This is a genomic window from Candidatus Nitrospira salsa, from assembly GCF_965152625.1.
This window is the reverse complement of sequence record NZ_CBCUCO010000004.1, coordinates 373,975-487,813: the sequence shown is the minus strand read 5'-3', so window position 1 is coordinate 487,813 and position 113,839 is coordinate 373,975. Positions and strand designations below refer to the sequence as shown.

121 protein-coding genes and 4 pseudogenes are annotated in these 113,839 nt (G+C 47.7%); 58 read left to right on the top strand and 67 right to left on the bottom strand.

Annotation, left to right across the window (positions count from 1 at the left end):
• The first annotated feature begins 349 nt into the window (after positions 1-349).
• The 13 genes from ACWQXP_RS16345 (at position 350) to ACWQXP_RS16285 (ending at position 8,977) form a co-directional block, all read left to right on the top strand.
• Complete coding sequence (locus ACWQXP_RS16345) at positions 350-763, top strand: cupredoxin domain-containing protein (RefSeq protein WP_454063933.1); 414 nt, start codon at positions 350-352, stop codon at positions 761-763.
• A gap of 92 nt (positions 764-855) precedes the next feature.
• A complete protein-coding gene (locus ACWQXP_RS16340; protein ID WP_454063932.1) occupies positions 856-2,583 on the top strand; it encodes a hypothetical protein in 1,728 nt (575 codons plus the stop codon).
• Between the two features lie 235 nt (positions 2,584-2,818).
• Entirely contained in the window at positions 2,819-4,213 is a 1,395-nt protein-coding gene (locus tag ACWQXP_RS16335; RefSeq protein WP_454063931.1) for a sigma-54 interaction domain-containing protein, read from the top strand.
• A 402-nt stretch (positions 4,214-4,615) separates the two neighbouring features.
• Positions 4,616-5,215, top strand: coding sequence for a rhodanese-like domain-containing protein (locus ACWQXP_RS16330; RefSeq protein WP_454063930.1), 600 nt, complete (start codon positions 4,616-4,618; stop codon positions 5,213-5,215).
• A gap of 35 nt (positions 5,216-5,250) precedes the next feature.
• Entirely contained in the window at positions 5,251-5,439 is a 189-nt protein-coding gene (locus tag ACWQXP_RS16325) for a hypothetical protein (RefSeq protein ID WP_454063929.1), read from the top strand.
• A gap of 87 nt (positions 5,440-5,526) precedes the next feature.
• Positions 5,527-6,045 carry a DUF1264 domain-containing protein gene (locus ACWQXP_RS16320; RefSeq protein WP_454063928.1) on the top strand — a complete coding sequence of 173 codons (519 nt, stop codon included), beginning with the start codon at positions 5,527-5,529 and terminating at the stop codon, positions 6,043-6,045.
• A 79-nt stretch (positions 6,046-6,124) separates the two neighbouring features.
• Positions 6,125-6,571, top strand: coding sequence for a cytochrome c (locus tag ACWQXP_RS16315; RefSeq protein WP_454063927.1), 447 nt, complete (start codon positions 6,125-6,127; stop codon positions 6,569-6,571).
• 21 nt (positions 6,572-6,592) lie between these two features.
• On the top strand, positions 6,593-6,778 hold the full coding sequence (locus ACWQXP_RS16310) for a hypothetical protein (protein ID WP_454063926.1): 186 nt from the start codon (positions 6,593-6,595) through the stop codon (positions 6,776-6,778).
• 31 nt (positions 6,779-6,809) lie between these two features.
• Positions 6,810-6,998 carry a hypothetical protein gene (locus ACWQXP_RS16305; protein ID WP_454063925.1) on the top strand — a complete coding sequence of 63 codons (189 nt, stop codon included), beginning with the start codon at positions 6,810-6,812 and terminating at the stop codon, positions 6,996-6,998.
• A 32-nt stretch (positions 6,999-7,030) separates the two neighbouring features.
• The gene (locus tag ACWQXP_RS16300) at positions 7,031-8,038 is read left to right on the top strand and encodes a hypothetical protein (RefSeq protein ID WP_454063924.1); all 1,008 of its coding nucleotides are present in this window, start codon (positions 7,031-7,033) and stop codon (positions 8,036-8,038) included.
• A 33-nt stretch (positions 8,039-8,071) separates the two neighbouring features.
• Entirely contained in the window at positions 8,072-8,203 is a 132-nt protein-coding gene (locus tag ACWQXP_RS16295) for a hypothetical protein (protein ID WP_454063923.1), read from the top strand.
• Positions 8,200-8,571 carry a hypothetical protein gene (locus tag ACWQXP_RS16290; protein WP_454063922.1) on the top strand — a complete coding sequence of 124 codons (372 nt, stop codon included), beginning with the start codon at positions 8,200-8,202 and terminating at the stop codon, positions 8,569-8,571. Before ACWQXP_RS16295 ends, ACWQXP_RS16290 begins: the two co-directional genes overlap by 4 nt.
• 52 nt (positions 8,572-8,623) lie before the next feature.
• On the top strand, positions 8,624-8,977 hold the full coding sequence (locus tag ACWQXP_RS16285; RefSeq protein WP_454063921.1) for a rhodanese-like domain-containing protein: 354 nt from the start codon (positions 8,624-8,626) through the stop codon (positions 8,975-8,977).
• Between the two features lie 217 nt (positions 8,978-9,194).
• Here ACWQXP_RS16285 and ACWQXP_RS16280 read toward each other — a convergent pair whose 3' ends face one another.
• Entirely contained in the window at positions 9,195-9,683 is a 489-nt protein-coding gene (locus ACWQXP_RS16280) for a LysR substrate-binding domain-containing protein (protein WP_454063920.1), read from the bottom strand.
• A gap of 270 nt (positions 9,684-9,953) precedes the next feature.
• Here ACWQXP_RS16280 and ACWQXP_RS16275 point away from each other — a divergent pair.
• The 8 genes and pseudogenes from ACWQXP_RS16275 to ACWQXP_RS16240 all read left to right on the top strand — a co-directional run.
• A pseudogene (locus ACWQXP_RS16275) lies at positions 9,954-11,227 on the top strand (cytochrome B6); the annotation flags it as partial.
• A 475-nt stretch (positions 11,228-11,702) separates the two neighbouring features.
• A complete protein-coding gene (locus ACWQXP_RS16270) occupies positions 11,703-13,091 on the top strand; it encodes an MBL fold metallo-hydrolase (protein WP_454063919.1) in 1,389 nt (462 codons plus the stop codon).
• A 36-nt stretch (positions 13,092-13,127) separates the two neighbouring features.
• Positions 13,128-13,634 (top strand): YgaP family membrane protein, encoded by a 507-nt coding sequence (locus ACWQXP_RS16265; protein WP_454063918.1) that lies wholly within the window; start codon positions 13,128-13,130, stop codon positions 13,632-13,634.
• Between the two features lie 19 nt (positions 13,635-13,653).
• Positions 13,654-14,187: a YeeE/YedE thiosulfate transporter family protein gene (locus ACWQXP_RS16260; RefSeq protein WP_454063917.1), complete on the top strand. Its 534-nt coding sequence runs from the start codon at positions 13,654-13,656 to the stop codon at positions 14,185-14,187.
• Positions 14,180-14,776 (top strand): YeeE/YedE thiosulfate transporter family protein, encoded by a 597-nt coding sequence (locus tag ACWQXP_RS16255; protein ID WP_454063916.1) that lies wholly within the window; start codon positions 14,180-14,182, stop codon positions 14,774-14,776. Before ACWQXP_RS16260 ends, ACWQXP_RS16255 begins: the two co-directional genes overlap by 8 nt.
• Positions 14,777-14,889: 113 nt before the next feature.
• Positions 14,890-15,498, top strand: coding sequence for a DUF1264 domain-containing protein (locus ACWQXP_RS16250; RefSeq protein WP_454064722.1), 609 nt, complete (start codon positions 14,890-14,892; stop codon positions 15,496-15,498).
• A 182-nt stretch (positions 15,499-15,680) separates the two neighbouring features.
• Positions 15,681-16,250 carry a DsrE family protein gene (locus ACWQXP_RS16245; protein WP_454063915.1) on the top strand — a complete coding sequence of 190 codons (570 nt, stop codon included), beginning with the start codon at positions 15,681-15,683 and terminating at the stop codon, positions 16,248-16,250.
• Between the two features lie 61 nt (positions 16,251-16,311).
• Positions 16,312-17,898: a bifunctional metallophosphatase/5'-nucleotidase gene (locus tag ACWQXP_RS16240; protein ID WP_454063914.1), complete on the top strand. Its 1,587-nt coding sequence runs from the start codon at positions 16,312-16,314 to the stop codon at positions 17,896-17,898.
• A gap of 715 nt (positions 17,899-18,613) precedes the next feature.
• On the opposite strand, the gene ACWQXP_RS16235 is transcribed toward ACWQXP_RS16240, so the two are convergent.
• The 3 genes and pseudogenes from ACWQXP_RS16235 to ACWQXP_RS16225 all read right to left on the bottom strand — a co-directional run bounded on the left by ACWQXP_RS16235 (position 18,614) and on the right by ACWQXP_RS16225 (position 20,445).
• Complete coding sequence (locus tag ACWQXP_RS16235; protein ID WP_454063913.1) at positions 18,614-19,177, bottom strand: c-type cytochrome; 564 nt, start codon at positions 19,175-19,177, stop codon at positions 18,614-18,616.
• A pseudogene (gene soxC, locus ACWQXP_RS16230) lies at positions 19,170-20,175 on the bottom strand (sulfite dehydrogenase); the annotation flags it as partial. The pseudogene soxC and the gene ACWQXP_RS16235, both read right to left, overlap by 8 nt.
• A 39-nt stretch (positions 20,176-20,214) precedes the next feature.
• A complete protein-coding gene (locus tag ACWQXP_RS16225; RefSeq protein ID WP_454063912.1) occupies positions 20,215-20,445 on the bottom strand; it encodes a hypothetical protein in 231 nt (76 codons plus the stop codon).
• Positions 20,446-20,854: 409 nt separating this feature from the next.
• Between ACWQXP_RS16225 and ACWQXP_RS16220 the strand changes: the two genes are divergently transcribed.
• The 5 genes from ACWQXP_RS16220 to ACWQXP_RS16200 all read left to right on the top strand — a co-directional run bounded on the left by ACWQXP_RS16220 (position 20,855) and on the right by ACWQXP_RS16200 (position 24,258).
• Positions 20,855-21,301, top strand: coding sequence for a response regulator (locus tag ACWQXP_RS16220; RefSeq protein WP_454063911.1), 447 nt, complete (start codon positions 20,855-20,857; stop codon positions 21,299-21,301).
• 120 nt (positions 21,302-21,421) lie between these two features.
• On the top strand, positions 21,422-22,960 hold the full coding sequence (locus ACWQXP_RS16215) for a PAS domain S-box protein (RefSeq protein WP_454063910.1): 1,539 nt from the start codon (positions 21,422-21,424) through the stop codon (positions 22,958-22,960).
• 65 nt (positions 22,961-23,025) lie between these two features.
• Positions 23,026-23,529 (top strand): hypothetical protein, encoded by a 504-nt coding sequence (locus ACWQXP_RS16210; protein WP_454063909.1) that lies wholly within the window; start codon positions 23,026-23,028, stop codon positions 23,527-23,529.
• Positions 23,530-23,542: 13 nt separating this feature from the next.
• On the top strand, positions 23,543-23,854 hold the full coding sequence (locus ACWQXP_RS16205) for an AbrB/MazE/SpoVT family DNA-binding domain-containing protein (RefSeq protein ID WP_454063908.1): 312 nt from the start codon (positions 23,543-23,545) through the stop codon (positions 23,852-23,854).
• On the top strand, positions 23,854-24,258 hold the full coding sequence (locus ACWQXP_RS16200) for a type II toxin-antitoxin system VapC family toxin (RefSeq protein ID WP_454064721.1): 405 nt from the start codon (positions 23,854-23,856) through the stop codon (positions 24,256-24,258). Before ACWQXP_RS16205 ends, ACWQXP_RS16200 begins: the two co-directional genes overlap by 1 nt.
• Before the next feature lie 185 nt (positions 24,259-24,443).
• Here the strand turns inward: ACWQXP_RS16200 and ACWQXP_RS16195 are convergent, their stop codons facing one another.
• The 5 genes from ACWQXP_RS16195 to ACWQXP_RS16175 form a co-directional block, all read right to left on the bottom strand.
• The gene (locus tag ACWQXP_RS16195; RefSeq protein ID WP_454063907.1) at positions 24,444-24,632 is read right to left on the bottom strand and encodes a transposase; all 189 of its coding nucleotides are present in this window, start codon (positions 24,630-24,632) and stop codon (positions 24,444-24,446) included.
• A 224-nt stretch (positions 24,633-24,856) separates the two neighbouring features.
• Positions 24,857-25,183, bottom strand: coding sequence for a type II toxin-antitoxin system RelE/ParE family toxin (locus ACWQXP_RS16190; protein ID WP_454063906.1), 327 nt, complete (start codon positions 25,181-25,183; stop codon positions 24,857-24,859).
• A gap of 21 nt (positions 25,184-25,204) precedes the next feature.
• Entirely contained in the window at positions 25,205-25,423 is a 219-nt protein-coding gene (locus ACWQXP_RS16185; RefSeq protein WP_454064720.1) for a type II toxin-antitoxin system prevent-host-death family antitoxin, read from the bottom strand.
• Positions 25,423-26,748 carry an NTP/NDP exchange transporter gene (locus ACWQXP_RS16180; RefSeq protein ID WP_454063905.1) on the bottom strand — a complete coding sequence of 442 codons (1,326 nt, stop codon included), beginning with the start codon at positions 26,746-26,748 and terminating at the stop codon, positions 25,423-25,425. Before ACWQXP_RS16180 ends, ACWQXP_RS16185 begins: the two co-directional genes overlap by 1 nt.
• A gap of 180 nt (positions 26,749-26,928) precedes the next feature.
• On the bottom strand, positions 26,929-28,224 hold the full coding sequence (locus ACWQXP_RS16175; protein ID WP_454063904.1) for a DEAD/DEAH box helicase: 1,296 nt from the start codon (positions 28,222-28,224) through the stop codon (positions 26,929-26,931).
• A gap of 454 nt (positions 28,225-28,678) precedes the next feature.
• On the opposite strand from ACWQXP_RS16175, the gene ACWQXP_RS16170 reads away from it, so the two are divergent.
• Together ACWQXP_RS16170 and typA are read left to right on the top strand one after the other, a co-directional pair.
• Positions 28,679-29,038 carry a hypothetical protein gene (locus ACWQXP_RS16170; protein WP_454063903.1) on the top strand — a complete coding sequence of 120 codons (360 nt, stop codon included), beginning with the start codon at positions 28,679-28,681 and terminating at the stop codon, positions 29,036-29,038.
• Between the two features lie 502 nt (positions 29,039-29,540).
• A complete protein-coding gene (gene typA, locus ACWQXP_RS16165; RefSeq protein ID WP_454063902.1) occupies positions 29,541-31,376 on the top strand; it encodes a translational GTPase TypA in 1,836 nt (611 codons plus the stop codon).
• Between the two features lie 178 nt (positions 31,377-31,554).
• Here typA and ACWQXP_RS16160 read toward each other — a convergent pair whose 3' ends face one another.
• Both ACWQXP_RS16160 and ACWQXP_RS16155 read right to left on the bottom strand, forming a co-directional pair.
• Positions 31,555-31,866, bottom strand: coding sequence for an RNA recognition motif domain-containing protein (locus ACWQXP_RS16160; protein ID WP_454063901.1), 312 nt, complete (start codon positions 31,864-31,866; stop codon positions 31,555-31,557).
• Between the two features lie 322 nt (positions 31,867-32,188).
• Positions 32,189-33,382, bottom strand: coding sequence for a geranylgeranyl reductase family protein (locus tag ACWQXP_RS16155; RefSeq protein WP_454063900.1), 1,194 nt, complete (start codon positions 33,380-33,382; stop codon positions 32,189-32,191).
• 376 nt (positions 33,383-33,758) lie between these two features.
• Here ACWQXP_RS16155 and ACWQXP_RS16150 point away from each other — a divergent pair, with 376 nt between their 5' ends.
• Complete coding sequence (locus ACWQXP_RS16150) at positions 33,759-34,688, top strand: carboxypeptidase-like regulatory domain-containing protein (RefSeq protein ID WP_454063899.1); 930 nt, start codon at positions 33,759-33,761, stop codon at positions 34,686-34,688.
• Positions 34,689-35,174: 486 nt separating this feature from the next.
• Positions 35,175-36,602, top strand: a complete 1,428-nt coding sequence (locus ACWQXP_RS16145) for an SEC-C metal-binding domain-containing protein (protein WP_454063898.1) — start codon at positions 35,175-35,177, stop codon at positions 36,600-36,602.
• A gap of 400 nt (positions 36,603-37,002) precedes the next feature.
• On the opposite strand, the gene ACWQXP_RS16140 is transcribed toward ACWQXP_RS16145, so the two are convergent.
• The 3 genes from ACWQXP_RS16140 to ACWQXP_RS16130 all read right to left on the bottom strand — a co-directional run bounded on the left by ACWQXP_RS16140 (position 37,003) and on the right by ACWQXP_RS16130 (position 39,925).
• The gene (locus ACWQXP_RS16140; RefSeq protein ID WP_454063897.1) at positions 37,003-38,256 is read right to left on the bottom strand and encodes an ATP-binding protein; all 1,254 of its coding nucleotides are present in this window, start codon (positions 38,254-38,256) and stop codon (positions 37,003-37,005) included.
• A 167-nt stretch (positions 38,257-38,423) separates the two neighbouring features.
• The gene (locus ACWQXP_RS16135; RefSeq protein ID WP_454063896.1) at positions 38,424-39,221 is read right to left on the bottom strand and encodes a metallophosphoesterase family protein; all 798 of its coding nucleotides are present in this window, start codon (positions 39,219-39,221) and stop codon (positions 38,424-38,426) included.
• A gap of 32 nt (positions 39,222-39,253) precedes the next feature.
• Positions 39,254-39,925, bottom strand: a complete 672-nt coding sequence (locus ACWQXP_RS16130; RefSeq protein ID WP_454063895.1) for an outer membrane protein — start codon at positions 39,923-39,925, stop codon at positions 39,254-39,256.
• Between the two features lie 312 nt (positions 39,926-40,237).
• Between ACWQXP_RS16130 and msrA the strand changes: the two genes are divergently transcribed.
• Complete coding sequence (gene msrA, locus ACWQXP_RS16125) at positions 40,238-40,804, top strand: peptide-methionine (S)-S-oxide reductase MsrA (RefSeq protein ID WP_454063894.1); 567 nt, start codon at positions 40,238-40,240, stop codon at positions 40,802-40,804.
• On the opposite strand, the gene ACWQXP_RS16120 is transcribed toward msrA, so the two are convergent.
• The 4 genes from ACWQXP_RS16120 to ACWQXP_RS16105 form a co-directional block, all read right to left on the bottom strand.
• A complete protein-coding gene (locus tag ACWQXP_RS16120; RefSeq protein ID WP_454063893.1) occupies positions 40,801-41,190 on the bottom strand; it encodes a DUF5615 family PIN-like protein in 390 nt (129 codons plus the stop codon). The two genes, msrA and ACWQXP_RS16120, sit on opposite strands and share 4 nt — an antisense overlap.
• Complete coding sequence (locus ACWQXP_RS16115; RefSeq protein ID WP_454063892.1) at positions 41,183-41,407, bottom strand: DUF433 domain-containing protein; 225 nt, start codon at positions 41,405-41,407, stop codon at positions 41,183-41,185. Before ACWQXP_RS16115 ends, ACWQXP_RS16120 begins: the two co-directional genes overlap by 8 nt.
• Before the next feature lie 157 nt (positions 41,408-41,564).
• Positions 41,565-42,002 carry a hypothetical protein gene (locus tag ACWQXP_RS16110; protein ID WP_454063891.1) on the bottom strand — a complete coding sequence of 146 codons (438 nt, stop codon included), beginning with the start codon at positions 42,000-42,002 and terminating at the stop codon, positions 41,565-41,567.
• Between the two features lie 10 nt (positions 42,003-42,012).
• The gene (locus ACWQXP_RS16105) at positions 42,013-43,620 is read right to left on the bottom strand and encodes a glutamate synthase-related protein (RefSeq protein ID WP_454063890.1); all 1,608 of its coding nucleotides are present in this window, start codon (positions 43,618-43,620) and stop codon (positions 42,013-42,015) included.
• A 425-nt stretch (positions 43,621-44,045) separates the two neighbouring features.
• On the opposite strand from ACWQXP_RS16105, the gene ACWQXP_RS16100 reads away from it, so the two are divergent.
• The 3 genes from ACWQXP_RS16100 to ACWQXP_RS16090 all read left to right on the top strand — a co-directional run bounded on the left by ACWQXP_RS16100 (position 44,046) and on the right by ACWQXP_RS16090 (position 45,616).
• Positions 44,046-44,888: a hypothetical protein gene (locus ACWQXP_RS16100; protein ID WP_454063889.1), complete on the top strand. Its 843-nt coding sequence runs from the start codon at positions 44,046-44,048 to the stop codon at positions 44,886-44,888.
• 42 nt (positions 44,889-44,930) lie between these two features.
• Positions 44,931-45,227, top strand: coding sequence for a hypothetical protein (locus ACWQXP_RS16095; protein ID WP_454063888.1), 297 nt, complete (start codon positions 44,931-44,933; stop codon positions 45,225-45,227).
• 161 nt (positions 45,228-45,388) lie between these two features.
• Entirely contained in the window at positions 45,389-45,616 is a 228-nt protein-coding gene (locus ACWQXP_RS16090) for a YgaP family membrane protein (protein ID WP_454063887.1), read from the top strand.
• Here the strand turns inward: ACWQXP_RS16090 and ttcA are convergent.
• Positions 45,602-46,522, bottom strand: coding sequence for a tRNA 2-thiocytidine(32) synthetase TtcA (gene ttcA / locus ACWQXP_RS16085; RefSeq protein WP_454063886.1), 921 nt, complete (start codon positions 46,520-46,522; stop codon positions 45,602-45,604). The genes ACWQXP_RS16090 and ttcA overlap by 15 nt on opposite strands.
• A gap of 62 nt (positions 46,523-46,584) precedes the next feature.
• The gene (gene nth / locus ACWQXP_RS16080) at positions 46,585-47,292 is read right to left on the bottom strand and encodes an endonuclease III (RefSeq protein ID WP_454063885.1); all 708 of its coding nucleotides are present in this window, start codon (positions 47,290-47,292) and stop codon (positions 46,585-46,587) included.
• 308 nt (positions 47,293-47,600) lie between these two features.
• Here nth and ACWQXP_RS16075 point away from each other — a divergent pair, with 308 nt between their 5' ends.
• Entirely contained in the window at positions 47,601-48,389 is a 789-nt protein-coding gene (locus ACWQXP_RS16075; RefSeq protein WP_454063884.1) for a sulfite exporter TauE/SafE family protein, read from the top strand.
• 29 nt (positions 48,390-48,418) lie between these two features.
• Here ACWQXP_RS16075 and ACWQXP_RS16070 read toward each other — a convergent pair whose 3' ends face one another.
• From ACWQXP_RS16070 to mazE, 12 genes are all read right to left on the bottom strand, one after another.
• Positions 48,419-49,480 (bottom strand): potassium channel family protein, encoded by a 1,062-nt coding sequence (locus tag ACWQXP_RS16070; RefSeq protein WP_454063883.1) that lies wholly within the window; start codon positions 49,478-49,480, stop codon positions 48,419-48,421.
• A 678-nt stretch (positions 49,481-50,158) separates the two neighbouring features.
• Entirely contained in the window at positions 50,159-51,964 is a 1,806-nt protein-coding gene (locus ACWQXP_RS16065; protein ID WP_454063882.1) for an SLC13 family permease, read from the bottom strand.
• Positions 51,965-52,499: 535 nt separating this feature from the next.
• Positions 52,500-52,724, bottom strand: a complete 225-nt coding sequence (locus ACWQXP_RS16060; protein ID WP_447969789.1) for a hypothetical protein — start codon at positions 52,722-52,724, stop codon at positions 52,500-52,502.
• A 674-nt stretch (positions 52,725-53,398) separates the two neighbouring features.
• On the bottom strand, positions 53,399-54,442 hold the full coding sequence (locus ACWQXP_RS16055; RefSeq protein ID WP_454063881.1) for a class I SAM-dependent methyltransferase: 1,044 nt from the start codon (positions 54,440-54,442) through the stop codon (positions 53,399-53,401).
• Positions 54,443-54,654: 212 nt separating this feature from the next.
• A complete protein-coding gene (locus tag ACWQXP_RS16050) occupies positions 54,655-54,999 on the bottom strand; it encodes a hypothetical protein (RefSeq protein WP_454063880.1) in 345 nt (114 codons plus the stop codon).
• Between the two features lie 130 nt (positions 55,000-55,129).
• Positions 55,130-56,947: an ATP-binding protein gene (locus ACWQXP_RS16045; protein ID WP_454063879.1), complete on the bottom strand. Its 1,818-nt coding sequence runs from the start codon at positions 56,945-56,947 to the stop codon at positions 55,130-55,132.
• Between the two features lie 131 nt (positions 56,948-57,078).
• On the bottom strand, positions 57,079-57,477 hold the full coding sequence (locus ACWQXP_RS16040; RefSeq protein WP_454063878.1) for a phage holin family protein: 399 nt from the start codon (positions 57,475-57,477) through the stop codon (positions 57,079-57,081).
• A gap of 180 nt (positions 57,478-57,657) precedes the next feature.
• On the bottom strand, positions 57,658-58,464 hold the full coding sequence (locus tag ACWQXP_RS16035) for a carotenoid biosynthesis protein (protein WP_454063877.1): 807 nt from the start codon (positions 58,462-58,464) through the stop codon (positions 57,658-57,660).
• A gap of 45 nt (positions 58,465-58,509) precedes the next feature.
• Positions 58,510-59,496: a hopanoid-associated sugar epimerase gene (gene hpnA, locus ACWQXP_RS16030; RefSeq protein ID WP_454063876.1), complete on the bottom strand. Its 987-nt coding sequence runs from the start codon at positions 59,494-59,496 to the stop codon at positions 58,510-58,512.
• Between the two features lie 243 nt (positions 59,497-59,739).
• Positions 59,740-60,630: a polyprenyl synthetase family protein gene (locus tag ACWQXP_RS16025; RefSeq protein WP_454063875.1), complete on the bottom strand. Its 891-nt coding sequence runs from the start codon at positions 60,628-60,630 to the stop codon at positions 59,740-59,742.
• A gap of 428 nt (positions 60,631-61,058) precedes the next feature.
• The gene (locus ACWQXP_RS16020) at positions 61,059-61,415 is read right to left on the bottom strand and encodes a type II toxin-antitoxin system PemK/MazF family toxin (protein WP_454063874.1); all 357 of its coding nucleotides are present in this window, start codon (positions 61,413-61,415) and stop codon (positions 61,059-61,061) included.
• Positions 61,412-61,639, bottom strand: coding sequence for a type II toxin-antitoxin system MazE family antitoxin (gene mazE / locus ACWQXP_RS16015; RefSeq protein WP_454063873.1), 228 nt, complete (start codon positions 61,637-61,639; stop codon positions 61,412-61,414). The genes ACWQXP_RS16020 and mazE overlap by 4 nt, the downstream gene beginning before the upstream one ends.
• A 449-nt stretch (positions 61,640-62,088) precedes the next feature.
• On the opposite strand from mazE, the gene ACWQXP_RS16010 reads away from it, so the two are divergent.
• The 3 genes from ACWQXP_RS16010 to ACWQXP_RS16000 all read left to right on the top strand — a co-directional run bounded on the left by ACWQXP_RS16010 (position 62,089) and on the right by ACWQXP_RS16000 (position 64,494).
• Positions 62,089-63,081: a hypothetical protein gene (locus ACWQXP_RS16010; protein WP_454063872.1), complete on the top strand. Its 993-nt coding sequence runs from the start codon at positions 62,089-62,091 to the stop codon at positions 63,079-63,081.
• A gap of 222 nt (positions 63,082-63,303) precedes the next feature.
• Entirely contained in the window at positions 63,304-63,669 is a 366-nt protein-coding gene (locus ACWQXP_RS16005; protein ID WP_454063871.1) for a VOC family protein, read from the top strand.
• Positions 63,670-64,035: 366 nt separating this feature from the next.
• On the top strand, positions 64,036-64,494 hold the full coding sequence (locus ACWQXP_RS16000) for a hypothetical protein (RefSeq protein ID WP_454063870.1): 459 nt from the start codon (positions 64,036-64,038) through the stop codon (positions 64,492-64,494).
• A 135-nt stretch (positions 64,495-64,629) separates the two neighbouring features.
• Here the strand turns inward: ACWQXP_RS16000 and ACWQXP_RS15995 are convergent, their stop codons facing one another.
• From ACWQXP_RS15995 to ACWQXP_RS15925, 15 genes are all read right to left on the bottom strand, one after another.
• Entirely contained in the window at positions 64,630-64,932 is a 303-nt protein-coding gene (locus tag ACWQXP_RS15995; RefSeq protein ID WP_454063869.1) for a DUF1330 domain-containing protein, read from the bottom strand.
• 75 nt (positions 64,933-65,007) lie between these two features.
• Positions 65,008-65,685: a class I SAM-dependent methyltransferase gene (locus ACWQXP_RS15990; RefSeq protein WP_454063868.1), complete on the bottom strand. Its 678-nt coding sequence runs from the start codon at positions 65,683-65,685 to the stop codon at positions 65,008-65,010.
• A gap of 24 nt (positions 65,686-65,709) precedes the next feature.
• Entirely contained in the window at positions 65,710-66,501 is a 792-nt protein-coding gene (locus ACWQXP_RS15985; protein ID WP_454063867.1) for an SDR family NAD(P)-dependent oxidoreductase, read from the bottom strand.
• 238 nt (positions 66,502-66,739) lie between these two features.
• Positions 66,740-67,606: an SDR family oxidoreductase gene (locus ACWQXP_RS15980; RefSeq protein WP_454063866.1), complete on the bottom strand. Its 867-nt coding sequence runs from the start codon at positions 67,604-67,606 to the stop codon at positions 66,740-66,742.
• Positions 67,607-67,621: 15 nt separating this feature from the next.
• Positions 67,622-68,434, bottom strand: a complete 813-nt coding sequence (locus ACWQXP_RS15975) for an SDR family NAD(P)-dependent oxidoreductase (protein ID WP_454063865.1) — start codon at positions 68,432-68,434, stop codon at positions 67,622-67,624.
• 13 nt (positions 68,435-68,447) lie between these two features.
• Complete coding sequence (locus ACWQXP_RS15970) at positions 68,448-69,323, bottom strand: TIGR03571 family LLM class oxidoreductase (protein ID WP_454064719.1); 876 nt, start codon at positions 69,321-69,323, stop codon at positions 68,448-68,450.
• The gene (locus ACWQXP_RS15965; protein WP_454064752.1) at positions 69,250-69,429 is read right to left on the bottom strand and encodes a hypothetical protein; all 180 of its coding nucleotides are present in this window, start codon (positions 69,427-69,429) and stop codon (positions 69,250-69,252) included. The genes ACWQXP_RS15970 and ACWQXP_RS15965 overlap by 74 nt, the downstream gene beginning before the upstream one ends.
• The gene (locus tag ACWQXP_RS15960; RefSeq protein WP_454064751.1) at positions 69,419-69,628 is read right to left on the bottom strand and encodes a hypothetical protein; all 210 of its coding nucleotides are present in this window, start codon (positions 69,626-69,628) and stop codon (positions 69,419-69,421) included. Before ACWQXP_RS15960 ends, ACWQXP_RS15965 begins: the two co-directional genes overlap by 11 nt.
• Complete coding sequence (locus tag ACWQXP_RS15955; RefSeq protein WP_454063864.1) at positions 69,612-70,610, bottom strand: zinc-dependent alcohol dehydrogenase family protein; 999 nt, start codon at positions 70,608-70,610, stop codon at positions 69,612-69,614. The genes ACWQXP_RS15960 and ACWQXP_RS15955 overlap by 17 nt, the downstream gene beginning before the upstream one ends.
• A gap of 56 nt (positions 70,611-70,666) precedes the next feature.
• Positions 70,667-70,915, bottom strand: coding sequence for a hypothetical protein (locus ACWQXP_RS15950; RefSeq protein WP_454063863.1), 249 nt, complete (start codon positions 70,913-70,915; stop codon positions 70,667-70,669).
• A gap of 2 nt (positions 70,916-70,917) precedes the next feature.
• A complete protein-coding gene (locus ACWQXP_RS15945) occupies positions 70,918-71,817 on the bottom strand; it encodes a DUF4437 domain-containing protein (RefSeq protein ID WP_454064718.1) in 900 nt (299 codons plus the stop codon).
• A gap of 164 nt (positions 71,818-71,981) precedes the next feature.
• On the bottom strand, positions 71,982-73,001 hold the full coding sequence (locus ACWQXP_RS15940; RefSeq protein WP_454063862.1) for a zinc-binding alcohol dehydrogenase family protein: 1,020 nt from the start codon (positions 72,999-73,001) through the stop codon (positions 71,982-71,984).
• A gap of 451 nt (positions 73,002-73,452) precedes the next feature.
• Positions 73,453-74,592: a D-2-hydroxyacid dehydrogenase gene (locus ACWQXP_RS15935; protein ID WP_454063861.1), complete on the bottom strand. Its 1,140-nt coding sequence runs from the start codon at positions 74,590-74,592 to the stop codon at positions 73,453-73,455.
• Positions 74,593-74,791: 199 nt separating this feature from the next.
• Positions 74,792-76,141: an NTP/NDP exchange transporter gene (locus tag ACWQXP_RS15930; protein ID WP_454063860.1), complete on the bottom strand. Its 1,350-nt coding sequence runs from the start codon at positions 76,139-76,141 to the stop codon at positions 74,792-74,794.
• A gap of 126 nt (positions 76,142-76,267) precedes the next feature.
• Positions 76,268-77,200, bottom strand: a complete 933-nt coding sequence (locus ACWQXP_RS15925; RefSeq protein ID WP_454063859.1) for an aldo/keto reductase — start codon at positions 77,198-77,200, stop codon at positions 76,268-76,270.
• A 298-nt stretch (positions 77,201-77,498) separates the two neighbouring features.
• Between ACWQXP_RS15925 and ACWQXP_RS15920 the strand changes: the two genes are divergently transcribed.
• Complete coding sequence (locus ACWQXP_RS15920; protein WP_454063858.1) at positions 77,499-77,852, top strand: winged helix-turn-helix transcriptional regulator; 354 nt, start codon at positions 77,499-77,501, stop codon at positions 77,850-77,852.
• A gap of 290 nt (positions 77,853-78,142) precedes the next feature.
• Here the strand turns inward: ACWQXP_RS15920 and ACWQXP_RS15915 are convergent, their stop codons facing one another.
• Together ACWQXP_RS15915 and ACWQXP_RS15910 are read right to left on the bottom strand one after the other, a co-directional pair.
• On the bottom strand, positions 78,143-80,248 hold the full coding sequence (locus tag ACWQXP_RS15915; protein ID WP_454063857.1) for a S8 family serine peptidase: 2,106 nt from the start codon (positions 80,246-80,248) through the stop codon (positions 78,143-78,145).
• Positions 80,249-80,994: 746 nt separating this feature from the next.
• Positions 80,995-81,600: a 2,3-bisphosphoglycerate-dependent phosphoglycerate mutase gene (locus tag ACWQXP_RS15910; protein WP_454063856.1), complete on the bottom strand. Its 606-nt coding sequence runs from the start codon at positions 81,598-81,600 to the stop codon at positions 80,995-80,997.
• A gap of 318 nt (positions 81,601-81,918) precedes the next feature.
• Here ACWQXP_RS15910 and ACWQXP_RS15905 point away from each other — a divergent pair, with 318 nt between their 5' ends.
• Positions 81,919-82,743: a hypothetical protein gene (locus tag ACWQXP_RS15905; RefSeq protein ID WP_454063855.1), complete on the top strand. Its 825-nt coding sequence runs from the start codon at positions 81,919-81,921 to the stop codon at positions 82,741-82,743.
• Positions 82,744-82,771: 28 nt separating this feature from the next.
• Here the strand turns inward: ACWQXP_RS15905 and ACWQXP_RS15900 are convergent, their stop codons facing one another.
• Entirely contained in the window at positions 82,772-83,506 is a 735-nt protein-coding gene (locus ACWQXP_RS15900) for a DUF2628 domain-containing protein (protein ID WP_454063854.1), read from the bottom strand.
• Positions 83,507-83,679: 173 nt separating this feature from the next.
• Complete coding sequence (locus ACWQXP_RS15895) at positions 83,680-84,348, bottom strand: hypothetical protein (RefSeq protein ID WP_454063853.1); 669 nt, start codon at positions 84,346-84,348, stop codon at positions 83,680-83,682.
• A 336-nt stretch (positions 84,349-84,684) separates the two neighbouring features.
• Between ACWQXP_RS15895 and ACWQXP_RS15890 the strand changes: the two genes are divergently transcribed.
• Together ACWQXP_RS15890 and ACWQXP_RS15885 are read left to right on the top strand one after the other, a co-directional pair.
• Positions 84,685-86,040: an HD-GYP domain-containing protein gene (locus ACWQXP_RS15890; protein ID WP_454063852.1), complete on the top strand. Its 1,356-nt coding sequence runs from the start codon at positions 84,685-84,687 to the stop codon at positions 86,038-86,040.
• 294 nt (positions 86,041-86,334) lie between these two features.
• Positions 86,335-87,039: a pentapeptide repeat-containing protein gene (locus ACWQXP_RS15885; protein ID WP_454063851.1), complete on the top strand. Its 705-nt coding sequence runs from the start codon at positions 86,335-86,337 to the stop codon at positions 87,037-87,039.
• A gap of 88 nt (positions 87,040-87,127) precedes the next feature.
• On the opposite strand, the gene ACWQXP_RS15880 is transcribed toward ACWQXP_RS15885, so the two are convergent.
• Complete coding sequence (locus ACWQXP_RS15880; RefSeq protein ID WP_454063850.1) at positions 87,128-88,681, bottom strand: sigma-70 family RNA polymerase sigma factor; 1,554 nt, start codon at positions 88,679-88,681, stop codon at positions 87,128-87,130.
• Between the two features lie 900 nt (positions 88,682-89,581).
• On the opposite strand from ACWQXP_RS15880, the gene ACWQXP_RS15875 reads away from it, so the two are divergent.
• Positions 89,582-90,496, top strand: coding sequence for an MlaA family lipoprotein (locus tag ACWQXP_RS15875; RefSeq protein WP_454063849.1), 915 nt, complete (start codon positions 89,582-89,584; stop codon positions 90,494-90,496).
• A 26-nt stretch (positions 90,497-90,522) separates the two neighbouring features.
• Here ACWQXP_RS15875 and ACWQXP_RS15870 read toward each other — a convergent pair whose 3' ends face one another.
• Positions 90,523-91,074: a hypothetical protein gene (locus ACWQXP_RS15870; protein WP_454063848.1), complete on the bottom strand. Its 552-nt coding sequence runs from the start codon at positions 91,072-91,074 to the stop codon at positions 90,523-90,525.
• 379 nt (positions 91,075-91,453) lie between these two features.
• Between ACWQXP_RS15870 and ACWQXP_RS15865 the strand changes: the two genes are divergently transcribed.
• Positions 91,454-92,533 (top strand): AI-2E family transporter, encoded by a 1,080-nt coding sequence (locus tag ACWQXP_RS15865; protein WP_454063847.1) that lies wholly within the window; start codon positions 91,454-91,456, stop codon positions 92,531-92,533.
• 86 nt (positions 92,534-92,619) lie between these two features.
• On the opposite strand, the gene ACWQXP_RS15860 is transcribed toward ACWQXP_RS15865, so the two are convergent.
• Together ACWQXP_RS15860 and ACWQXP_RS15855 are read right to left on the bottom strand one after the other, a co-directional pair.
• Entirely contained in the window at positions 92,620-93,915 is a 1,296-nt protein-coding gene (locus ACWQXP_RS15860; protein ID WP_454063846.1) for a hypothetical protein, read from the bottom strand.
• Between the two features lie 296 nt (positions 93,916-94,211).
• Positions 94,212-94,463, bottom strand: a complete 252-nt coding sequence (locus ACWQXP_RS15855) for a hypothetical protein (RefSeq protein WP_454063845.1) — start codon at positions 94,461-94,463, stop codon at positions 94,212-94,214.
• 394 nt (positions 94,464-94,857) lie between these two features.
• Here ACWQXP_RS15855 and ACWQXP_RS15850 point away from each other — a divergent pair, with 394 nt between their 5' ends.
• The 4 genes from ACWQXP_RS15850 (at position 94,858) to ACWQXP_RS15835 (ending at position 99,394) form a co-directional block, all read left to right on the top strand.
• Positions 94,858-95,148 (top strand): hypothetical protein, encoded by a 291-nt coding sequence (locus ACWQXP_RS15850; protein WP_454063844.1) that lies wholly within the window; start codon positions 94,858-94,860, stop codon positions 95,146-95,148.
• Between the two features lie 185 nt (positions 95,149-95,333).
• Positions 95,334-96,581, top strand: coding sequence for a DUF1015 domain-containing protein (locus tag ACWQXP_RS15845; RefSeq protein WP_454063843.1), 1,248 nt, complete (start codon positions 95,334-95,336; stop codon positions 96,579-96,581).
• Positions 96,582-97,112: 531 nt separating this feature from the next.
• Positions 97,113-98,705: a methyl-accepting chemotaxis protein gene (locus tag ACWQXP_RS15840; protein ID WP_454063842.1), complete on the top strand. Its 1,593-nt coding sequence runs from the start codon at positions 97,113-97,115 to the stop codon at positions 98,703-98,705.
• A gap of 167 nt (positions 98,706-98,872) precedes the next feature.
• Positions 98,873-99,394 (top strand): hypothetical protein, encoded by a 522-nt coding sequence (locus tag ACWQXP_RS15835; protein ID WP_454063841.1) that lies wholly within the window; start codon positions 98,873-98,875, stop codon positions 99,392-99,394.
• A gap of 18 nt (positions 99,395-99,412) precedes the next feature.
• Here the strand turns inward: ACWQXP_RS15835 and ACWQXP_RS15830 are convergent, their stop codons facing one another.
• Positions 99,413-99,535 carry a hypothetical protein gene (locus ACWQXP_RS15830; RefSeq protein ID WP_454063840.1) on the bottom strand — a complete coding sequence of 41 codons (123 nt, stop codon included), beginning with the start codon at positions 99,533-99,535 and terminating at the stop codon, positions 99,413-99,415.
• A 290-nt stretch (positions 99,536-99,825) separates the two neighbouring features.
• On the opposite strand from ACWQXP_RS15830, the gene mtgA reads away from it, so the two are divergent.
• Both mtgA and ACWQXP_RS15820 read left to right on the top strand, forming a co-directional pair.
• On the top strand, positions 99,826-100,608 hold the full coding sequence (gene mtgA / locus ACWQXP_RS15825) for a monofunctional biosynthetic peptidoglycan transglycosylase (RefSeq protein ID WP_454063839.1): 783 nt from the start codon (positions 99,826-99,828) through the stop codon (positions 100,606-100,608).
• Positions 100,609-100,658: 50 nt separating this feature from the next.
• Entirely contained in the window at positions 100,659-101,057 is a 399-nt protein-coding gene (locus ACWQXP_RS15820; protein WP_454063838.1) for a secondary thiamine-phosphate synthase enzyme YjbQ, read from the top strand.
• A gap of 484 nt (positions 101,058-101,541) precedes the next feature.
• Here the strand turns inward: ACWQXP_RS15820 and ACWQXP_RS15815 are convergent, their stop codons facing one another.
• Together ACWQXP_RS15815 and ACWQXP_RS15810 are read right to left on the bottom strand one after the other, a co-directional pair.
• Complete coding sequence (locus tag ACWQXP_RS15815; RefSeq protein ID WP_454063837.1) at positions 101,542-102,246, bottom strand: Slp family lipoprotein; 705 nt, start codon at positions 102,244-102,246, stop codon at positions 101,542-101,544.
• Positions 102,247-102,257: 11 nt separating this feature from the next.
• Complete coding sequence (locus tag ACWQXP_RS15810; protein ID WP_454063836.1) at positions 102,258-102,917, bottom strand: outer membrane protein; 660 nt, start codon at positions 102,915-102,917, stop codon at positions 102,258-102,260.
• Between the two features lie 266 nt (positions 102,918-103,183).
• Between ACWQXP_RS15810 and ACWQXP_RS15805 the strand changes: the two genes are divergently transcribed.
• Positions 103,184-103,738: a sugar O-acetyltransferase gene (locus tag ACWQXP_RS15805; protein WP_454063835.1), complete on the top strand. Its 555-nt coding sequence runs from the start codon at positions 103,184-103,186 to the stop codon at positions 103,736-103,738.
• A gap of 225 nt (positions 103,739-103,963) precedes the next feature.
• On the opposite strand, the gene ACWQXP_RS15800 is transcribed toward ACWQXP_RS15805, so the two are convergent.
• The 3 genes from ACWQXP_RS15800 to ACWQXP_RS15790 form a co-directional block, all read right to left on the bottom strand.
• The gene (locus ACWQXP_RS15800; RefSeq protein WP_454063834.1) at positions 103,964-104,152 is read right to left on the bottom strand and encodes a hypothetical protein; all 189 of its coding nucleotides are present in this window, start codon (positions 104,150-104,152) and stop codon (positions 103,964-103,966) included.
• A gap of 79 nt (positions 104,153-104,231) precedes the next feature.
• Positions 104,232-104,594: an AAA family ATPase gene (locus ACWQXP_RS15795; RefSeq protein WP_454063833.1), complete on the bottom strand. Its 363-nt coding sequence runs from the start codon at positions 104,592-104,594 to the stop codon at positions 104,232-104,234.
• 4 nt (positions 104,595-104,598) lie between these two features.
• Complete coding sequence (locus ACWQXP_RS15790) at positions 104,599-104,814, bottom strand: hypothetical protein (protein ID WP_454063832.1); 216 nt, start codon at positions 104,812-104,814, stop codon at positions 104,599-104,601.
• A gap of 607 nt (positions 104,815-105,421) precedes the next feature.
• Between ACWQXP_RS15790 and ACWQXP_RS15785 the strand changes: the two are divergent.
• The 7 genes and pseudogenes from ACWQXP_RS15785 to ACWQXP_RS15755 all read left to right on the top strand — a co-directional run.
• Positions 105,422-105,553 (top strand): annotated as a pseudogene (locus ACWQXP_RS15785) (sugar O-acetyltransferase); the annotation flags it as partial.
• 298 nt (positions 105,554-105,851) lie between these two features.
• Complete coding sequence (locus ACWQXP_RS15780; RefSeq protein ID WP_454063831.1) at positions 105,852-106,196, top strand: hypothetical protein; 345 nt, start codon at positions 105,852-105,854, stop codon at positions 106,194-106,196.
• A gap of 276 nt (positions 106,197-106,472) precedes the next feature.
• Positions 106,473-107,129, top strand: a complete 657-nt coding sequence (locus ACWQXP_RS15775; RefSeq protein WP_454063830.1) for a hypothetical protein — start codon at positions 106,473-106,475, stop codon at positions 107,127-107,129.
• 19 nt (positions 107,130-107,148) lie between these two features.
• Positions 107,149-107,490, top strand: a complete 342-nt coding sequence (locus tag ACWQXP_RS15770; RefSeq protein WP_454063829.1) for a zinc ribbon domain-containing protein — start codon at positions 107,149-107,151, stop codon at positions 107,488-107,490.
• A gap of 304 nt (positions 107,491-107,794) precedes the next feature.
• Positions 107,795-107,908, top strand: a pseudogene (locus ACWQXP_RS15765) (type II toxin-antitoxin system RelE/ParE family toxin); the annotation flags it as partial.
• 9 nt (positions 107,909-107,917) lie between these two features.
• Positions 107,918-108,217: an addiction module antidote protein gene (locus ACWQXP_RS15760; protein ID WP_454064717.1), complete on the top strand. Its 300-nt coding sequence runs from the start codon at positions 107,918-107,920 to the stop codon at positions 108,215-108,217.
• Positions 108,218-108,481: 264 nt separating this feature from the next.
• Complete coding sequence (locus ACWQXP_RS15755; RefSeq protein ID WP_454063828.1) at positions 108,482-108,955, top strand: carbohydrate-binding protein; 474 nt, start codon at positions 108,482-108,484, stop codon at positions 108,953-108,955.
• A 281-nt stretch (positions 108,956-109,236) separates the two neighbouring features.
• On the opposite strand, the gene ACWQXP_RS15750 is transcribed toward ACWQXP_RS15755, so the two are convergent.
• From ACWQXP_RS15750 to ACWQXP_RS15725, 6 genes are all read right to left on the bottom strand, one after another.
• Positions 109,237-109,533 (bottom strand): MoaD/ThiS family protein, encoded by a 297-nt coding sequence (locus tag ACWQXP_RS15750; RefSeq protein ID WP_454063827.1) that lies wholly within the window; start codon positions 109,531-109,533, stop codon positions 109,237-109,239.
• The gene (locus ACWQXP_RS15745) at positions 109,530-110,708 is read right to left on the bottom strand and encodes a WD40/YVTN/BNR-like repeat-containing protein (protein WP_454063826.1); all 1,179 of its coding nucleotides are present in this window, start codon (positions 110,706-110,708) and stop codon (positions 109,530-109,532) included. The genes ACWQXP_RS15750 and ACWQXP_RS15745 overlap by 4 nt, the downstream gene beginning before the upstream one ends.
• A gap of 85 nt (positions 110,709-110,793) precedes the next feature.
• A complete protein-coding gene (locus ACWQXP_RS15740; RefSeq protein WP_454063825.1) occupies positions 110,794-111,687 on the bottom strand; it encodes an NmrA family NAD(P)-binding protein in 894 nt (297 codons plus the stop codon).
• A gap of 146 nt (positions 111,688-111,833) precedes the next feature.
• Positions 111,834-112,358, bottom strand: a complete 525-nt coding sequence (locus ACWQXP_RS15735) for a DUF1579 domain-containing protein (RefSeq protein ID WP_454063824.1) — start codon at positions 112,356-112,358, stop codon at positions 111,834-111,836.
• A gap of 375 nt (positions 112,359-112,733) precedes the next feature.
• Positions 112,734-113,174, bottom strand: coding sequence for a YciI family protein (locus tag ACWQXP_RS15730; protein ID WP_454063823.1), 441 nt, complete (start codon positions 113,172-113,174; stop codon positions 112,734-112,736).
• Positions 113,175-113,326: 152 nt separating this feature from the next.
• Positions 113,327-113,683, bottom strand: coding sequence for a YciI family protein (locus ACWQXP_RS15725; protein WP_454063822.1), 357 nt, complete (start codon positions 113,681-113,683; stop codon positions 113,327-113,329).
• Positions 113,684-113,839: the final 156 nt, after the last annotated feature.

Here is a 113,839-nt window from a genome sequence, read left to right as displayed (position 1 = left end):
TTCGTATTTTTCAAGATTAGACGGTCTTCACCAAAGCCTTCATCACGAATCGCCCCGTTGCTACTTGTTTCTTTCGAATTCTCGATAATCACCTTTTAAGCTTGACCAGACTGTGTGTTGAACACTCTGCCTTTGAGATGAAGAAGGGTGCTTCCGTATTTCGAATCTCGCCGGATATAATGAAGAGAACGCAAATAAAAACACCGGGAATACATCGCAATGACCAATAAAGAAGCGAGCGAAATGAGGAAGTGGGCATGCAAGAACGTCAAACAGCAATTCGATTGCCCAAGGAAACAGAACCGTTATGTATAGTTGTGTCACAGATACAGGTCTCATACGAACAATCATGATCATATCTGTATTGGCCCTAACGATATCTGCGACGTGGGAATCGACTTCCTCTGCATCAAATTTGCCCACTACTGCTCAATCAACGACCGATGTCATCATTGATGTGAAAACTCGAAAGTTTGAGCCTGAGATGATTTCACTGCAGCGCGGGAAGAAAATACGATTAATATTGAGGAACAAAGATGCTGAACTCCATGCATTTGTGCCCGTAGGGCTGTTCCTCGAAACCACACATCAGGTGAGTGGGAATGGAGCCCCTCAATTCGGCAATGAGGGGCTCCTCCGTGTCTTGCTTCCTCCAATCGGACAAACGGAAATCTCGTTTACGCCTGAAAACGCTGGGACTTTCCCGTTTCTCTGTGATCTCCCAGGGCATGTTATGCAGGGCACCATAGTAGTGCAGGAGTAAGAAAAGGTGTGGTAGAGTTCAGGGTTTGCAGTGTCATAAAGAGGGCTTTTACGAACACAGTGAAAACGAGATGCTGGAAGGAGTAGCGGTCGATGAAAGAGACTTTACGCCAAGATACAACGTGGAGACGTCATACACCTATGTTACGGCTGGGCAATCAATGTTTCCTATTTGTCGCATACATGCTAGCGGTCAGTCTTGTGGGTGTCGGAAGTCTAGCCTGGGCTTCTAACAGCTCAGCGACAGATGATTCCAACCTGTTTGCCACGGTCAAACAGTACGCCGAGGCGGTATCCCAAGGCAACGGCCTAGAGGCAGGACAGCTTGACTTTGTGTGCCTCTACAAAATGAAGCAAGAAGAAAAGCTGACTGACGGCAACTTTCCTGCTGACTCCGATCCAGTCTATGACTGGTGCACCCAACGACGGGCGGACGCCCACAGCCGTGCCATTCAACATGAAGATCGTGCACTCGATGCCGTGTGGCCAGGGAAAGGACGTGTGGTCGACTTCGAAGATTTTCAGCGATTTTTCATTGCCGAAACAGGAAGCCGACAGTTGCCCCCGTCATTTTTTGTCATGCATCAAATATCGGAGCTTCAGCCTGACGCCCCATTTTCAATGGAAAAATTGAGTACAGGCCCAATTCCTCATGCATCCTTTAAGCTTCAAGACAATGACCCTGTGCTGGCCACCCCAACAAGTTTAGTGACCGTTCGCATCAGCTATCCCAATCCCATGACGTCTCCAGTTTCTAATGCCTCAGGGTCGAAAGATTGGGCGGTTCCCTATAAAAAACCACAAGGTATTGTGAGAGCGGTGAAGGTGAAATGGGTCGTGCTGTCGAACCTCAAACAATTGGGATTCCCTGTAGATGAAGCGGTATTGGATATCCCATTGGAGGGACCACATGGCACCACGATTCCCTTTGTGATCGAAGCGGGGGGGTATGCACCTCACTCGACAGAATGGTGGGGACCTGGCGACGCACCCGAGGCGCTCCAGGCCGGACTTGAACAAGCGAAAACCACTTCTGATCCAAAAGAGTCCTTGATGTTGCTGAATCGGATTTTGTTGGTCAACCCACGATATGAAGAAGCCCTTCAGGTATTTGCAGACCGTTTATACAACGGATTACTGAATTATGGTGAACGAAATCACGGGGTACACATTGAGAAGGAGTTGTTAGCTCAGCGGTTTAATGAACTGTACTGGACGGTGCAATCACAAACTGATCGAATGGACTTATCCCTTGACATGGGAATGGGCGGAAAAACTGAACCTCAGGCCGCCGATTATTTGTATCGTATGATCCCGGTCATGGAAGTCTTGTCCTCCCTTCAGCCTGGTGATTTTGAAAACCGTCGCCGTTTAGGCATTGCCTATCAATGGACAAACGATCAACGGGCCTCAATTTCTTCTCCACAAGAATTGCTTTCCGAGATTCCTGAAGATGATAAGGAACTGCGGGCGAAGTTACTTTTGGAATTAGCATGGTCACGGATAGGAAAAGTTGCCTGGAATCGTCATTTTGATGATCCTGATTTAACCAAAGGCTATGAAGAAGCCAGCACAGCGCTTGAACTGACAGAAGACCCGTTAGATAAATTTACTGCAGCCTATGCCATGGCTTACAGCCTGGCGTTTCGCGTCCCACTCGATAAAAAGTCCATGGTCGACCTCTTAACCAAGGCCCGTAAGTGGTTCGATCAAATACCCGGGGCCACACCTGAAGCCTGGGTCTATATGCTTCAAAATGATACGCTCAAAGGATTTGTTGCGACAGACCCTAATTTTCAATCACTAGTCGCCGCAAAATAAATTTCCCGATTCATCGGATCTTGAAAACAGATACTGTCGAAAAACGGCCCACTCCTAATAGTAGGTGGGCCGTTTTTTTGTATGGATGGTCTTGTATAGGGTAGAGTCTCTCCTGAGATAGTGATTAGAGCGAATCAAAATAACTACCAGGTGACTCATACGAGACGATCATCGCGTCATCAAACACTTCAAACGTTGGAAGGTAATTGAATCGGCTATAACTGGAGTCATAGTGGTGGAACTGGACTTTAGAAAAAATCCCGGCATCTTGAGCAACATGGTAGACGTGATGGCCGATGGTGTGTTTACGGTAGACGCCCAAGGTCATATTGTCGCCTGGAGTGCCGGAGCTGCGCGGATTACGGGGTATTCCAGCCAAGACGTTGTAGGACAATCCTGTCATGTTCTTGAAGGACAGACCTGTAAAGGCTTTAGTAAGCTCACAGAGTTTTTGGAAAATCCGACTCCCTATCCATGGGGCATCTGCAATCAAGAATGTAAGGTGCTAGGAAAGGACGGCCGCGAGCTGTATCTCTACGGCAATGTCTCCGTCCTTCGGAATGAACAAGGCAACGTGATGGGAGCTGTGGGCACGTTTACCGACTTAACCTCGTTCATCTTGAGCAATGAAAAGATTGCGGTGTTGGAGGAGCAGACAAGGTCTCGAGATGCCTTTCAACAACTTGTCGGAAAAAGCCAAGTCATGCAGGAGGTCTTTCGTCGACTCCGTCTCGCCGCGCAAAGCGATGTCTCCGTATTAGTCACTGGCGAGTCGGGAACAGGAAAGGAACTGGCAGCTCGAGCGATTCATGCGCTCAGCAGTCGAAAAGATCAGCCGTTTTTTGCCATTAATTGTTCAGCCATCCCTGAAACTTTGTTGGAAAGCGAGCTATTCGGCCATGTCAAAGGGGCTTTCACGGGTGCCATTCGGGACAAAGCTGGAGTGTTCCAAGCCGCGGACGGGGGAACATTATTTTTAGATGAAATCGGCGACACGAGCCCACTACTACAACTCAAACTCCTGCGTGTTTTGCAAGAAGGGGAAATCCGTCGAGTAGGAGATGAGCGTGCCATCAAAATTAACGTACGACTCATCACCGCAACCAACAAAGAGTTGAAGCAAGCACTCGCATGCGGCGACATGCGAGAAGACTTCTACTACCGCATTCGCGTCTTTGAGATCACGATGCCTCTTCTCCGGGAACGGAGAGAGGATATTCCTTTACTGACAAACCACTTCATCGATGTGTATTCCAAGATTTACTCACATTCCGTCACCGGCATGGCTCAGGATGCCATGCAACACCTCGTCAAATATTCCTGGCCCGGAAACGTTCGGGAATTACGCAATGCCATTGAACATGCCTTTGTCACCGTCGAAGGGGATTACTTGACCCTTCTTGATCTCCCATCTGAAATTCGACTCCCTGCCTACCAAACCTCCACTTCCCATAAAACAGCGACGTCTCCAGTCTCATCGGAACTTGAGCAAGAACGAAATCGAATTCTTTCAGCACTCCGCGAAACCAATGGACGAAAGCTCGAAGCCTCGAAGTTATTAGGAATCAGTCGCGTCACTCTCTGGAAAAAACTTCAAAAATTCGGCATTCATTACGAACCAAAAATGTAAAAAGGTGTGCCTATACACCAGTAATTCAACAGGTAAATGGCGGTATGGCCAATCTGTAAACCTAGGTTAAAACACCTATCTCCATCTTTTCACTTAGTTTCCATAACAGTAACGCGTTAAGTTAACGCATTAACATAATGATGTTAACGTCATTATTATCGTTATAAAAATATATTTCATAAGATATTGATTTTAATAATATATAACAAAAATAATCTGAATGAAAATTTGGCATACACATTGCTCTCTTTTTAGGATGGAACTCGCATATACACAAAAGGAACAAAGATATTGAAGATGACCGTAGCCGTGGAGAGTGAAAGCCTGGGAGAAGACACGAGAAAGACCGTAAACGTACTTTCAACATACTATCGACATTGAATGCAATAAAAGGAATAGAACATGGAAACCCTATCAAAACAACAAGACCTCTCCTTTCCAGAGGTGATCAATGATCATCTTTTGAACTATAAACCCACAACTCACACGAATCAGATTATCGTGGATGTCCGAACTCCTGGTGAGTTTGAAGAGGTGCATATTCCTGGGTCAATGAATATTCCCTTGACTGACCTAAAATCAGCCTTACCTGAATTAGTAGAGATAGCCAAGAACCACGAACTCATAATAGTCTGCCGGACTCAGAATCGCGTCAAGCTCGCCTATGACCAATTAGTGACCCATGGGATCAGTCATTGCAGCATTTTAGAAGGCGGCGTGACCCAATGGATTGCAGACGGAAAGCCAGTCGTCCGTGGGAAACGAGGGTTTTCACTTGAACAGCAAGTTCGTCTCATTGCGGGAATGATGATTGTTTGTGGAGTCGTCTTGAGTGTGTTTGTGAGTTCATGGTTCTTACTCTTACCTGCGGCGGCTGGCATTGGACTCATTCATGCTGGCTGGACAGACTCCTGCTTGATGGGAATGCTGTTGACTGTATTGCCATTCAATCGCAAAAAAATGCCAACAAAAGAGCAGCCTGTTCTCAGAAACAAATATTAAAAAGTCGGAAAATGAAGGGATAAGGAGGATAGATCATGAAATGCACACGATGCGAAGGCTTAATGGTGTTTGACCGATTATATGGGCCGGACGAGGCTATCTTTGACTTGCCAATATGGCGTTGCCTGAACTGTGGATCGTCCGTTGATCCATTGGTTTTACAAAAAAGACTAGCTGAAGCCAAGCAACTCAAATCAGTCGAGGAAAATGTGGCGTCATCGTGATTTGGGAACATTGATGGAAACAATTATACTCTTTCCAATGTAACCGAGGGCCGGATAGGTTTCATTTATCAATTAAAGGAGGTTGCGATGCGTCGATCAATTCGTTCAGTCATGTATCTCTGTGCTCTAAGTTTTTTGGCCATGGGCTGTATGACGACACCTGCCATGAGTGGGGAAGGTGGGCCAACCGATGGATATGATATTCATATCCAGGCTCCGCATATGATGGCGGATGGTACCGTCGGTGGACCGTACCATCATTATTGCAAAGGTATTTCAGATGAGTTGCTGCAATGTCAGCTGTATGAATCCACCGATGCCAACGCAAAACTTGTGGCTATTGAGTATTTCATCTCAAAAGAGCTTGCGAGAAAAAATGTCCCGTTAGTTCAATGGAACCGAGCCTTCCATGACCACCAAGTTGAAATCGACACCGGTCGCGTTCAAATCCTCGACGTTGACGATCCCGCCAAAGTCAAGGCCCTGGCAGAAGCTGCCGGCAAAACTGATGGCGTGATCATCCACCTCTGGGACAAAGACCAAGTGGTCCCAGATGGAACCGTCTCGATTCCCACCTCGCTTGGTCACGTTTTTCGTACAGAATAACGGCACGACACAGGGAGAGCAGCAGAACGCTCTCTCCCTGTGTGCTCTCAAACACAGTAATTAGTCAGGAGTACTCGTGATGCCTTGGACAATAGGAACGCTATGGGTGTGTGCTCTTTTGGCTAAAAGTCTTTGGCCAATCAGCAGCGAAGCCGCCAATCCAGACGTGTTGAAACCCAGAGTGCCGCAGGATCAAATAGTCGAAGCTCGATCCTGGCAGAACCCCTTTTCATCATCGCCAGAAACGATTGCACAAGGGAAAAAGATTTTTGAGGGAAAAGCCTTCTGCGTGACCTGTCATGGCCGTGACGGAAAAGGCTTAGGCAAGATACCGGGGCTCGTCGGAAAACTGCCACGAAACTTCACCGATACCGCCTGGCAAGCCGCTCGCACAGACGGTGAACTATTTTGGATTTTAAAAAATGGAAGTCCAGGAACAGACATGGCTCCGTTTATCCCGTTGGTACTCACAGAGAACGAAGCCTGGCATGTTTTATTATATGTGCGATCATTTGGCAAACAATAATGTCGTTAGCGGGGGTTAGTCATGAATATGATCACCGTGCTCTTCCTTTCAACCTGGCTACTCGTCAGCTCCTATGACCCTGCGTCAGGGTTAGCCGCAAAGACGTTGCCACCAGAACCTGATGAAGAGTTACGTGTGGACGAAATTTATGATCAAGAGTCTCGCTTGTTTCTCTCACTTTATTCTCAAGGGAAATGGAAAAATTGATTACGTGAGCGGGCGAACGTTCCAAAAACATATGAGAAGCACCTACGGCAATCCGGTCTACTATTTCCTGGAACATCCATTGTTCTATTGGTGGAACCACAAGATGTGGAATGATCCGCGGCTTGATGGCGTCAACGACAATGAATTGATCTATCAAGAAAACACGGAATTTGATATCACCCGGTATAAGCCCTGCGTGTTTAATGGACAGCCTTGCTAACAAGGTCCACATCTTCTCTTAGACAACACGTCATGAAGAGGAACCTGTCGACTGGTACAGTCTTGGTGTTTGTCGGACTGATGTGGTTAGGACTGGAGGAGCAGCAATGTTGGGCACACTGGTCGACCGAGATTGAAGGCGCGGTCTATTACACGGACGACGTGAGCCTCTTTTCTTCATCTCGCCGACTGGCCTTACGAGAGGACCCGACGCAGCCCGTCATTGATGTCACAGGCCAGGGGTCCGATGTGGTCTTCGAACCTGAGCTGACCATTGGGAACACCTGGAACAACCGAGTGGGAACCACGTCTCTCTCTATTCGCAGTCAAGGCTTTATTTTTGCTGAGCAATCGCGTTTCACACATGGAACATATGGGATCAGTCTTGAACAGACGTTACCGTCTGAGACGACGCTGAGTTTGAGGTATCACTACGGTCCAAATTTATTCTTGGGAGACAATGTGGATCGTCGATCGGAGAATGAGAGTCCGACCGAAGAACGAGTCACGACGCATTTCTTAGCAGGGACCATCGAACAAGAAATGTTGGACGACCTCACACTTCGTGTATTGGGACGCTATGGAGTCCGTCTGTACAATGAGAACTTTGCACATCGAGATACCCACTTTTGGACAATCGGGCCTCACGTGGATTGGGAACTACGACCAGGGATTGCGTTAACCGTCGGCTATCATTTTGAACGGGGACTGGCGGATGGACGAAACCAGCCTCAATTTCGCGATGATATTTCCTACATAAATCATTATGCCTCCACAGAATTAGAAGTGGAGGTGTATAAGCACACCACTCTGGAGTTGGCCTTGCATTACGAGCGGAATAATTTTACGAGTGACCTCACTGGCGATGAACGGAAGGGAGCCACGGAGGATGTCTGGCAAGGGGATATTGAGATCAAACACCAGTTGTCGAACGCAGTTCAGAATAATGTGGGCTTCCAACGGTCACAGCGCAAGGCGAGTTTTGAGCCACGTACAATTATTGACAGCAATGTATGGATAGGTGGAACGTATCAATTCTAACTATCGGATTTTGGTAATGTAAGGAGGACTCCTATGATTTTCGAAGAACTAAATTCTGGAGCTTGTCGGAACTATTTAATTGGAGATCAGGCCAGCGAACAAGCCATCTTAGTCGATCCCGTGCTGGAACATGTTCAGGAGTATATAAAAATTTGGAGAAAATGAAGCTTAAACTGACCCATGCTATTGACATGCATACTCACGCAGATCACATCTCTGGTGCAGCATCACTGAAAGATCAATTAGGGTGTGAGTATGTGAAGTATGCCAACGCACCGGCCAGGTGCGTCACTTTTCACCTTACGGACGGTTTCGAGTGTCATCTTGGGAACCATCGCGTCAAGATCTTAACAACGCCAGGTCACACTCAGGACAGTATTACGTTGATTTTCCCAGACCGAATTCTGACGGGAGATGTGCTGTTTTTAGACGATGCCGGAGCTGGGCGAGATGATCTTCCTGGCGGGGACGCAGGGCAACATTGGGACAGTCTTCAGCTTACCCGATCATCTCATAGTATACCCTGCTCATAAATACCGTAACCGCCAACCATCAACCCTTAAACAACAAAAAGCCAGCAATCCCGTGCTGCAACCACGGTCGAAAAAGGCCTATGTGGATTATTTGAATGGACTTCAACTCGGCCCAGCTGATTGGATGAAAAAAGATGTCCTTAAAGCGAACTATGCCTGCGCACGCGATCCCAAGGCTGCTTGGATTACCGTGGATGTTCCAGCATGTGAAGTGAAGGGAACATTAGCTCAAGGAGCCAATGATCAACAAGTTGCCGCGATTCCGGTCGATGGGGTTCGGCAAAAACTTGTGAGTTCGGAACCACCCGTTATCCTGGATGTGCGAAATTCAGAAGAATTGACTGGGGAACTCGGACACATTCCTGATGCAATCAATATCCGGTCAGCGTCCTTTCACAAAAATTAGAAGAAATAGAAGGGAAGAAAGAAAACGATATCGTGACTGTTTGAAAGAGCGGTGGGCACGCTCACACGGCTGCCCAGATTCTCATGCAGGCTGGCTTCCCATAAGTCCATGTCATGATGGGAGAAATGCTAGCCTGAACGCAAAAAGAGACATCGGGCTGAGAAAGACAACTACTTTAGCAGGTTTCAACGGATCTTCGTTTGATAGTGTTACGAATTTATTGGTTCCAATTCGGGAATCTTAAGAGATTTGACAGCTTTGCAAATGGCTTGGACGGCTTTTGGGCAAGTAAACCCTTTACGCCATGCAAGTCCAACATGTCGTTCTGGTATAGGGTCGGTGAATAGATTGCCTTGAGGAATTTCCCCTGGAATTTTTTCGTCACTGCGCTGCAGGGAAAGCTCGCAATGCCTAATCCAGAATGTACCATTTGACGGATGGTTTCAAGAGAATTCCCTTGGATTTCTCCAGTATCCGATTGGCTGATTTCAGGACATTGTTCTAACACATGTCTGCGAAGACAGTGTCCGGCATGGGGAAGCAATACAGTCTCAGATGCCAGTAGGTCTGCTGGGACACGTCTTCTCTTTGCCCATGGGTGAGAGTTGGTGACCAATAAAGGTTCCGTGTAGAAACCCTGTGTCCTAATACCTGGCTCTTCGAAAGGCCATGCAATGATGATGACATCTAGTTTCCCGTTCTGCAATTTGTGTCGTTAATTCACGGTGAGATTTTCTTCGATCTCCAAGGGCATTGCAAGGGTTCTTTCTAGTTCTCCGGGGGGGGGGAGATGCTCTAAGGTAGCAGAGTATCGAAGCACGTCTCCTCGGAGGTAGGAAAAGAAAAGCGCCAACCAGATAGCACGGAGGGTTATCATGAGGAGACAACGCATATCTCAAAAGTACGGAAAGGGGCTGGTGAGATTCGCCGTCGCTCTTGGGGATGATGGGGATGGCTTTGGCATACCCAGGATTTCGAGAAGAACACCTTTATGCCAGTGGTCGTCGACAAAAGCTTCTCGACGATTATGAAAGAAGACGCATCAAAAAAACCAGAGGTGATGAAACGCCAGAATACACTGCTTGAAAAACGCTATGACTTAAGCAACCGACCGGTCAATGGCGTGACCATGTCAGGAGGCAAGTCCGTGCAGGAAGGCGTACGAGTCAAACTGTCGGAGGGTATAATGTGGGAAAAACTTGCTGAAATGAACCCCGAGGATATCCGCGAACAAGGCCTCTTTCCGAAAGGTTTCTTGCCGCTCCCGCAGGCCAAACACGAAACGGGTGGACAGGTTTTCCCTTCAGCACAAATTGAAGCGATACAAGAACATGAAGGACGTTCTTTGGAACGATTCGACATCGCGTTCGACCTACCCGAGCAGTTCTTACCGACGTTTCCGCCTCCCATTTATCTTAGCTCGCGACCAGATTAAGAACTATTACGATATCATGCACGGGATTTTGACGCCGGTTCAGATGGAAGGACTGCGGCTCTTGCTGACTCCATTTCCGCAGCAGCAGTTTAATCAGACCGAAGATCGCAAAGTGAAAGAGCCAAGTCTGGGAGTGTCGTGTTTGGATTGCCATACCAATGGCCATACAAACGGCGCCTTTCATCTCAATCCTGACACGCGTCCGCAAGCCACCCGCTTCCGGATCGATACGGTGAGCCTGCGCGGTATGTTCAATCAACAAATCCATGGCTCCAAACGCTCTCTGCGATCAGTCGAAGATTTCACCGAGTTTGAGCAGCGGACGGCCTATTTCGATGGTGACCACGTGATTGCCGCCAAGAAAGGCGCCAATCTCCCTGACCGCTCGAGTCAAGTCGCGCTAATGGCCCAAATGCAAAATATGCCCGATTTTCCACCTGCGCCGAAATTGAATCTGTACGGCAAACTTGATCCGACGAAAGCCTCCGAGGAGGAGCTGAGGGGGGCAAGAGCTTTTCTTCGGCAAAGCCCAATGTGGAGTCTGCCATACAGCACCGTTCTATTTGGATGATAAAATGCACGATTTGCAAGTCGAGCGGTTCTACAAACCACAGATGGTGAATGGCCAATGGATTCACGCGGAAGGACCGATTAAAACCTTTACTCTTCGTGGCATTAAGGACTCCCCGCCGTATCTGCACGATGGGCGACTCCTCACGCTTGAAGACACCGTCGAGTTTTTTAACCTGATCCAGGGCTTGAAGCTGTCATCGCAAGAGAAAAAAGCGTTGGTGGCATTCATGCCCACGTTGTAGTGAAACATGAAACGTGACAGTGAGAAACTCACCTCGGAGTCATTGTTATGAGCCATGCGTCATTCACTGTGCAAATAAATCCCTGCCGCTCCATGTGTTTTTTCCCCTGATGAAGGAGAGAATAACGGAGCTGGAAAAATGATCTAACCGGAATTTGTGAAAGAGAAGAAAAATCTCTGAAAGTCCATCTCTAAATATCTAGACTCTTCCAAGTGCGCGAGAGCAGATGGCATAAGGTGCACCGACTCAATTGGATTCAGTAATTGCTAACACCTCAATTGAACCAATTTGATGGCGTACCCCTTAAAGAAGGCCTGAGATGAGCTGCCGAAGCCAGGGTTTTTCCAGTAGGACATGAGTTAGACATACGTCACACTTATCCTAGAAAAAAGGTGAATGAGAAATCTTTATTCATTCCGTTAAAGTCTGATGTTCTATAAGAATAACAACCGTTTTAAAAGCGGAGAAACTCGCAATGATTCTTAAACAATTTCATTTGGAAAGTTTGGGGCATGCCTCCTATCTGATCGGATCGGAGGAAACGGGCGAAGCATTGGTTCTCGATATTCGCCGCGATGTTCAGCCATATTTAGACGAAGTTCGAACGCGCGGGATGAGCATCGCCTATGCAATCGAAACGCATCAACATAACGATTACGTTACAGGTATTTGCGAACTAGCGGAGCGCGTTCCCGTTCAGCGCCTGGCCGGGAAGGAGGCGAATGTCGGATATGAGGCGCGTCCGGTATCGGACGGCGAAAGCCTAACGATGGGAGAGATTACTTTCCAGATTCTTCACACCCCTGGCCACACGCCTGAACATATCAGTGTGCTCGTGACAGATCGATCGCGCGGGAAAGAGCCGGTTTTACTATTATCGGGCGGAGCGTTATTAGTCGGAGATGTGGCTAGGCCAGATCTCTTAGGTAATCCCGAAGAGGTCGAGCAACATGCTAAAACCATGTGTCAGATGCTTCAAGAAAAAATCCTCTCTTTGCCGGATCACGTGGAAGTGTATCCTACGCATGTAGCTGGTTCGTTATGCGGAGGCCATATCGGCAGCCGACTCTCAACGACGATCGGCTATGAACGTCGGATGAATCATTTATTAACGAACCTTGATAAAAAAGAGGAATTCGTCGGAAATTGTCTAGACCTCAAACATCTTCCATCAGTGCCGCCGTATTGGCCACGGATGCGGAAAATGAACGCTGAAGGCCCCCCGCTTCTCGGAATATTGCCTGAGCCGCCGGCTTTGTCGCCTCAGCAATTCGAACGAAAACAGCAAGAGGGGGGCATTGTGCTAGATTGCCGCCAAGCTGAAGCCTTTAGTTCTCATATTCCTGGAGCGTTGAACGTGGGGTTGGGGTCTTCTTTTCCAACATGGGCAGGCACCGTTTTGCCGGCCGAGGCAACAGTTTATCTGGTACTGGATGGTCCTGATGATCTGAAAGAGGTGATATGGCATCTCCTTCGTATTGGATACCCACCGCCGGCCGGGTGGTTGGCTGGCGGCATGTTTGCCTGGCGGACGGCGTCAAGACCTCTCCAGATGTTGCCGCAATGGTCGGTGCAAAATCTTTCTGAGCAACTTCAGAAGAATTCAGAGCTTCAAGTACTGGATGTCCGGCAACCGGCGGAATGGTCTGCTGGACATATCCCTCGCGCCCAATATATTTCCGGTAGCGAGCTGCCCCACCGTATAGAAGAAGTCGACCCGAAAAAGGCAGTGGCCGTCATTTGCGGAAGCGGCTATCGGTCCTCTGTTTCAGCAAGTTTGCTACAGCATCATGGGTACAAGAATGTGATCAATGTACTGGGTGGAATGGCTGCATGGAAACAAGCGGAATTTCCTCTCCAGTAAATGACGGAACAAGATGGACATTAAAAAGAGCATACGATGAATACATTGCCGGCAACAACAACTCGGATCGCGCAGCATACCGATGAGCAAATAAATGAAGCCATGCGTCGTCAGACGGAAAATAACGTTGCCCTCTATTCGGCAGGAGGCCTGGCGGCGATCAATCGACGGTTGGCAGAGTTGGAGTATGAGTGGGATATAGAGCGGACATTAGAAGCCAATGCGGCATCGTTCTCGCTACTTGGTCTGTTCCTTGGCATGACGGTCAATCGACGATGGTATTGGTTAAGTGCTGGGGTGGCAGGATTTCTTCTCCAGCATGCACTTCAGGGCTGGTGCCCACCGGTACCGGTTTTTCGCCGCTTGAGTATCCGAACCAGTCAAGAAATTGAGTGCGCGCGTCATGCGTTGAAAGCCTTGCGCGGAGATTATCGTCAGATTGCTGAGATAGCGGAACACAATGATCACCATGCAGAAGCGTCTGCCGCATGGCAAGCCGCCAGCAAAAACGAAGGCTCCTCCAACGGTGGATTTCAAGAATAGGCGAAAGGAATAATGCGCGATGAATTTCCTTGCCCGAACATCGTGGTCTCCATACGTGGTGGGGGCGGGAATCGGGGTATTAAGTTGGATTGCCTTTGCTAGTGCCGATCACCCTATTGGCATTACGACGGCGTTCGAAAATACTGCAGCCCTTCTGGGAAAAGCTGCCCTCCCTGCCGTGACGGACCATCAATATTTTCAGGAAGCTGAACAGTCTCCCAAAATTGACTGGGAATGGATGCTGGTGCTCGGTGTATTTGTCGGCTCATATCTGAGTTCAAGATTGTCCGGAGATCGGACGGACGAAAGGGTTCCGCCGCTCTGGGAATGGCGATTCGGAGGCAGCCGGAGGACGCGCTTCATGTGGGCCTTCTTAGGCGCTGCACTCATGATGTTTGGAGCGCGAGTGGCGAAGGGTTGTACCAGTGGTCATGCCATTAGCGGCACGCTGCAGCTTGCCGTATCCAGTTGGATCTTTGCCGCCGTCATTTTTGCGGTCGCGGTCGCCACGGCCTTTGCTTTGTATGGAAGGAAGGGAAGCGATCATGTTTGAGACGCCGGAAAAGTTGGCACTCGGATTGATCACAGGCATCGTATTCGGCTTTCTTCTGCAGAAAGGGCGAGTTGCCAAATTTCAGGTCATTCTCGGTCAGCTCTTATTGAAGGATTGGACCGTCTTTAAGATTATGTTGACAGCCATCCTAGTGGGAGCCATTGGAGTGTACGCTCTAGTAGCCATGAATCTGGCAGACCTTCATGTTAAACCCCTGTTGCTCGGCGGTGTTGTCTTTGGGGGGCTCTTGTTCGGGATCGGTCTTGCGGTCTTTGGCTATTGCCCGGGGACCAGCGTGGCGGCCTGTGGAGAAGGCCGTCGGGATGCCATGATCGGCGTAGGGGGCATGTTGTTTGGCGTCGCCCTCTACGTGGCAGTGTACCCCTTGCTTGTGCCCATCATCCAAGATCTTGGGGATTGGGGAAAAATTACGCTTCCTCAGGCGACATCCACTTCACCGTGGATATGGATCGTCGGGATCTTCATCCTCCTTATCAGCCTTGCCTTGGTTCGACAGCGACATGAGCGTAAAAAAATGAAAGAGTGTGAAGCCGCCCCTGATTCATCTCACATCAAAATTCTTCATTAGCACAAATGAAAGAGGAGGACATTATGAATAGGTATTGGTTCAGAAAATTTTTCTTAGTGAGTGTCATTCTCATGGGCTACTCTTGATGGGCAAATGCCGCCGATCAAACAACGATCAAACCTGTCGAACAAATCGGTGCTTGGTTAATCGGATTCCACGCCGATAAGAAAAGTCCTTCCAGACAATGGGTCGCTCATCATTTTTGTCACCAACTTCGTCCGGATCTTATGCAATGCATCCTCTATGACGATAACGCGCCGGACGCGAAAATGACGGGGATAGAATATATCATCCCCATGGAAGCGTTCGAGCAGCTTCCGGATGAAGAACAGCAATATTGGCATCCTCATAATTTTGAGATTCTTTCCGGACAATTGACCTTGCCTGCTGCTAAAAACGAATTGAAAATCATGGAAAACAAACTTAATAGTTATGGAAAAACCTTCCATCTGTGGAAAGCCGGGGTGTATGAGAAGGAGGATGAGAAATTTCCGGTAGGTGAACCCCGTCTGGCGTGGTCGTTTAATCATCTGGATGAGACAAAAGACGGATTAATCGAAAGTGTCTATCACGGCATGGGAATTTCTGTCGAGCAAAAACAAAAAGCGGGGAAAGATTTAATTTTGCAGACCAAACCCCAATGCGGAGTGAACGCCATAGCGGATCACTTCAAAGGACCAACCGAGTCGTTAAAAGGAGTCGAACCGAAGGAAGGATGCTAATCTACGCAGTGGATGACGTGTCATTTGTCCAACTCTTCGCAAGCGGGTACGCGAGCAAGTACTGAACAGAGCACGATCACTCCAAGAGACAAAGCCGATCGCATCGTCAAGATGTGTCTTTTCTGAATAGATCAAGACATTATCACCTGTATCAGCAACTAGCTACACGAAGGAGTCACTCCATGAAATACGCCCTCACCCTTACATTCACAGTTTTGCTTGCTACCGCCGTTTCCGCTAATCCGACCGGTGCTCCGGAATACACACATCCTATCATCAAGAGCCATGGCGGAATTGTCGTTTTGTCCGATGCCGCTCTTCCTCCCAAAAAGACTTCGAAAGTGATTATCGACATTACATCCGACGCTCAATCAGGCAGTGTCATCAAGGGATTCGACCGGGCGGCGTTAATTCTCAATCAATACACTCAGGCGGGTGCAGGGATCGATCACGGCTTTAAGATGGCCGTCATCCTGCATGGCGCAGCAACGAAAGCGGCGCTGTCGCATGAAGCGTACGCCAAGCATGCCAGTTCCTACATGAAGGACTTGGGAAAGACGAAGAATCCGAATCTGGAACTCATTCGTGAGTTGAAAAAAACAGGCGTTGACATCTACGTCTGCGGACAAGCTGCGGCGCATCATGGTTTTGCCACAACCGAAATCGCCCCGGACGTGAAAGTTGCGGTGTCCGCTGCAACGGCGAATATTAATCTGCAAATGGACGGCTACGCATACATTCCGTTTAACTAGCAGTTCAATCCATAACCTTACGCGACGTAACCGGAAGACAACGATGGCAAGGAAGGCACGAATGCTCACCTGTCTGAACCGGCTGGCTCTTTCATTATTGACAGCGTCGTTAGTGCTAGGGGTGAGTCATAGCGGGGCCACCTCGGAAGAATTCACGCTGGTTCACACGAACGATTTTCACGGTCGCTATTATCCCATCGAAGTAGTGCCCGGCAACGCGATGGTGCAGACCGGCGATCCAGGCGGTCGCATGCAAGGTTTCGAACGGGCCGGACGGGTGGGCGGATTTGCCTGTCAGGCCACGTTGCTCAAGCAAATCCGCAACGCTCGCGGTGACGATAACGTGTTTGTGGTCCATGCAGGCGATACCTTTTCCGACGATCTACTCGGTAACCTGACCAAAGGCGGGGCGGTGATCCGACTCATGAACGCCCTGAGTTACGATTTCCTCGCCCTCGGTAACCACGATTTCGACTACGGCCTGGACCGCACATTGGCACTCGCCGCCCTGGCTGATTTTCCCATGCTGGCCGCCAACGTCACGCTGCGCGAGAGTGGCGAACCGGTATTCGGGGACCCCACCCGCGTGATCACCCTAGGTGGTGTCAAGGTTGGATTTCTCGCGCTCGGGTACCACAATACCCACATGACCACCAGCCCGGACAATGTGCAGTCGCTCGCATTTACCAGCGGCATCGATGCCGCGCGCCGTTATCTGTCAGACCTGCATGAACAAGCCGACGTGGTGGTGGTCGTTTCGCACCAGGGGACCACCGTCGACAGAAAACTCGCCCGCGAGGTCGACGGTGTCGACATCATCTTGGGCGGCCATTCACATAATTGGATCACACCACCGGAAAAAGTCGGCCACACCTGGCTAGTGGAGGCACTCTCTAACGGCTTGCTGGTCGATGAACTGCGGGTCCATGTGACCGACGGCCGGATTTCTCGCGTCGATCAAACGATGCACACACTGTGGGAAGACCAATGCCAACCCGATCCAGAAGTGGTCACCATGATCGACTCCCTCCGCAAACCGCACCGCCAGCGTCTCGAAGCGGTGTTGGCCACGGCTGTGGAACCCATCGGCCGGCAGTACCAGTCCGCCAGTCCATTCGACCGATTGGTCGGCGAGATTTTGCGCCAGGAGACTGGTACCGATGTAGCGTTTCTACCCGGTGTCGGTTACGGCGTCACCCTGCCCACAGGACCGATTACCCGTGAGGCGCTGTACACACTGCTACCACACCCTTCCAAACTGGTTACCTTGGAGTTGAGCGGTGCGCAGATTTTACAGATTCTTGAGCAAAGCGCGACCAACCAAAAACCCACTGTTCCGCTACGCATTGTTGGCGGCTTGATTCAGACCTCAGGGATAGGATGGACGGTGGATTACCGGCGTCCGCCAGGTAACCGAATTGACGCGGTTACCGTCAACGGCATACCCCTCGATGACGAAGTTTTGTATCGGGCGGCGACACACAGCGGCATGATGGCTGGCATCCACCGCTACGCGACGTTTGCCAAAGGGCACGCCATCCGGCGTAGCGATCGTCTCATCACCGACATTGTCGAAGCGCACTTGCAACGCCGCGGCAAGGTGACCGCGCCTGCGAGGAAGGACATTATCCTGATCAGAGCGCGTTGAAATATTAACAGCTTAAACAGGTAAGATTGGGATGCCATTATCACGTCGACAATTTTGTGAGCGCACGCTAGCGAACGCCCGTTTTGGCGTCCGGCGTCCGGCAACCGGACAGCCAGTCAGTCAATCACCCTAACACATCCGCTCGGCCCAAGTTAGTTAACGCATTAACAGATTAAGTTAACGTTCAGCATAAGATCGACCAATCGAACATTAGTTCCACCTGCTGCAGACCTGACTGCTACGGATAAAAAACTGATAACATGCTCCTTAAAACTATTAAAAATGGAAGCCCCGGGACAGCGATGCCCTCATGGAAAAACGATCTTACCTCAAAAGACATTCTTGATGTCTTAGCCTATATTCGATCCCTGAGTGAGTAATTTGAAGATAATGAGTTGATGAGGAGGGAGCAATTAGGAAATTGTTTTTGTGAAGTGATTCTCATGCAGAAAAGTCCATCAAGAGTGAATGGTCTTTTCTATCTACCAGACTCAATTCTTGCCACCACGCGTTTCTGAATCGTGGTTCAACTTTTTACCCTTAACGCATGTTTTCTGCAACCTTGTCGATCCCCTCCTGCCTTCAATTCCCGGCTGATTCAGCTCCAAGATACTGGACAGGTTCCTGTAGCTGCCTTGCGACGTTCTTACGAAGAAGTCGTTGAGGGCAAAGAGTTGCGCGAGGCACGTCTCTGGTCGGATAGCACAAACAACCATTACTGAGACACATCCGGTCTGGGGTCTGGCACGAAACCGTTGCGGTTCGGCATGTCAACGGTGGGCAATGTCTTGGCATCAAGCACCATATCGGTGGGAATGATGCCGTTTTGATTCAGCAGCCAAGCCACGACAGCATAAACTTCGTCATTGGTGAGGGATTGCGGGGCGTTGAACGGCATCGCGCGGTGAATGTAGTCATAGAGCGTGGTCGCATAGGGCCAATAACTCCCGATCGTCTTACTCGGTTGTTGAGTGTCCAACGTGCCCTCTCCACCGACAAGACGATCCATTGGTCCTTCCTGGCCAGACGCTCCGTGGCAAGATGCGCATTTCTCGGCAAATACGGCAGCTCCTTGGTTCACTGTTCCTTGACCACTTGGCAGGCTATCTCCGGTCGGGCTGACATCAATATCCCAATGTTGCACTTCCTGATCGGTCGGCGCATGGCCGAGTCCATAACCAGTCGTCGAATGTGTGGCAGCAACCAAGGTCTTACTGGTTGGCCATCCTAATGCAAACGTGATTACGAGAACGGTAACCAGCCTGTTAAACCTAAACATTGGTGACCTCCCCCTCTCGCGAGATCTCCCAGCTCTGAATCGCGTTATTTATAATGATAGGTAGAATTCGTGCCTCGAACGGCAGTCAACTCTGGCCGAGCGGGTTGTATGTTGCCAGTGTCATCGATGCATCGGCTCTGGAGGATCTCATCTTTTCCATCTCAGTTCCATGAGTATCAAAATCTGGTGTGACATTTAGGGAGAACCGGTTCTTGTAACTGCGCCTGTTCCCAGGAATGACCACCATCTGTACTGACTTCCACCTTTGTCACCGACCCGCGACCGCTCCAAGCAAGACCTCGTACTTCAATAAAACCGGGTTGAACTTTCTGGCCGTCTGAAGGTGTGGTGATGACGGATTTGGCCTCCATCACCATCGTGAATTGTCGTGCCTTCCCATCAGGCATCAAATCGGTATACTGGGATGTCTCTTCCCTCGTCATGAACGGCGCGGTTCCCAGTTTCAGTCGACGCAGCCACTTAATGCAGGTGTTCCCTTCCCATCCAGGAATGAGCAACCGCAGCGGATAGCCCTGCTCCGGCCTGAGCGCTTCACCATTTTGGGCATAACAGAGAAGCGCATCCTCCATGATGTCGGCCAACGGCAAGCTGCGCGTCATGGCCGCCGCATCACTGCCTTCCGCCAGCATCCAGGTCGCCTCTGGTTTCAAGCCGACTTCCTTTAGGACCGTCGCCAGCCGTACGCCGGTCCATTCGCTTGTGCTCGTGAGTCCGTGGGTCTGTTGGACAGTCTGTCCAGTTGGAGCCTTCCATTCAGGTGCAGAATTTCCCGAACATTCGATAAAGGCCAGTCGCGAGACGGAGGGGAATCGTTTCAGTTCCTCCATAGATAAGAGCAATGGTCGATCAACCAGGCCGCGAACAAGGAGGGCATGGTTCGATGGATCAATAGCCGGAACACCATTGTGGTGACGCTCGAAATGCAAAGACGCGGGAGTGACGACACCATCGAGAGCTTGTAGTGGAGTCAGGGATGCCCACCAGGATCTTCCCACACGCTTGCTCGTCTCAAGCCCCTAACGCTGGCCATACTCCGTAGGTGGGGTGCCGGGTACGGTGGTCGGATCGGTTGCCTCCGATGGTATTTCTGCTCGTAACGGGTTCAAGATGGCTTGAGCTGCTGTCAGTCCGACGACAGTCATCGCTTGACCTAATAAGGCACGACGACTCAGGGAGTGGTTGTGAGGAGTATCCGTGAGTGTTTTGTCTCGTGCTTCTGAGGGAAAGTCTTCAGGTGCGAGGTCCATAGCAGAGCCTCCTGAAAGACGGAACATGTAAATATGAATATCCTGCGCCGTATGGCGAGGGAAAATTTCCAGAAATTATAGAATTTTCTTTTCGTGTGAACAAGTCAATGCAGAGCTTCCCTCATGTACACAAAAAGATCAAGAACCGATGGAACAGACGACCATAGCGGAATCATTTTACGACGAATCAGATCTTTGCATGTTAATACGTTAAGTTAACGATGAACATTTTCTCTTAACGAACATGTAGAATGCCATATCAAATGAAAAGATACCCACGATTTAACCCTTTGAAAATAATAAGTTATTTTATCAAGTATTTGCTTTGCTCATTCGGCATTCTCTTTGCTTTACTCCATTGCATAGTCTGTTCACTTTTTACACCTAACGTTCATGATGGAGGTAGACGATGTCGACAGAGCAGGGACATTCAATAACTGCGGGAATGTTTGGAGGGAATAACACAGAGGGATTAGTCTTAGTTGTTGATGATGAAGCCGACGTTCGGAAGATAGCACGGCTCACGTTGGAAAAAGCAGGTTACACTGTTGTTGAAGCGGAAGATGGAGAGCAAGCCATAGAGAGAATTAGAAGTGGAGAGAATCCATTACTTCTCAGTGTCATTATCACCGATATCAATATGCCTAAAGTTAACGGACTTGAGGCCATTCAGTTTTTCCAAAAAGAATTTCCGAGTGTCTCGTTGATCGTGATGACCGGTTATCCAAATTTACAGTCGGCAACTGAACTCATGAAACAAGGACTTGTCGACTACCTAGTCAAGCCAGTGGATAAAGAGAAACTCTTAGCATCTGTCGAAAAAGGCATGGAACAACGAAACATGATCCTCTCTTAAGCAGTGAGCTATGAGTCCTTTGGTGAATCAAGACTGCTTCATCGAAGGACTCACATAATGATTTCGAACATTTATGACATTTGATCAAAAGATGGTATTTTTCGATACAGGAGTATTACATTGATCACGGAACAAACTCTTAACACTCTGATATTGAATGCAGCGGGAGAAGGCATTTTAGGACTTGATCTGGAGGGGAAGCATACCTTTGTCAATCCAGCTGCCACAAAGATGTTGGGATTTACGGACAATGAACTCTTAGGTCAGCCCAGTCATACGCTATGGCATCATACTCATGCCGATGGGTCACCCTATCCAGCCACGAGCTGTCCTATCTATGGTGCTTACAAAGACGGACGTATTCACCACGGTGATACTGAGATATTCTGGAGAAAAAATGGGACATCATTCCCAGCAGAATATACAAGTACTCCCATCAAAGATGAATTAGGAAATCTTGCGGGGGCCGTTGTGACGTTTCGTGATATTTCTGAGCGTCGAGAGGCTGCGCACACGATCAAGGAACTCCGTCGACAAAATGAGTACATTTTGAATTCTGCAGGTGAAGGAATATTGGGCTTAGATTTGGAGGGACGGCATACGTTTGTGAATCCTGCGGCAACATCGATGCTGGGATATGAGGTTGATGAATTGCTCGGACGACCAAGTCATTCGTTATGGCATCATACGAAAGAAGATGGGAGTCGATACCCTGATGAACAATGTCCGATATATGGAGCCTATAAAGACGGATTGGTGCATATGGGCGCAGACGAAATCTTTTGGCGAAAAGATGGGAGTCACTTCTCAGCTCAATATTGCAGCACGCCATTGCGGGATGAACTGGGAAAGTTAAAGGGAGCGGTGGTGACCTTCCAGGACATGACGGAACAGAAGCGCATCGCGGCTCAACTCCTCGAAGCAGTCAAATTAGCTGAAGTCTCTCGAGTCTTAGGCAATATTGGACATGACATTAAAAACATGCTCATGCCCGTACTCACAGGTACAAGTCTCCTCGAGGATGAACTCAAGGACGTGTTTGCTGCCGTGATGAAGGATGATGCCAAGGCCTGGACACATAGTAAGGCGACGTGCACTGAATTGACGGAAATGATCACGAATAACGCTCGTCGCATTCAAGACCGGGTACGCGAGATTGCTGATGCAGTCAAGGGCGTCACGAGCGAATCAAACTTTACCCTGTGTACATTGCATGACCTCGTCAAAGGGGTATTCAAATCACTCCAGATCTCTGCCAAAGAAAAGGGGGTGACTTTGTATGCGAAAGGGTTGGACACACTCCCGATCATTCAAGCTGATGAGCGTCGACTCTTTGCGGCACTTTATAACTTGACGGGTAATGCGATCCCGGAAGTTCCGTCAGGGGGTTCGGTGACGATAATTGGGCAAGCTCACCTGGAAACCGGCCTACTTGAATTAGTTGTCGCGGACACCGGGAAGGGCATGCCCTCAGACATTCGAGATCGGTTATTTACCCAGAATGCCATTAGCACCAAAATCGGAGGAACCGGACTTGGAACAAAAATTGTCAAAGACGCGATCGATGTCCATCATGGCCAGATCAAAGTAGAAAGTGAAGAAGGGAAAGGAACTACTTTTTATATTACCCTTCCACTAACTCAGAAACCTCAATCTTAATATCGAGAGAATAAAGCACTTGGAGTGTTTTTAAAGCCAATTCAGCAATTCATAAGGAGACGGGCATGAAGATAAACTGGGAATTATCAGTGTGGATGACTGGGCTTGTGGTGAGTTCAGCATTCTGCTTGGGAGTATCTGCTGTCGCGCTTGCGGACGATTCATCAGAAACCATTAAAGAACAGTTTGGACCTGTGTTGAAATTGGAGGGAAAGGCACGGAAAGAAATTAATGCGATTGCGAATATTCTTGGTCCTGATTCAAAGATGAAATCTATTGATGCGACCGATGCAAGTGGGGAGATGTGTATGTTAGAAACCGTCTCCAAGCATAATATGATTCATTTTTCCGAGACACCTGAGAAGACACATGAAGATGTCGTCTACTTCATTAACCCTGCCACGTTTATTGCTAATGGATTGGATGTCACGAAACTCCCTCGCCACCCCAAAGAATTAGGCCAAATGAAACCCCTGCAATGGTACTACTATGACGGCACCTATGTAGAACCACATCAGGGCGGGCAATTGAATAAAGAATTCGTGATCATGTCAGTTGATGTGAAGTAGAAATATCAACAGAATGACGATTGAAAGACTGACCTTTTTTGTTTGGATTTTGGCATTATTTGACAGATTAGGTATGAATTCACACAATGAACGTATGAGAGTGATTGTATCGGAAAAAGGACAAGTGATCATTCCTAGGCGACTACGCGAACGTCTCGGACTACATACTGGTCAAATCCTAGATGTTCAAGAAAAAGAAAGAAAATTTGTTGCCACTAAGTTGCCAACGTCTGATACCGTCGACACGATTTTCGGTATTCTCAAACGTAAACAAAAGACTGATCAGATCATAAAAGACCTTCGTGGCAAGGCAGACCCACGGTAATTACAGCCATTGATACAAATATTCTGATCAATACTTTTGGAGCAGATCCTATCTATGGTATACGATCAAAAGAAACGTTCCGCTCACGTGTCCAGCGGGGGGCATTAATTGCTTGCGAGGTCGTGCTGGCAGAAGTAATCGCGCTATTTCCAACAGTGACGATTGCAAAAAAAGCTCTCACGTATTTAGGTGTAGGCTATTCACTTTTAAAGATCGATGCTGCCTTACAAGCCGGACGCCTTTGGAAAGCTTACAGAGCCAAAGGTGGCAAACGAACTCGCATGGTTGCCGATTTTCTTATTGGTGCGCATGCTTTCCACCAAGCTGATGCGCTATTAACGCGAGACCGAGGGTTTTACCGAACAGGAATGTCCTCCTTAAAAATCATAGATCCTTCGAGCTGACGACCTTCCTCAGCAGTCTTATCCTCAACCGACCTACTCTAGGGTTTTCTATTCTACAACTTGAGTTTAAGATTCCAAACTAATGTAATAAGGGGTGACTCAACGAAAAAGGGAACTTCTCTGACGGCTCCCCATAAAAATTGTTCTTTTCGCAGTAGATACCCACGGGCTCACACCCGTGGCACTTAAAATTCAAATTTGAGCTGGATGTGCGGAGGAATCACCAGCACCACATGAATGTGATCAACCTGCACACTCCAATGCTGGACATCGACATCGGGATGATAATGTTGAATCTGAGTTATACGCTCCTGCACAAAGAGCTTGATCGCCCCTCGTAAAATCCGTCGCCGATATTTGGGGTTCCACACCACATGCTAGTGATTCTGATAACTCCATGAGCACTGAGGCGAACTTCCATGCCGTAGTGTCATCAAAAACCCCCTCATGTGGCGGGGAGCGCTTTCACCCACGGGTTCACACCCGTGGTCCTCCGCGCTAGCTTTAATAGAAGAACATTTGTGGAAACCTTGTTTGGCGTAAGTATGGATTGAACCTAAGGAGTGAAGCGCGGGCAAGGATTCTTACGGAGGGTTGTTCAGTTTTGTCCTAGATCCATTAACAATCCTGGAACATCACGAGCGCCATGAATCATCCGATAGACAAGTACCGATTTATCAAGAATTTTATAAAAAATTGAATAATTATCGACGACGACAACTCGGTAATCTAGTTTAGCCAACTGTTCATCGTTGGGAATTCTGCCTAGCCGCGGGTGGGTACCCAGTGCAGTTAACTTTCTTTCAATTCGATCTGTCAGCGATAATGCTGCAGTTACATTGTCTGCTGCGACGTAGGAGAGAAGACTTTGTAAATCCTGCTCGACCGTTGAAAGAAGCCGTACGGGATATTTATACGTGCTCACGTATCTGTTTTCTAATATCCTTCATGACTGCGGTCGCCCTTGATCGCCAGCAGCTCGCTTTTCTTCTGCCATTGCGAGTTTGGCGTAGAGATCTAATCGCTTTTGAAGTTCACCGTACTGAGAAAGCGACATCAGCACCATATCACCCTCACCATTTTTCGTGATGAATACAGGCTCTCCACTCTGGTGAACCAATCTTAAAAGTTCGTTTGACGAGACTTTAGTCCTTTCAAAGTTAATTACAAATCTCGTTCGGCCGTGTGTCTTTCCCGAATCATTTCATGCCGTCCGCCTAAAAATCTTCCGGTGAACAGCCATATCAAGGCAATTGGAAAAGCCGCAAACGACATTTGCGAAATAGACAGACCGAACGCATGTAAGGCAGATCCAACCCAGGTGCCCGTCATATCGCCCGCGCGATGCACCACGGTATCAATGACATTTTTCGCTTGATACTTTTCTATCCGAGGTACAACAGTAAAAAGCGTTTCACGTGTGGGTTTGGTGATTGAAAACTCTCCCGCCCTTCGTACCACACCAAAACCAATCAGCACCGGCAGTATGGTCGCCATTCCGAACATTCCAAACCCAAGCAGATTCACCAATGGCATAGCCATGAGCATGGCCGTTACTCCAAGGAATGGCAGTAACCGGCCGGTTGCAAAGATTTGGAGACAGACCGTGAGTGCATTGACGGCAAGATCAACCGATGCAAACAGTTGGAGTCGATTACTTGAATTCGGAACAACCTGCGGAACGAGTATCGTTTGCTGTGAGTAGAGAAACGTTGAGAGAATGGAATAACACACTAAATAGAGGCTGATGGCTTGGAGATAAGACGATCGAGTGATTTGCACGATGCCAATCCATAGACTCGGAGGTGAATCAGAGTTCGTTGTCGAAGCAGCCAGGTGCTTGCCTCCTAGGTCCTCTCCATACTGCTCGTGAAACCAGGCAAGTAATGCCATGATGCATCCAACCGCCATAAGTAATAATGTCGCAGAGACCAGTAACAAACTGGCAACGCCAACTCCCTTAACGGCTATGGCTGTAAACAACGGACCACTAATCGCTCCAACGCTCCCGCCAGCGGAAATGAAGCCAAAGAGCCGTCGAGCCCCTTCAGTTGAAAACACATCAGCCATAAAACTCCAAAAAATTGATACAATAAATAAATTAAAAACACTCACCCACACAAAAAAAACCGGGGCTAATGTGGTCATCGTGAGCCCGGTTTTGAGGGCAATGTAAAACCCGACCAGATTGAAGATGAAAAACAGATACACGGTTGGAAGTAAACGACGAATGGTCAAACGGCTGGCCGCCAACCCAAACAAGGGGACGACCGCAAGCATCGTGAGAAAGACAGTGAGGAAGAACCAGGGTAATGCATGAACACCCGCAAGGACACCCATTTCATCACGGATTGGCCGGAGAATGTAGTAAGCCGCCAGCACACAGAAAAAATAGGCAAAAGACCAGAGTAGTGCTGGGACCTCATTGGGTTGAACAGAAACAACCCATCGGAGCATTCGATGAAGATAGGTGGTAGTTGAGCTAGGCATAGAAAAGCATTGCGCGTGCAACTATAGCGCAGTAGAGGAAAGGGGTCACTGCCTGCGAAACAAAAAAGTGGGAGGAAAAAATGAAGACCGGTGGGTCGAGGATATTCGTTCAGTCTCTACTTCTTCTGAATTTCAGAAGAAGCAGAGTATTGAACAAGGACTGATTCTTAGTCCTAGGAATCATCGAGAAGAAGCAGCAGCAGCAGGCCGAGGTCCGCCACTCCGTCGATTTGAGCCAAACCGTCGAGGTTGGTCCTGCCCTTGTCGGGGAGGTCCACTACGGTTGAAACCTGGGCGTTGGCGCTGACCAGTGTTTTGAGAAACAGGTTGAAACCGTGGTCGACTCCCTGGTGCCGATGGAACTGGCTGACCCAAGAGTTTTTCGATCTCTCGCATATGCCGAGAATCTTCAACCGTCACAAAACTTGTGGCACAGCCCTCCGCTTTCATCCGTGCGGTACGACCAAGGCGATGCACATAATCTTCAGGGACATTGGGAAGATCATAATTAATCACATGTCCGATGTTCGCCACGTCGAGACCGCGCGCGGCAATATCAGTCGCGACCAAAATCTGAAAGCGACCACGACGAAAACCTTCTAGCGCCGTACGACGCTGAGCGAGACGCCGTCCTCCATGAAGCACGGCGACTCGATGTCCGCCACGTTCAAGCGTTTCTCCTAAACGATCAGCGCGATGCTTGGTTCGCGTGAAGACCAAAACCGACTTTCCGTTTCCTTTCAACAGCGAAAGAAGGAGAGGGGTTTTGTCGGATGACGTGGTATGGTGAAGGGTCTGCGTGACTCCGGTGGCCAAGGTCGCCGACTTCGACACCATGGCACGGACAGGATCCTTAAGGGACATGCGGGCAAGATCTCCAAGATTTGTGGGCATGGTTGCTGAAAAAAGGAGGGTCTGCCGTTCGTCTGGCACCGCTTCCATAATCTGATTGAGCTGTGGAGCAAATCCCATATCAAGCATACGATCCGCTTCGTCTAACACTACAATCTGCAGTTTAGTAAAACGAATGGTGCCTTGCCACATATGATCCAGCAAACGGCCTGGGGTCGCAACGATAATATCAGGGCGTTGCCGCAGTCCTCGTATCTGCGCATTCATATCGGCTCCGCCCACGACGGTGGTCGCAAAAATTCGACGTGATCGCCCCAGACGATCGACCGTTTGTTGAATTTGAATGGCTAATTCTCGCGTAGGGGCTAAGACGAGCCCACGGGGATCGCCTTTGGCACCTTGGGCAAGCCGCTCGATCATCGGAATAATAAAGGCAGCCGTTTTTCCCGTGCCTGTCTGGGCGCAACCCAAAACATCCCGACCTTCAAGGGCAGGAGGTATGGCTTTGGCTTGAATAGGAGTCGGTTCTTGAAATCCGGCTTTTGCCAAGTCTTGTAAGAGAAAGTCAGAGAGTCCAAGCGCGCTAAACGATAACGTCTCAGACGTGGAGTCAGAACTAGACATAGAGGTATTCCTCGCTTTTAGAAAAGGGGATCGTATTTACACGTAGTCAGAAAACCGAGGGAGGCAGAATTGGGAGGAAGTCCGCTCCGAGCAGGATCTGGTCGCGATACGATCGCGGGGCCCGGAGTATTACTAGCGTCAGCGTCGCCGGACCGATTCAACAGTGACTAATCAGAGATTACTCGAGATTTCCCGTAATGTCAAATTGGTAGTCACCAAATGGGGCCTAGAGCCTCAAAGAGAGTTCCGCCATGTGCAAAATGACATGAGCATCACGCGTCGATGAATAAAAGTTCCGAAGGATTGTGACATTGAACGAAAAACGAGTACACTACACATCTCTCAATTGATGAGAGATCGACCTAAGTCCATCATCTTCAACATACACGCATGAACGGTCTATGGGTTCTGTGATCAGGAAGTTCATCATAACAACGAAGAAGGAGCAACCACGATGAGCAGTGAGACACCTCGATACGCAATTGGGGATTTCGGGACTATTCACAAATTTACCGGCAATGATGCCCCGTCCGGAACCAAGCCGCTGGTTGAAGCCGATGGCACAACGATGACCGAATCCGGAATTGGATTTTGTAAGGCAAGGGGGATTGCCTCTCCCAACGCTGAAGTTCTCCGCGTCTTGTGTGACCAGTATCAATCAAAAACCTTGACGGACGCGGCTGTCGCACATGACCGAACGCTTGAGCTAATACCTGAACGCATGGATAAGACAAAGATTATGTCAGAACGTCTCCGGCTTGACTGGGAGAATCAAGACAAAGCCTACAAGGCCAATGCCTCGGCAAAGAAATAAGCGGGAAAAGTCAGCTCGTACACTCTTGACTCTCTAAGATGAGTGACCACAGCGGTCTTTTCAACCAACTTGCCAGTGGACACATAGCACTAATATAAGCGACACTATGTTGCATTGGATCCTACTATGGGGTAGCCTAGTGTAGAGAAGCCTTCATTGTCCTGTGCGGAACAAACCCTCCTCCGGCGTGTCCCGTCGGTTGCGTGACGAAACATCCTTAACAGACTTTGATCATGTTTTCGTAATCCATAATGGCAGTGGCTGTCTTGGCTCTGCCGTATATTTGTGTCCACTCATGCAAGCTGACCTTGAATACGGCGCGATATGCGCTAAGCTTGGGCAGCTGTAACGAAGACAGTGTCAGGAATGAGAATTGTCTATATTCAGAGCTGCGGTTAGATTCTCGGGACTTTAACAGCGTAGCTGAAGAATTCCATTTACATAATTTATTGTTTCGCTAGAACCCGCCCCTCGAAAGTGAGGGTGGGTGGAGATGATGACCATGCCTCAACAAAAACGACGGAAGGACATGCGCAATGTAGCCATTATCGCGCATGTTGATCATGGCAAGACCACTCTCGTGGATGCGCTACTTCAGCAAACCGGAGCCTACGTCTTCAAAGAGGGTGAGGCGGTCATCATGGACTCGAATCCCTTAGAAAAAGAACGGGGCATTACCATTTTTTCAAAAAATGCTTCGCTTCGATATAAAGATCATCTCATCAATCTGGTAGATACTCCCGGGCATGCGGACTTTGGCAGTGAAGTTGAGCGGATTCTTCGTATGGTAGATGGGGTGTTACTGTTAGTTGATGCCTTTGAAGGGCCCATGCCTCAAACAAAATTTGTCTTGAAGAAGTCGCTGGAACTTCACCTGAAACCCATCGTGGTCATCAATAAAATTGACCGTCCCAACGCTCGTCCTACGGAAGTCGTCAATCAAACCTTTGATCTGTTCTGCGAACTCAATGCCACAGACGAACAACTAGACTTTCCCATCGTGTATGCTTCCGGCAAAGATGGACTCGCGACGCTCGAACTCGATGAGAAACCGACAGATATGAAACCGCTACTGGACACCATCATTCATCGAGTGTTGCCACCAGTGGCCGATGCTGATCTGCCCTTCCAAATGTTGGTTACGATTCTAGACTACGACACCTATATCGGACGTATTGCTGTAGGACGCATCGTGCATGGGGCAATCCGAGTCGGTGCGCAAGTCGCCCTCGTCAAGCGCGATGGGAAAATTGTCAAAAGTAAAGTGACCAAAATTCTCGCGTATCAAGGACTCGTGCGTGTCGAACGTGAGCAAGCACAGGCAGGCGATATTGTCTCTCTTGCAGGCATTGAAGATGTTCGTGTTGGCGAAACACTGGCTTCGCCCGAACATCCTGTCGCCTTACCGACCGTTAATGTCGATGAACCAACCATATCGATGAACTTCTCCCACAATACGTCTCCGCTTTCAGGAAAAGACGGTGGACGATTTTTAACCTCCCGGCATATTCGAGAGCGGTTAGCTCATGAAGCCATGATGAATGTCGGGATTAAAGTCGAAGAAGCTGATGGCGGAGAACGGTTTACGGTATCCGGTCGAGGAGAATTGCACTTATCAATTTTAATCGAAACGATGCGCAGAGAGGGTTATGAGTTAGAAGTTTCTCCTCCAAAAGTCATTTTCAAGGATGTCGATGGCGATCGTCTGGAACCCGTTGAAGAAGTGGTCATCGAAGTCGACCCGGGATATCAGGGCAGTGTCATTGAAGCCTTGGGAAATCGACGCGCTGATCTCAAAGACATGCAGCAAAGTTCCGTTGGCACCATTCGTATGGTATTTCACATTGCCTCTCGCGCGTTGATGGGCTTCCGCAGTGAACTCCTGATGATGACGAGAGGGACTGGGGTTATGTCCCAAATATTTCATGAGTATCAACCCTTTAAAGGCGAAGTCCCACGTCGTTCTGCTGGTGTCCAAATTTCGCATGGTCCTGGTAAGGCCGTGGCCTATGCGCTGTGGGGATTGCAGGATCGAGGGGAAATTTTCATGCGTCCCGGCGATGCGCTCTACGAAGGCATGATTCTCGGGGTCAACAACAAGGGACAAGATTTGGTCGTGAATGGAATACGAGAGAAAAAATTGACCAACATCAGAGCGGCAGGGTCTGATGACGCCATCAATCTCATTCCCCCGCGTGAGTTAACCTTAGAGTATGCGCTGGAATTTATTGAAGAGGATGAACTGGTTGAAGTGACCCCGAAAAATATCCGTCTCAGAAAACGATACCTGACCGATAACGAGCGTCGCTCGGCACGGAATGCCTCAAAAAAGGGATAAAGCCAAAACGTTGTTGTACATTGTATTGTAGTGTTTTAACTTTTCCTCAGTACATAGGACCTAACGCCTGCTGGCTAGAGCCACAACGTATAAAGGGGCCTGCGTGAACACTCACACAGACCCCTCAGATTTTTCAGCTTGCCCTGTTATGCACAGCTAAGCGAACAGGCGGTTCGACTTACCAGCGTCCCCCTTTATTGCCGCCGCCAAATCCCCCGCCACGGCCTCCTGGAGATCGAGGCTCTTGTGGCCGCGCTTCGTTCACTGTCAATGTTCGACCATCTAACTGTGTTCCATTCAAAGCAGCAATCGCTGCATTGCCTTCTTCGCTTCCCGCCATTTCCACGAAGCCAAATCCTCGGGATTGGCCTGTAAATTTATCGGTAATAATCTTCACCGACTCCACAGTCCCATGGGCAGCAAAGAGATCATTCAACTCGGCATCAGTCGTGGCATACGGTAAACCACCCACGTAAATCTTCAAACTCATAGAGCATCTCCTTTTAAAAAACGTATTGTGGTGTTGGATACGAGAAGTAGGAAAGGACGAGGCAAAGACGCGAAACCACTCCAGCGACTTAGCTCAGACTTTCGAGTAGACTCCCGGAAAAACAACTAGAAAACTTGGACCTCAACTCTTGTTAAACACGGTAACGCAGGCCCTCAACGCTACGGTAAAATCACGGTAGCATACTGCCTAGGGGAAGGCAAATAGACAAGCGTGGCTCGTATCTCGCAGGATGAGTTCTTCGGTTTTTTACGAGCGACGAACGACGGTTCACGAGATACGTTTTTTCTCTAAGAGATACGAATCACGAACGACGGACAAAGGGTCGACGTAGGCCACTCATGATTCGAGCCCAAAGTGTTTGGTAGGTTTCTTGTCCTTGAAGCATGGCGCAATACCGTTGCAACACTCCTTGGTAGGGACCGGGAAACGTTTTCCCAACCCAACGATGCCACGAACGTGGCACGCCATACACCAGACGACCCAATCTCGAGGCAATTTGAAATTCTCTGCCAAATTCATTGATGACGGCACGTTCATATTCATCAAAGTCTGGTGACGAATTCTTTAAGGCATGAACGATGCTGGCCCCGGCTAATTGCCCAGAGCGTACAGCATAGTAGATCCCTTCGCCCAAAAGCGGGTCAACGAGATGTCCGGCATCGCCAACCAACAGTGCTCGACCGTGGACTAGCCCGTTGTTCCACCGTTCGTTCGTGACACCGGGTGATCGATTAAACACGGGAATAGGGTGTCCGAGGGGCAATGGAATCTGAAGGCCGGCCAACGTCGGTTCTTCACGAGAAAACTGCTGAAAGCTTCGCTTCGGTCGATTCATTCCTCGCACAAACTCCCCAACACCAATTGAAAGGCCCTGCTGTTTGGGGAAAATCCAGCCATACCCTTTCTTCGCGGCATTCAGGCTAATCAATGCCGTGTTGGCATACCCATGGTGACGGGATGAGTCTGAAAACACTTCGCTTTCGAGTGCTGGAATTTTTTGTAAGCGCCGCTCAGAAAAGAGTTGCTGAGCAACAGTACTCAATGCGCCGTCAGCCCCGATAACGACTCGGCCATGATATCGACTTCGAGCGGTCCTGACTTCGATTCCATCAGGGAGCTTCGTGAACGTCCTCGCAGGTTCATCCTCATGGACATCAGTCCCAGCTTGTTGTGCCTTTTCGACAAGCCATTGATCAAAGCGAGAACGCATCACCATATAGGCCATCGGCTTTGGTGATTCAACACAATACGACTCTTCTGGACCATACGAGAAAATCATACGGTAGACAGTATCCTCGATGACATCCTTAAAGTCTGACGGCAAAATCGTCTCAATTCGAGCGGAAAGTCCGCCGCCGCACACTTTATAACGAGGATGAGTCTGTTTTTCCAAACCCAAGACGGAGAGACCGGCCAGGCTTAATTCGTAGGCTGCCGAAGCTCCGGCTGGCCCCATGCCGACGATGATCACATCATATAAGGGAGATGCAGACATGGTCCTTACTGTACCCGATACTCCTAAAAAGAAACCATCGTGCACTGTCCAAAATCTTGGACAACTCTCACGCTGTGACCGGTTGAGCTCATGTAGGTCGGACTAGCAAAACATGGACGATATTTCGTAGGATTACGAATACGCCAACTATTTATATGGCTGATCATTTTCTTGTGAGACTCTGAACCAAATACGAGCATGTGGCGGCATTCGCGACATCGTTCATCGGCTAACGCGTCAAAGTAGCCAAATGTAACGAGCGGCTAAATTAGTGCTAGTGATTGGACCAACACTCGTACTGAATGTTATGTAATTGAGTGGGGTATTCGTAAGTTCATTCAAAAACATTGCTTCCTCTATTTAAAAGGACATCATCATGAAACGCCTCGCTGGACTTTTCACTTTTTTGTTCATCTTCAGCTCTCCATTCTCAGCTTGGTCCTACACAGAAGAACCCGTGACAAATGGCGGGGCCATCGCTGGGACCGTCATCCTTGATGGGAAAAAACCACCGGCCTTAGCTTTTAGTATTATCGCCAATCCAGATACAGCCTTCTGCGGGCGAATCTCCACCGGAACAGGTTGGCGGGTCGTGGATGAATTTCAACTTTCACCCGAGGGCGGCCTGAAAAACACCATTGTTTTTCTTGAGGGAATCACGAAAGGCAAACCGTTTCCTGAAAAAGCTAATAAACCTTCGAAAGTGACGGTGGAAGACTGCGTATTTCAACCTTGGGTGATGGCCGTGCGCGATCAACAGCCTCTTCATATTGTCAACATGGACCCGATCATCCATGATGTGGTGGCGTATGAAACAGCGCCATTCGGCAACAAAGTCATGCTCCACCGGCCGCTGAGGCTCAACCCGCACCATCCCAAGGATTTACTGAAGGACCATCAACACAACCCTGGCGAAGCCATGATCGATAACGTGAAATTCTCACAAGGTCGTCGAATTTTCTATTTAGAATGTGGGTTTCACCCCTATATGCAGTCGTGGGGAATGGCCATAGACAATCCGTACTATGCGATTACGGACGAACACGGAAACTTTACGTTACCAGACGTTCCAGAAGGCGTGTACAAACTCATTGCCTGGCATCCAGGCATGGGCGGTTTTCTGGAGATGAAGGTGGTTGTGCTTGAAGGGGATACACTCAAGACAAAAATGGTCTTTACAAACCCAAAAGATCGACGCATGGCCCACAGTACCATGAAACCGAATTATCGATTCGGCACCGCGGTTCTGGAAAAAGAAGGAAACACCGTCGACATCCAAGTGACGCATGAAGAACAGCATCACTGAGATATGCGTTCTAGATTTAATAGATAAAAAATTTCATGAAATGTAAAACGGCTACCCAAATGGGTGGCCGTTTTTTTTAAACGCAACTGTCTCACCCTTTCTCCTCTACACAAATAGTTCCTTGCATATTGAGTCCTTTCAAAAAGTCTAAACTTTCGACGACAGGTATTTTCAACTTGCAACTTTAGCGTATTAGCGTTATAGGAAAATACTGTCTACCCATTTCAAAATTCATCATACACACAACGCATGAAAGTCTTTCTCTCTCCCATTGCACGAAAGATAAAGTGTAAAAGAAAATTTCCTAGGCTCACAACTATCATGGCCTGAGGATATCAGGGTTAATATAGGCTTGAGGTTCTATGGGTTGTAAGTATCATCCGCTCCATTATATGAGGCAAAACTGATATGAGTAGTGCTAGAAAACCAGAACAAAAGAAACGGTGTATCCATCGTGTTTAGAAATCTAATCTTGAGAGCCATCCATTGAGTTTAACTTATAAACCTTCTCTTAACTCTGAATGTTTGTGCGGTTCAGGTAAAAAATTTAAAAGGTGCTGTCTCGACCATTACGCTAAGTCGCGTACTACTCAGAAAGCTTTTTCTGAATTTAATTCAGAACGATATGAGGAGGCATTGCAAATTTGTCGGGCTGATATAACTCAGTACACAATTTGGCATAAAAGGCATACAGAACCTTTAGCAAAGACAGGGAAAGAACCCGGCCCATTCTTTTGGGAAGTTGACGTTAAAGCTCTTTCAGAATTAGTGGGCCTCCTTTTCTTGTGTTATCAAAACACAGGTCGTGCCTCTGAATTTCCAGGCGTTTTGAACAGACTTTATGGAAACATTAAGGATTCCAGATGGCATGCAAAAATTGTTTACTTCCGTGCCCTTTCTGCCCTCGGAAGAAATTGGAATAGAGAATCAGGGCGACGAGAATTAAAAAAGATTGGTCGGATTGAAAATATAAATGATCTTGAAATTCTTAAGCTTTTCCTTGATCTATTCGGAGAGGAGCTTTCCTTTTCGGTGAAACAAAAAGTTATTAGTCGTGTGCTTGATCATTCAGAAAAATCGATAGATACACTGTACTATAGATTCTTACGTGGAGTTCAGTATCTTCTAATCAATGATCACGAAGGAGCAGAAAAAGAAATTGAAGAGGCGATAGATGATTTTCGAAAAGAACGAAAAGAATCATTAGAGATTTACGAAAAGCATTGTTTAGCAATGAGTTCAGCTTTACTTGCTTTACTTAAAAGTGACGAAGCTCTGTATAAAGAAGCACGAAGCCTGTGGGAGTCAATACTTGAAGTTTACATCGAGTTACCTAGCGCTGGGAAAGCGGATATTTATCGTTGGATTGGCGGTGCCTTTGAATATCAAAAAAAATGGGAAGAAGCATTAGAAAGTTATTTGCACGGGATAAAATTTTCTGATAATGGAATTTTGCGAATTTTTATATCAAGATGTCATTTAGAATTGGACAACATAGGTAAGGCACGAGAATATCTAGATTCGGTTTCTGTAGAAGATCTAATGGCCGCAGAACTTGCAGACTATGCTTTTGTTGATGCATTGTTGTCGATTGGGGAAAATAACAAGGAAAACATAGAAAGAAGTGAAAACCTCCTAATAAATATTAAACTAGAGGCACCGTATTTTCGTGATTATCGATACAAGCTTCTACTTTCTCTGGATGCCGCAAAAAATAGCAGTGAAACCGGTAAAATACTGAAGAAAAGTAAAGAAATTCTTGCGGGACTTTTTAGGTCAGTAAACCAATATGTGATTTTACAACCAAACATAATGGGAGTGGGGATCAATCTAAATAAAGTGCTGGAAAACATAAGCAGTGGTAGCAAGCAACATCAAGAACAAGGATCAACGAATCTGAGTGAAGATGAGTAACTTCATAATTTTACCCGTTTTGAAATGAAGAGGACGATTATGGACATAACATGTACTAAAAAACTAGACGATCTCCAACATCTCTTTCACATGTGGCGCTCCATAGTCTGCTGAACCTGTGAGCACTCGGAGATTGGATAGGATTTGCGCAACGCCCTCGTGGTGAGTATGCCCGCAGAAGACCGTGAGTTTGCTGTCAGGCCAACCCTGCGTTAGCTGATACAAAACATCCCCAACCGCTTTGCATGTAAAAAACGGAAGTCAGTCATCATTTCCGACCTGGCCTTCCTAGCAGCAGGATTCTTTAAATGACGTGAGATTGGTGAGGAAGAGACAACAAATTCAAGTCTGCTTTTGATTCAGACTCGTGTCAACCGCGCATCAAACCTCAATCATGAAGTTACATCCACATCGCATCAACCGGAACGGCCCATAACCGATCACCAAACGAGACCGTTTTCTGGCCTCTGTACAACACCACACCGCAAGTAAAATCATGTCCGGAGTGTCGGAGTAACTCGTTTAGACCGTGAAAGTCAGTCTCAGATACAGCGTCTCTGGCTTTAACCTCGATCCCTGCCAGTGCTCCATTGGGATACTCCAAAACAAAATCCACTTCTTTTCCGTCGCTTGTTCGGAAGTGATACAAGTCAGCCCGTTCCTCTGACGACGACAATTGTTTGAGCAATTCCGTGGCGACGAAGTTTTCTAAGACGTGTCCAAAAACATGCGGGTCGTGCGTGGCAACTTTGTCCAGGTTGATCTGTTGAAGATGGCAGAGCAGGGACGTATCGATAATGTAACCTTTCCCAGACTTCACGAGCCGTTTGCCGATGTTTCGGGACCAGGGTTTGACATCAAATGCCAGAAACATCATTTGTAAGAGCACTCGATAACTCTTCGCTGTGACCGCATTTTGACCGATAGAGCGAGCGATGTCCGCTTCATTCACTAATCCTCCAGCGCGACTAGCCAGTATCCGTAACAGATTCGGGAGTACCCCTAGCTTCGCAATGTCAGAAATTTGGCGGACGTCGCGTTGTAAGATGGTCGTGATATAACTTTCAAACCATTGTCTGCGACGGGCATCTTTTTGGTTTGTGATTTCTGGAAACGTTGCCTGTTTCACAATATCTACGAGTGGAATCTTTCTTTTTATCGTGCCAGATCGAAAGCCATTAAGGCTAAGGCGAGACAAGAAGCCACCGTTTCCGCCACTGATCTCCAATGCCGATAATGGATAAAGCGTCAGCACGCTCACACGGCCAACGAGAGCATCTGACAACGTAGGCAGCGCCAGAACATTGGCTGACCCAGTCAGAAGATAACGACCATTTGCACGGCCCTTGTCGGTGAATCTGGCCTCATCGGCTAGCCTTTTGAGAACGCGAAACAGGCTAGGAACCATCTGCACTTCATCAAGGATCAGGTGCCCTTCATAGGCACGTAAGAAACTCTCAGGGTTCGCTTCGGCTGCTCCGAGCATGGTGGCCTCATCAAACGTGACGTATTCGGCTGGCCATTGTTTAGTGGCCAGACTCTGGACAAGCGTACTCTTTCCAGCCTGCCTTGGTCCGTTCACGAAGACCACAGGAAAGCCTTGCAGGGCCTCAAGAACGGATTGACGTAATTGTCGCCTGATCATCACAGCCATTTGATCACAAGATTTTAAGTATATGTAAATATAAACTTTATAAATTATAAATTCAAGCTTTAGCTTTGCATACTCCTTGTTTAGGACTTTTAGGGATTGGTCAATCCCGTTTTTCAAGTCGAATTCCAAAAATTTCATATGATTTCGGAGATGCTAAGGATTAGAGACTAGTCGACTTCTAGGACATCTTGCACATGCGGGGCCCCATAGTCGGCCGAACCGGTAAAAACACGAAGATTGGGTAGGATTTTCGCAATACCTTCGTGGTGAGTATGTCCGCAGAAGACTGTGAGTTTGCTGCCTGGCCGGTTCTGCATTAATTGATACAAAGTATCCCCGACGGCTTTGCAGGTAAAAAACGGGAGCCAATCGTCATTCCCAACCTTGCCTTCATACCAGCAAGACTCTTTGAACGGAGGAACGTGCGTGAGGAAGATGACGTGTTCGTACGCGTCGAGTGCTTGAGCGAGGATCCCGTGAATCGAGACAGCAGCTTCGTCTCCCAATTCTCTGAGCTTGTCTATGAGTTGTCGGTATTCTAAGTCTTTAAGTTCGTCAATCAATCTAAAGTCGTTGAGTCGCACTGGCGTCTGTTCCCAATTTCCAAGACGGCCATCACCCCAGCCATCATGACCGACTAACGCCGTGTTCTTTGTCAGTCCAATAATCTTGTTGCCGCGAAGATAATTAAGATTATTGTGAGGCTCGCAGTAATCTAGTGTTTCACTTCGAACTGACGAAATCGAGCCATAATAATAATCATGATTACCGAGGACAAAGTAAATTGGCTTCTGAACAGACGACACCATTTCTTCTAAGTGAATTTTTAAGATGGGAGCCTCTGCAATATCCCCCGTGATAAATACGGCATCGGCATTACATGCCGAGATCGAATCAAAAAACGCTTCTCGCTTTTTCTGCTGAAGAAAATTCAGATGGATATCGGTCGCCCAAGCAATACGCATACAAATAAATTTATACTAAAAATGATGAATGGTTATTTAAAGTGATAGGTCAGCCCACCCACGACAAGATGGGTCCGATAATCAGCCTTAAAATTATTGGCATAAAATTCAAAAGTCCCCCGGTTGTACTTATACTCAGCAAACAAGGCAATCTGCTCGTTCACAAAAGCGCGCATTCCACCCATAAGATTGAGTGTCGGGGCAAACCCTGCATCGCTTTCTACGTTTCCACTCCTGAGGTAGGCCACATTTAACCCAATTCCTACGCCACCATATGGCTGAAGAATTTCTCCGGGATAACGAACCAGAGCATTAAAAGCGAAGGTGATAATATGTAAGTCAGTCTTGGGTATGATGAATTGACCACCAGAATTTCCAAGGATGGAAACGTTTCCCGTCACTGCCTGTTTCTTGATCTCTGGATTCGTGTAATACGCTTCGCCCTCCAAGCCTAGCCAGTTTAGGGATTCAGGAAAATATCCTCCGACCTTCAGACCTGCAGCAAGCGAATCCTTCAGGTTTAAATCACTTAACCTAGTTCCGGAAAAATTGTTTGTCCCTCTCACATCCGACAAATCTTTTGGAAAACTGGCACCAGCCTGTCCGCCAATATACATTTCGGCATGTATCTGGTTCGTACTCATTCCCAAGCAGAGAGCCATTCCAGTAACCACGACCATCATGGTGAATTTAGTGGTGTGCATGTCAGTCTCCTTGAGGCTAAAGATTTGTTCAATTATAGATTGATACCACAACATAGTCGATAAACATACTCGAGGAGACTCTGGAAAATTCAGTTCTGTACGATCAGATACAGCACATCGAATTAATTAGAAGTGAACGGTGCCAGGAAAATTGTAAAGGGGGCTTGCTGTTTTGACAAAAGAGGACTTTAGGATTCCCTGCTATTCAGGCAATTCAAAATATGAGATTGAGTTTTTACGTGAGTAGCGAGAGGACAGACGTCAGTGTTATATACTGAGGAAAGTAATCGCATACAAGGAAAGGGGAAACATATGAATGAGAAGAACGCCAACATGTCTTCGAAAAAAGAAATCACGACCTTAGGAGGTGGCTGCTTTTGGTGCTTGGAAGCCGCCTATGACCAACTCAAGGGAGTCGAATCGGTTGAGTCAGGATATATGGGCGGGCAGGTTCAAAACCCTACGTATGACGCCGTGTGCATGGGAAACACGGGCCATGTAGAAGTGGTACAGGTGACGTTCGATCCTTCTATCATCTCCTATCGCGAAATCCTTGAAATTTTCTTTGCGATTCATGATCCAACGACGCTCAACCGTCAGGGCAACGATTCGGGCACACAATACCGCTCAGCGATTTTTTATCACTCTCCAGAACAGAAAGACATGGCTGAAGAAGTGATCGCACGTTTTACGAAAGAAGAGATTTTCGATCAACCGATTGTGACAGAAGTTGTACCCGCCGTAACATTTTATATCGCCGAAGAGTATCATCAAGAATACTTTGTTCGAAATCCTTCTCAACCATACTGTGCGTACCTGATTAATCCAAAGGTTGCTAAGTTTCGCCAGCAATTTGCTGAAAAACTGAAGACGAGTTAGTCGTTCCGTTCAGTTCGAGACCTCATTCGAATATTTACTCGATCTATAATGACTAAGCTTTCACGAAGTTCACTATCTGGGACTTTTGTGAGGAGGCGTTTTAAGGCCTTTTGTGTTTCTTCGGCAGTGGTAGGCCATATTCGAAGCCGGATGATTCCAGGATGCGTTCCGACAGGAAAAGACCGCTGGTCAGCAAAGTCTTCGTCAAAAGTGACAATAATACATCCTTGACTTTGAGCCCAACGAAAAATTTCTTCATCACTTTTACCTGAAAGTCCTATGTCAGATGTGTGCGTAATGTTCCACGCAGGTCGTATGCTCTCTAACCAAATTTTTATAGAACGGGGGATATTCTGATCAAGTAGAACGGCGAGTGAGTCAGGCACGCGGGATAACTTTTTCCTCGTCAATAACCTGCTGAGCGTAATCGAGAGCGGCGGTCACATCTTCAAGCGTAAGTTCAGGGTATGATTCTGCCACCATTTCGATCGTATACCCTCCAGCCATCATACCGAGAATGTTCTTTACCATGATGCGTGTCCCACGAATACATGGTTTGCCGCTACAAACCTTAGGGTCAACTGTTATTCGATCTTGATACATAGCTTTTTCGATTTTTCTGTAAAGGATTGTAAGTTTATCATAACAACCTTCTCGTAGGTGGTCAAAGAAGCACAATTATGACCTTTAATCATTACGATCTTGAGTATGCAACCCATACCCTTGATCTATATTTTTGTATAGGGGAAGTATCCCATAGTCAACGATTTGAAAATATGTTCGCTAAAGTCTCTTTAAGACTTCCCCATGTATCGGCTTGAAGGGTAGCTTGATGTGAATGGACAACCAGTTCAGCTTTTGGAGGACAAAAGGGAAATTTCTTATCGGTAAGCCCAAGAGGTCGAGCGATGAGACTTCCATCAGTCCGTGAGGCGAGTCGCGCTGTGATAAGTAATTGATCGCGTGGTTCAAGCACACAAAAAGACTGATAACCCAGTGCATTATACTTCGTGGGTTCGACAAAGTTTACACGATAGCGTCCAGTGGAAAAGACCACATCGCCTTCCTTGATTGGTCCTTCGGGGCCAGTGGAATAGAGGAACATAGGGAGGATGAGAATTCCGAGGACTGTCAGCCCAATCGGCACAAGTGGGCTTCGGACTGCCTGACCTTCATCATTTTCAGAGTCCTCGCCCATTTCAATCTGATCAATTCACACCGCCATACGGCACCCCTGCCAGTTCAGCTATTGGCTTTTTAAACGTGGTCAGGTCATCGACACAGAACTGATTGAGATGCGTGTGACCGCAGGCTCGTGCAAGCAGGCTCATCAGTTCGGTGGACGTTTCAAAAAAACGGGCTAACCGTGTTGCCGATTCTTCAACTATCAGACGTGCACGCAAGTGATCTTTTTGGGTCGCGATCCCGACGGGACAATTGTTCGTGTGGCAGGCTCTCATACCGAGACACCCAATTGCTTGCATGGCCGAGTTGGCGATAGCAATGGCATCAGCACCCAACGCCAAGGCTTTGGCAAAGTCCGCCGGTTTTCGCAGACCACCGGTAATGACCAAGGTCACGTCCTGACGTCCGAGCCGATCTAAGTGACGACGTGCGCGAGCCAGTGCAGGAATCGTGGGAACAGAAATGTTATCACGGAAAATGACGGGCGCAGCCCCAGTCCCTCCTCCTCGGCCGTCGAGAATGATGTAGTCGACTCCCACCTCCAAAGCCGCATCAATATCTTTCTCAATGTGTTGAGCCGATAACTTATAACCAATCGGAATGCCGCCGGTTTCATCACGAACCTCATCAGCAAAATCTCGAATTTGCGAAATGTCGGTCCAATCAGGGAACCGTGGCGGTGAGACGGCCGGCTCTCCTTCTTTCAAACCACGCACAATCGCAATTTTCCCTTTGACCTTCGGCCCTGGCAGATGACCACCCGTTCCCGTCTTGGCTCCCTGCCCGCCTTTGAAGTGAAAGGCCTGACATTTTTTCACTTTCTCGATAGCATAGCCAAATCGTCCTGACGCCAATTCGTAAAAATAGCGTGAATTTTCGGCTTGTTCTTCCGAGAGCATGCCACCTTCTCCGGAGCAGATTCCTGTGCCAGCCATTTCGGCTCCGCGCGACAAAGCCGTTTTGGCTTCTTCAGATAATGCGCCAAAACTCATGTCTGACACAAAGAGGGGAATGTTGATCCGCAAGGGTTTCTTGGCATTAGGACCGATTACAACTTCCGTCGAAACGGGGACATCATCAAGTTGAGGCGGTGTCGCCAGTTGTGCGGTGATAAACTGAATATCATCCCACGAAGGAAGTTCCGTACGAGAGACTCCCATGGCGGCAACCAGACCATGATGACCAGTCTTTTCCAAACCATGAGCTGCATAACCTTGAATTAACCCTACATGAGGTTCTTCCTCGGCCGGATGGGTATCGGCATAGGTTCCGAGATAATCAGTTCGATGAAATGGTTGCGGGTTGCGACGTTCCCAAGTACTGATCTCCTCTTCATCAACCCAGACTTGCTCCTGTTCAATCCACGCATTGAATTTGTGCAGACGTTCTTCATTGCTATAGGCACTAATGCCTGTTTCGTATTGAAAGTCCCACCCATGCAGTCCACAAATGAGATCCTTCCCTTCAATACGTCCATCAGCTAAGAGGGCGCCACGATGCAAACAGCGGCCATACAGCACCGATACATCCTGATCGAAACGAATGATAACGAGATCAACATTGGCGACGAGCGCATAAGCTGGCTCACGATCCTTCAGGTTGGCCCATTGCGCAATTGACACTTTAGTCATCGGTTCTTCCCCTCTTTGAAATTCTCAATTTTGATTTTGCCGGCTTATTTTGACATGGAATGATACTGCAGCAAAAGACCTGATTTTTGTCACAAATACTGTCCTATTCGGATGATTGAGTCACTCGGTTTGTTGCTATTCTCGCTTAAGATTGATGATCGTGTACCCAAGCAGTATTATGACAAAACGATAATACGATTGAGCAATAAGAACATCTCTGTTCATGAACTGGCAGTAATAATGTTGATCGTGCTTGCGCTTTAGCGCTTTCAACCTTCGTAGCCACTTCGGCAAAGAAGGCTCGGCACGCAAGTTCGGACTCCTTGATATGTTGGCTGGCAATTGATGTAATCAATGATACAAAATCTCAGAACTTTCTTAACAAGTTCGCATAGCAAACGAGCAGTCATCTATTCGGAGGACGTATGAGTAATATGTGGAATACATTGGGAACAGTCCCTCCTTCTGAACTTATGGAGCCTCGTCTTGAAGCCCACCATGCGGTTCAATGGGTTGCGCGAGCCACACGGGCCTATTGCCAACCAGAATCTGACGACAGCCATACCAGTTTGTCTTGGGATTCTAGTGTGCAAGCGTTAATGGGCCAAGCCCTGACAACTGATCTCACATTAGGTCTGCGCCTTGCTGATCTCACGCTCTTAGTCCAATCAGATCGTGGCAATGAATCGTATAGTCTCATTGGCAAAACTGAGGGGGCAGTAGGTGAGTGGGTAGCCGACTTAGTCAGCCGCAACAATCTTGACCCTTTAAAGCTGAAAGAACCTGGCCCCTATACGTTATCAAGCCATCGCCTTGATTCAGGTGGGGTGTATGGCACTGCAGAGAAAAGTGGGGTAGAAGAGTTAGCTAAGTATTACCACAACGCCGCTCTTCTCTTGGATACCATTCATGCAAGTTATCCTGAGGCATCTCCGGTTCGGTGCTGGCCGCACTTCTTCGATATCGCAACAATCTTAACATTCGAGCAAAAAAGCACTTCTGACAAGGCAACGATTGGTGTAGGCTGTTCACCAGGTGATGCCACTTATTCTGAACCGTATTTTTATGTTTCCCTCTGGCCGTATCCACCCCAAGAGAGTCTTCCGCCTGTGATCGCACCAGCCTTTTGGCATCTTGAGGGTTTTACAGCCATAATCCTTCGATCTGGTGACCTTGTTTCAAAAAAGAATGTTGAGCCACAACAGATGTTGAGCAAGACTCTAATTGAGCAAGGCGTAAAGGAGAGCGTTGAGTTTCTTACTCAATAAAGGTTATGTGCCATCGTTTCATTCTTATCGGAAATAGCCTGCATGCAAGTAACGGTTAAGAAGTTGTTAGATGCATGGGATTGGAAACCCATTAAAAATTGTCCTGGACGGTTTACGTTATGCAGGACGGTCTCGGTCTTGTCTTTTACGGACCTTTTAGGGTCTGAGCAACAGATACAAAAATTTTGTAGCCCACAAGCAAAAGATGAAGTACTTGTTGTGAAGCTGAAGGACGGAGGACTGATTACGTATTCCCGCTTGGATGGAAACCTTATACACACACTGAATACCGAGGAAGGATTTCATCGAAAGCTTGCTCAACTCAAAATTACCCTGTAGCTCTCCAGATAGGAATGCGTGCCACACGCTGAAGGGCAGCCATTTTCAAGTATAGAGACCTAGTTGTCTCATGCCATGTGACAAAGAATCCTAGAAATGTTTGATTGGAAGAAGAATAAATAGAAGATGAACGAAAAAATCCTCAAGAGAAGGAGGTCACTATGACGAACAAAAAACGCCGCATTCATGATGGGGTTGCTGGAGCGATACTCACTCTTGGTACATGGCTTGGGTACGCTGTTGATCCGCATTGGTTGTTGGTACCTGGGGTTTTAGGGGTCACGCTTCTTCAAAGTGGATTCACGGGGTTCTGTCCGGTCTACTACATTCTTGACAAGACGTGTCCTTTCGAACCAACTGAAACGTTGGCAGATTCATCGAGAAGTTGAGGGACGTAGAAGGTTAGGAGGGTCGAGCAAGTGTGGAGTTCCTGCGCCTATATCATCTGGCTCTTCCTGCTTTCTTAAGGTCGAAAAGTCGAACAATTTGTGATCAAGAAGATGTTCCGGCAGGACATTCGAAAGCGATGCAAAGATCGTATCTTTGCATCCGGGAAATCGTTCTTCCCATTCACTGAGTAAGGTTTTGACTTCTTTCCGTTTCAAGTTTTCTTGAGAACCACATAAATCACAAGGAATGAGTGGAAATTTCCGCAGTTCAGCATACCGTGCTAAGTCGCGTTCTTCCACATTCGCAAGCGGTCGGATAACGACATGTTGGCCATCGTCTGAGACTAATTTGGGCGGCATCGTTCTCAGTTTTCCTCCGAACAACATGTTTAACATCAGTGTTTCGATCAAATCATCTCGATGATGGCCTAAGGCAATTTTCGTTGCACCCAACTCAGAGGCAACCCGATACAGGTGACCGCGTCGAAGCCTTGAACAGAGGGAACATGTTGTTTTGCCTTCCGGAATGAGCTCCTTCACCACTGAGTAGGTATCGCGTTCTTCGATATGAAAGGGGACACCGCATGTTTTGAGGTAATCGGGCAACACGTGAGCGGGAAACCCCGGCTGTTTTTGATCGAGATTGACAGCCACAAGATCGAATTGAATCGGAGCTCGCGGACGGATGGTCAGCAAAACATCAAGTAACCCATAACTGTCTTTTCCGCCTGAAAGGCAGACCATCACCTTATCGCCTTCATCGATCATGCTGTAATCCGTGATCGCTTGACCCACTCGACGACACAGACGAGTTTGGAGTTTTTCAACTTCGCCAGAGAGTCTTTCAGATTGACTGGCGACGGAAGACTCGTTGATTTGTTGGTTCATAGCGGAAAACGCATTCATGATGAAGGATATTCTACCTTGTGACTCATTGAAAGATATAGGGAAATGATTAGTCTCGAGTTTTACCTTTTCATACGAGTTCGTGTTGTTCGTTTTGGTGCAGGGACTTCCTGAGTAGGATACGGACAATACTGATTTATTGGGCACTCATCGCACTTTGGCTTTCTCGCAAGGCATATTGTTCGTCCATGGGTTTGAAGCAGATGGCAGAAACGAACTTTCTGCTTGTCCGCGACGATCGGATTGAGATCAACTTCGATCTTGTCCGGGTCTTTTTCGGCAGTCAATCCCAACAACTGTGTAATGCGGCCGACATGTCGATCGACACCAATAGCTGGTTGCCCCATCGCATTTCCCCGAAGCACATTAGCCGTCTTTCGCCCGACTCCCGGTAATGAGAGCAATTCCTCCAATGTCTCAGGCACCGTTCCTTCAAAGCGAGAGACAAGCTCACGGCAACACTTTTGTATGGCTTTGGTTTTGTTTCGGTAAAACGTCACTTTTCGAATTTCTTCTTCAAGTGTGGAGGGATTCACCTCTGCCCAGTCTTGAGCCGTTCGATACTTTTCAAACAATGGAGCGGTGACCTGATTGACTAAGATATCCGTGCATTGCGCGGCTAGGATGAGCGCAATCAACAGTTCAAGCGGATTCCTGAAATTCAACGCGAGTGTCGTATCAGGATAGGTTTGATTCAGCGTTTGTATAATCTTAGAAATCCGCTGCTTTTTCTTGATAGGCGTCTCTTGTGTTAGGGATGAGCTTGTCATAGATTTGAAAGAAGGCGTGGGTTACTCACGAAGTCCATGTTGATGGCCTGCACGGGCCATCATGTATGTAAGAGCAGATTGAGTATAGCATGAAGCAACAGGATTCAAGACTTTCGCTACCGACCCTTCAACATTAAGACGCGAAAACATTTGAGTATACGATGAAATACTGCTATAGATTTTTCTGTCATTCCATTAATCACAAAACGAGTTAATCGCTTGAATGACGGTATTCGCAACATAGACGATTCTGTTGTTCTCCCTCCTTGGTTTTTTCATTTATCTGAACAGTTTAGAGTGTGCATTTTATGATCTCCCAAACAATCCTGGCTGTTTTTTCAGGAGGCATCATTGGTCTACTCATGGGAGCCACTGGCGGGGGAGGATCACTCATTGCGATTCCACTGTTAGTGTATGTCGTTGGGATTCCTGTTCAACATGCCACCGCCATGTCACTCGTAGTGGTCGGCTACTCTGCGGCCTTTGGAGCCTGGCAGCAAAGTCGTCACGGAAAAGTGAAAGGGCGTGCGGCTGTGGTCTTTAGCAGTACAGGGATGGTAGGGGCATGGTTAGGGGCACAAGGTCATAAACTCGTCCCAGCCGATGTCATCCTGATGATGTTTGGAGTTCTCTTGCTCATCATCAGCATATGGACGTTGCAGGCACGCATTCTCAAAACTGATCAGCATGTCGACATGGATTGCGCACAACACTTTTCATGGAATTGCGCAATCAAAGCTATTGCCATTGGGTTCGGCATTGGATTACTAACGGGGTTCTTTGGTATCGGAGGAGGATTTGTCATTGTTCCCGCTCTGATGTTCGTCTTAGGATTTCCGATATGGACTGCTGTCGGAACATCATTCTTTATTATTGCGTTGACATCAATCGGTGGGATTATTGGACACCTTGATGTCAATCACATCAAAATTGAATTAACAGGATTGGTCATTCTCGGCAGTATATTGGGGATGATGCTTGGAACTCATGTGTCCAAAAAAATGAAAGAACGAACGCTTCGGCGAGCCTTTGCTATCCTGGTAGGGCTGATAGGGCTGTTTATCATCATTGATAATAGTATTCGTCTTTTTGCATAGCGTATGCCATATCCACTGTGAACCGAAACTCAATCAATAGGTGCTTGCTTCAGCAAGAGTAAAACATCCCCTTTTTCGAGATACTCATTTTCCTTAAATTCCCAGGGCGAAAAAGAACTCCCTTGACGAAACACACATAACAGAACATCGGGCTTGAGATCGGCTGGTGTCTTTCCAACATCTTCGTCTCGTATGGCCTCTTCGACAAGGTTCACTTGCCCGCCTGCCGTTAAGAGATCCTCCATATACTGAGCCATATGTCGCTGATTGACCGCCGCCGCGAGTAAGTACCCCCCATATGTCGCAGGAGAAATAATACGTTGAGCCCCGCCTTGCCTGAATAGTTTAACGTTTTCCTGCTCTTTCGCACTCATAATCACGCGACAGGTCGGAGTCAAATGACGAACGGTCAGGAGAATGAGCGCATTCGCATCATCGCGTCCTGCTGAAATAATGACTGCCTGTGCCTTACGGACGAGCGCCGTGTCTTTCAACAAACCTTCCCGTGTGGCGTCGCCTCGAAGAGCTGCGACGCCGAGTTCCATAGCTGCACGAACCCGGTCATCTTGAGGATCGATTACCAGGATCTGATCTTTTGGTGTCCCTTTGGCTAACAGCTCTTTGACGGCAGCATTCCCTGTATGTCCGTACCCACAGACAATAATGTGTTGGTCCAGATTTGCGTGAAGTTTTGCCATACGAAATCCCTCTGAAAATTGTCGAAGTGCAAGTTGATAAGCCGTTCCGAGAAACAGAATCCAGATAAAGATGCGAACCGGGGTGATGACGAGTGCGTCAATGAGGCGTGCGCGAGGCGTGACAGGAACGATATCACCGTATCCCACGGTCGTAATCGTCACCATGGAAAAATAGACAATATCGACAAGGGATACCTCGCCGTCGACTTGATCATTGAGTCCATCCCGATCTAACCACAAAATGCCAAGTAACGCCAATAGTAGAAGGGCCACAAGCAGCATTCGAATCATCAAGGTCCGTCGAGGATTCAAATCTTCTGGCATAAAGACGACGCGTCGCCAGGACGTGCTCAAGGGTTCAGGTTGTTGTGATGGAAGATGTTCTTGTGCCATTACCAATAAGATTTCATGAAAAGAGAAGAAGTGGTAGAAAGGTTATAGCCGATTCAAATAACTTCTGCATATTTGAAGTGAGTAATCGCGCGAGCTTGGCGACCTGTCATTGACACCTCAGAGGGAAGACTCGGTTCAACCTTGCATGCCGATTCGGATCTCCGTCAAGTAGACAATGATCGTCGCCAAGGCGACCTGTCATTGACACCTCAGAGGGAAGACTCGGTTCAACCTTGCATGCCGATTCGGATCTCCGTCAGTAGACAATGATCGTCGCCAAGGCGACCTCAAGTCGACACCTCAGGAGCGGAACCACGTTGTACCTCAGTTACCTATTAAGGTTACGCGGGATCACACCACAATCGTCGCTACCAAGACACCTGCAACCCCCATGATTCGTTTGCCGAGTGCGTCTCAGTAAGAGTTGGACTGACAAAGAGCATTATCGTATTACGCGTTCGTGGCCTCTAGGCCACCTATGATCACCATATTCAGTAACCCTACCGATTCTCAGTACAAATTGAACCGACAAGGCCAGTGGTGCGTTGAATGTTCGGGGCCTAGGCTCCCTGAAACGTATTTGGATTCGCTATAACATGTAAGCGAAAAGTATAAGACTCCTCCAAAGTAAGTCTATGTCACGAGCGCCTTCTTCTCTCCATTTTTCCCTTACGATAGTTACAGCGGCCAGGCCCACATGAGCGTAGGAATCGACACGACGACAATGAGAATTTCTAAGGGTAAGCCCATTCGCCAATAGTCTCCAAATCGATAGCCTCCAGGCCCCATGACGAGCAAATTATTTTGATGCCCAATGGGCGTCAGAAACGCACATGATGCCCCAATGGCGACAGCCATCAAAAACGGGTCTGGATTCACACCAAGCTCTTGAGCGAGCGCCCATGCGAGTGGGGCCATGACGACGGCGGTTGCGGCATTGTTCATAATGTCCGATAGGGTCATAGTCAGAATCATGATCAGCGCAAGGATCGCCACTGGCGGAAACCCAGCAGTAATACTGACTAATGATTCAGCAATGACCGAGGTGGCTCCACTGCTTTCTAACGCATTCCCAATGGGAATCATCGCCCCGATTAACACGATCACCGGCCAATCGACTGATTCATAAATATCTCGTGGTGGCACCATATTCATCATCACCATGATCACCGCGACAAGCAATAATGCGATTGGTAAGGCTAACAACCCGAACGTCGCACTCACGATGGCGAGACCAAAGATTCCCGCGGCAAGCCATGCTTGCGACTTCCCTCCAATTTTCAACCCTCGTTCAGCCAGAGGAAGACAGCCGAGCGCCGAAATCACTTCAATCACCTGCTCTTTTTCTCCCTGCAGTAACAACACATCTCCGGCACGAAACCGAAATGATTTTAGTCTTCCTCTATAGGGTTTGCCTTGACGCGAGACGGCCAAGAGCATAATGCCAAAACGTGAACGAAGTTGCAGTGTTTCCGCCAATCGCCCGACTAACCATGAGCGATTAGGAGGGATCACAGCCTCCATCATCACCTGATCTTTGGGGATGATTCGTTTGGTATCGACGTTTGCAGATTCGTCTTCATGTGTTTGGGCTCCAGCTAATTCAAGCTTCATTGTTTCCACAAATTTCTTTATGCCTTGTGGGCCAGCTTCAATGACCAGAATATCACCTTCTTGAAGGCCTTCTCGCCAAACAGCACCTCTGATCGATTGGTCTTCACGCACTAAACCCACGATGAGTGCTTCAGAATCTTCGGTGATTTTTTCTATTTCCGTCAGCGATTTCCCAATCGCTTTTGACTCTGCCGTGACCAGAACTTCAGTAATGTAGTCTTCTATTTTAAATAACTCTTGTGGGGCACTTTGGTTACGTCGAGCTGCTGGAATAAGGTGCCAGCCAATCAAGGTAACGAAGAGTAGCCCAAGAAAAGCCACAATAGCTCCGACGGGAGAGAAGTCAAACATCGTAAATGCAGATCCGCCCACATTTTGGCGATAGGATGCCACAATGATATTTGGTGGTGTGCCGATCAATGTCACCATCCCCCCCAAAATCGTACCAAACGCCAAAGGCATCAAGACAACGGCGGGTGAACGTTTGGCCTCTATCGACGTTTGAATCGCTACCGGCAGGAGGAGAGCAAGGGCGCCAACATTATTCATTATCGTAGAGAGAATGGCACCTAGTCCTGCTAAGGCAGCTATGTGAAGGGAAGGAGAGTGGAGAGCAAGTTTGACATAACTGGTGACGAAATCCACCGCACCAGTATTGCTGAGTCCTCGACTGATAATTAGTACTGCCGCAACCGTAATAGTGGCTGGATGCCCGAACCCGAGGAAGGCGTCACTCGATGAGACCACACCGACAGTAACAGCAATCATGAGAATTCCAACGGCGACGACATCATACCGCCATCGTTCCCAGATAAAGAGGACAAACACTCCTCCTAAGAGACTTAACAATATTATCTGGTCAGATGTCATAGTCTCATCCTTCTTCGATGGCTTATGATCGTAATTAACTGAATGTGTGCTTGTGCACGCACCAAGAAGTCTCTAGTTGTCTGAGGGGCGGGACGATAGGAATTTCTCTCTCGTGGGGAGTTTATGATGTCTGAGACGTGACAGCAACTATCTAAAGAAAAAAAATCGAAAATCTACGTTCTGTTCAATTCAAGCAACCTCCTAATAAACTAGTTAGTCCACGATGACTGAGGCTCATAAACTCATTATTCTACATGCTATAGCGAATCCAATTAATTTTCAGCTTAGGATGAAAGTTAGCCCAGGCGACGATTGCTCCTTAGGCCCAAGACAGTTTGGGTTGCACGTAGCAATGTTCTATTGGAATGGCCAGAAGGCGTACAAGGAAAACAAGGAGAGGCTTCTGCAGCAAACATCCGAGTCAGATTGAATGCTGAGCAATAGACCGCAAGCCAAGAGAGGAAGAAAGGAAAGACGCGCCGCAACGTTTGTACGCCACCAGCTTTTTCAAGAAAACGATATTCTACACCTGTCGTCAGGCTGACAGGCGAGCCACAGGAGTCCTGGGTGCCCTGCGGAGTCGTTTGCGAAACGGGAGGACCTCTGCCTTAAAACCAGAACGGTGACGGTTAATTGTTGGATCAACAAGGTTTCCGCACATCACACACCTGAGCGCCTTTATCCACAATTCACCGGGGCCACCTTTAATGTCTAAACAATTATCCACAACCATGAGTCCACTACAACGGGTACAGTTCATGTTGACCTCCTTCTGTTTGAAAGCCTCCTGCCTTCTTGTCGTTCTTCCATCACTTCCGACTTATTGCATCATGCATAAGTTAACGAGAAGTCATTGGATTTCGCTCTAGCCATTGATTACGACAATCATAGCTTATGCATCACTCATGCCAAGAGGGGAAGACATAAAGCGCTTTTTTTGTCGAAACGTCCGTTGAACTACCAAATTGTCAGCTTAGAAAACGGAACGCGATAATAAAGGCGGGATAAATTGAGAAAAAATGCGGGAGAGTCCGAATGAAAGATAAACTGTAGTTATGAACATGTTGTGACACTGTTGCCACATCTAGCGGAATAAAATATAAAGGAATCGTTATAAACTGTGTCAAAAAAATTAGTGTTTCGTATTATGACACACAATAGTAACAAGAGGATAAAACAAATTGGCAATAAAAACAAGGCTTCGTGTGGTTTTTTTTGGCAGTCTGTTGGAATAATTGACACTATAGCGAATCCAAATAAGTTCCAACTGAGGGCGAACGAACCCCGCGCAATTATTCACTGCCAACATCGGAAGGTTATACCCGCTTGGATATACTGCCAATGATTGACGTTTTCTATCACGTATTAGATATCAACATTGTACGAGTTGGCGCTTTATCGTTTCGGTAGAACTGAAACGGCTATAGGCTCACATCAAAGGTGTAGGGTCAGGCCATCAGGTACTCCAACAGTTTTAAATATTTGAACATCGAAACAACTCCCTAAGTAAGCCATACTGGTTAATTGTTCAATCTCCATATGCGCATGATATTTCTTCTGAGTCCTGGATTCATACTGGTCAATACCAATGCTTTTTAACCATGTCCCTTGCCGGCTGCTTCCCACATAGCTAAACCCTGCATTAACTGCAGCCTGTTTGAGAGCCGTAAAATCCACGTCTGCTGTAAGATCTTGTTCTCCAACAGCGTCGAACGGGTCAAACGTTGGTTTTTGGGAGCGAAACGACCTCAGAGTCCCATTGAGCTTCTTATAAGAATAGAGGTCCGCTGCTTCATCACCATAATCAATAAACACGACATACCCTTTTGACACTACACGTTGTATTGCGCAGAGAAAATCATCAAGATCTAGACAGATTTCTGCAACTTGCCCACGGCCAAGATTGATATGTTCATCTTGAAGACGTTTAGCTAATAGAGGCGTAGAAGGCTGGCGAGGAAGTTCCATCAATTCTCTGTCATCATCAAGCCCAACATACAGTTCCAGGAGCTCCCCCGACCCATCACGCATGACTCGATGAACCGGCAGCGCATCTAACACTTCATTTCCAAAAACAAATGTTGGAGCCGGCGAAAGAGTCTCCAGACTGTTAAAAGTGGTAATTCCTCTCTGTTTCTGCTGTTCCCTCAGCGAAGGACTTGTTTCGATAATAATGTAGTTATTGACTGGAGATGACAGAAACGAGAGAACATTTGAAGCAAGCTCACCCGTCCCCCCTCCAAACTCTAATACTCTCAGAGGTTCACCGATGAGTGCCTCTGCTTTCTGAATCGCCTGCGTCAGGGCAAAGCCAAAGGCTGGAAACATCGCATTTGTATTAAACTCTCCTTCTGGACGACCAATTAAAGGACCTCTTGTATAAAACCCATATTCAGGATCATACAAGGCAGCGGTCATAAATTCATGAAATGTGAGAGGTCCGTTCTCATCAATTCGAACCTTTAATTGATCGCTCAATACGGTTTGATCGCGAAAGGATTTGACGGGTTCTTCCCCCTATGTTCTTAAAGGTTTGTTCGTTAAATCAACGACTTTCAGGGCCAAAAAAAGATTCATATCTACGCTGAAGCTTTAAGGGCAATCAAGATTCATCAAAAAAAAAGGAAGAACCCCACATAGGAGCTCTTCCTTTTTATCAGCACACTATAACGAAAAAAAGACGGTCGACGTTACTTAATTACCGTAGACTTTGCACCACCAGGATTGATGTTGACCTTGTTGAGAGGCCCTTCAACTTCCGGCAATCGCCCGGCACCCATTGACTTCTTCACACGCTTTCTATTTGGGTCGGAAACATCATTCATCGCTGCGAGCTCACCTGGCATGCTCGAACCGCCAATGTTCGTCACATTTCCTTGACCTTGATCGTTAGCTGTCGCTTGCCCCGTCGCTGGCGATTTGCCTTTTGCAGGATAGCCGGGATGCTTAGGAAGCAAAGCTGGGTTGGCACATGCTAGAGAAACTGCAAGTAGGGTGGCACCCATTGTGCCAAATACAATTCCAATCGCTTTCATAAGTCCGCTCCTTTGTTATGGACAACAGGTTAACAACGGAAAAAACTTTATAGAGAGTACCTTCATCTACGTTATAAGGAAGGCTATCATATTCCTAATTCAACGGCGCTGTCAAGGCAAGAAACAACCATTAGGCTGTCCGCCCGCTTGGCACTCGTCTCGGCCCCCTTCTTCTCCCTCGATTGTAAGGAACTCGCGGACGTAAAGCGGGCATTTGCAGAGTCACCGTCGTTCCCTGATCCGGTCCACTTGTAATGTGAATTTGTCCTTGATGTTCCTCAACAATTTTTTTGACCATGGCTAATCCCAATCCGGTTCCAGACCGTTTTGTCGTAAAATACGGTTCAAATACTTTATCGGCATGTTCAGGTGGGATAGGAATACCATCGTTTTCAATCGTAATGCCAATATGATTTCGTGGTTCTTTCAGTGAGGCGACTGATACACGCAAATGACCACCGGGTGACATGGCTTCTAGAGAATTCTTGAAAATGCTGAGAAATGCATGCCGCATTTTGGCCTCATCCCATCGCACTTGAGCTAGCCGTGAAGGGTACTCTTTACTAACTTCAATACGATTGATGCGAAGATCGGTAGAAATCAATGAAAACGCATGGTCCAAGAGGTCGGGAACCCGACACAGCCGCCGATCAAGTTGGAGAGGTTTAGCAAAATCCAAAATTTCATGGAGAATGGATTCGATACGAATTAAATCCCGCATGGCCGTTTCGATTCGAGTCTGCGAGTCAAAATCCAACGTGGCTTCGACGGTAATCTCCTCGAGTTGCGCACGAATAAATCCCATAGGTTCTCGAATTTCCGTCGCGAGAAACGAACTGACTTCATCGAGCGCGACTCGCCGTTCCTCACGACGTATTGCCGGCTCTGATATTTCCGATCGATGTTGGTCAACCGGTTTTCCACTTGCAGATTTTTGCTCTGAAAGAATCCCCAGTTGTGCTGAAGGATCTTCAAATAATTCCACCAACTTTGTCGTAAGGGGCTCCATTTGTCCCAGTTGAAACTCATCCGGTTCATACTGCGAGGGAGATTTTGAAGCCAACGTCACCGTTCCCGCCACTCGTCCTCTCACGAAGAACGGAACAACGACCGTCGAAGCAAATCGATCCTTGTACAATTGTTTGTAATCCTGGAAACGGCCTTGCGTCGAAGCTAAATTGTGATCACAGCGAGGCTTTCGATGTCGGACGGTCCATCCTGAGGCCGACTCATCCAAGAGCAATCGCTGCCCTGGAGCAAGGTCCCGCTTCACATTTCCGACACCGCCCAGCACCTCTAATGTTGCGGCAATCGGATCATAAATGGTCACCCAGGCTCGCTCGAACGGAGGGGAGTCGCCTATCTCACTGAGTAGCGTCGTCACTCGTTCTTGAATAGTGGAGTTTGAGTACGACCGAGGCTGGTGAGCCTGAGTACCGTCTCCATCAGTGGCCATGGGTTCCTGGGCAACCAATGGACGTCCGAGAATCAATGAAGTACTAAAGAGTCCAGCCTTGACCAGCTCCTCTGTCATATAGGCTCTCGCACGTTCCACTGCTGACTTGTCGCGCTTTAAAAGCGTCGTGCTTTCTTTTCGACCTAACACAATCGTCCCGTAAATACGCCCTCCATGCTTTAACGGCACACCTAATAAGACTTTACTCCCTGGAGTGATCATTCGAAGTCGAAGCGCCTTATTGAGGTCTGCCTCTGAGAGTTGTCCTTTTGATCCCACTTTTCCCCATTCGCCAGGAGACAGCGTCCTGAGGATTGCACGAATCTCGCGCGAGGTGAACCCGCGTGAGACTTGAGGAAGAAATGGGCCTCCCTCGTTTTCGATAATCGCGACCAGCACGGCTTCCATTCCAAGTTCATTGACCGCCGACGTGAGAATTTTCTGCAACGTACTTTGCTTGGTAGGCAATGATGTTTCAACGGAACTGGGCATAGAATCTCTCTCCTTTATCGGCGTACGTGCTCTTTGTAACTTTTTAACGATGGCCGTCAATTGTCAAACAGATTGTAGAACCTATCACTGACGCCTCTGTGAGTGAAATCGTAAAACGTCATGATCAGGCGCTAATTAATATGGCGTATTTTTCGCCTTGGACTTGTCATCGCGACTTCAACATGACCACGCTCTGAAATCCAGATATTTAATATGGCACTCACAAGGCTGATCAAAATGGCTCCCCCAATAGCTGGCCAAAACCCGTCAACCGAAAACCCTTTGACAAAAAACGAGACAACATGCAACAGGAAGGCGTTAATCATCACCATAAAGAGCCCCAAACTCAGCAAGATAATCGGGGCCGTGAGGATATACAGTAATGGTCTGACTAATGCATTCAAAAATGACAGAACGACTGCGGCGACAATGCCGGCCAACAGACTACGCATTTCTATCCCTGGAATAATATAACTGGCAAGAAGAACAGCTACGGCGGTGATCCCGCACCGAATCAAAAACCCACGCATCGTTTGTTCAATTGAATCCTCTAGTGAGTAAAAATATTCTGTCTGCCCAGTCCGGGCACACAACTTAAAGAATGTTCATCATAACGGGGCTTCCGCACAGGCTCAAGCTATTTCCTATCTCAAAGGCCCTGGTCACAGCGAATTTTGGTGTTACATGGAAGGGGGTTGCAGTATGAACCTTTAGCGATCTGTTGCAATAGGCATTGGGGCCTGACCAAAGATTCTAAATGTGATCAGCAATGAAATCGGCAGATAGATCAAACAGCCAACTAACCCGATCAAGGTCTCGCCTATCAAAAAAGTGACGAGTAGGTTAAACAATAACACCAAATAGTAGAGTCCGACTCCTAAAAGGAGATTTCCTCCCACCTGTTGTTGCGGAAGCGAAATATCGAACCAATGATGGCGGTCTGCCACACAATACAGTCCAATAGATAAGAATCCGACCGTCGCCCACCCCAAGAAATTCTCAAGTGGAACCCCAAAGTACACGCCGGGATGTGTGTAACCATAAATAAGCCCCAAGAACCAACGGTCCCCGCGAAGAGCAACGGGATCAATCACAATATCAATAAACATCATAAAGAGCGTGGTCAACATGACCACCGGCCAGGATGTTCGATCCTGCACATTGAAATCCCACTCGGACACCACACCCGCATGACGTACAGATAACACAAACGTCAGGGCCAAACAGTAACTTGCATACAGGAGGAAGGTGAAAGAGAGGGAATCCATAAATGGGATATTCGAGAGGTACAATTCCTGTCCAATCGTCGATCCCGTGTAATAGTAGTCCCCAAAGGGGAATCCGTTGCGGGTGGAAGAAAACTCACATAGAAAGGCAATCACCCATGTGAGACCAAACATCCACGACGTTCGCCTCCAGCCTAAGAGTCGAATCGCGGAAAACAACGACATGCCCAGAAACAGAAAGACGTACGGACGAAGGAGCACGGTCTGTATCAGTAGTGAGAAAAATTCCATAGCACAACCGGCAAACAGGATGAGGGATTGGAAAGAACACGGTATCTAGGCATAGCCATTCGTTCGAAACCATTGCACGGCATGTTCCAACGAGCGTTCAATCGGCGTTTGCGGAATATCAAGTTCACGAAGGGCCTTCGAACAGTCGTAATGCATATGATACTTCGCCATACGCACGCCTTCTAACGGAATTCGTGGTGTTTGATGTGTCACATAATCAGCCAGCCACTTATTCATATGTGCCAAAGGCAGCACCGCACGCCAAGGAAGTTTGATGCGTGGCGCTTTGACACCAGTTAGCTGACTCAATATGTCACAAATTTCTCGAAGCGTGAGATTACGGTGCCCAAGGATATAACGTTCACCCACGCGACCACGTTCCATGGCTCGAATATGTCCAATAGCCACATCATTCACATCAATAAGGTTCATTCCAGTTTCGATGTACGCCAACATGCGACCAAGCATAAAATCCACAATGATCTGACCGGTAGGAGTCGGCTTCACGTCTCGTTCTCCGACAGGAGCGGAGGGATTCACAATCACAACGGGAAGTCCGGCTTTTGCTAATTTCAACACTTCTTGCTCAGCTAAATACTTCGAACGCTTGTAATCTCCAGCCATTTGCGAGAGCGCAACCGGGGTATCCTCCGTTCCCATCCCGCCTCCATGAGGAAGACCAATCGCCCCAATCGTACTGGTATAAACAATTCGCTCGACACCCACATCCCCTGCGGCTTGTAGCAAATGCTTCGTCCCATCAACATTCACACGATAAAAGATCTCGGGATTCTTTGCCCATAGCGCATAATGAGCTGCGACATGGTACAGATGCTGACAACCATCGAGTGCCCGACGAAGCGATGAGACATCTTGCAAATCCCCGACAACAGACTCAACCTTCAGGCCTTCCAAGTTTTTAAGATTGCTCTCATGACGGACCAAAACCCGAACGTCCGTCCCAGCTGCCAGAAGCGCACGAGCCACAGCTGCACCAATAAATCCCGTTGCTCCGGTCACGAGGGCTTTCACAAAGACATCCTTTGGATAAAAGGATCATGCATCAACAGTCGCGTTTCTTTCATAAGAGTCGGGGGTGGCAGGATCGTTACGAAGCGTCATGTCGAATGGATCAGAATGCCGAAGCGGTAAATCTCGATCGATAGGCCATGGCCGTGTACCAACACGAAACTAACAAGTATCTTTGTTGGGATGACTCCTGGATATTGTTTTTATTCGAGATACGATAGACGTGCAACGAGATACGCGGTTTTTCTAATTTCGTCGATGAACCACATAGTTCGCCAACGATCGAAGAGGATCGGCTCGATCATCAAAATCATCCAATCGTCGTAACGCACGACTGATACAGTCCTCAGCAAGGTCCCGTGCCCCATCGATTCCATAAAACGAGGGGTAGGTTTTTTTCCCGCGCTTGGCATCAGTCCCTGCATCCTTCCCAAGCTCCTCCCGTGTTCCAGTCATGTTTAACACATCGTCCGCAATTTGAAAGGCCAGACCAATATCTTCGGCATACCCCGTCAAATTCTCTAACTGAACCTGTGTCGCCCCACCCAACAGACTGCCAATTCGAACCGCGGCCCGAATGAGCTTCCCGGTTTTGTAATTATGTATCGTTTGCAAAGTGATCAGGTCGATATCCTGATTTTCTGCCTGAATATCCATAACCTGCCCACCCACCATGCCATCGTGACCGGCTCCAACAGCAAGTTCATACATCACTTTGACCTGTCTATCTGGCGAAATCCCAGAATTCAATGAAGGCTGGCTGCACAATTCAAAGGCCATGGTCAGTAACGCATCGCCTGCCAAAATGGCCAGACCATCTCCGTAGACTTTGTGATTGGTCGGACGCCCTCTCCGATAATCATCATTGTCCATGGCCGGAAGATCATCGTGCACAAGCGAATAGGTATGAATAAGTTCAAGTGCCGCTGCATAGGGCATAATGAGCTGGCCCTGACACCCAACAGCTTCTGCGGCGGCAAGTGTGAGGATGGGCCGGATACGCTTCCCTCCACCCAGGAGACTGTATTGCATAGACTCATAGAGCGTTTTCGCCAGAGGATTTCCGGGAGGGACAACCTGAGTTAAAAATGTATCAATCTTTTCTTGTTGCTGCTTGAGATAATCTTGAATATCCACAGAAATCCTAATATAAATTTCGGGTGTGTTGTATCTTAACCATTTATCACGGAGGATATACGGTCCTTAATGATACTTAAAGAAGTCATCCTAACAGATCGCCGTCCCTATCCTGACTTCTAAATATTCCTTAACGGCTCAACTCGACAGACTCCGCTCTCTTCCACAGTCATTACTTGGACGACGGACATCCAGACGTCTTATTAAAGAGAAAACACGAATAATTAATGGATTTCGGGAGGCGTCAAGCAGACACCGAGCGTATCAAAGAGGTTTTTCGGTGTCAAACTGAGCAAACAAAGATAGATGGCAATTCCGCTGCTCGGGGTTTTTAGGCATTAGTGTAAGCTTCCCCGTATCGAAGGTAGTAAAATAACAGCACTTTTAACTAAAACACCATTTTAATATTGAATGACAATACAACTTCTCTAATCAAGTTTGAGGTCAAACACAATCCCCAGTGCGGCTTTTATTGATTCCCAATAGCGTTTTTCCAATGCGCCTTGTTTGTTCGTGATCCGCGTGACATCGACGACCCGAAGTTGTTTTACATTGACATGACGCTCTTTATCCAGCCCGTTGCTTTTGGTGGCTTTCAGATTGACGACAAATGGCCAGTCCTTATGCCCCGGCAGGATGGGCGCAACAATTATTGTGCGGGAGCCTTGATTCACGACATCATCTTGCAGAATTAAGCAGGGCCGTTTTTTCTTGGTTTCAGCTCCGCGCGTGGGATCGAGATCAACCCACCGAATTTCAAATTGCCGGTAGGCCGACCCGCTCACGGTTCCAGCCCGTCAGCAAGCGTCTCATCCCATTCAGAGAGTTCTTTCTGATAAACGGTATCTTCGGCTTCTTCCTGATTGGCTTGCAAGATTGCTTTCTTGAGTGAACGCTTCTTTTCCTGCAATAACAGGTGATTCACATAGGCACTCTTATTGTCGCCCCCAGCTTGCTTTAAATAGGACAAAGCCTCATCTTCTAAAGTAAAGGTGGCTCGATGAGTCATGGTTCATACTCCTTTATCATATGATTTTATCATATAATATCGTATGACAAAAGATATTTCTTTAGGCATTAAAACTGATTTAAAAGGGTGCGCGACTCTTTTTTAGGCTTTTTGAAAAGCGTTGCATTTGAATCTGAGATTAATTGTTCGGCAACTTTTTGAGGGATCCGAGAATGATGTAGTTGGAATTTAATTATGGGAAATTCCATGTAATTAAATAAGGTGTTCAGATATTTTTCGTCCTGCTAATCCTTTTTGATACAATTTGTTATTTTCTAAATCACCACGACGGCTCTCGACCCCAAGCGGAGGTAGCAAGTCTGACACCGTTGCGACTCTGCTACTTGTTGCATGGTCGTCTATAGCGCTAATCCTGACGATATGATGCGAATTCATGGAGTTAGAATGGCCGAGATTATGACATCTCCACGAAAAAATAGTTTTCTTCGATGAAACTCTATCGCTACGTCCTTGCCTATTTCGGTCGGAAACTTAAGCAGCCTTGGACCAAGACAGCGAACGTAGGTGACGTAATTGTCTCCATTGGGAAACCGGAAGTGGAAGGTAACTGTCCTGAACGTAGACTAGTAACTGCGAGTGTGGATCTGGCAACTCTCCCTTGCGTTGATGACGCGAGCCGGATTCTGGTGCCCAAAGAAGATCGTGAGAAATGCGAAGACTCAGCTTTGCACGCAATCAACCTAATTTCGGTTCTTGAGTCGTGTTCCAAGCAAATTTTCTCTCCAGTTTCGTGTGTTGCCTTTGGGTCTGATGAACCCCGCGAACGCGAGTTTTTGGAAAACAGCCACGGCATATTTGCCAACGAGAGCAAATCTGATTCCGCTGTGGGTTGGACAATTGAGTTTACATCCGAGATCGCAACAGCCATAGCGGATCGTTTCGATGGCGTCGCTCTACTATCAGAGGCGCTTAGCTCGGATGTTGAGGGACACCGATATCGAGAGTTCGTTAGGTTTCTGGAGCTCGCGTTTGGTATTTCATTTTACGAGAGGCGCCTCGCCAAAAAGCTCACGCAGTTCCTTAGTTCGGGACCGGGTGGCTATAATCGTGACGAAATAGACGAATGGGTGAACCTCCGGCATCCAGCAATGCATGGTGACTATGCAAAGATGGATTGGATAGCAATCAGTGCTAATGTTCGTCAGATTGCTCTTCGGATGCAGCAAGCGTGTTTGGATGTGCTTTTTAATAAAGAGAAATGGCGCGACTCTTCAAAGACTCGACGGCAGGTTTGGAGGCCGGACGCTATATCTACATCGAAAACCGGAAAGGTAGTAGCGAAGTATGCAACTCCTTTAAGTCTTCTGATCCGCGTCCTCGACGAGTTCGGGGTACATCCGGTGAAATTGGGGATAACTGTAGATCATTCCAATGACCATCTATATGCAACATATTGGCGACCTAACCAGCCGACTGATTAGCAAGAAGACAGGTAAGTCCTCGGATTGGGTCGAAGGAAGTGGCTGCTTTTGGCCGAACTCTGCCGAACTGCTTAAACGATTGCCAAAGAGTTTATCACCAGACGGCAAATTCTCGAGTTCGACCCAAAGCGGATATTCGCAGTTGGATGCAAATTGATCATTGTCGATGTGTTATGCATCATTAGATAGATCGAAAAAATAAATACCGTTTAGGTGATAAAAATGATTCAACGCACCATGTATGTTCTGGCAGTACAAGACCTACAAGCGTCTCTGAAGTTCTATCGCGATGTTCTCGGATTCGCAATTAGAGAGATTGGAGACGAAGGTTGGCGCTTATTCGAGCGTGACGGATGTCAAATAATGGCTGGTCATTGTCCTGGCTCAACGCCAGCTCGTGACCTTGGAGATCATTCGTATTTTGCTTACTTTCTTGTCGACAATGCAGATGAGTATTACGCTGAGGTTGTGGCAAACGGTGCAGAACTGATAAAGGAACTGAGAAGCAAACCATGGGGAATGCGAGAATTTGGTTTGCGAACAAACGATGGTCATCGAATAATGATAGGGCAAGATTTAGGGGCTTGAGCACCCGCTTCAGGCCGGAACAACACCTTCTGACAAAGGTAATGCCAATTGTCATTTCCCTTAATGAGCCTTAGGCTCGATGTAATAAAATTCTTACCAAGCGCATGAATCGGAAGTATTCTTGGACACGGCTCTTTTTTCGACCAAAACAGATGCGTCCTTGCCTTCATACCCCGGCTAAATCACCGCCTAACGCGGGTCCCTTTTCCTCCACCTGATCTTCCTATTCATGACCTTTCTACCGTGTGAGGCAACGTGGGTAAATTCATGTTCTCGAAGTTCTCAGACATCTATATCTAGTGGACCCATCTATTAAGTCCCACCTTATCCTGTACCTGGAATCATTCTGCAGTTTTGCTACACTCTATGGCTTTCCTACCAAATTGGTGTTGTGTGGAACTGGCTGGCAACAAACGGCAACTCCTTTCAGAACAACACGATGAGCGCGCCAAGCGACTTGCCGAACTCGATCAGCTCAACGCGGACTATTCAAAAGACTTCGAAGACATTCGTCGACGCGTGCGAGAAAAGAAGTTCATCCAGGAAATTTCTCGTGAGGACCGCTACCCTCAAGATAAAGACATTTGGGAATACCTGAATAACATCGTGGAGGATATTCATTTGTACACCTGGCGCAAATGCGCGACGGGGATCTGTACAAGGAAGTATCAACGAAAACGGCAGATATTGGAAGAAGAACTGCGAGATCTGGATGCCCACCACCGAAAAGAACGCATCAGGCTTCGATATGGACATCCAACGAATGCTGATGATGAAAACCCTTCGAATTTTAAGACACCATCCCCTCGTTTTTTCATGTCGTAAATTTCATACTGTAGGAGTTTCTTTCCCAATCAAACATGTTCTGTCATGGCATCCTCAAACCGAAACGGCGGCATGAGGAACTCAACAATAACCTCGGCTCAACGGTATCGACGCTCGATGACAATGGAAGAGGGATTACGAGCGCTGATAGGTCGCGATAATCGTGGTATCGGTAACAGAACCCTCAAAATGGCGTTGCCTGACCCGAAGATATTCTTCATTGGAAAAGAATGCCTTCTTCGCATCTTCATTTGAAAAGTAAATCGTAAACACTCTATTTATGGGAGCTTGTGTCTCAGACCTCAGAACTTCAGATACTTTAAAATCGTAACCAAATCCGCCGCTATGATGTTTCAGAATCGGCATCATCTCGTCTCGATATAATTGATAGACTTGGTCGTCTATGACATTCAGGCCAACAAGCATTTCTACAGCCATTTTTTACCTTTTCGTCATCTTTGGCACGCAACAGGATATACTGACTCACCGCTTTCATTCCCCCTCCTTACTCACTCACTTAGTTACGGTTCCAATAAAAATGATTGAGGCGGGGAGTTGTGTTGTGGGGTCTAAGGGTTCCAATGGTTCACTGAGTGCAAGATGATTTTTCGCAAACAAGGCCTTCCATGTTTCGAGCGTTCTGAAATACCAGGGTGCAGGGTCACAAAATTCTCTACTGAACCCAGCCCATGATCCTTCTCTCCATCCATCTTCATACGTTTCTTTTCCACATCCAGCAATAGGATGAAGGGTTTGAACAATCGGTGAACCATTTGCTTGCAGTAAAAATCGTGCCTGCTGAAAGATGTGATGAACCGACTCATAGCCTAGCAAAGAAAAATTACAGACCATCACATCGAATTTCTGTTTGAGAACCTCGTACGACAATTCCTCATAAGGTAACGTTCTAAATCTTCCTCCACCTTCCTGGGAAGCATACCCAATGAACTCCGGTACGCTATCAATGCCTAATGTTCGAATCCCTGAGGATTCCAGTTTTCTCGTCAACCATCCTTCACCACATCCGACATCAAGAACAGAGTGGGGGGCTTGCGTGACCACCGCTTCAACAATAGCTGCATTGGTCACCAGGACACGACTGGCTATTTCATTTTCACAAATTGCCGAGATCCAAGGCTGAACATTCTTTTTCCAGGAATTGACAATCTGTTCATCTGATAGTTTTTTCATCACTCCCCGGCGCCGTACATTTTCTCAAAACGCACTTTTGACCACCCCGCCATCGACTCTCAGCGCCGCGCCCGTTGTCGCTGATGCGAGCGGACTCACCACATAGGCCACCAACGACGCCACTTCTTCTGGTGTTGCAAAACGTTTGATCAGTGAGGTCGGGCGTACGCGCTGAAAGAATTCTTCTTCGAATTCCTTGAACGTCTTCCCTTCTTGTTTGGCGAGATCTTCAACGAAGTCACTGACGCCTCGTGACTTGGTCGGTCCGGGCAGCACACTATTGACCGTGATACCTGTTCCAGCGACCGCTTCCGCAAGCCCACGCGAAATAGCCAACTGCGCGGTCTTAGTCATGCCGTAATGGATCATTTCAGCCGGAATTTGAACTCCACTTTCACTTGAGATAAAGACAATGCGACCCCAGTTGCGCCGTCTCATCGTCGGTAGATAGAGGCGACACAAACGCACGCCACTCAAGACATTCACATCAAAAAATCGTCGCCAGTCATCATCCGGAATATCTTCAAACGAGACAGGTTCAAAAATCCCAAGATTATTCACCAAAATCTCGACACCGGGATGCTGTTGCCCTAATTGTTCTGCTGCGGCTTCTGTCGAAAGATCGCCGGCAAACCCGATGAGTTCGCCTGACGCACCGGGAGTCAGTTTCTCAATCGCTTCATCAACAGACTTCTGCGAACGACCATTGACAATGACTCGCGCCCCTTCGGAAACGAGAGTCGCAGCAATCGCATATCCAATACCGGCGGTGCTGCCGGTCACGAGACATAATTTATTGTGTAACTGCAAGTCCATAGTTTCTCCTTCAGTTTTCGTTCTGGATGTTGCTCTTAATGAATTGTTTAATAGAAACAGGCCACCCAAATATCGTAATTGGAGTAGTCGATCTAAGAAAATGCCGTATTCGATTACATTTCTACTCTAACCGCAAAAACTCATCGGAGCGGTCGAGCATCTGATATAGCGCCTTCTTACACATGTCAAATATGTCAGCTAAATGTATGTGAATGCTTTTAGTCATCCGTATATCACACTAACTCAGTTTTTCTTTCAGCATTGTGATATAGGAAGGGTTTTGCGTATAGAACTCTCGTAATGAGCAAGCCTTTCTTCCCAGTAGTCGTTCAACCGTATCGCTCACTTCGGAAACTTCCCCCTTACCTTTGGCCATATCCGCCGTTATCCAAGCTTCTAAATTCCATTCACTCAAGCCATATTCTTTACGCCATGCGAGACCATCCTCATAACTCTCCTCTTGAAACGCAATCTGCATCCCGCTCAAGTCACTCAGCAGGTGGGTCAGTTCACTCAATTTTGGAGCCTCTGGGCCAGTCACGTCGAATGTTGTCGATTCCGACATCGGATTTACAAGGAAATGAGCGGCAACTTGGGCAATATCATTCCGACACACCCAAGCGACTCGACCGTCTCCTGAGGGATTGAGCATCATCGCCTTGGCATTCACGTCCTCATGAGCCGCTTCCATGTAAAAGTTGTTTCGCAAAGCCGTATAGGTCACACCGGACTCCTTTAAATATTGTTCGGATTGATGGTGATCCTTGGCCATACTAAATGTGGCATCTGCCGCAGCCCCCTGAAAAGAAGAATACACTACATAATTCACGCCTGCTTTCGCTGCAGCCACAAAAGCATTTCGATGCAGTTTGGCTCTTTCCAGAGGTTTCTCGTGAAGAGAAACAAGAAAGGCTCGATCTATTCCTGTAAAAGCCGCGTTGAGAGAGTCCGGATGACGATAATCCCCTTCTACCACTTCCACGTTTTCTCTCTCAGTGACTGCCTGTTTATTTCGAACCATCAAACGAAGTGGGGTCCTGATTGCTTCTAATTCCTGAACAATCTTTTTTCCAAGCCGCCCATTCGCGCCTGTGACTAAAATCATGGCTGATTCCTTATGTTACGATGGTATTCTTTGAGTCAAAACCGCCTCGATACCGCGCACAATCTCTTCGCACTTTTGCAGATTGAGTGCATCGGGATGGGGCGAGGCAAACTGACCGGAATCGTTGTCGAAATACTGGCCGGAGGCTGTCTCAAATTCATCTGCCAGAGCCGCACGACTTAAGATTTCCGCACCTATACGGATATCACCGCCGTCCACACCGAAGGCCTCTTTTACCATTTTACTCCCAAGCATCGACCCGGGATTCAACGCGATGATCGCCGGACCATGATCCTTAAGCGAAAGCGCCATACTGTGAGACCACATTGTAAGTGCGAGTTTGCTTTGCGCATACGCCGCGCCGTCGGATAAGTGGCCTTGTCCTACCAGCGCTTTCGGATCAACCGGAGACTGAGCGGCGGAGGAAACATTGATAACCCGCCCAGATGTACCGAGCAACGGCAAAAGTTCCTGCGTCAGCAGATAGGGAGCGATCGTATTGACCGCAAACCGCACATCAAGCCCGTCCGGCGTGACAGGATCGGACGTGTTATAGACGCCTGCATTATTGATGAGCACATCAAGTTTCGCGTGCTTTTCCGCGACAGTCTTCGCAAATGCCTCGACCTCGGCCATGCGTGACAGATCAGCCACGTGGCTTTCAACGCGTCCGCCTCCCGGCAGCGCAGAAAGCGCTTTTTCTACTTTCTCCAGTCTTGCATGACTGCGCCCGTGTAACAAAACGTGGTGGCCCAACGAGATCAGCATTTTGGCCGTTGCTAACCCGATGCCGTCGGTCGAACCGGTCACAAGAATGATTTTTTGCATGATGTTATCTCCTTCACTGTGAGAAGTCTGGCAGGAGGTCATCGGCCAGACGTTTCAACGTGGTCTCGATATCCGCCTGATTAAAGCGTAGGTTGAGCGCCACATGATTGACGCCGATTTCTTCCCGCGATTTCAGATAAGCTCGAAGGTGGTGGGACCCTAGCCGCAATCCCAGATGAATCGGTTGGGGAGGCGTATCAGGATCTTCGGCCAAGTCAACATAAAATGGTTCCATGACAGGTTGGACAGGTCTTCCTGACGCCTCAACCCACACCCGCCAGTCGCGAATGATCTGTGCTTGCACCATGGTATGACGTGGATACAGCATCCAGCCATCTCCATTTTTGGCAATCCATGCGGAATCTTGTTGACTGCCTCCCGTAATCAGCAGCGGCAGTTTTCCGGATGCCGGTTTGGGCAGCATATCCATTCCGCCACCTGGGGAGCCATACGTGTTTTTAAAGGCCGGTGCGTCCTCGCCCATATGCCTGATATAGTCAAAGCTCTCACGAAATCGTGCGCCGCGCTCGGCAAAGGGCAGATTGAGCGCCGGATACTCCTCTGGTCGGTCACCCGAAGCGACACCAAGAATGAGCCGCCCTCCCGACAGTGCATCGGCACTAGCTGCGGCCTTGGCAACATGAGCCGGATGTCGCAGCGGCAGAACGATGCTAGCCACGCCTAGTGCAATCCGCTCTGTCTGACCAGCCAACAGGCCCAGATAGACGAATGGGTCGTACATCTGACCCGCATCCCCGAATGACGGCACATTGAACGGCACATCCCGCAACCAGATTGCGGAAAATCCCAGCTCTTCAGCCAGTTGAATACGTTCCATGTGACGGGTCATCGCCGGCACCGAGCCAGTTGAGTAGTTCTCCAGGGGCACCACCAATCCAAGGCTCAGCCGGTTCGCGCGGAACACACTGTTGTATCCCCGATTGATGGGTTGGAACTCGGTTGTTTCGAACGTCGCCGCCAGTGTCATCTCGCAAAGCCTCCGAATCGTTTTAGCCGTTGTTGAGTGTACCGTACGCTTTGGGTTTCGTCGCCGTCGAAGGTACGAGCACTGAGAATATTTTCCAGCACTCGTCCGAGACCGGCGCGAGCCAATGCACGCAATTGACAAAACGTAGGATGGCCGATTGCACGTATCGTCTCTCTTACCTTGACCTCTTTACGACAGGTCGTCATTTTCTACAACCACTTTGCCCAGAGCTTGGCCACTCTCTAAGCGAGCGTGCGCTTGTCCGACTTCTTCAAGTGAATAACGCTTTTCATCAAGCACAGGTTTTAGTCCGCCAGACTCTACAATCTGAGTCACGCTGCTCAAAATCCCTGCATGTTCTTCGCGCTTCACGTTATGCAGCATCGGAATCAGCATGAACACGACGTGCAACGACAAACCCTTAAAATGAGCAACCGTTAAATCCATCTCACACAACGCCACTGTCGAGGCAATTTGACCATTCAGTGCAGCCGCCTCAAATGAGTTAGCCATGTTTGCACCGCCTACAGAATCGAACACCACATCAAACCCTGCCCCACCAGTATGTTTGGCCACGTACTGCTCAATCGTTTCAGTTTTATAGTTGATGGCAGTGGCCCCCAATTGTTCGATTAACGCCAATTGCGTTTCACCGCCACCCGTAGAATACACTTCGGCATCAAAATGTTTTGCCAGCTGCAACGCAACATGACCAACGCCACCAGATCCACCATGCACCAGAACTTTTTGGCCTTGCTTGATACCCGCGCGAGTCAACCCTTCGTAGGCCGTGATGGCAACCATTGGCAATGCAGCGGTTTCTCGCATCGACAAATTCTTTGGCTTATGGGCAATCAAGTTGCTGTCCGCCACCATGTATTCAGCCAATGTACCGGGTAAATCGGCCAACCCACCTGCACAACCATAGACCTCATCGCCTATTGAATAATCTTGAACCCCCTGGCCGACTGCCTCAATCGTGCCGGCAAAGTCCATTCCTAAAATGGCTGGCGTATCGGGTGATAATGGTAATTCCTTACCCATTTTACGAATCATGGTATCAACCGTGTTGACACTTGATGCCGCGATTTTTACGAGAACATGACCGGCTTTGACTTCAGGTTTTTCTACTTCCGCTGCTTCAAATACGGCGTCTTCGCCATAGGCATTAATCAGCATGGCTTTCATCGTGTTTGTCCTTCCGCTCGTAACTGAGTTGTTAATTTCATTCTGTTTGGTGCCCTTTACTTGATTTCCTGAACTCGGATTACGACATCGTTCCAGTTGCGTTGGTTTTCCATGTCATTCTGAAAACCACCTCCATGTGCCGTGGCGAAACACTTGATGGCTAAGGTCTTACTCATCGCCTGATAGAGCCAATAGGCTGCTTCGATCGGCTTTTCGACCGAGGCATAGGCAGCCTGTTTACGGGCATTACTGGACTCAGGCGGCCAATGTCTGGTGCGGTCGTTGTGATCACGCGAATCGGGCATGGCTACTTCTTGGGCGGCTCCTGGATGACATCGAACTTGCCTTTCATGCGTACGTAGACGATACACTCCTCTCCCGCTTCACACGAAACCTGATGCACCGACTTTCCCGTCGAGCCGAAATAACTACCCGGCGCCAATGTCTTGACGTCGGTCTCCCCCGACATCCGATACTGTGGTCGACCTTGGATCACGACAGCGCGGAAGGTTGACCCGCGGCTACGTATTTTCCCACTAAATCCAACCGGTAGCTTGACGAGGCTCCCACTCAACTGATTGTCCTGCGGCATTCCCCAAAGAAAAACTAACTTTGGTCCATGGGTAAAGGCTGGCTTTGTGGTCTGGTCGATCCAGGTGATGTCCGATGCGTCCAGCCAAACAATGTTCGATACCTCCACGTTAACTGGCCTTTCTCCATTATCAAACGCTTCTTCTGTAGGACGGACGAGATATGGTCCTTCCTCAATCTCCACATAGACCAGGTTGTTATGACCCTCGGCAGCGGTAATGTGCACTTCTCCAGCTGGCTGAGTCCAGACAGAACCCGTCGGCATCCACATCTCTACGGCATTAGGATCACCGTTGTATATGAGGCCACTAATGACTACTGCACGGTAGGTGATATTATGAATATGCGGTGGCGACGAGAAGCGGTCCACAAACTTCACGAGAAAGCCTGATGGCCCGGAACCGGTTCGATCGCCCCAAAGAGTACCGGCCTTTGGGCCCTTGTCGCCGCGGGCGGGGTTGAGCGGCCCCCACTTGACGTCGGACGTCGCAACCACCTCGGAGATTGGCCCGGCTGGCTCGGCTGTTGGTTCCTGAATGATGCTTTGGGATGCGACCTGCGAGCTACTCCAGGCGGTTATAAAGAGTACAAGTGCGAATGATGGAAACGTTCTCATACTCATGACGTAAACTCATTTTGACATTCAACGACAGCTCCGGTCGCTCGGTGAAAAGAAAGATCGGTCACGACTAAGTCTATTTCTCCTCTTCGATGTTGAATAGTCATTGTGTTGCTCCTAAACGATGATGGGTTGTTGTTACCTATTTGGAACTCATGAGGTTATTCCCAATCGGCGAGTACGACTTTGCCAATTGAACTCCCTTGCTCGACGGCCGCGTGCGCCTTGCGTAAGTTTTCCGCCGAGATCGGACGGATAACATTATTGACTGTGGTCACGAGCTCACCTTTGTCGATGAGGTCTGCAATCGCGTTTAACAGGTGTTGTTGTTCAATCATGTCGGCGGTTTGGAACATAGAGCGGGTAAACATAAACTCCCACACAAAAGTCGCGCTTTTACTCTTGAGCAAATCAAGATCCACAGGATCAGGGGTCTCGACGATCGAGCAGATGCGTCCTTGCGGGGCGATCGCGTTGGCCATCGACGCCCAATGCTGGGCGGTATTGTTCAAGCAAAAGATATAGTCGACTTGTGGCAGTGCGATGGCACTCATTTCCTTATCAAGTGCGTTGCGATGATTCACCGCCTGATCGGCACCAAGCTGTTTGATCCAAGCCATGGACTCGGGGCGTGAAGCCGTGGCAACCACGTGAAGCTTGGCAAGTTGCTTCGCGAGTTGAATCGCAATCGAACCGACACCTCCTGCACCACCAATGATCAGAATGGATTTACCCGCATCCTCACCGCTTGGAGAGATACCGAGCCGCTCGAACAAGCCTTCCCAAGCCGTGATGCCCGTTAACGGGAGCGCAGCCGCTTTATCGAACGTGAGGGACGTGGGCTTCTTGCCAACAATGCGCTCATCGACCAACTGATATTCACTGTTGCTGCCTGGCCGGGTAATATCGCCGGCGTAAAACACCTGGTCGCCCACGGCAAAGCTCTCAACCTCCGATCCGACAGCAATGACTTCACCAGCCGCATCCCAACCCAAGATGCGCGGTGTCGTCTCGGTTTCGTTTTTAGGCGCCCGAACTTTCGTATCGACTGGGTTGACGGAAATCGCACGGACATTGACGAGCAAATCTTTCCCCGTCGGTTTGGGTCGATCAATCTGAACATCAACCAATGACTTCTCGTTTTCAATCGGTAGATATTGATATAGGCCGACAGCTTTCATCGTATGTCTCCTTACTATTGCGTATGATGGATGATCTAGCGATTACCCTTTCGGGTCTCTATGTTTTAGGCTATGCGGAAGATAAGATATACTTTCGAACTTAACAAGTACGCACAATACTGTTGTATAGTCACAGAAAGTATACCAATCAGATGAGGGGATGAGATACGAACACCACGATTGGGCAAACGCTTGCCCGATGGAAGGTGCGTAGGCATTGAATGACAGGAACTGATATTGGATACGGACAGATCAACCATGCGATCAACAGATGAGGGATTGTTCGAACTGAAATTCACTCTGTGGGTTCGTTTTGCGGAATATAGGCATAACGCCAGTGATAAGCTCTCTCCAATAGCACACGCCCTCAGCAATTTTGCTTTGTAATAAGCACCTGACTGTCGGTCGAATCTGCTCTCATCTACTAGCAGGTCAGGAAGCTGTAGAATTTTTAATAGCCACGTTTGATATCCACCACATTCAACATGCGCTCACCACGGACATACCGGCGTAAATTCTCCCTCACGAGCAGCCAAACGCGATGCCTTCGCTGATCGCTGCGGGCACTGATATGCGGCGTAATCACCACGTTCGGTAACCGCCATAATTCACTGTCTTTTGGTAATGGCTCCGGATCAGTTACATCCAGTCCCGCGGCAGCGATATCGCCATTTTTCAATGCATGAATCAAGTCATCAGTCACCACGCTTTTACCGCGGCCGATATTAATAAAGTACGCCGTCGGACGCATTGCGTTAAATATCGCGGCATTAAACAATCCCTTCGTAGTCGGCGTCAACGGTGTGGCATTGACCACCACGTCGGCTTGCTTGCTTAGTTCTAACAGTTCATCGGCTAGACCAACGTAGTCGACATACGCAGGGCCCTCACGGCGTGAATTGCGTGTGGCAATCACATGCATCCCGAGCGCATGGACACGCTTGGCGATTTCGGTCCCAATCCCCCCCAAACCGGCGATCAATATCGTCTTACCCTTGATTTCGATGACGTTGTGGCTACTCTGTCGCCCCTTCCCCCAAATACCCTGACTCTGTAATTGCTGGTATTCCGGCAAACCGCGGGCCAGCGACAGCAATGTGGCCAGGACATGTTCGGCAATGGCCGGCCCATGTACGCGCTGCATATTGGTGAGTAACAAGTCTTTTTCTTGCAGCTCAGGAACACCGACACAACGGTCTACCCCCGCGCTATACGTTTGAATCCACCGAAGTTGTGTCCCTGCCTGCAACACCTCTGGGGTGCATATACCAAGTAGCGCATCGGCACCATGCAATACTTCCGGCAGTGCGTCAAACGATTCGACCGGAACAAGCTGCGTACCATGACTGACGGCCTGTAATTGCTCCAGCATCTGCAGTGCTGTTGCTCGTTGATCGGCTGGCAGCACCACCACAATCCGCTCCGGGGTTTTCCAGTTCGACGACTGCCTGATCGCTTGCTTACTTTCACGCAAACCCAGCTCCTCGATTAACACCTGAACTTCTTCGTCGGGATTGATCTCGGCTTGCAGCGGTGCGGCTAAGCACAGCGCAATCAATGACACGCTTAGCAGTTGAGTGATTTTCGGCATGGATGACACTCCTCATGGTTAAACACGACAAACATTCTACGTGAAATCGATAAGACTCTTCTTCTTTATGCTCATAGGCCATCCACAGACGGTTAAGGTGTCGGTCGGGAATCTAGGGCGCGGTACACTGACATCCGTCATACGTCCGACAATTTTCAAAGTCCACAGTGTTGTATCGTTAACAAGTCACACGTCTCGTCTATTCTTTCAACAATTCGACATTCAATTCTTCAGACTGCTGTATCACGAGTTGTTCATGTTTTTTCCCAAGTAAAAATGCCACCGCTGCCCACACGAGCGTCAGCGGCACCGCCAAGAGTGCGATATGGGCAAGCGGCAAACCTGCCGCTTTAAAACCCGCATAGACCCAGGCACTCAATGCATCGCCACTACGGTACACCGTCGTGTCGATAAAATTTTTTGCCTTGTACTTTTGTTCACGGCTCAGCACAACGTAGAGCATTTCGCGCGCAGGCCGCATAATGGCGTAATTGCCTGCACGCCGCACCACTTGTAGCACCACGATGACCCACAGCACTGGCGCGAAGCTCAGCATAAGAAACCCTGCAGCCAGTAGCAGCGGCACCAGCGAAAGCGTCCATGCGATACCAATGGTTTTCACAATGCGCCCGGTCAGAAACATTTGCAACATCAACGTTAAGGCATTGGTGGCAAAATCCATATTCGCAAACACCGCAGTACGCGCAGCTGAATGGATAACAGTATCGCGAATAATTTGTGCCTGCTGAAAATACAAAAAGGTCGACAGTGTCGTATACAGCAAAATCAACAGACAGATACCCAGTAGATAACGAGACTTCGCGACCAGTTTCACTCCGGCCCACACTCCGCCGGAATTTTTTTCATGTTGCAGCGTCGTGGTGTTGGCTGCTGAAAACGGCACGCTGACGGAATTCATGTCATGACTCCAGAGATCTAAGCGCCTAATGCAGTAAATGGCGCACCCGAGCAGCAAGACCGCAAGCAGTAGCAGATGAGTGACACCAACATGATCGACCAGACTAATGGTCAGCAGTGGTCCTATTAGCGCACCCATCGATCCCCCCGCAGCAATAAATCCAAACAATCGCTTCGATTGTTCGCTGCTATACAAGTCGGTCATGAAACTCCAGAACACCGACACCACGAATAAATTAAACACACTGACCCAGATGAAAAAGGCACGGGCGATATATTGGTGTTCCATGCTCGACTGAAACAGCGCATAAAACACCAGCAGATTGAAAATAAAGAACAGGTACGCAAATGGCAAAAATTTTCGGCGTGGATAGTGTGACGTTAACCAACCGAACACCGGAACAATGGCGAGCATGGCCAGAAATGTGCCGAGAAATAACCATTGCAGGTTTTCCACGCCACCGCTCACACCCATTTCGTCGCGAATGGGGCGAATGATGTAGTAGCTGCACAGGAGAGAAAAGAAATAGGCGAATGACCAGAGCAAGGCCGGCAGCTCACCGGGTTTGACATTGATCCAGCGTTGCCAGTCCAGGAATTTCGCCTCCGACTGATTGTTAATATTTGCCATGTTTTTACTATTCTGAGCAGCCACACATGAGCATGGCTAGAGATGAATGTCGTAGAACAAGCAGCTAAAATATGAGCGGGATAGGAATACGGCTCCCGACTGGAGATGAGTATAATGCAAGAAAATCTATATCGAGTTGAGCAGACTGAGCATCTTCACACGCGTCGCTTCGTCGGGTAAACGGCCACGGCCAGCCTCCATATTATCTACCATATGTTCCAATTTGGACGTCCGTGGAATTACACAGGTCACCGCTGGATGGCTCACGACAAACTTCAGAAAAAACTGCCCCCAACTGTGGCAATCGAACTCTGTCGCCCATTTTGGGAGTGGTTGACCCTTTACGTTCGTGAACAGCTCACCACGCTGGAACGGACGATTAATGAGGGTCGCAATGCCTTTCTCTGCGGCAAGAGGTAACAAGCGCTGTTCGGCGGCACGTTCGCCCATGCTGTAGCTGAATTGAACAAAATCAAGCTCTTCGGCTTCCATAATGCGTTCGAGCTCAGCATGATCCCGCCCATGTGATGTTGTGATGCCGAGAAACCCTATTTTACCCTGCTCTTTCCACTCGCGCAGCGTGGCAATGTGCGTCTGCCAGTCGCGTAAATTATGGATTTGCATGAGGTCCATCTTCTCTACGCCCATCCGCTTGAAAGACTGATACATCTGTTTGATGCCGGCTTCGCGCCCATAGGTCCAGACTTTGGTTGCCGCAAATAGAGAATCCTTGTTCTTCACATCCTTCAATAATTCACCAATCGCACTTTCCGCATCACCATACATCGGCGATGAATCGATCAACCGCCCTCCATGATCGAAGAAGACTTGCAACACCGCGATCAGTCGTTTTTTCGTCGCTGGATCACGTATCCCATCAAGATTGCCTGCCGTACCGAGACCAATCACCGGTAATTTTTCACCCGTGCGCGGGATCGCGTGCTGGACCAGAGGCAGGGTGTCAGTCGTCGCCCACGCCGGCGCGATGCCAAACAATGAAAGAGAGGCTGTTCCAGCAGCGGCAGTAACAAGGAACTGTCTTCTTGTTATTTTATGCATCGTCATTATTCCTTTGATTGAGTCAATTGCTCAGCATCTCAAGAGTGAGGTGGTTCGAATGAAGACAAAGATCGGCGTCTGTCAGCCCCGGACTCTGCGCATTGACATGATGAAGCGCAAAGGTGAGTGCCGCGTTCATTCTGCGGCTCTTTATTCGTATTACATAATGTTCGTTTCGCCGTCCTCGTTTCACAGCACCTTGCTTTCTGGCATAGAAAACATAGAGTATACTGATCAACTTAACAAGTAGTCACATTCTTGTTGTATAGACACATAAAGTATACCAAAAGGACGAACGATGAAATTTGAACGCTATGATTGTTCGAACGCCTGTCCCGTTGCAGCCTCGTTAGAGTTGATTGGCGGAAAATGGAAAGGGATGTCGCTCTACCATTTGCTGGGAGGCAAAAAGCGGTTCAATGAGTTGAAACGCAACGTAGGAGGCGTCACTCAAAGAATGCTCACCAAGCAACTCAGAGAACTAGAACGCGATGGACTGATTTCCAGACACGTCTATGCCGAAGTGCCTCCGAAAGTCGAATACTGCCTAACAGCGAAAGGGAAATCTCTTCGCCCAATCTTATTAGCGCTGGAAAAATGGGGAGCACGACACGCGTTGTCGAAAGCCCCATCCCAAGTGAACAGCGCCTAATGCAAGCTCTCTACTAGGGACAGATCAGTGTCTTCTTCAAAGAACACTCAATAAAAAGCCTTTCGAATTCAACAGGACTTCGGTGACGGTTTTGATTGAAGAGCGGATTCAGTGACTCCTGCCATTACAGGCATGACGGCCATAGCTCCATATCGGGTTCAAGGACCGCCATAAAAAGGGTTATTCCTGTTCAGTATGACTGTTCCTCAAAACAACTCGCCCTTCTTATGTTTCCATAGGAAGGGCGAGTGACGTTTATCGATAGACAAACTGAAGTGACCGTTCTTGTATTAGTTCAATTGCTGAACAGAAATTTCATATTTTCCCATCCCAAAAATCGACTGATGCCTCACCTCCATAAAGTACATTCCTTCTTCTAATGACTGAACGATTTTTGCATTGGATCCATCGCCCCCATCCAAATCTTGAGCGACACGAACATGCTTATTGTTCGGTCCATAGAGCGTCATCATGACATCCGTGTCGCCTGCTGTTTCTAACTTATATTCGCCTTGAGTCTCGACCTTCATCTGATATATGTCCATCTGCCGGAACTCTGTCAGCTCTCCTTTGGTTGACGGCGGAGCTATTGGAATTTCTGTGGGAGGAGGCACGCCATTATCGTCAACGATGGTAATGGCGGACGCGATATTATTACTCATATTTTCGTCCGGGAGATCGCCCTTCACTTCGGTATGATTCGTGATGGAGCCTGCCATATCGGTTTTGACTACCATCGTTAATCGAGCATGAAACCCATTGGGTAGAGGGCTCACGTCACACGTCACGACTGAATCTTCAGTGCAAGTTCCATGATTGAATTCTTTTGAAATTAATTCGACTTCTTGCGGTAACGTGTTCATCAACATGACTCCTGTCGCTTCACCCGGTCCATGATTGGTGATCGTAACCGAATAGGTCAATGTATCATCAACTTTTACCATTTCTGGAGAGACGACGACTTGCACGCCAAGATCGGCCTTTTCAGACGATAAATGGAATTTTGCCTGCAGTAATCCTGCACCGCACGCCTTCGGGCATTGAATGTCATTCCGTGGTAGCGCATCATGTTTCAACCTGGCTTCGACTTGCCCTGGAAGCATATCTGGATTCTCAGATAAAATGAGTGCAGCCACACCAGCAACATGAGGAGCTGCCATCGAGGTCCCGTTGTAGAATGCGTAGCCACCTTCTACGGTACTCAACACCGCGTCTGCATCTCCTCCCGCACGATCGCCGCCTGGGGCCAAAATGTCAACGGTCTGCCCGAAGTTAGAATACCGTGAAACCAAATGACCTCGAGGATCACTGGCCGCCACAGTAATTACATCATGACAACTGGCTGGTGTCGCTTGTGAGGCATCGATGGCATCGTTTCCAGCGGCCACCACAACCGTGGTACCTGCAAGAACCGCATCTCGAATCGCTGATTGGGTCGCTTGGTCTTGTGTAGGACAATTTACACCCGCTGCGCCTAAGCTCATGTTGATGACTTTGGCTGGTGTGTCGTTTTGGGGCGCATCGGGGACATTCAATCCTGCTGCCCACCGGATCGCATCGATAATATCGGCTGTCGTCCCACCGCATTTTCCGAGAACACGAACAGCTTGAACTTTGGTGTTCCAGTTGACCCCAGCAATACCAAGACTGTTGTCCGTTATGCCCACCCCGACAGTTCCCGCTACATGTGTCCCATGCCAACTATTACCACGATCTTGCGGAGGACCATTTCCACATTCGAACGCCTGAATCGCATCTCCTGCATCAGTCGGGTCCGCATCACGGCCATCCTCATCATTCGCCATGAACGGATCGCTAATCATGTCATACCCTGGAATGAGATTTGGCGAACCCGCGATATCTGGATGCTCCGGAAGTATCCCCGTATCAATCACCGTGATGACGATATCCGGACTTCCCTTCGTCACGTCCCAAGCTTCTGGAAGTCCTATACCACCGGGCGATTCGTCATCTTTTGACCCATTCATGAAATAATGCCATTGTTCACCGTATCGAGAATCATTTGGGATGATTTGTCGTTCGAGAATATAGTTTGGTTGAGCATATTCAACATCGGGACGCTGATTCAGCTCTTCAACTAATGCCAGCGTTTCATCAATCATCTGGGCCGCTGAAAACTGTTGTCTCATTGTCGGATTGACTTTAATAATGATCTCCCCTCCGGATGTCGTCTTCCTACTCCTTTCCACTCCAAAAATCGAACGAGTCATCGCTTCCGCATCGCCGGACGGCTTCATTTTGACAATCACTTCACCAGGCACAAACCGTGGTGTGCTCTCAGAATTCTGAGCGTAAAGCGGTGAGAACACATTAACGAGTGCGAGAACAATCAGCACCACCATACGCCTTGCTGTCAGGAGGAGCTTCTGTTTCATATTTTTCTCCTTGCAAAAAGTCTCATGAATGAAAATTATTCAATAAATACTAATCTGCTAATCAACCAGAGATCAGTTCGTGTGTTCGATCGAACGCAACCTAGTTCCAACATGAAAAGACAAAGCCAATATGATCGAACTGCCAATACAGGAGAACACGGTCCGTTCCCTAACAAGCCATCATCACATTTATTCCAAATATTAATTCTGAAAACATTTTTAAGAAGACTCTTCGAACAAGATTATCTGACCTCGATTTCTGAAGAGTCTCCAGACCGACATTCCAAGAAAAACGAGTGTGTTTCACATCACCTCAGTTAAGGCATGACGATGGAATCACACATCCACAGCCTGTCACGAGACACGCCTCAGTCAACACAAGGAGAAATATTCTCAGTTTATGTGAGGTAAGAAAGGCAATTGAAATGCCAGGAGGCCTGACATGTCTCACAACCTGGGGAAAAGCCCTATCGCATGTCTACTCGTATGATTTTGTGGAGAAACTGCGTATTGCTCAAAAACCAGATGAACATGAGAGGAGAACGAAACGGGGGATTGACTTGAGCGGTGAGTATCCAAAAAGATATCGATGCATCACAAACAGATACAGCAAAATCGGTTCACTTGGAATCATCTAAACAGGTTGGAATACACTCAAAATACAATCTGGTGAGGAACAAGAACAAGAGAAAGGGAAGCACACAGAGGAATTCTACGAAATTTGTCGATCAACGTTTTTTCGATGTTTAGAGATATCGATGGGCCGTAACTTTTCCATTTTCATCAATATCATAGAGCAGCGGGGCACCGGTTGGAATATTCACTTCAAGTATTTCTTCTTTTGATAATTGCTCAAGATGCATGACGAGAGCCCGCAAACTATTCCCATGGGCAGCGACAAGAATCGTTTTCCCTGCCATCACCTCAGGGTGGATACGGCGATCGTAATAGGGCAACACTCGTTCGGCGGTATCTTTGAGACTTTCTCCACCTGGCGGGGGAATATCATAACTCCGTCGCCATATCTTAACTTGTGCTTCACCAAATTTCTCCACGGTTTCTGCTTTATTTAATCCCTGAAGATCGCCATACATACGCTCATTCAACGCGGGATCTCGTTCTATCGCAAGATCTGTCTGTCCCGTCACTTCAAGAATGAGCCGCAAAGTTTCTTGAGCGCGTTTTAACCCAGAAGTGAACGCTTGATCAAAACAATAAGGACGCAGCTTTTCTCCCGCATCTTTCGCCTCCTGTATACCTTTGGGAGTCAATTCAACGTCGACCCAACCCGTAAACTTATTTTCTAAATTCCACTGCGATTCTCCATGTCGTATCAATATCAGCTGGGCCATAGATAGTGCCTCCTACTACAATAGAGAATATTGAAAAGTCCTCAAGCTGTTGATGCTTTGCCCTGGCATCCGCATACCGTCGCTCGTGTCTGCGCGCTGTGCCGACTCCGCCATAGTAGTCTCGTGGCTACGACGGCCGGGAGCGCTTCGGCGCGCAAGCGTAAATTGTATCTCGTTAAGATACTAAGAGACTTTTCCTACCAGGTACGAACAACGAGCAACGTTCTTCCATATACGAGATACGAGACTACTTGCATTGCTTATACCCAATACGTACGATGGGAACAAGCTCTTTACCATTTTTTATTGGTGTATCTTATGAATACTCAGGTTTCTTGGCAAGAGTTAGCAGCCTGGTGGGCAACCTTAGCTCAACGACACGAAGTTGAGGAAAAAGCCCAATTATTTTTTGCAAACGCCTTAGGATCAGATCGAGTCCTGGAACGAGTAGACCAAGAAGGTGGCGATCCTGATTACGTCCTATTTGTTCTCCTTCGTCATTGGATTCCACCGGTTCTCCCTCCGCCTGGCCGGGAACGCACGTCAAAAAGCGACCCGGATTATTGGATAGAGTCGGAGCAGATTCTTAAGGCCGCCGTGGACCGCCTCCGTGAACTCAAACCCGTCATTGATCTGCTGACGACGCCAAATCCATTGGCACAAGAAACCACACCTTCTCCTCCGATCGTTGAAGTGGAGCTCGCACGAATGCTCGAAGGTATTGCTGAAATCACAGGAAGTTACGGAGGACCTGACTACACCTCCATTGTCAAATACTTTGACCCCATTCCTCTTCGACAAACCCAGCCCTTTAAACATAACAAACGGCATAGCGCTGAACTATGGGTTGTCTTTCTCCTTCGAGAACACTTTCGTACAGTTGGGTTAGGAAAGGATCGTTGCTGGCGGCTCATTGCCGATGTGGTGGCTGCCGCTGAGATTGTTCAAGGAAGCGGACAACCCTATCCACCGGGAGAACTCAAGTCTTGGTGGACAAAAAACTGGCCTCGCACCTATACCATGCTCAAAGAAAAAGAGAACCGGCTCGAAGCCACACATACGGCCTATCAAAGTGATTATCACTGGTTCAAAGCTTGGTTTGCTTGGCAAACCGAACGGTCAGACCATCTTCCAACAACCTAAGCATCCTCATCTCACAGATTAGACGCGATTAAAAAAACTTCGTGTCTGCCGGTCGTTCTGTTGGCATCGGTTGCTCATCGATAGGTAGGTCTTGATTCATCAAGGCAAGAATCAGTCCGAATTTAAATAAATGCAACGCCACTCCTAACCAAAGGACATAGGGTTGTATCCCCCCCTCTTCTTTTAAGACTTGGATCTGCTTTGCAGAATCAAGCTCAGGAGATTTTCGTACTCGCTCAATGTTGTCCTTGATGTGCCAATAATATAAATAATTGGCACTCACTCCTGCACCAATCTGCCAAACGATTCCCACCGACCAGTCGCCAAATGCCAGGGCTGATAAAACGGGACCCACCGCATAGAGAAACGCAAACATATACATTTTGCGGTAGAGAAACCACAAGAATGAGTCCAAGAGAGCCGCCGGCCAGTGCCAACTCAATGAAAAGCGTGGGCCTTCTGGTGTTTGGAACAGTCGAAACTTCTCTTGGTAATAGCGGTAAGCCGGCCGCCAGGACCAGCCCTCTTTCACATTAAATTGAATGGATTTACTTATGCCAATGGCCGATTGCCACAAATCGGCTTCGCTCACACCAGAGGGAGGGGGGGCTTCGTCTTGGCTTTCAGCTTCAGGCTCATCCCGAGTCTCAAAGCTGGGATCAGCTTCGGGCGGAGGTTCAGCAAATGCTGATCCGCACCGTGAGCAATAATTTGCTTCGTCTGGATTTTGCTGTTCACAGGTTTGACAGGCACGCATCTTCATGAGTTTATACCATCCCACCTGTGGACACACAAGCTTCTCGTCTTCCGCTTAGGTGTTGCGCAAGATGAATAACTCTGAAACTCAGCAATAAGGGGAAATATCTTCAGACGGAAGGGGAAACAACGATCAAACACAACCATCTATGTTATGGCTTAGGAATGAACGATGAACGTTCAAACATTTTCTCGATTTCGATACGCGGCATCGAGATAGTCATAGATTTCTCGTTTGACCTGGCCAAGAAGTAGGGGAGAATTGGAATCTTTTCGCCAAACAAGAGAGCAATACCGGCATTGAGCACGAACAGACTTTTCATCATCTTCAACGCCATCAACAACTAACGAACGCAGACAATTTCGACAAAACGGCCCTTGGATGTACTGACGAATTTGCAAATCGGAAAGGTCTTGTGGATTGACCTTCCCCAGTCCATGCCATATTTGGTCTGTCAAGGTCACTCTGACGCCAAGACAAAGAATGGATTTCGAGTTTGTCAGCTGAGGAGCCTCCTCCTTCCGATGAGACTCTTTCGACAACTCTAGTTGACAGAGCCGACCATTTACTTCTGTTGCCCAACTTTCAAGCCGACCTTGCTGTGTCAAGGTCAATTCCAGCCGGTCTAAACGATCTGACAGCTCAGCACGTTGAATCTCAAATTGCTGACGCAGCTGCAAGACCTCTTCTTGATCAACGGCTTGAAACCATCCGAGAATTCGTTTTTTAAGCGTCGACCACCCCTTCCCTTCAGTCTCAGAGTTTTTCAGTAATGGGCTCACCCACATGAAGAACATCACAAGACCTACCACGAGTATGATCCATAACCATAAAGATCCGTTGTCCATTTCAGGGCACCAAACTTTCTCAGGTCATTATGTCTGATCGTGCGTGTATCGCCAAGAAAGATCTTACACGAAAGAAGTAAGATCTCTCACCATCGCATTCTTCTTTATCAATCTCTTGTAGTTTTTCATGTCTCAACAGAGCCCATCTCACCAGAGTTCCAAACTATACCTAAAGAGAACACACACTGCCCACTTATGCTCGTTCTCGCATGTTACTAGCATTATTCATCACATTGCCCCCTGGTGGCTATAGATTCTTCTCCTGCCTCCGATACAGAAAGATAAATAGAAACCCTCCTATAAACGAGCTTTTATTCGCCTGTCACATTACCCAGTATGGCCTTTATTCCATTAACCAATTTTGATGACCTTCGTATTGGCTTGTATGTCAAATTGGAGTGCTCGTGGTGGCGACATCCTTTCACAAAAAGCACGTTTAAGATTCATTCCCGCAAAGAACTTGTCACGATTCGAGGAATTAAAAACCTCAAGGCCTATTATGATCCCGACCTATCCGATCCTCTCATTGATGATACCCTAGAGGATGACCTCTCTCTCCCAACAGATACCAATCAGGACGAAATCGATGAATTTCTTGAGGACGTCGAAATCGAAACACCAGAAGACGAAAAGGCCATCACCAAAGAAAAAGAAGAACGTCGGCGAAAATTTCATGAACACCGCCAACAATTTAAAAAAGTAGAAAATGCCTATTGGCGAATCCTGGGAGAAAGTAAAGATATCTTCAAAGGCGTGAGTGAAGGAAAAGCCAAAGGAGTCAAACAAGCCGGGGTCATGGTTTCGAATCTCGGAGCCGTCTTAGAAGACCTTAACTCATCGATGACTTTAATGGATGTGGTCAGTTCCCACGGGATGTCAAAAGGTATTTCTTATCACGCACTGAATGTGTGTATATTGTCGATGATCACCGGCCGAACCTTGGGACTGTCCAAAGACCAACTAAATGCATTGGCGCTGGCGGCTCTCTTTCATGACATTGGGCAACGATTCCTTCCTGTCAAAGTGAAATTTGAAGGTTCGGGTATTATGACACAAGTCGACCCACAAACTCTGCCGTTGCATCCGGCACAAGGCGGAGAGCTGCTTCAAACATTCCCTGAATTTCCTAAAGAAAGTATCGAAGCCGTATTTCAGCATCATGAGCGATTAGATGGATCTGGCTATCCGTTAGGGCTGAAAGATGACGACATTTCATTTCTCGCGAAAATCATTATGGTCATCGATGAATTCGATGACCTGTGCAATGCCTCAAACCCTCTTTTGAGCATGACGCCTCACGAAGCTCTTTCGCGATTATTTAAAACCAACCAAGATTCAAGCACCCGTAAATTTTCAATCGAAATTATTCTTGCGATGATTCAAAGCATTAGCCTCTTCCCTCCTGGAACCATTGTGGAACTGAATGACGGATCCTATGGCATTGTCACCAGCATCAATATGAAGGCACCAACCAAACCGTTACTATTACTCTATGTTGCAGATTCATCAAAGCATGAAGCCGTGCTGGTCGATCTTGCCGACGAACCGACACTGTTTATCACCAAAACCATCCGACCCAAGGATCTTCCCCCCAAAGTCTTGGAACACCTCAGCCCACGACGAATGGCCATCTTTGTCCATGCCAAGAAAAAGTCTGAGCTTGTCCAAGTCCACCTTAAATCCAAAGTCTAGAAAACCCTGTTTCTTCTACGTCCGAGACTAAGGTGGCGTAAGCAATCATGGTCACGAAACTTTCTATATTCCTTTCTCTATGCAGAAAGGAAAATGTCATTGTTCTCTTCACCGAACTCATCGCATAAAATTTAGACTAGACCTAAGGAGCAATACTTGGTATACCAAGAGAAGAATCCTACCTGTCAGACCAACTTCCAAGGATCAATTCTTGATACCACAGGTTTTTATCCTGATATCACTAATAAAACCGTTCCTCCCATTTGTAATATGAGTAGACGTTCTAGCCATGACATGAATGACGCCCCACGATCTCGCCCAACTCCAATCCGGACCCATTACCGTCACGAACGCCAGCAACTACTCCAGGTCCACGATCAGTGGAAAGACGTGCAGCCCTCTTCAAATCCTCTCCCTCACAACTTGAAGCATGAACTAATATCTGAAGCCTCAAACAATGCTCAAAAGTCTCCGTCTCGACAGACAACGTTCGCGCGCGCCAGTTTAGCCGGGGCAGACTTTAATCATGCGGACTTGCAAGAGGAAAATTTTCAGGGGGCAGATTTACGGGGAGCCAATTTTGAGGGCGCGAATTTACGGGGAGCCAATTTCAAGAACGCCAACTTACGAGGGGCCCATTTCCGTCGCGCATTATTAGGTTGGGCGGACCTTCAACAAGCTGATTTGATCTGGGCAGACCTTCAAGATACTGACCTTCGCGGAAGTAATCTTCAATATGCCAATCTTCGCGGAGCGAATTTAAGCCACGCCTACCTTTATGGAGCCGATCTCACAAGTGCAGATCTTTCTTGGACGGAATTAAACAAGACTGACTTCGGCAACGCCAATTTGACTCGAGCCAATCTTCGCGGAACAACAGTACAAACGACTGACCTTGAGACAGCCAATATCGATTCCGTACAAGGACTTCCTGAAGCACAATCGCTACCGTCTCCCAAGGACGAGGACGATTATCAACTTCACATTGATTCGGTGTGATCCATCCAAGTCATCGTACGACCACGTCACGTTCTTCGTATTTTGAATTCCACACGACACGTGAACGATTGAGGGACTGTGGTGAATATCACGATAGGGCCCCTTCCATGAAATTTCGGAGAAGATTGTTCCGAACTGGATCCCGTAACTTATTAAGTGCTCGTTCTTCGATTTGACGAATCCGCTCCCGGGTAACCGAAAAAGTTTGTCCAATTTCTTCTAATGTTGATTCATCTTGCTCACCAATACCAAAGCGTTTTCGAATAATATAGGCTTCTCGTGGTGTTAATGTTTCCAGCACGGTTGAGACCTGCCGTTGGAGGTCGCATCGTTCGGCTGAGGATAATGGTGACACAGCACCGACATCTTCAAGGATATCATCAAGCTGACCGCCTTCATCTTCTCCAACCGGGGTTTCTAGCGAAAATGTCCCTTTCCCAGCTTCTAGCAGAGCGGAGACTTTGTCGGAGGAAAGTTCAACATAGGCACCAATTTCATCCATTGTGGGCTGCCGGCCTAACTGACCTGTTAGATTTTCACTAATACGCCTCACTTTATTGAGCGCATCACAGACATGCACAGGAATCCGAACGGTTCGAGACTGATCAGCTAAGGCTCGCGTAATGGCTTGACGTATCCACCAAGTTGCATAGGTGCTAAATTTATAGCCTCGCTCGTGATCAAAGCGTTCCACACCTCTCATAAGTCCAATATTGCCTTCTTGAATAAGATCTAATAAATCAAGCCCTCGATTCACATAGCGCTTTGCAACACTCACAACCAAACGAAGATTGGCTTCATATAAGGCTGTCTTTGCATGTTCTAATTGAACTTTTCTCTTATCGAGCGTTTGAACTGCTTTCAAGAAATCAACACTCGACATGTACAACACTTCATCTTCGAGATATTGAATTCGTAACAACTCGTTCTCCGTCATGGCTTTCTTATTTATCCCACCGGCCAGACGAGGACGGTTACCATGAGTAGAGATATACTGTGTGGTGGAACGAGGCAGATGTATAGTTGAAACTGCTCTCAGTTCGTTTGCAACGGCTCTCACACGATCTTCAATATGCTTTTGAATGGCAGGGGCCCAGTTTATCGACAGAACTTTGTGAACAATCTGTTCTTCAAGATCTTTGAGTTGCGACTTTTCTGCTTTCGAGACTTCATTCTGTTCAAGAGATCCTTTGTTTCTCATCGTTGTATGACATGCAAAGAACGATTGCGTGAGACGAACAATATCTTCCAGACATTGAACAACTTCAGTAGAAAATTTTGTACGCTCTTGCTGTGAGAAAACTTCGTCTTCCTCATTCTCCCCCACCTGTGATTCAGGAAGCTGGACAATATCTCCGAGTGTCCGCTCTTCCTCTCGTAATTGTTCAAGAAGAACCTGAAAATAGGCCATGGCCAATGGAAGCGAAAATATGCTTATCGAGACGGCGCGTCGACGTTCTTTAATTTTTTGACCAAGCAGGACTTCTTCATCCCGCGAGAGTAAGGCAACTTTCCCAATTTCTTTTAAATATAATGGAATATGACCATCCCAATGACTTGACGCTCCGGGAGTCAGGTCGGGTCGGGCGCGACCTTGTTCTTCAGCTTCAGAATACTGCTGTAACTTTGGATCTCTTGCCATGGCTCACGTCCTTTCTCCCACATGTGGAGACAATCAGGGAGTAATATTCACTTCTCTGACCTCGCTTTGAGTGACACAGCAAAGATCAGCAAACGTAGTGCCATTCTGTGTTTAATACTTTTTCTACTAGTTTCTGTCACATCTTTGTCTGCTAGACGCTGTTGATTGATATCTCCTTCCGGTCGTCTGTCAGAGAAATTAACGGCAGTTCCTTTATTTGGCAGAAGTCTGCTCTAGGTCAACACAATTCAACACAATGAATCGTAACAACGCACTGGCTCCCTTTATCAGAAGGAAATTTTTCTGACAAAATCTATCGCAACGCTATCCTCCAATATGTCAGTTGAATCACCGGAACCTAAGCCCACAATTAAGAACGTAAGTGGATTCGCTCTATAGCCGATTCAGTTATACCGAAACGATAAAGCGCCACCTTGTACAATGTTGATACCCAATACGCGAGATAAAACGTCAATCATTGCGAGTACATCCAAGTGGGTATAACCTTCCAATGTTTGCTGTGGGTAATCACGTTGCTAGGCGACCCGTAATCATTAATTCAGGGAGATAACCACATGTCATCGTCAGTGACCTATTAAACTCACCCAGAGATACGCAACAACCGTCGCCTGGGCTTCCTTTGCTCATAAACCGAAACGTATTGGGATTCGCTATAGACCAAAAAAACCCTTCAGATGCCCTATTCAAAAGACGGCAGACAAAGAGCGAACAGCAACATGCGCATTGATTCCGTGAATATATTGGAAAGTATGGCTGGAAATGATTGGATTCATAAGGATTTTTTGATAGAGTCCCCTTCGGTTCTGTAATACTTTGGCCGATAAGAAGACTTCAGATGTTGAACCCCCATTATTCATCATGAAGAAAGCCAGCACTCTCATGAAGGTACACCTCTTGGAACGTTTGCGCGCACGAACAGTCAATAGAATGAGTTTCGTCTTATTGATTGGCATTGTGACGTGGACCAGTGGATGTGCGGGAGACACGAAACAACGAATGGCCTCCAATCCCGACACCCTGACGACCATTTCAACCAATGAACTGGCTTCGACTGTTGAACCGCTCACATCCGATACAGAGGAAGTGTTTGAAGAGTTCGGATACGACCCATTCGAAGAACCGGACTCCGAAAAGATTGAGGAGTACGATCCGTGGGAATCCTATAATGTCTTGGCATTTGAATTTAATTATCGATTCGATAAATACATCTTAAAGCCTGTGGCCAAGGGGTATAACTTCATCATGCCCAAGGAGGTTCAACGAAGCATTTTCAATGTGTTTCAAAATCTCCGGTCTGCACCCCGGGTTTTTAATAATATCTTTCAGGGCAAATTCCAAGGAGCCGGAATAGAGTTAGGAAGGTTTTTGGTGAATTCGACGTTAGGAGTCGGGGGACTGTTCGACCCAGCGGGAATTATGTTTGATATGAAAACTCCTCTAGAAGACATGGGACAAACATTAGGAACCTATGGCACACCGCCTGGCCCCTATCTTGTCGTTCCCTTTCTTGGCTCGTTTACAACGAGAGATTTCTTCGGCTATGCAGGAGATATTTTCCTTGATCCCTTCAACTGGTTGGTCCTCCCTATTATTGAGGTAGCCGATGCACCACGAGTCGTCCAACATGATACCACCATTTCTCTTGCCCAATTTGGCATGAAAGTAGAAGAAACGGTCAATTTTCGCTCCCTCAATTTAGAAAAATTCCAGGGGGTTGAGGAAGGAACACTTGATCTGTATGGGGCAGTCAGGAATGGATATCTACAACAACGGGCAAGGGATATAAGACGATAACGAGAGAATAATGGTACATTGATCGATTAAGAAGGCTCATCAACGTATTCATCAACCAACGATAAAAATCCTCTGGCATAGGGCGCTTGGATTCGTACTCTCATCGTATCAAACTCTCCTTTCACATGAAGAATAAGCTCTTCTCGCTCTGCCTTTTCAAGATCTTCTCTCGTCAGCATTATTCCAATTAGTTCTTTCATCACCGCCTTTTGATCAACTTTCCGATTGAGCACGACGGTAGGATATTCACGATGATTCTCGTCAAAGGTTTTCTCGTAAAACGCCCAACCATCATCTCCAGACCTTCTGTCACGAAGACATAGCTGGTAAAAGAGGATAGTATGGGAGGAAACGCGTGCTCGAAGAAAATACCAGTCTCCATACTCCTCACCTTTGAGCGGTGGCGCAACAATCCAAGACCTCTCCGGAGACAACGATGGGATTTGGGGTGATCCGTGAGACAACGGCATTGGAGGAACATCCGAGCTGCATCCGACGAAGAGCATACTTGAGACACACAGGAAGTGGATCACCACGGCCTGGCCACATGAAGCTCTTGCTCGTATGCTCTCAGTCATGTCTTGACCTTGCCGTTGAATCGTTGAAAGATTATAGCGAATCCGAATACGTTATAGTGTTGTGCTGAGGCCATGAACGTTCAACGCACCACTCGTCTTATCTGTTCAATCCTCACTGAGAATTCCTACGGTCATTCAATATTATGATCATAGATGGCCTCAGTGGATACGGTCGTTCCCAAGACCAAGCGTTACTGATGGACAATTAACAATGGCAACTTCGTGATCCTTTTGGTGCCAGCATTACAGGTATCCAAGTAACTAAGCGTCATGACCCACATCAAACATTGGAAGTTAATTAAATCGGCTATAAGAAACGTGAGCAACATAAAGAGTTTGCACTATCCTTGTATGAAAGAACAATCTGGAATACACAAACATGAATGATCAGTCGACTCAACCGCAAGCCTGGCACTTTTTACTGACAGCTGCAGGATTTGTGATTGTCGTCGCCGGCATGCGGGCCGCTGAGTCGATCTTAGTCCCACTGCTCGTCTCCGCACTTCTTGCCATTATTAGCGCGTCGCCGGTGTTTTGGTTACAACGCAAACGTGTTCCCGGCCCTATCGCCGTCTTTTTAGTTGTCCTAGCAGCTCTCGGGTTAGGACTAGCATTCGGCGCCCTTATTGGGACCTCGCTTCAGGATTTTTCCAAAGCCTTACCTCGGTATCAAACCCGTCTCATGCAGGAAATCGCACCCTTGATCCAATGGCTGCAATCAATGGGTGTTCAATTATCTGAAGAAACGATCCTTCGGTATATTGATCCTGGAGCCTCAATGCGATTAGTCGCCAAAATGCTTTCCGGACTCGGGACCATTCTGACAAATACGTTTCTCATATTATTAACCGTGGTTTTTATTTTACTCGAAGCTTCGAGTTTTCGGTATAAAGTTCAGGCGGCGTTTGGTGACCCTACAGGCGCGTTTCTCCAATTCAGCAAATTAACAACCGCGATTAATAGTTATTTGGGCATGAAAACAATCCTGAGTTTCGGCACCGGGGTCACGGTGACAATCTGGGTTGCCATCTTAGGAATTGATTTTCCTTTGGTCTGGGGACTATTAGCATTCCTCTTCAATTACATTCCAAACCTCGGTTCAATTATTTCAGCTGTTCCTGCTATCCTGTTAGGATATATTCAGTATGGCATTGGACGAGCTCTATTCGTCGCGTTCGGCTATGTCGTCATTAATATCATTTTTGGCAATATCATCGAACCAAAACTCATGGGAAGAAAGTTAGGGTTATCGACATTAGTCGTTTTTCTCTCCTTGGTGTTTTGGGGCTGGGTCTGGGGGCCTGTTGGGATGCTGCTTTCCGTCCCTATGACGATGATTGTGAAAATTGCGTTGGAAGGAAGTGAAACGACACGATGGATGGGAATCCTCATGGATTCCGAAGGGGCTGGGACCAAACCGTATCAGTCATTCTTTGCAAGAAGAACCACGTTGAAATGAGAGAAACCTCCGCTCAGACCTACGCGACGCCTTACATCACACCATTATCATGTCATCGCAAGAAAATACTCGCAAAACGTCGTCGCTCATTTCTTAAAGTCTGAGGAATGCGCTACATAAGGGTTTTCAGACTCTGGAACATTCACCACGGGTTTTTGTTGTGAAGCACCCATAAATTCAACAGAGGAGTCCCCTCTCAAATGTGAGGGTGTGAGATAATAATCTCCATCGACACTCGCGGTCCAGATCGTATGAGCCGTTTCTTCATCCCCGCCAGTGAGCACATATGCCAAGCCACCGAAAATTCCTCCAAGTCCTGCGTAGACCAATTTGACTGGAGTATACAGAATTGACAACGCTCCGCTCGCTAATTGTGAACCCACACTATCCGATCCGGAATGAGAGCTTTTTTCTAGAGAGGAAGAAGCTGGCTCCATTTCATTCAAGTAAGTCGAGTCGACTTCATGATGGAGATCTGAACGGTCGGAAGAAGTCTTCAGAACCGTCCGAACCTTTTCAGAATTGTGATTTTGACGATTGTTCGGAAGGTCAACCACGGCATTTTGACGAGAGGGTGCGATAGGCTTTTCTGCCTCCATACTCACCAATGCTTGATGATTGCTTGCATTTTCCGTTCGGATGGTCGACCCGGGACGCTGACCCTGTGATGGGTCTTGGTTCACAGCAGTAGGATTCACCTCATTATGATCGAGTAACGCGACAGGGTCTTTTTCGTTAATGACGTTCACGTCGTTTTGATGGGGTAAATCCTGAGAATTCATCAGAGGCAGGAGGTCCTGACTCTTGCCAGCTTCTTCTTGAGTCTTTTCTCCATCAAAGGCTAAAACTTTGTATTCGGATGGACCAGACTTCCAGGCTCCGACAAGAGCACGAGCCGTCAAGTCTTCAATGACAAAATCTGAATTCTGTGATGGGCCGGTTTGCCACGCTTTCGATTTCGTGACAATATCGCCGGTTTCGGGATTCACCCCTCGTATTTCTACCGTCAGTGAAAACGTCGGCGCAGACCGGATCTGAGACAACGTAAATTTCTGTCCCTCTTTTACATTCGACACTTCTACAAATGCCACAAGATCCGCCCCGATATTCTTTCCGGCCTCAAGGATATTCGCCCAATCTTTTGAACTCCCCGTTAGTCTGCCTCCTTTGTTATTGAGTCCTTGCTGCAACTTGGTGCGATCTAACACGATAAGTCCGCGTTGATGAAGCCACATCGAAGCATTATCGACGGCCAAGGAATGATTTCCCCACACCACAACGCGCGTACCGGCCTTCGGAACCGGCGCTTGGTACCCAACCGTTTGAGGATCTAAGTCCACAAAATCAAGACTGCCGGAACAGCCGACCATCCACATCAGCATGAGAAGCACAAGGAAGGGTCTTAGATGGAGAACTCTACAGAAACTCATTGGTTGCCTCACTTGTTGATTGAAGGAAGGGAAGTCTGCAGATGGTGATGAATAGACTCAATAATGATGCCAAATGAGGATTTTCTATCTCATACTACCACTAGTAGTTATATATAGTGCAAAGGTACCACATTTAGTCAGCTCTTTCAAATGTGAATCAATATTCTCACGTTCGACAGACAATTTACATCACTCTTGAGAACATGTCCGTATTTTCCTGGAAATGTGGGAATCTCATCTCTGAGCATTTAAAAACCCAAGGCTTGTGATATCACTAAATAGAACCATGCAGCCAGAATAATCAAGGTCACTTCCTTCTCCCCAATTTCTTTGTATAAAAGGTAATAGCCCACGATCGGAACTGAAGCCAACAATAACGCTGAAAATAAGTGCCCTACCGCGTGACCCAACACCCTTGCAATTGTGGTATTCCCTGGAATAGCGAGCAAGAGACTGCTCCCAATCATCATTACCCATAACATTCGGATGTGGAACATCATCGCTCTTACCCTTTCTCTCTAACACATAAGTCCGGATTCATGACTTGTCACGTTACTCAGCAACGTACCAAAGTCGGACGATCTATGCTCCTTCTACACTACAAAATACAAGCAATTCAACATGGGTAAAAATTTATGAGATTAATGCGCCGGCATTGGCAAAAGATTGAGGGGAATTTGCGAAGCATCATTCAATGAACATCATGCTGCCTTGTCAGTCTACGAGTGAGATTTTTCACAATTTCACTCTACTCAAGCTATAAGGTATGATAAGGCTATGAACAAGAGAGGAACGAAAGACATGGCCTCACAAGACGTGAGGAGAAAAATCCTATTCTATAAGACATACGGGCTTTTTCGCTGGCTCACAATAGTTCTTATCATAGGATTTTTCATGGTGGAAACATTCGGATGCAGTAATGAAAACTCAGAATCAATACGTCACCCCACCAACGTGACCTTGAAACTCAGTGGGAACAATTGTGAACTGTACCTTGGCGCCGTTGGAACAGCACTCGAAACCCTGCAAGGCGTTCAGGAAATGGATCTCACGTCTCAGGCAGGACAAGCCATCATCAAAACCGATGGAACGGTAAAGACCAGCCAGATTGTTGAGGCCGTTGATGGTCTTTCTGGAGACGGGTGGACATGTGAAGCCGAGCTGCTGAATGAGAGTCCTACATAACCTCGTCATTGAATTTCCTTGATTAGAAAAAACGGATCTCAATCCTTGGTTATTACAGAACCACCTCAGCTATATTTCAAAAATTGTCGTTCATACACACAAAAAACACTATTTCCTCGAACCCTCTGAAAACATAAGTTGAGTCCCTCACTCGATGGGCATGTTTTCAAAAGGAGAATACGACTATGGCCACGATTACTCCATTTCGTGCCGTGAGACCGAAGCCCGAATTCGCTGCCCAGGTTTCCGCTCCCCCCTACGATGTGATGTCCTTACAAGAGGCGCGTGCTCTTGCTGATGGAAACCCACAAAGTTTTCTGCGGGTGAGCCGGGCTGAGCTTGAACTGGCCGATGAAGTCGATCCCTACTCTCCAGTGGTCTATCAAAGAGGAGCCGAGAATCTACAAAATCTTTTAAAAAAAGGATTTCTTGTACAAGAATCAAAGCCGTTGCTAGGGGTCTACCGGCAGAAATGGGGTTCACATAAACAAACTGGTCTCGTCGCGCTCGCGTCAGTCGACGAGTACGACCGCGGAATCATAAAAAAGCATGAGCACACACGTCCAGTCAAAGAACATGACCGGGTTCAACTTATTACGACGCATGAATCCCAATCCGGCCCAGTGTTACTGTTTTTCCAAAATACTGAAAATATCACACGTTGGCTCAACAACATGACAAACGCCAAACCAGACGTCCACTTCGTAGCCGACGACAAGGTTGAGCACACGGTGTGGAGCGTGCATGATGAATCTGCCATTCAACAAATCATCGATGACTTTCGAAAAATTAACGCATTGTATATTGCCGATGGACATCATCGATCGGCTGCTGCCAGCCGAGTACGAGCCGATCGCGACGCCAACGGTTCTGCAAGAACCAGTACCCACGAACAAGGATTTTTGTCAGTCATCTTCCCACACGATCAACTTCAAATTCTTCCGTATAACCGTGTCGTTCGCGACCTGAACGGCCTGACTCCGAAACAGTTACGGGAAGCTCTTGCGTCCAACTTTGAGTTGACTGCCATTCCCGAACCCGGAAATCCCCCACCAGCGGGATTCGACCTGTACCTGGAGAAACAATGGCTTCGAGCCAAACCCAGGCAAGATCCGACAAGTAACAGCCAACAAGATCCCGTTCGAGCCTTAGCCGTTTCCGAGTTAACCGAGCGAGTGTTAGACCCGCTTTTGGGAATTAAAGATCAACGCTCTGATCCTCGTATTGATTTTGTCGGGGGAGTTCGCGGTCATCAAGAACTCGTGGCAAAAGTTGATAGTGGAAATTGGGCGGTCGCTTTTTGGTTATACCCCACCACCGTGGCTGAACTGATGGCGGTATCCGATGCCAATCGGGTAATGCCTCCCAAAAGCACCTGGTTTGAGCCAAAACTTCGTGATGGGCTGTTTATTCACATGTTGCGCGACGAATAATAGGAAGGCTCACATTCATGACATATAAATGGCAAACTCTTGCGACAAAAATCGTTATGAGTGACAGGCACGGTGAAACGTAACAAAGAAACCTAATATGGATATGACCTCTCATTTGTCTTCATTCTATTCTTGTCCTCTGAACCAATCATCAATCTAAACGATCAATTTCCACACATCCATACGCTTTCTTACCTGCATCGACGATTTGTTGACACCGCCAACTTCTCGTTCCTCTGAAACAGAAAGATTTCCTCCCATCTGCCGGTCACAAACACGATTCTCTGACTAAACGAGAGCCCGCGCATCCTACCCATGTTCTGGTTGATAAAACCTTTAAAAAGCTCAAGTTTCCTCATTTCAGTACCGAAAGGGCAAATGATGTTTTGAAACTGTTTCAACATTATAGGCTCGTTTGCGGCCAAAAACGTGCTTGAGCCCCCCCCTCTCAACCACAGACCGCGATAAGAACAATGGCCTGAGGGTTACTCCATAAATTATCTCTAGTCAAAGCCAAGGACAGGCATCACTGTGCGCAGTATTAAGTTTGATATTGGGTTACTGACCATCGGATGCGCCGTATTCCCAATCATGTGCATGGGAGTGGCGCAATATTCCAGCGACGTAGCGTCAGAAAAACGCCATTTAACGGAAAAAGCCATCGTCTCACTCCAGCCGATTCTCACACTCGCGCAAAAAAGTATTGACGGCGGAAACATGATGACCTTGCGCAATCAGGCGGCTCAGGATCTTTATACCGTCTATGATGACCTTCTCTTCCTAGATATTTCCGGCGTCAGCGCAGGATCAGAGAAATCCTTGTTTGCCGAAGCTATTCCTCCAAAGCCAATCTCACATCGCTATGCGTATAAAGGGGTTTCGACGGAATTAATCACGGCAACATTGGCGGCGATAACACCCGATCTGTGGGAAAACGATACGTTTCTTAACGAGGAACTGTCTTTTCTCTTTATTCGGCAGACCTTGCCCATCAAAAATGGAGGCATGGTAATCGCCTGTTTTTCTGCACGATCCCTTAAAGGACTGGGATGGCGGGTATTTGGAGAGACCTTGCCGGTTTCATTAGCCGTACTTTTCAGTGCGGGAATTATTGCCTTTTTCGTCAGTAAAAAAATCACCAAGACGCTACTTCAAGTTTCGAATGGAATGATTGGCGTAGCCAAAAGCCTTAACCTACAGACAGTCATTGCCTGCGAGACCCGCAATGAGATCGGAGATTTGGCGCAACAATTTAACGGCTTTGTGGCAAAACTTCAGCAAACGATCGGAGCCGCTCGTCAACACGCTGAACTTTCGAGCAACTCGGCACACATCATGGACACTAAGGCTGCTGAACTGCTGACATTAGTACAAGCACAGCATGCCAACATGAAAGAAGCAGCTCAATCGGTGGAAGCGAATGCCTTGGCAGTTCAAAACATTGTCACGCACAGTGAAGGGGCTGCGACCCATGCCCAGTATGTCTTACAGAAAGTACAAGACGGGCATGTCGTGGTGAGCGAAACCGTTTCCGAAATTAACCTTATTACTGATGAAGTAAGCAAAATCAGCCAGTCAATGGATCGGCTTGGGGAAAGCTCCCACCAAATCGGAGATGTGAACACGGTCATTGAAGACATTGCGGAGCAAACAAATCTTTTGGCACTCAATGCATCGATCGAAGCGGCGCGTGCAGGAGATGCTGGACGAGGGTTCGCAGTCGTGGCAGAAGAGGTCAGAAAACTCTCAGAGAAAACCAGTTCATCGACTCGAGAGGTGTCGAGAGTGATCTCGACGATTCAATCAGATATTGCACAATCCATTGCGTTAATTCGAAACACCAAGAAGAGTGTAGATAACAATGCGGCCAGAGCCGAGCGTGCAGGCGATGCGCTGGAAGAGATTAACAAACTGACCTGTTCTATTGTCGATATGACCACGCAAATTGCCGATGCCACGAAGCAACAATCGGACATGATCGAACGAATTCGCAAGCATGCCCACAGCGTTGTAGAGTCAACGACAGAGGTGAATCAGGGCATGAAAATCATTTCGAGCTCTTCCGAGCAGCTCAATGAACAAGCCGATCAACTCAAAGACGGGCTGCAACAATTCAAGGTGTAGTCCGTTCTTCACGTGAATCTGAAGAAATGATTACCACCATCAATATCAAGAACCCGAAGATCAAAAGCCAACGGACTCAATGTGGGTCAGACGATACCCATGCCACAAGATGTATACAGAATAGACATCATGAAATGGACATAAACAGAGCCATAAGAGGAGGAGTTATGCGATTAACACAGAGAATCATTGCAATGTTCGTCGTAATGGGAATGTCACTAGTCCCACAACTCGTTTTTGCTGGAGCGGACACTCACTTTCCGGCAGATTGGAAGAAATGGAAACCTTTAAACACCGTCATGAGTCAAGTCGGTGGGTTGCCAGGATGTGATGCTGATGTCAGCTCTCTTCCTGCGATTTATCAAGAAACCGTTGCGACGTATTGTGCATTGAGACCAGAAGGGCCGGGAAAAGCTCAAGTGTTGGTCAAGCCTGCCAGCGTGGATGCCTATACGGCACGAAAAGGCAAATATGCGAATGGCGAGAACTTCATCCTCCATCTTAAGGATTTAAAAGTCATTTTTGTGACCGGACACAAGGGCGGAACGCCGATCTACGGAGCTTACACCGAAGATGGCCAAGATATCACCGCAGCATCAGGCCCACTCGCAACCAAGACATGTATGACCTGTCATTCGGGATTCACCGCGTTCTGCAGCAATGGACAATGTGGACGAGTTATAAAATGACCAATGAACGGAACTACGTTATTCTAGACTCTGCAGTTTAGGCTTTTTGACCCAAATCTGACGCGTCTTATCAGACCGATACACCCATCGCCGCACACCCTTGGTATGCCCAACACCAAGACGTTCGGCGGAACGTCTCATGGAAAAAGTCCTCCTTCATATCGACTGTACCATTCCACTCGCTAATGCCCCAGTTAAATGGTTTTCAATCACAAGACTATTCTAACTTTCACCAACAATGGGATGACGTAATCATTCACTGCACGTGAAGAGATTCGGTAAGTCATGCGTGACACGGCCTTTCTCAGTAAGCAAGTTATACTCAACCTCCGATCATACGGCACCTGCGTACCTCTTGTGTTCGTTGATCTGTCAGGGCATCATCATAGCCCATCCGTCGGGAGAGATGAGGGCCAGTCAAAATCATTAAGATGAAGCGATCAAATCGGAGAAACACAAAAATCCGTGCGAATAAATCGCTTTGGAATACCGGTTCGCGACGTAAGTCACGTGCTCATCGGTTCCGCTGGATTCGTCGCTTCCCATTCAAAGTGGCATTGTGTATCCTTGGACTGTATCTCATATTTGAGATACTGACCATTCCTTTTCTCTCGATCGTCCAATTACCCACAGAGAACCCGACTGAAACTGCTCTTATGCGACAGCGGATCGATGAAGCTCGGGATAAAGGCACCACACTAAACATCGATCACCGATGGACGGCGCTCTCAAGCATCCCGCGCCATGTCCGCATGGCCATACTAGTATCCGAGGATGGAACCTTTTATTCTCATGCCGGTGTTGATTGGCATGAGGTCCAGGCATCCATTGAAACCAATTGGGAACAAGGACGAATTGTTCGTGGTGGATCGACGATTACCCAGCAATTGGCTAAGAATTTATATCTCTCGACTTCTCGGGACCCAATTCGCAAAGGCAAAGAACTCCTCATCACCTGGATGCTGGAATCTATCCTCAGCAAAAAACGTATTTTTGAGCTCTACCTCAATATTATTGAATGGGGACCCGGTATATTCGGCATCGAAACCGCGGCCCAACGCTATTTTTATAAACCCGCGTCCCGTCTCTCAAGAGAGGAAGGCGCCCGCTTAGCCGCGGTGATCCCAAGCCCGCTTCGACATCAACCAACTGAGGCTACGTCGTATGTGGAAAAGAAAGCAAATTTAATCCTTCGACGGATGTCTACTCGTTGAGCTGAGAGTTATCGAATTGTTTAAGGGAGATTATAACCAAAGAAGGAATCATGGAAACATTTCAAGTGAAAACAAAAAAACTCAAAGATATTGTGGATCTCACTCCCAAACTGAATAACATGATTGAAGAGAAGGATTTTCAGAATGGTTTGTGCCACGTCTTTTTGACTCATACCACAGCTGCTCTCACGACCGGAGAAATAGGAGAAGGCACGGAAGAAGATTTACTCGAAGTGGCAGAAAAAATTATTCCTCAGATCCAATTTCGTCATGCTCATGATCCTTCACATGCATGGTCTCATATGGCAGGCTCGTTGGTCGGCGCATCTTTGACCTTGCCAGTGATGAACGGTGAATTGCGTTTAGGGACCTGGCAGTCCGTCTTGTTAGTAGAACTAGACGGCCCCCGGGAACGTCAGATTGTGGTGGGGTTAGCACCAGTGATCTAAAATATGGCTTGCTTACAGGATCACTCGGTGCTGCCGGGGTTCGTCCCGGCAAGCGAGGTCCTTCTGTTTCGGCACTCGTGCCGGAACAACTTGCACTTAAGGGAAATCAATTGTCCTAACATATCGTAGGTCTTGAGGCCTTAGCTAAAACGTTTAAAAAGGGACGCGACCCTTTATAGAAACCAAATCCGAGTCACTATCTCAAACTGAAAACCACAAAAATTTTATTGCAGGGCTGAACACCATTCTGCCAGAAACCATTTTGGGATATTCTTATTTCGGGAACAGGAATTAATGCTTTATTTTACCAGAAAGTACGCACGACCTCACCGATCCTGGTGCAGCTGTGCCGTTTGTACCCCCAGTGATTGATCACCATAACTATGGCAATTGGTTACTTTAGTCTTACATCCAAAACGCAGGTCAATCGCAAAACAGAGAGACCCCTGGGATCGACACCTGCATGGAACCAATAGCCGATGCTTCACTTATTTTTTTTAAATTGCGGAGGGATGTTTTGAGGAGCAGGCTGAGATGGTGCAGGAGACCGACGGGGAACTCTTCGGTAAAAACCTCCACGCGGGTAATAGGAATAATAGCCACCGTACCCATAGGGTGATCCCCAATAATACGGTCCCCCCCAATATGGGGCATAATAAAAACCCGGACCGTAGTAAGATCCATACTGAAAATTGGAAGCCACGCTATCATCCAACAGGACAAGATGTTTAATTTCGAGGAGAGGATAGGTATAGTCAATTTCGTCAAGCGGTTTGGTGACGTCCCCCATCACTTCTCCGATCACAAGGATCCGTGAACCCCGCTCAACCGTTGCCGGATCAAGAAAGGATTTCTGTACGGCCAGAAATCGCCCCTCAGAGTTTGTGCGATCTTCCTCATACGCAGAAAGGGCAGCGAAGGGAAGCTGTAATACCTCGATTTCTGTTCCATTTTTTGTTCGCTTAGCACGGAGAACAATTCCGCCAATTCGCATAACCTTGCCTTTGAAACTCGTGGGCGCAGCTTTTAACTCTCCAAATGTTAGAGATTGATCAATTTCCTCTTCCAACTGAGAGGGAACTCCTGCCCGGATCGGATCGCGCTGAATTTGATGTACTGACTCTGCACAGCCTGAATACCCTATCAGAACTGTCAATAGAATCGTGCACCACAAACACGAACCTCTCATGTTACCCTCCCTTAAAAATGATAGGATAATCCCATGAGAACATGCTGGGCTCGATAATCGGCCTCAAATCCCTGATTGGCGGCAAAGGTATCCTCGAATCGCACAGTCGCTGCGGTATACTTATATTCTGTGAACAGGGCAACGGTAGGGGTCAAAAATACGCGTAACCCAGCGAGCGCATTCCACCCCCCTGCCACGTCCGATTCGCTTTGCGTGGTTGCCGAATCATCAATGTGGGCAAAGACTAATCCCCCACCAAATCCAATGTACGGTTGGAAGGTGAGGCCAGGGTACCGCAAGATCGTATTGACCATGGCTGAGGTCGCTCGAAAATGGATACCGGGTATATTGCCGAGATTTTTGATATGGGGACTGGTATGGAAGACCTCTCCTTCCAATCCAAAGTAGCTATTATTGAAGTAATGCCCTACCTTGGCCCCATAGGTGAGGGAATTTTTCAAATCAAAGTCCTGAGCCTGCAGTCCAAACAAGTTGCCTGTTCCCTTAACATCATCTAGACGATCGGCAAAATTTACTCCAATGTGACCAGCGACATAACTTTCTGAAAAGCCCACATTAGGAAATAGCACCAAAACGATCAAAAAATTGATACCGACAAACCATTTCAATATAGAGGCGATGGGCTTCTGAGTCTCATTGTTCTTCATCATTCAATATCATACCAACCGACTCACTCAGGATGGAATAGGGATGACAAAAGGCCTTTTGGCCTGGACCACAAACTACGCAAGATCTCGTGAACGGATCACTTTCCGGACTTTGATATCCGACAGGCGGGAGTTGGGGGTCATCACCGAGGCGGGGGGGAAATTCTCAAAATCTCCGTTCCAATCTCAAGTCACACAGGTTGATATAATTCGTTAATTAAACAATACGTTATTTAAGGTATTTCATTGAGGGAAGGTCGGGCTATTCGATGTCTACTGAAAAGCAGAAAATGCTCAAAGGAGAGTTATATAACGGTACTGATCTGGAACTCGTTGGAGATCGTCAACGGGCACGACTACTCTGCCAACAGCTGAACGCTCTGTCGGCAACCGCACCGGAAGCGGATCGCCAAGTGTTGCTTACGGCTCTTTTTCACAATGATACGGACGCGATCGTTACTCCTCCATTCTTTTGTGACTACGGGTACAACATTCGCCTCGGGACACATGCCTACTTCAATTTTAACTGCGTTCTCCTGGATGTCATGCCGATCGCGATCGGAAACCATGTATTGTTTGGCCCTGGAGTTCACATCTACACCGCCGTACATCCTATGAGCGCTCACGAAAGGCGTTCTAATCTGGAATTCGCTAAGCCTGTGACCATCGGCAATGATGTGTGGGTAGGGGGCGGAGCGATAATTTGTCCTGGGGTCGTCATTGGGGATGGTACGGTTATTGGCGCCGGCAGCGTGGTCACCCGCGATGTGCAAGCTGGTGTTGTGGCAGCGGGTAATCCCTGTCGCCTGATTCGGCAACTCTAATTTGTCGCCTGCTCATTGCTGGTCGATTCATCTCAAGTGAATTTGAGGAATAGTCAATTGAATAGGTATGTAAACGGCGGTTTGGCCGAGACCAGAAAGGACAAATGACCTCGCGAACGAACCAATTTCCGATTTCTCTGTCCGATGACAACCAATTCACCAGATCTTTTCCAATCAGGCAGGAAAATTGAGGCCGGCCAAAAATCGCGTGACTTGATCACAAAATCAAAATCTACGCCGTTTTCGCCTGAGTTTATTGGCTTGAAAGCGTTCGATGTCTTCCGTATACATTCTCTGAGCCCAAGACGGCTGGTGACGACTCAGTTTGACGATCTGACCTTGTTCAATGGTCATCAGATGCTGATGTGGGACATTCAGCGCTGAATTATCATAGACATAGCCCCTATCTGCCATACGCACTGCTTCATGAATCAGCGGTTCGTTCCGATCAAAACGTGCTCTGATTTTTTCTTCTGGTACGGGATGTCCCCCCCTATTTCACCCGTTCGGCTACTCGCGCAACGGATAAATCGGCAGTTTCAATCCCCACATGAAACACGCGGGTTTCAAAGCCTTGCTGTTTGGCGTGCCTGATCAAATCGAGCTTGGATGAATGGGAAAACACAGTTTCCGTGATGAAACTCTGTCGTGCAGCTAAATGTTGATCCCGTCGGTATTCTGCAATCGCAGCAGCTTGGTAGGCGGCTTCAACGCTCTGGCCTGTCAATTCGTTGCGCTGAATATCATCGGCGTTTATAAACGGGGCTGCAGTCAGAGGGGCAAGATGGGTTTTGTAGAAGGTGGTCTTTCCTGCTCCATTCGGCCCTGCGATCACAAACAGTATCGGTCGGGACATGAGTTTATGGCTGATTATCTTCGCACACGATTTCTCCAGCGGCGTTCAATCCCACTCCCTGCTTGTGGTCCTTGCGCTTTGCAAAAAATCGTTCGGCCTCCTCCGTCCCGTTTTCCAGTGCGGCTTTCAGGGACTTTTCCCACTTGGCTTTTTCAAGGGGCGTCATATCCTCCGGAGCGACAAATCGTAAATCGCGCACTGTCTCTATCGTATTACTCATAGGTTCAGGATACCAGATACCCCTAGAAACTGCACGGGGTTTCCTCATTTTTTGAAAAAGAGCACGACTTGCTTCATTTTTGTCCGAGGTTTCGTTTTCTAGGCCGATTATAAACGTTCTATGATGCCTCGTACCCCCTTGAAATTAGCCCCTTCCCCTGATGTTAAGATTTATGAGATCCTATCCTGTCAGCATCGTGCCTTTGCATCACTAGGCCATAGGACGGAGAATACCGTACGGTAAGGACCAGCACTATGGTCCACGTTTGAACCTTTCAAAGTCAGCAGCTTCTCTCCGTATCAACCTCTAAAAAGTCCGATTCCGTGAACCCATTTCCGAGACCAGCGATCCCTTCCATTTCATTGGCGTAATCATATACCTGTGATTCAGGTCATCATCATACTGGTAGTGAAAAGTCAGCTCGTACTCCCAGCCTTTTGGATCCAGCTTTTTCGCACCATAACGGGCAAGACACATGTCTTCGATGTACTCTCTTGAGCAATTTTTCCCTCCGACAAATTTACTGTTGTTTTTGGACCCGCAGCTAAAGCCGAATTTTCGTCGTTTTTATGGTCGATGGTTCATTCTTACGCTGGACACGATGAGCGGGGAAATTATTTGCCCTGGGGTCGTCATTGGGGATGGTACAGTTATTGGCGCCGGCAGCGTGGTCACCCGCGATGTGCCAGCTGGCGTGGTCGCCCCAGGCAATCCCTGTCGTGTGATCCGGAATCTCTAATCTGTCGTCTACTCATTGCTGGTCGTTTCTTTTCTGGTGAACTTGATCCATCTATAGTTTTTAATTTTTTCTCAGTACCTATGATCTGACGCCTGCAGGCCAGTCCGTTGAGTGAACGCCACTCATACTGGGCGGGCTTGTTTGAGCGTAGCGAGTTAGCCCGGCCCACCAACCGGGGTTCAGCTCATCCTATGAGTCTGGCCTGGGCGTCAATGGTTTTGGGTCCTTTTGCCGAAACAAAAGGGGCTCGGCCGCCGGGACGAATCCCGGCAGAGAGCAAAAACTAGGACGATAAGAAATGCAAACGATGAATGAGGGAATGGGAATGAGCTATGTTCTTGAGCAAAAGCTTCTCTGGAACTATTATAGCGAAGCCAAACAAGTTCCAGTCGAGTCACCACCACTTATAGAATACAAGAACACACTTCGTACAGACAAAAGTGTATTGGCACGGCTAGAGATTAATGAAAAGTTAAAAAATTACAGTCAATTGAATAGGCATGTAAAAGGCGGTTTGGCCAAGACCAAAAAGGACAAAAGACCTCGCGAACGAATCATGTCCCGGATTCTCTATCCTATGACAACCAATTCACCTGGTCATTTCCAATCCGGTGAAAACGTCAACCGGTCAAAAGTAGTGTGACTTGACATTTAATCCGAATTTGCGAAGATTCTTGATAAAACGAAGGGGCAGGTGAATTGAAAGGATGAAGAGCAAGGAGAGGAAGTCAATTACACAAATTCTTGATACGAAAGTTATAAAACTAGATTTGACCTCAAAACCACCAAATCAGCTATTCCTTGAATTCAAGGAACTGATCCAGAGGTATGCTGTATTACTATTAACAAATATGGGCTAAGTCGATATATTCCGGAAGAAGTCAAACGACAGGTTCGCCAGGATTGCGGGTTTGGGTGTGTGATTTGCGGTGTAGCATTCGTACAGTATGAACACATTGACCCTCCCTTTTCCGAAGCTAAAATCCATGATCCAAGAAATATCACATTATTGTGTGGGACTTGCCACGATCGTGTAACAAGAGGTATGTGGTCGAAGAAAAGAGTACTACAAAGTCGAAAGTCTCCCATAACATTTAAAAATGGTTTTGCCAGAGATGCATTTGATTTTTGTGATCCCTTCGAGTTGTTCGTTGGGAACAGTCATTTTCAAGATGTTCGTTGTATTGTTCGTAACAGTAGTGGGGAAGAATGGTTTACCATTGAACCGCCAGAAGCATCGGAGGCTCCTCCGCGTATAAGCGCCAAATTTTATGGCCTTAGTGGAAACCTCGATCTTGAGATTATACGAAACGAATGGAGATGCTCAACAAACATTTGGGATATAAAAATACAAGGAAGTAGTATTGAGGTATACTGCAAACCTAAGCAAACCACCCTTAAACTAGAAGCCAAGCCCCCACATGGCTTAAAAATTCAATATTTGAATATGACTCTTCAAGGAACTGGCATTGTGGTCGAAAATGATGGGAGCACACGAATATTTGTAAATAGAAGCGAGCTCAAAATGAGTAGCACCCAAGTAATTAATGCAGATGCCATATTTAGGTTGCCCTAAATTTTTCTGGAATTTTTATATGCCATTGTATGAATATAGATGCATGAGATGTGGTAGGTTAAAAACGGATTTAAGAGCCATTGCACACCGTGATGATTCCTTCGTATGTGAAACATGCGGATCGGAAGCGCGGCGTATTTTTAGTGGCTTTAGCACCCACGTGAAAGCTTACTCAATTAATTCAGCACCTTCGCCGGCAACTCAGGAAAGCTTCTCAGGAAGCAAGAACACAACAATATTAAAAGATTGTAGTTTTGAAAATTGTTCAGGAGGTGTTAGCATCGGAAAGGGACAAAAAGTCGAGATGGAAGGGACAAAATTTAAAAATGTTAAAACTCCTATTGAAATCAGGGACAAATAACTTCAATCTGATAAGCCACATTCAACCGCCCATTAAAATGAAGTCCCACATTCAACCTTGAAGTGCACCACGCGCTTCGCGAAAGACTTCATAATATTAGGGTCAAGTCTAGTTTTATCGCTTTTAAAAAAGGGAAATGGCGACGGATTTATTTTTGTAGTTCTCGCTACCCCAGTCAGTGAAGATCCAGCCAATTCCCCAACAATGCGTCAAGACTCACCACATCTGTATCAGAAAGCTTCCCGACCGTTTTTATGACTAAACTCTTATACACGGTGTATACTCCACGCTTGACTGCACTGGACGGGTATATTTTACAAAACGAGGGCACAAATTAATCGTTTTGTTAGCGGGGGGCAACAAGAAATCACAGGCCACCGACATAAAGATGGCTTTACGCCTAGCGCGAAACCTGTAGGAATCGATGATGAAGAAAACGGTGACTACTCGCTACGATGTGGCTGAACACCTTCGAACCCCTGAAGAAATGGCTGTGTATTTAGAGGCTTTCTTTGAAGAGGCCAATGGTGATGCGGCATTCATTGCCAAAGCACTTGGCGATATTGCTCGCGCTAAAGGCATGACCCAAGTCGCACGTGACACAGGACTTTCTCGTGAAAGCCTGTACAAAGCACTCTCCGGGGAGCGGAGCCCTAGTTTCGATACTATTCTCAAGGTCATGGAAGCACTAGAGCTGAAATTACATGCTGAAGCAATTCAAGGCTGATTCACGGGGACATTTTTGTGTTGTCTGTAAGTATCTGGAATTAGATCAATGGCCTCAAACCCATGCTTACATCATTGATGTCCAAACGTAATAAACGTTTTAATTAGGACCCTCACAAGTTCACATCTATAATACGATCGTACAACCGCCGACAAAAGCTGAACTTGCAGCTTGAACAGAGAAGCCTCTGATCTAATGCTTAGCCCAGGACTCTCTGATGCAATTGATAGGTATTCTCTACTTTGAAATTAAGGAGACACTCCGATGCGCAAACGAATCATCAATCCAGCTCAGCAAGAAATCGCTCCAACTGACCAGGAATGGTTGAATGTGGATGGACTCGCAGAGGTGGAAATCACCTCGGAGGACGCTGCTCATCCAATTGAGTCTGCGTTACTACCAGGTCACGACTCGGGATGGCGTGCGGCAAGGTCCGGAAAGCAGACGATCCGACTGCTTTTCGCCCAACCTCAACCACTCCGTCGGATCTGGCTGCACTTCGTGGAAGTCAATACTGAACGCATGCAAGAATACGTTTTGCGGTGGTCAGGAGATGGCGGACAGTCGTTTCGGGAAATCGTGCGGCAGCAATGGAACTTCAGTCCCCAAGGCGCAAACTCCGAGACGGAAGACCATCACGTCGAGCTTCCGGGTGTCACGATACTCGAGCTGTGCATCACTCCCGACACAAGCGGAGGCAATGCGATCGCGTCTTTGGCGCAACTGCGATTAGCCTAACCCCACGCTCAACCGGACCATCCGCTGTCATTGCTGGTGAGAAGCCTCAGTCGAGTAAGGGACTCCCATAAGATTGTATCTCTAAAAACCAGAAAGACTCTTGTTTACATAAAATACGAGATACGCTTCACGCTTGCGCGCCGGGCCTACTTCGCCGAAGTGGCTACGAAAGCTGAAAGCGCTACAGTGCCCAGGCACGAGCAACGAGATGCGAGATGCGTTTTTATATCCTCGAACGGATTTGACCTCGCTGGACAGATCTCTTATGCCGTCGGACGTTCTTAGCCTCCTGCCATGGCTCCGACGATGAGGAATGGTTCTTCACCTCTGGCCACCACGTCTGGCAGTTGAATATCAGGCGATGTATGTGACCAGTCTTCCTCACAGGCAAAGAACCTCACGAACGGCCGACGCTGCTGCGTGACTTGATCACGAATGGTTCCACGTAGCATCGGATACCCCGCTTCAAGTGCATCGACGATTGAACGCGGTGTAACTGGACCATGAATCTGTAATTTTACCTCGCCGTCAATTCTCGCCAAGGTCCGGAGATGGGCAGGCAACACCACTCGAATCATGGCAAAACCTGAACCTCTACCGAGAGAACAGCCGGAAGGTCACGAACGATTGACATCCAACTGTCTCCTCCGTCTGCCGATGCATACACCTGACCACCAGTAGTCCCGAAGTACACACCACACGGATCAAGTGAATCAATAGCCATCGAGTCGCGTAAAACATTCACATAGCAATCCTGTTGCGGCAATCCCTTCGTTAACGGTTCCCACTCATTCCCCCCTGTTCGACTGCGATAGACGCGCAGTTTCCCGTCGGGGGGGTAGTGTTCAGAGTCGCTCTTGATCGGCACCACATAGATGGTCTCTGGCTCATGTGCATGCACCGCGATGGGAAATCCAAAGTCAGATGGCAAGTCTCCGCTGATTTCATGCCACGATTCGCCCGCATCGTCGCTGCGCATGACGTCCCAATGCTTTTGCATAAAGAGCACGTTCGGACGTGACGGATGAAAAGCGATGCAGTGCACGCAGTGGCCGACCTCTGCATTGGGGTCAGGAAGTTCCATCTGTGATTTCAGTCCTTGATTTATCGGTCGCCACGTCTTGCCACCGTCTTCGGTTCGAAATGCACCGGCTGCTGAAATGGCAATGAACATCCGCTCAGGATTCGTTGAATCTAAAAGGATCGTGTGGAGGCACATCCCGCCGGCACCCGGCTGCCAAAGATGACCTTTCGCACTCCGCAACGCGGGAAGCTCTTCCCAGGACTGCCCGCCGTTGTTTGATCGGAACAACGCGGCATCCTCCACCCCGGCATAGACCGTGTCCGGATCGGTCAATGACGGTTCGAGGTGCCATACTCGTTGGAATTCCCAGGGGTGCTGCGTACCGTCATACCACTGATGTGTGGTGAGAGGGGCTCCGGTTTCGGAAGAGCTGTCGTACACAAACTTATTACTCATACCGGAAGGCGGTTCATAGGAATCGGGCATCTTCTCGCCGCCAGGCGTGTCCCACGTTATACCCCCATCATCGGAACGTTGAATGATTTGCCCGAACCAGCTACTGGATTGTGAGGCATACAGTCGATTCGGATCGGCCGGCGACCCTTTAATATGGTACAGCTCCCATCCACCAAAATGGGGACCATAAACATTCCACTCTTGACGCTTACCATCCGATGTCAAGATAAACCCACCTTTGCGTGTTCCTACCAGTACTCGTACACGACTCATGGCTTACTGCTCCTTTCTGAAATTCGTGGCAAAAGGCAATATCATTGCTTCACCTCCTTGTCGAATGAGTCGGCTCGGAGGTACTTCAGTGGTTGCTTAGCTGGAAAGCGTTAGCGAGTTCATCTACAAAGTCCTCGAACTCCGTAAAGGTGGTGTTTTCAGAATTTCGGCCTTCGCTTGATTTAATATTTCCGTTATTGAAGCTACGAGTCATTTCAACATAGAGATGAGCAAAACTCTCAGAAAAACCTGCCTCTATCATCGCACGAGCCATATCAGTATCGGAGAACTGGACGTATGTAAGGCTTGGCTTGCCGATGCGTTTTCCGAGGATGCGAGTGGCCTCTGTATACGTCAGGTCACGCGGACCCAGCAGCTCACGCACGACAACGCCCTTCCAGTCGCGGTTTTTGAGCGCCTCCATTGCAACATTGGCAATATCCTGAGTTGCAATCATTGGTATGGCTCGATCAGAGGCAATGGAATCTCCAATAATGCCTTGATGTTTAATGAGCTCGAATGTGTCGTAGAAATTTTCAAAGAAGGACGCTGGTCGAAGAAGGAGCACGTGTCTATTCGCAAGCCGCCTAAAGCGTTCTTCCTGTGCGTACAGACCTTCAATCAGACCTGTCCCTTCGCTCAGATCGGCACCAAGACTGCTCAAAAAGACAATGTATTTGACACCGCTTTCGTGAATAGCTTTCACAATCGCTTCGCCCTCCTGCTTTTGCCTGGCCTGGTAATCTGGCGCTCGCCGATCAGTCGGAAGTAGCGTATAGACGGCGTCCGCACCGCAAAAAGCCTTTGCTAGGATGTTGGAGTCGGTCGTATCACCGAGGAGCACGTCGGCTCCCAATTTCTTTATTATTTCGAGTTTACTCTCCGAACGGCCCAGAGCGAGAACGTTCTCGCCTGTCTTGAGCAGTGCTTCAGTAATTTTCCTTCCCGTGTGCCCGGTCGCTCCCATCACCGTGATCATATTGTTTTCCTTACTATTCAACCTCTTAGCAGAGTGGTATGACAGGCCAAATGCTACTAGGCTCGACGCTGAATTGTTCGAAGTCATTACACATCTATGCTGGTCGTCCAATTCCAGTAATGACTTCCGTGAAAATCTGTTTCGCACTACTTCCTGGTATATGTAATCTCCATCACTTTCATTTCCTCGCCCCCGTGGTGAGTTCCATACATATCAAACGTCTGAGTGTTGTCGTCGACAATTGTCCAAATCGCACGATGTGACATCTGTCCTCCACCTGGTTCGGGGTGCTGCCCTTTCAGCATAATGGTCTTACCATCGTCGCTTGCCGTGCCTTCCATCATGAAAATACCCGTGCCCATGGTATCAAGCCATACTGTGACGTATTTTTTTTGAATATTGTCATAGGCATTAATGCCAATCCCAGAGTAGGGTTGCCCCATCATCTCGCCGGTGAATTCCTGCTGGAGAAAACGTCCGTCCAACAACATTTTCATTTCCGCGGTACCCTTGGATTCCATCGGAGGTTTACCGGGTTCCATCCATGACTTGGTTTTGGTCGTCCAACTTCCCTCTAAGCTGGCAAACAATTTGTGTGGCTCACCCGGCTCGGCCAATTTCTTGTACATTTCCATCATAGCCTTCGGGTCCATCTGTTGTTCTTGATTCATATCTTTTGCTATCACGAATGAGGTAGACGTAATGAAGAAAAAACAAATACATGTCATGAGTGTGTAACGCATTTCGGCCTCCTTATAATTAGGGGATAAATTCATTGAATTGCTCTTCCGGTCTTTATAAAAGAATGATGATGTCAGAATAAATTTGCGACCTCTGCGGCGCCGGCGCAAATTAAGTGTGGAGTTAGGCTATGCATCCCATCTGGAATAGGCTTGGCGTGTGTCATCGTCATGTCTCCTTTTTGGTTAGAGGTTGAGAGTCTCACTTCGAAATACTATCAATTTTGGAATGAACGCGATTGCCCCAATCATCAAACTCAATTACTGTTTCCAAAAATTGCGATAACCACTGAGGTCACGCCGCAATTATGTCTTCGCCTGCTTCAAGAGCTGTTCGGATTGAGCACGCACGCGTTCTTCTTGCTCCCTGAGCTCTGGTGTGAATTCGGCACCGAAATCATCGGCTTCGAAGATCTGACGGATTTCGATTTCGGACTCACCGGCATGAGGATTGGGACACCGTTTGACCCAATCAATTGCCTCTACCTTTGATTTCACCTGCCAAATCCAGAATCCGGCAATCAACTCCTTCGTTTCAGCAAAGGGGCCGTCGATAACCATACGCTTGTCACCTGAGAACTTCACCCGCGCGCCTGTCGCACTCGACTGGAGCCCTTCTCCCGCCAACATCACACCAGCCTTCACCAGCTCTTCGTTGAACGTGCCCATTTCAGTGAGTAGCTGCTTACTTGGCATCACGCCGGCCTCCGAATCCTTGGTAGCCTTAACTATAATCATGAATCGCATCGCCTTCTCTCCTTTTTCGATTAACGGTTTGCGCCATGGGTTCAAGTCGTTTCAACTGTATTCTCTTAACGAGTCGAGGTCCATGAAATCGACACCAATGTTCTCAACGACAAAGTTCCTGGTGCAAACCGACTTTGACGATTCGACCAGTGCTACTCTGTTGGAAGACCTGGAATCTCGATAACTGGTCGAACTTCTACCGTCCCTTTACGGGCCATGGGAATTTTTTCAGCAATAGCCATCGCTTCATCAAGATTCCCAACTTCAACGAGAAAGTAGCCACCCAACTGTTCACGCGTCTCCGCAAACGGGCCATCCGTCACCAACCGTTTGCCGTTGCGAACCTGTATGCTGGTGGCCATAGTGGTGGGATGTAACGGATTAGCAGCTAAATACTGTCCGGCAGATTTAAGTTGATGTGCGAGTTGAGTGGATTCGACATAACAGTCTTGCCGTTCAGTCTCATTCAAGGATTGCTCGTCTCCATAAATCAGCAACATGTATTTCATAGTTCGGAACCTCCTAATGTGGTTAGGAAATTATTATTTATCAGATAGTCGTTGGGGAAAGATAAATTCGACATCAGATCACCAGGCTTATGGGTCAGAAACTGTGGTGTGTCACCGCCAACCGTTACTTTGTACAGTTTGGCCAAGTAAAACGAA

What these genes read in the sequence shown, in the direction of transcription:
- ACWQXP_RS16345 (WP_454063933.1), top strand. Translation starts at nt 350, where the DNA reads ATGATCATATCTGTATTGGCCCTAACGATATCTGCGACGTGGGAATCG.
- ACWQXP_RS16340 (WP_454063932.1), top strand. Translation starts at nt 856, where the DNA reads ATGAAAGAGACTTTACGCCAAGATACAACGTGGAGACGTCATACACCT.
- ACWQXP_RS16330 (WP_454063930.1), top strand. Translation starts at nt 4,616, where the DNA reads ATGGAAACCCTATCAAAACAACAAGACCTCTCCTTTCCAGAGGTGATC.
- ACWQXP_RS16325 (WP_454063929.1), top strand. Translation starts at nt 5,251, where the DNA reads ATGAAATGCACACGATGCGAAGGCTTAATGGTGTTTGACCGATTATAT.
- ACWQXP_RS16320 (WP_454063928.1), top strand. Translation starts at nt 5,527, where the DNA reads ATGCGTCGATCAATTCGTTCAGTCATGTATCTCTGTGCTCTAAGTTTT.
- ACWQXP_RS16315 (WP_454063927.1), top strand. Translation starts at nt 6,125, where the DNA reads ATGCCTTGGACAATAGGAACGCTATGGGTGTGTGCTCTTTTGGCTAAA.
- ACWQXP_RS16310 (WP_454063926.1), top strand. Translation starts at nt 6,593, where the DNA reads ATGAATATGATCACCGTGCTCTTCCTTTCAACCTGGCTACTCGTCAGC.
- ACWQXP_RS16305 (WP_454063925.1), top strand. Translation starts at nt 6,810, where the DNA reads ATGAGAAGCACCTACGGCAATCCGGTCTACTATTTCCTGGAACATCCA.
- ACWQXP_RS16300 (WP_454063924.1), top strand. Translation starts at nt 7,031, where the DNA reads ATGAAGAGGAACCTGTCGACTGGTACAGTCTTGGTGTTTGTCGGACTG.
- ACWQXP_RS16295 (WP_454063923.1), top strand. Translation starts at nt 8,072, where the DNA reads ATGATTTTCGAAGAACTAAATTCTGGAGCTTGTCGGAACTATTTAATT.
- ACWQXP_RS16290 (WP_454063922.1), top strand. Translation starts at nt 8,200, where the DNA reads ATGAAGCTTAAACTGACCCATGCTATTGACATGCATACTCACGCAGAT.
- ACWQXP_RS16270 (WP_454063919.1), top strand. Translation starts at nt 11,703, where the DNA reads ATGATTCTTAAACAATTTCATTTGGAAAGTTTGGGGCATGCCTCCTAT.
- ACWQXP_RS16265 (WP_454063918.1), top strand. Translation starts at nt 13,128, where the DNA reads ATGAATACATTGCCGGCAACAACAACTCGGATCGCGCAGCATACCGAT.
- ACWQXP_RS16260 (WP_454063917.1), top strand. Translation starts at nt 13,654, where the DNA reads ATGAATTTCCTTGCCCGAACATCGTGGTCTCCATACGTGGTGGGGGCG.
- ACWQXP_RS16255 (WP_454063916.1), top strand. Translation starts at nt 14,180, where the DNA reads ATGTTTGAGACGCCGGAAAAGTTGGCACTCGGATTGATCACAGGCATC.
- ACWQXP_RS16245 (WP_454063915.1), top strand. Translation starts at nt 15,681, where the DNA reads ATGAAATACGCCCTCACCCTTACATTCACAGTTTTGCTTGCTACCGCC.
- ACWQXP_RS16240 (WP_454063914.1), top strand. Translation starts at nt 16,312, where the DNA reads ATGCTCACCTGTCTGAACCGGCTGGCTCTTTCATTATTGACAGCGTCG.
- ACWQXP_RS16235 (WP_454063913.1), bottom strand. Translation starts at nt 19,177, where the DNA reads ATGTTTAGGTTTAACAGGCTGGTTACCGTTCTCGTAATCACGTTTGCA.
- ACWQXP_RS16225 (WP_454063912.1), bottom strand. Translation starts at nt 20,445, where the DNA reads ATGGACCTCGCACCTGAAGACTTTCCCTCAGAAGCACGAGACAAAACA.
- ACWQXP_RS16220 (WP_454063911.1), top strand. Translation starts at nt 20,855, where the DNA reads ATGTCGACAGAGCAGGGACATTCAATAACTGCGGGAATGTTTGGAGGG.
- ACWQXP_RS16210 (WP_454063909.1), top strand. Translation starts at nt 23,026, where the DNA reads ATGAAGATAAACTGGGAATTATCAGTGTGGATGACTGGGCTTGTGGTG.
- ACWQXP_RS16205 (WP_454063908.1), top strand. Translation starts at nt 23,543, where the DNA reads ATGACGATTGAAAGACTGACCTTTTTTGTTTGGATTTTGGCATTATTT.
- ACWQXP_RS16180 (WP_454063905.1), bottom strand. Translation starts at nt 26,748, where the DNA reads ATGCCTAGCTCAACTACCACCTATCTTCATCGAATGCTCCGATGGGTT.
- ACWQXP_RS16175 (WP_454063904.1), bottom strand. Translation starts at nt 28,224, where the DNA reads ATGTCTAGTTCTGACTCCACGTCTGAGACGTTATCGTTTAGCGCGCTT.
- ACWQXP_RS16170 (WP_454063903.1), top strand. Translation starts at nt 28,679, where the DNA reads ATGAGCAGTGAGACACCTCGATACGCAATTGGGGATTTCGGGACTATT.
- typA (WP_454063902.1), top strand. Translation starts at nt 29,541, where the DNA reads ATGCCTCAACAAAAACGACGGAAGGACATGCGCAATGTAGCCATTATC.
- ACWQXP_RS16160 (WP_454063901.1), bottom strand. Translation starts at nt 31,866, where the DNA reads ATGAGTTTGAAGATTTACGTGGGTGGTTTACCGTATGCCACGACTGAT.
- ACWQXP_RS16155 (WP_454063900.1), bottom strand. Translation starts at nt 33,382, where the DNA reads ATGTCTGCATCTCCCTTATATGATGTGATCATCGTCGGCATGGGGCCA.
- ACWQXP_RS16150 (WP_454063899.1), top strand. Translation starts at nt 33,759, where the DNA reads ATGAAACGCCTCGCTGGACTTTTCACTTTTTTGTTCATCTTCAGCTCT.
- ACWQXP_RS16140 (WP_454063897.1), bottom strand. Translation starts at nt 38,256, where the DNA reads ATGGCTGTGATGATCAGGCGACAATTACGTCAATCCGTTCTTGAGGCC.
- ACWQXP_RS16135 (WP_454063896.1), bottom strand. Translation starts at nt 39,221, where the DNA reads ATGCGTATTGCTTGGGCGACCGATATCCATCTGAATTTTCTTCAGCAG.
- ACWQXP_RS16130 (WP_454063895.1), bottom strand. Translation starts at nt 39,925, where the DNA reads ATGCACACCACTAAATTCACCATGATGGTCGTGGTTACTGGAATGGCT.
- msrA (WP_454063894.1), top strand. Translation starts at nt 40,238, where the DNA reads ATGAATGAGAAGAACGCCAACATGTCTTCGAAAAAAGAAATCACGACC.
- ACWQXP_RS16115 (WP_454063892.1), bottom strand. Translation starts at nt 41,407, where the DNA reads ATGTATCAAGATCGAATAACAGTTGACCCTAAGGTTTGTAGCGGCAAA.
- ACWQXP_RS16110 (WP_454063891.1), bottom strand. Translation starts at nt 42,002, where the DNA reads ATGGGCGAGGACTCTGAAAATGATGAAGGTCAGGCAGTCCGAAGCCCA.
- ACWQXP_RS16105 (WP_454063890.1), bottom strand. Translation starts at nt 43,620, where the DNA reads ATGACTAAAGTGTCAATTGCGCAATGGGCCAACCTGAAGGATCGTGAG.
- ACWQXP_RS16100 (WP_454063889.1), top strand. Translation starts at nt 44,046, where the DNA reads ATGAGTAATATGTGGAATACATTGGGAACAGTCCCTCCTTCTGAACTT.
- ACWQXP_RS16095 (WP_454063888.1), top strand. Translation starts at nt 44,931, where the DNA reads ATGCAAGTAACGGTTAAGAAGTTGTTAGATGCATGGGATTGGAAACCC.
- ACWQXP_RS16090 (WP_454063887.1), top strand. Translation starts at nt 45,389, where the DNA reads ATGACGAACAAAAAACGCCGCATTCATGATGGGGTTGCTGGAGCGATA.
- ttcA (WP_454063886.1), bottom strand. Translation starts at nt 46,522, where the DNA reads ATGAATGCGTTTTCCGCTATGAACCAACAAATCAACGAGTCTTCCGTC.
- nth (WP_454063885.1), bottom strand. Translation starts at nt 47,292, where the DNA reads ATGACAAGCTCATCCCTAACACAAGAGACGCCTATCAAGAAAAAGCAG.
- ACWQXP_RS16075 (WP_454063884.1), top strand. Translation starts at nt 47,601, where the DNA reads ATGATCTCCCAAACAATCCTGGCTGTTTTTTCAGGAGGCATCATTGGT.
- ACWQXP_RS16070 (WP_454063883.1), bottom strand. Translation starts at nt 49,480, where the DNA reads ATGGCACAAGAACATCTTCCATCACAACAACCTGAACCCTTGAGCACG.
- ACWQXP_RS16065 (WP_454063882.1), bottom strand. Translation starts at nt 51,964, where the DNA reads ATGACATCTGACCAGATAATATTGTTAAGTCTCTTAGGAGGAGTGTTT.
- ACWQXP_RS16060 (WP_447969789.1), bottom strand. Translation starts at nt 52,724, where the DNA reads ATGAACTGTACCCGTTGTAGTGGACTCATGGTTGTGGATAATTGTTTA.
- ACWQXP_RS16050 (WP_454063880.1), bottom strand. Translation starts at nt 54,999, where the DNA reads ATGAAAGCGATTGGAATTGTATTTGGCACAATGGGTGCCACCCTACTT.
- ACWQXP_RS16045 (WP_454063879.1), bottom strand. Translation starts at nt 56,947, where the DNA reads ATGCCCAGTTCCGTTGAAACATCATTGCCTACCAAGCAAAGTACGTTG.
- ACWQXP_RS16040 (WP_454063878.1), bottom strand. Translation starts at nt 57,477, where the DNA reads ATGCGTGGGTTTTTGATTCGGTGCGGGATCACCGCCGTAGCTGTTCTT.
- ACWQXP_RS16035 (WP_454063877.1), bottom strand. Translation starts at nt 58,464, where the DNA reads ATGGAATTTTTCTCACTACTGATACAGACCGTGCTCCTTCGTCCGTAC.
- mazE (WP_454063873.1), bottom strand. Translation starts at nt 61,639, where the DNA reads ATGACTCATCGAGCCACCTTTACTTTAGAAGATGAGGCTTTGTCCTAT.
- ACWQXP_RS16010 (WP_454063872.1), top strand. Translation starts at nt 62,089, where the DNA reads ATGAAACTCTATCGCTACGTCCTTGCCTATTTCGGTCGGAAACTTAAG.
- ACWQXP_RS16005 (WP_454063871.1), top strand. Translation starts at nt 63,304, where the DNA reads ATGATTCAACGCACCATGTATGTTCTGGCAGTACAAGACCTACAAGCG.
- ACWQXP_RS16000 (WP_454063870.1), top strand. Translation starts at nt 64,036, where the DNA reads ATGGCTTTCCTACCAAATTGGTGTTGTGTGGAACTGGCTGGCAACAAA.
- ACWQXP_RS15995 (WP_454063869.1), bottom strand. Translation starts at nt 64,932, where the DNA reads ATGGCTGTAGAAATGCTTGTTGGCCTGAATGTCATAGACGACCAAGTC.
- ACWQXP_RS15990 (WP_454063868.1), bottom strand. Translation starts at nt 65,685, where the DNA reads ATGAAAAAACTATCAGATGAACAGATTGTCAATTCCTGGAAAAAGAAT.
- ACWQXP_RS15985 (WP_454063867.1), bottom strand. Translation starts at nt 66,501, where the DNA reads ATGGACTTGCAGTTACACAATAAATTATGTCTCGTGACCGGCAGCACC.
- ACWQXP_RS15980 (WP_454063866.1), bottom strand. Translation starts at nt 67,606, where the DNA reads ATGATTTTAGTCACAGGCGCGAATGGGCGGCTTGGAAAAAAGATTGTT.
- ACWQXP_RS15975 (WP_454063865.1), bottom strand. Translation starts at nt 68,434, where the DNA reads ATGCAAAAAATCATTCTTGTGACCGGTTCGACCGACGGCATCGGGTTA.
- ACWQXP_RS15960 (WP_454064751.1), bottom strand. Translation starts at nt 69,628, where the DNA reads ATGACGACCTGTCGTAAAGAGGTCAAGGTAAGAGAGACGATACGTGCA.
- ACWQXP_RS15955 (WP_454063864.1), bottom strand. Translation starts at nt 70,610, where the DNA reads ATGAAAGCCATGCTGATTAATGCCTATGGCGAAGACGCCGTATTTGAA.
- ACWQXP_RS15950 (WP_454063863.1), bottom strand. Translation starts at nt 70,915, where the DNA reads ATGCCCGATTCGCGTGATCACAACGACCGCACCAGACATTGGCCGCCT.
- ACWQXP_RS15945 (WP_454064718.1), bottom strand. Translation starts at nt 71,817, where the DNA reads ATGAGAACGTTTCCATCATTCGCACTTGTACTCTTTATAACCGCCTGG.
- ACWQXP_RS15940 (WP_454063862.1), bottom strand. Translation starts at nt 73,001, where the DNA reads ATGAAAGCTGTCGGCCTATATCAATATCTACCGATTGAAAACGAGAAG.
- ACWQXP_RS15935 (WP_454063861.1), bottom strand. Translation starts at nt 74,592, where the DNA reads ATGCCGAAAATCACTCAACTGCTAAGCGTGTCATTGATTGCGCTGTGC.
- ACWQXP_RS15930 (WP_454063860.1), bottom strand. Translation starts at nt 76,141, where the DNA reads ATGGCAAATATTAACAATCAGTCGGAGGCGAAATTCCTGGACTGGCAA.
- ACWQXP_RS15925 (WP_454063859.1), bottom strand. Translation starts at nt 77,200, where the DNA reads ATGCATAAAATAACAAGAAGACAGTTCCTTGTTACTGCCGCTGCTGGA.
- ACWQXP_RS15920 (WP_454063858.1), top strand. Translation starts at nt 77,499, where the DNA reads ATGAAATTTGAACGCTATGATTGTTCGAACGCCTGTCCCGTTGCAGCC.
- ACWQXP_RS15915 (WP_454063857.1), bottom strand. Translation starts at nt 80,248, where the DNA reads ATGAAACAGAAGCTCCTCCTGACAGCAAGGCGTATGGTGGTGCTGATT.
- ACWQXP_RS15910 (WP_454063856.1), bottom strand. Translation starts at nt 81,600, where the DNA reads ATGGCCCAGCTGATATTGATACGACATGGAGAATCGCAGTGGAATTTA.
- ACWQXP_RS15905 (WP_454063855.1), top strand. Translation starts at nt 81,919, where the DNA reads ATGAATACTCAGGTTTCTTGGCAAGAGTTAGCAGCCTGGTGGGCAACC.
- ACWQXP_RS15900 (WP_454063854.1), bottom strand. Translation starts at nt 83,506, where the DNA reads ATGAAGATGCGTGCCTGTCAAACCTGTGAACAGCAAAATCCAGACGAA.
- ACWQXP_RS15895 (WP_454063853.1), bottom strand. Translation starts at nt 84,348, where the DNA reads ATGGACAACGGATCTTTATGGTTATGGATCATACTCGTGGTAGGTCTT.
- ACWQXP_RS15890 (WP_454063852.1), top strand. Translation starts at nt 84,685, where the DNA reads ATGGCCTTTATTCCATTAACCAATTTTGATGACCTTCGTATTGGCTTG.
- ACWQXP_RS15885 (WP_454063851.1), top strand. Translation starts at nt 86,335, where the DNA reads ATGAATGACGCCCCACGATCTCGCCCAACTCCAATCCGGACCCATTAC.
- ACWQXP_RS15880 (WP_454063850.1), bottom strand. Translation starts at nt 88,681, where the DNA reads ATGGCAAGAGATCCAAAGTTACAGCAGTATTCTGAAGCTGAAGAACAA.
- ACWQXP_RS15875 (WP_454063849.1), top strand. Translation starts at nt 89,582, where the DNA reads ATGAAGGTACACCTCTTGGAACGTTTGCGCGCACGAACAGTCAATAGA.
- ACWQXP_RS15870 (WP_454063848.1), bottom strand. Translation starts at nt 91,074, where the DNA reads ATGACTGAGAGCATACGAGCAAGAGCTTCATGTGGCCAGGCCGTGGTG.
- ACWQXP_RS15865 (WP_454063847.1), top strand. Translation starts at nt 91,454, where the DNA reads ATGAATGATCAGTCGACTCAACCGCAAGCCTGGCACTTTTTACTGACA.
- ACWQXP_RS15860 (WP_454063846.1), bottom strand. Translation starts at nt 93,915, where the DNA reads ATGCTGATGTGGATGGTCGGCTGTTCCGGCAGTCTTGATTTTGTGGAC.
- ACWQXP_RS15855 (WP_454063845.1), bottom strand. Translation starts at nt 94,463, where the DNA reads ATGATGTTCCACATCCGAATGTTATGGGTAATGATGATTGGGAGCAGT.
- ACWQXP_RS15850 (WP_454063844.1), top strand. Translation starts at nt 94,858, where the DNA reads ATGGTGGAAACATTCGGATGCAGTAATGAAAACTCAGAATCAATACGT.
- ACWQXP_RS15845 (WP_454063843.1), top strand. Translation starts at nt 95,334, where the DNA reads ATGGCCACGATTACTCCATTTCGTGCCGTGAGACCGAAGCCCGAATTC.
- ACWQXP_RS15835 (WP_454063841.1), top strand. Translation starts at nt 98,873, where the DNA reads ATGCGATTAACACAGAGAATCATTGCAATGTTCGTCGTAATGGGAATG.
- ACWQXP_RS15830 (WP_454063840.1), bottom strand. Translation starts at nt 99,535, where the DNA reads ATGAGACGTTCCGCCGAACGTCTTGGTGTTGGGCATACCAAGGGTGTG.
- mtgA (WP_454063839.1), top strand. Translation starts at nt 99,826, where the DNA reads ATGAAGCGATCAAATCGGAGAAACACAAAAATCCGTGCGAATAAATCG.
- ACWQXP_RS15820 (WP_454063838.1), top strand. Translation starts at nt 100,659, where the DNA reads ATGGAAACATTTCAAGTGAAAACAAAAAAACTCAAAGATATTGTGGAT.
- ACWQXP_RS15815 (WP_454063837.1), bottom strand. Translation starts at nt 102,246, where the DNA reads ATGAGAGGTTCGTGTTTGTGGTGCACGATTCTATTGACAGTTCTGATA.
- ACWQXP_RS15810 (WP_454063836.1), bottom strand. Translation starts at nt 102,917, where the DNA reads ATGATGAAGAACAATGAGACTCAGAAGCCCATCGCCTCTATATTGAAA.
- ACWQXP_RS15805 (WP_454063835.1), top strand. Translation starts at nt 103,184, where the DNA reads ATGTCTACTGAAAAGCAGAAAATGCTCAAAGGAGAGTTATATAACGGT.
- ACWQXP_RS15800 (WP_454063834.1), bottom strand. Translation starts at nt 104,152, where the DNA reads ATGGCAGATAGGGGCTATGTCTATGATAATTCAGCGCTGAATGTCCCA.
- ACWQXP_RS15795 (WP_454063833.1), bottom strand. Translation starts at nt 104,594, where the DNA reads ATGTCCCGACCGATACTGTTTGTGATCGCAGGGCCGAATGGAGCAGGA.
- ACWQXP_RS15790 (WP_454063832.1), bottom strand. Translation starts at nt 104,814, where the DNA reads ATGAGTAATACGATAGAGACAGTGCGCGATTTACGATTTGTCGCTCCG.
- ACWQXP_RS15780 (WP_454063831.1), top strand. Translation starts at nt 105,852, where the DNA reads ATGCAAACGATGAATGAGGGAATGGGAATGAGCTATGTTCTTGAGCAA.
- ACWQXP_RS15770 (WP_454063829.1), top strand. Translation starts at nt 107,149, where the DNA reads ATGCCATTGTATGAATATAGATGCATGAGATGTGGTAGGTTAAAAACG.
- ACWQXP_RS15760 (WP_454064717.1), top strand. Translation starts at nt 107,918, where the DNA reads ATGAAGAAAACGGTGACTACTCGCTACGATGTGGCTGAACACCTTCGA.
- ACWQXP_RS15755 (WP_454063828.1), top strand. Translation starts at nt 108,482, where the DNA reads ATGCGCAAACGAATCATCAATCCAGCTCAGCAAGAAATCGCTCCAACT.
- ACWQXP_RS15750 (WP_454063827.1), bottom strand. Translation starts at nt 109,533, where the DNA reads ATGATTCGAGTGGTGTTGCCTGCCCATCTCCGGACCTTGGCGAGAATT.
- ACWQXP_RS15745 (WP_454063826.1), bottom strand. Translation starts at nt 110,708, where the DNA reads ATGAGTCGTGTACGAGTACTGGTAGGAACACGCAAAGGTGGGTTTATC.
- ACWQXP_RS15740 (WP_454063825.1), bottom strand. Translation starts at nt 111,687, where the DNA reads ATGATCACGGTGATGGGAGCGACCGGGCACACGGGAAGGAAAATTACT.
- ACWQXP_RS15735 (WP_454063824.1), bottom strand. Translation starts at nt 112,358, where the DNA reads ATGAATCAAGAACAACAGATGGACCCGAAGGCTATGATGGAAATGTAC.
- ACWQXP_RS15730 (WP_454063823.1), bottom strand. Translation starts at nt 113,174, where the DNA reads ATGCGATTCATGATTATAGTTAAGGCTACCAAGGATTCGGAGGCCGGC.
- ACWQXP_RS15725 (WP_454063822.1), bottom strand. Translation starts at nt 113,683, where the DNA reads ATGAAATACATGTTGCTGATTTATGGAGACGAGCAATCCTTGAATGAG.